Source organism: Vibrio sp. L3-7, from assembly GCF_963898195.1.
In the GTDB taxonomy this organism is placed as follows: Bacteria; Pseudomonadota; Gammaproteobacteria; order Enterobacterales; family Vibrionaceae; genus Vibrio; species Vibrio echinoideorum.
This window is the reverse complement of the sequence record NZ_CAWQUW010000074.1, coordinates 1-111,704: the sequence shown is the minus strand read 5'-3', so window position 1 is coordinate 111,704 and position 111,704 is coordinate 1. Positions and strand designations below refer to the sequence as shown.

Here is a 111,704-nt window from a genome sequence, read left to right as displayed (position 1 = left end):
GATTGATGGTGGCGTGAAAGTGGATAACATCCGTGAAATTGCAGAAGCGGGCGCTGATATGTTCGTTGCTGGTTCAGCTATCTTCAATCAACCAGATTACAAAGAAGTGATTGATGAGATGCGTGCAGAGCTTGCAAAAGTTAACGCATAAAAGTAGAACTAGGGTCTGTTGACCTAAAATCAAAAATTCAGATTAAGGGGCTAATTAGCCCCTTTTTTACGTCTTGTTACTCGACTGGTAAGACGAACATAATAAATAGGAAAGTAAGATGTCATTAAGCTCAATAAAACTGATTGCCTTTGATTTGGATGGAACCTTGTTAGATAGCGTACCTGATTTGGCTGTCGCTGCTGACCAAGCATGTCAGGAGCTGGGTTTCGCTTCAGTTAGCGAAGAACAAGTTCGCGACTATGTTGGTAATGGTGCTGATGTTCTTATCGGACGTTCATTGAGCCGTAATCTTACGGTTGATCCAAGCCTTGAGCCTGAATTGCTAAAGAAAGCGCGCACCCTGTTTGATGATTTCTACGAACAGGGTGGCCATAAGCTGAGTCACCTTTATCCATCGGTTAAAGAGACGTTAGCTGAGTTAGATAAAGCGGGCTTCACCATGGCGCTTGTCACTAACAAGCCATCGAAGTTTGTGCCAGATGTTCTCGCGCAACACGGTATCGATAAGTATTTTGTTGATGTGTTGGGCGGTGACTCTTTCCCAGAGAAAAAACCGAACCCAGTGGCACTGAATTGGTTGCTGGAAAAGCACAATGTGAAGGCTGAAGAGATGCTGATGGTTGGCGATTCAAGCAACGACATCAAAGCCGCTAAAAATGCAGGTTGTCACTCGTTTGGTTTGACTTACGGTTACAACCACGGCGAGCCAATTTCAGTATCAAACCCTGACTATGTCGCAGACAACATTGCGCAATTACTAGATGTCGTTTTAGTTTCAGCATAAAGCGGACAAAAGTTAGTTAACCTACTAGCAAAATACTTATCAATGAGTACACTGGATGAGCCGTACAGAAAGAGCTGTGCGGCTTTTCTATATTTAAGTTAAGAAGCTAGGCTAAGACGCGAAGTTAAGAAACTAAGTTAAAAAGCTAAGCAACAAGCAAAGGAATTAAAACCATGAGCAAGCCCATCGTATTGAGTGGTGTTCAACCATCTGGTGAACTAAGTATCGGTAACTACTTGGGTGCTCTACGTCAATGGCAACAGATGCAAGATGACTACGATTGCCAATACTGTGTTGTAGACCTTCACGCAATTACGGTTCGTCAAGACCCGAAAGCACTGCATGAAGCGACTCTAGACGCATTAGCAATCTGTCTTGCTGTCGGTGTTGACCCAAAGAAGAGCACGCTATTTGTTCAGTCACACGTACCAGAGCATGCTCAACTTGGTTGGCTTCTTAACTGTTACACACAAATGGGTGAACTGAGCCGTATGACTCAGTTTAAAGATAAGTCTGCACGTCACTCAAATGACGTAAACGTAGGCCTATACGACTACCCAGTGTTGATGGCCGCAGACATCCTGCTTTACGGTGCTCACCAAGTGCCAGTAGGTAGCGACCAGAAACAACACCTCGAACTAGCGCGTGATATCGCAAATCGCTTTAACAACATCTACGGCCCTGAAACGCCAATCTTCCAAGTGCCAGAACCTTACATTCCAACAGTGAATGCACGTGTAATGAGCCTGCAAGATGCGACTAAGAAGATGTCTAAGTCGGATGACAACCGTAAGAACGTAATTACTCTGCTAGAAGAGCCTAAGTCGATCATCAAGAAGATCAACAAAGCTCAGACAGATGCAGAAACGCCACCACGTATTGCTCACGATTGGGAAAACAAAGCGGGTATCTCTAACCTAATGGGTCTGTACTCTGCGGCGACGGGTAAAACGTTTGAAGAGATTGAAGCGCAATACCAAGGCGTTGAAATGTACGGTCCGTTTAAGAAAGATGTAGGCGCAGCATTGGTTGAGATGCTTGAACCAATTCAAGCTGAATATCACCGTATCCGTGCTGACCGTGCTTACATGGATGCAGTAATGAAAGCGGGTGCTGAAAAAGCCTCTGAGCGCGCTGCCGTAACGCTGAAAAAAGCATACGAAGCGGTAGGTTTTGTTACTCGCCCGTAGCCCCTACTTCGACGATAGTTAGATTTTAGAGCTCCACTATTGGTGGGGCTTTTTTTATGTCTATTGTTGAGGAGATATCAATAGATGAGTGCCTACGTAAGATTCACGTGTTCTTTCAAGGTGAAGAGTAGAGTTTGACTTCAACTACGGTAATTGATTGTATCGCTTATTCTATAGCTCAATCCACATAACATAATGAGAAACATAAAGCCGAGTAATGACTCTAATTATTGGCTTTGATTTGGTTAATTGACATATTTGTTACAAAAATTGTTTAAATGAGCAGCTCTGGCATAATTTCTAACATTCACATGTGATTGATTTCACGGCTTTTGTTGTTCTTTCTTATTTGTTTCATAAATAAACCTGATAGTAAGCACAAATGGTGGGCTCCTGCTTAGGGCTTAGTTTGTATTCAAATAAATATCAGGTACGACAATGGACACGTTAATCAAACCCTCTTTACTTGCACTGACAATTGCTAGCGCGCTCAGTGCCAATGCTAGTGCTGAAATTATTCTTTCCCAGTATGTTGAAGGTAGCTCATATAATAAAGCGGTAGAAATCGCGAATACTGGTGATGCAGCAGTAACCTTGACAGGTTATGAATTGGCTAAATCTTCCAATGGCGATGGTAGTTGGGGCAGTAAAACAGACCTAAGCCAAGTGACTTTGCAAGCGAACCAAGTATATGTTGTTGCCCATGGTGACTCGAATGATGCGATTACAGCTATTGCTAATTTTACAGACAAGAGCGTTGCTAATTTCAATGGCGATGACCCATTAGCATTGCTTAAAGATGGCGAAGTACACGACATTCTCGGTGTTATGGGGGGTGTTGATTTTGGTAAAGATACCACTTTAGTTCGCAATAGTGATGCCTTAACGCCTTCTGCGACTTACCAAGCTGCACAATGGACAGCATTCGCGAAAGATAATATTGATGGTCTTGGAGATTTAAACACCGTTGAACCACCAGTTCCGTTTGTTTGTGAAGTCGATGGACAACAACCCACCTTCACAACCATTCAAGATATTCAGGGTGAAGAAGGCTCCTCTCCACTCATTGATGGTTACCCGTACATTACAGAAGAAGATCACTTTGTGACTGGTGTTGTCAGTGCCGTAACCACTGGTTTAACAAAAGGTTTCTATCTGCAGGCTATTGAGAACGATAATAATGATAAGACTTCCGAAGGCTTATTTATTCATACCGATGCCGCAGATACAGACTTGAGGCCGGGCGATGTTGTGTGTGTGAAAGGTAAAGTCCAAGAATATTATAGTAGTACTCAGCTTTCCTCTGATGCAAATAGCTACACCAAGACGGGATCATCTGAAATTCCTCTTGTTACAAAACTTAATATTGAGGAAGGGGAAACACTACGTGATGCTCTGGAGCGCCACGAAGGAATGCAAGTTGAATTGAGTTCAACAAGTGATTTGTTTGTTACACGTAACTTTTCTTACGATTATGATTCAAAGCGCAATAATATGATGCTGTCATATCAAGCGCCTTTACTTAAACCAACTCAACTGCATGCGGCGGAAAGTGAAGGTGCGACTGAGCGAGCAAAAGAGAATGCTAGCAATCGTGTGTTCTTAGAATCCGATGGCAAAGCGGCTAACGGTCAAATCCCTTATTACCCAGAATTTGGCCAAGATGCTGATCAAGATGGTTCTTCTGAGCAACATATTCGCCTTGGTTCTCGTGTTGAGGGTCTACATGGTGTGGTCAGTTACAGTTACAACGAATATCGTTTGATCGCCACAAATGAGGTAAATAACACAAACTTTGTGACATCCGGTGATAATTTCGACGTAGCTCGAAAAGCTGCTCCCTCGATTGCTGAGTCTGATCTACGTGTAGCAAGTTTTAATGTTCTGAACTATTTTACGTCTATTGCTGACAGTGGTCATGACAATCCAACTGGGCAGAATAGAGGAGCTACAAACCTTGATGAATTCTTAATTCAGCAAGCAAAAATCGTTGCAGCGATGAGCAAAATGGATGCAGATATCATTGGTTTGATGGAAATAGAGAACAACGGTTTTGGTGACGATAGTGCATTGAATAACCTAGTTAATGCATTGAATGCTGAGATTGATGACGTCGATGAGCATTACACTTATGTTGAGATTTCTGATCAAGATAGATATCAAGATGAGTACTTTGGTAGCGATGCCATCATGGTTGCTATCTTGTACCGTGCCAAGAGCGTGACGCCAAAGCAAGCAGCTAAAGTTATTGTGACTCCTGAGCAACACATTGAGGAGAACACAATAACTCGTAATGAAGGTGCTGAAAATAACCCTTCATACGATAAATATCAACGTCATAGTTTGTTGCAAACCTTTACTGTGCAAGAGACGGGTGAAGACCTTTCGATTGTAGTTAACCACTTTAAATCGAAAGGTTCTGAGTGTATTGAAGAGTGGATCGCAGGTGTTGAAGATTCAGAGCCAACTGACCTTCAAGGAAATTGTAATAACTTCCGTGTTTCGGCTGCTCATGTTGTTGGTGAAGCGTTGAAAGATATTCAAGGTGATATGTTGGTAATGGGTGATCTGAATGCTTACGGTATGGAAGATCCTTTATTAACTTTAACTGACTACTCAAAAGAGAAATACGAGCGTGATATATACACTGCGTCTTACACAACATTAAATGGTGGCGAGCTTCAGGTAGAAAAAACGCAAATCCAACAGGGTTACGGTTACCACAATTTGAATACGGTACTGCACGGAGCTGATACTTTTTCATACACTTATTCTGGTGAGTTAGGTAACTTGGATCATGCACTGGCGAGCAGTAGTTTGGCTCAAAAAGTGGTTGCTATTGAAGATTGGCACATTAACTCGCTAGAAAGTAACTTGTTCGAATATAGCAGCAAGTACACTGGTGATATGCCGAAGTACAAAGATGCATTCTCAGCGTCGGACCATGATCCAGTGATCATTGCTATAGACTTCCCTAACACCGATCTTGATTTGCCTAGCTCGGGTGAGAAGTTCGCAGTTGAAGTTCGTCTGCCACCAAATGCAGCCGTGAATGATATTGTGACGGTCAGCTTAACTCTAACTGGGGCAATTCAAGCTGCCTCATCCAACTCTGAAGCTCAAGGTTACTCTGCTAGTGTGACTTTGGACCAGGCTGATATTGATGCTCGAAGTGTTAATGTTGAATTTAACGAAGAATTAGAGCAAGGGCAGTACCTACTGCAAGAAAAATTGACTGACTCTACTGGTGAAACGGTTAAGTTCAGCTCTGAGCGCGAAGTTACTGTTGAGAAGTCAGACACTACTCCCACCATTCCTACCGAACCAGAGGTTAATGTTGGCGGTTCATTTGGCTTTGGTGCACTGATGTCATTGTTTGGTTTAGCAATGTGGCGTCGTCGCAAGTAGGTTCGTTATAAGCTTTATAAGCGAGCCAATTCAGATAACTTCATACTATCTGTAAACAATTAAGGTCAACTTAGGTTGGCCTTAATTGTTGGCGAAATGCAGTTTCCACTTGCCTTTCGTCATGGGTATTGCACAATACCGCCCCTATATCTCCCAATCACTTAGTATTTAGCAAACGATTTCGACCCATGTTACTTATCATCGATAACTACGACTCTTTTACTTATAACTTGTATCAGTACTTCTGTGAGTTAGGGGTGACTGTGAAAGTTGTACGCAACGATGAGATTGATATCGAAGGTATTGAATCACTAAATCCTAGCCATCTTGTTATCTCGCCGGGCCCTTGCACGCCTGATGATGCGGGAATCTCTCTACAGGTGATTGAACACTTCGTTGGTAAACTGCCTATTTTGGGGGTGTGTCTGGGTCATCAAGCCATTGCCCAAGTTTTTGGTGGTGAAGTGGTAAGGGCTAGACAAGTGATGCATGGTAAAACTTCGCCTATACGTCACAACGGCAAAAGCGTTTTTCAAGGGCTTAATAATCCTCTGACCGTAACGCGTTACCACTCTTTAGTCGTGAAAAATGGCACGCTACCGGATTGCTTTGAATTGACGTCTTGGACGGAATTTGAAGATGGCAGCATGGATGAAATCATGGGTTATCAACACAAAACCTTGCCGATTGATGCGGTGCAGTTTCACCCGGAATCGATTAAAACAGAGCAAGGACATCAGCTTCTCGCTAACTTCTTGGCACGTTGAGTGTTTTAATTCGACTCTTTATCCGTGTTAGTAAGCCAGTTAAACGTATCAACTTACTTGTTAAGCGTTTAAATTCGGGGCACTACGCGTCTCTATCCCTCTGACGCTGATCACCTTTTATAACATTTCTCCCTCTTCAGGCTAAGTTTTTAGTCTATGCAATATTATTCGCCTTATTTCCTCTCGAACCCAATATACCGCAGTGCCAGTAAGGCTTTGCTGTTGCCTGTCATGCGTTTAGGTAAAAAAAGCTTCATAAAACAGATCAATTGATGCATAAATAGTCATAGGTAGTGATGTTTAGCTGGTAGTGAGTGATGGTTAAAGAATAATCTACTATTGAAAAGGTTAATTAAATGTAAATATAATGCTGCAGCGGGATTATGGCGGGACAAAATATCTTTGTCTCACTTATGAACCATTACGCTTATTTGCGAAGCTTGCGGTATCGAGAAGGAATGTACGATGACAGTGGAAAATAATGTAGAACGTAGTCTTTTTAATGAGGTGATGGTGCCTTGTTATAACCCAATGGAAATGATCCCGGTAAAAGGGGAGGGCGCACGCGTTTGGGACCAACAAGGCCGAGAATATATCGACTTTGCTGGTGGTATCGCTGTGAGCTGTTTGGGTCACTGTCACCCAGCAATGGTGAATGCCGTTACTGAGCAAGCAAATAAGCTTTGGCACTTAAGTAACGTAATGACCAATGAACCTGCATTACGCTTAGCTAAAAAGCTAACAGACGTATGTTTTGCAGAAAAAGTATTCTTCGCTAACTCTGGCGCTGAAGCGAATGAAGCTGCGTTGAAGTTAGCTCGTCGTTGGGCTGCTGACGTTCACGGTCCTGAGAAATCTGAAATCATTGCATTCAAACAAGGTTTCCACGGTCGTACTTTCTTTACAGTAACCGTTGGTGGTCAAGAAGCTTACTCTGATGGTTTCGGTCCTAAACCAGGCGATGTTACGCACCTGCCTTACAATGATATTGCAGCGCTAGAAGCGCACATCTCTGATCGCACTTGTGCAATCATGATGGAACCTCTGCAAGGCGAGGGCGGTATCATCTCTCCAACATCTGAGTTCGTGAACACAGTTCGTGAGCTGTGTGACAAACACAATGCGCTGCTTATCTTTGATGAAGTGCAAACAGGTAATGGCCGTACTGGTAACTTTTACGCATACCAAGGCTTAGGTGTTACACCAGACATCCTAAGCACTGCGAAATCACTAGGTGGTGGTTTCCCTATCGGCGCAATGTTAACGACTACAGAACTCGCTACGCACCTTAAAGTCGGTACGCACGGCTCTACTTACGGTGGTAACCCACTGGCGTGTGCTGTTGCTGAAGCGGTTGTTGATGTCGTTAGCCAACCTGAAACTTTGGCAGGCGTGAAAGCGCGTGAAGCAATGTTCCGTGAAGGGCTAGCTAAGATTAACGACAAATACCAAATATTCAGTGAAGTTCGCGGTAAAGGCCTATTGTTAGGCGCTGCGCTGAATGATGAGTGGCAAGGACGTGCACGTGACGTATTAGTAGCAGCAGGCGAACAAGGCCTGATGATATTGGTTGCGGGTGCAAACGTGGTTCGCTTTACGCCATCACTGGTTATCACCACACAAGAAATTGAAGAAGGCTTATCAAAACTAGACAAAGCAATCGCTACGCTAGTTTAGCCTGAGCGGCGTTATAGGAATGTTCGCCATTAGAGCGACTCCTATGACGTTCTGCTAAAGGCCCAAGCTTCTGGTTTTGGGCCTATTTTGCATCTGGAGGGAATATTGATGCTAGTTGTTCGCCCAATTAAACTATCTGATTACGATGCGCTGCATACCTGCGCCGTTGAGTCAGGACACGGATTTACATCTCTTCCGGTTAACGAAGAACTGTTAACCAACCGAATTACTCACTCTGAATATAGCTTCGCTAAACAAGACGTGACCGAACCTGGTGACGAAGGTTACTTGATGGTTGGCTGCGATAGCGAAACTGGAGATGTGGCAGGTACGACCGGCATCGAAGCTTCGATTGGCTGGGATGTACCGTTTTATTCTTATCACATCAGCAAAGTTGTCCATTCATCACAAAAGCTAGGCGTGAATAACGTTGTTAAGCTACTAACTTTCGGCAATAACTACACAGGTTGCAGTGAGATCTGCACGCTATTCTTGCGCCCTGATTTCCGTGGTGGTTTGAATGGTCGTTTGATGTCGAAGTGCCGATTTTTGATCATGGCAGAGCACCCAGAGCGTTTCTCAAAAACCATTTTTGCTGAGATGCGTGGCGTATCAGATGCAGAAGGTAACTCTCCTTTCTGGCAATGGTTGCAAGAGCACTTTTTCTCGATTGATTTCACGCTCGCCGATTACCTAACCGGTATTGGTAAGAAAGGCTTCATTGCTGATCTGATGCCGAAGTTACCTATCTACGTGAACCTACTAAGCAAAGAAGCTCAGGCGGTGATTGGAGAGGTACATGACAATACGCGCCCTGCACTCAAGCTGCTTGAACGTGAGGGTTTCACTAACCGCGGTTATGTCGACATCTTTGATGCAGGCCCAACGGTTGAGTGTGATTTAAGAAATATCGAATCGGTGCGTAATGCGATTCGTGCTCAAGTGAAAATTGCAGAGCACTCTAGCTCTAAAGACTTCCTAATTGGTAATACCTCGTTTGAGAACTTCCGCGCAGTAGCTGCGAAAGGTGCGTATGACCAAGCAAGCGACACAGTGATTTTATCATCTGAAGTAGCAAGCGCTCTTGAAGTAAAAGAAGGCGAATTTGTTCGCATGTTGGCTCAATAAGAGCGGCGATTATCTGTCGAAGATTTTAAGGATAGAAGTATGACTCAGTGGATAGCAGGACAGTGGGTGGCAGGTCAAGGTGACGCCATGACATCGGTAAGCCCATACAATAATGAAGTAGTGTGGCAAGGTGATAGTGCAACTCCAGCACAGGTTGAATCTGCAGTATCAGCGGCACGTGAAGCTTTTCTAGTTTGGAAAAAGATGAGCTTTGCAGAGCGTGAAGCGATCGTGTTGAATTTTGCTGAGAAAGTAAAAGAAAACAGCGAAGAAATCGCACAAATCATCGCGAAAGAGACGGGTAAGCCGATTTGGGAAACTCGTACTGAAGCGGGTGCGATGGCAGGTAAAATCGCTATCTCTATTCGTGCTTATCATGAGCGTACTGGTGAGGCTTCACGTGAAGCGGCAGGCAACCAAATCGTACTGCGTCATCGTCCATTAGGCGTAATGGCGGTATTTGGTCCTTACAACTTCCCAGGTCACCTACCTAACGGTCATATTGTTCCAGCATTGCTATCGGGTAATACCGTGGTATTTAAGCCGTCAGAGCAAACACCTTGGACAGGTGAATTTGCGATGAAACTATGGCAAGAAGCTGGCCTTCCTGCTGGCGTGATTAACCTAGTGCAAGGCGCTAAAGAGACCGGCATCGCATTGGCTGATGCTAAAGGTCTTGATGGTGTGCTATTTACAGGCAGTGCTAATACTGGTCATATTCTTCACCGTCAATTCGCGGGTCAACCGGGGAAAATGCTGGCGCTAGAGATGGGCGGTAACAATCCAATGGTGATCAGTGACCAATTTGGTGATGCTGACGCAACGGTTTATACCATTATTCAATCGGCTTTCATTAGTGCGGGTCAACGTTGCACGTGTGCACGTCGCTTGTATGTGCCTGTTGGAGAGAAGGGCGATCAACTGCTGGATAAGCTCGTTGCTGCGACCTTGAAGATTCGTGTCGATCAGCCATTCGCTGAGCCAGCACCCTTCATGGGGCCACAAATTTCTGAAGCTGCAGCTAAGTTCATTCTGGACGCGCAAGCTAATCTGCAATCGTTAGGCGGTGTAAGCCTAGTAGAAGCTAAGGCGGGTGAAGCGGCGTTTGTTTCTCCGGGTATTATTGATGCAACCAACATTGCTGAATTACCAGATGAAGAGTACTTCGGTCCATTGCTACAAGTAGTTCGTTACCAATCGCTAGAGCAAGCGGTTGAATTGGCTAATGACACGCGCTTTGGTTTGTCTGCAGGCCTAGTTTCAACAGACGATTCTGAATGGGAATACTTCGTTGACCATATCCGTGCGGGTATTGTTAACCGTAACCGCCAGCTAACAGGCGCAAGTGGTGATGCACCATTTGGTGGTCCGGGTGCTTCAGGCAACCTGCGCCCAAGTGCGTACTATGCAGCCGACTACTGTGCTTATCCTATGGCATCAATGGAAGGTGGTGAAACTCAACTACCAGCGACATTTAGCCCGGGTATTGAGCTTTAGTTTAAGCGCTTAAGCTATAAGTTCATGAATCATAAGCTTATGAATTCTAGGTTCATGAATAACAGATTCATTCGTTAATTGTGTAATGAGGAAGCGGTGTTATCGCTTCCTTTTTCCATCACGTCCGACACCTAGATTGGGCGGTAGATAATAATAGAACAAGTATGTCACAGGCTGATGGCTGCTGACTCTGTGTCCAGCCTCTCCCTCTCTAATCCAAATTACTAGCTTGCTAGAACCTCTGACAAGGAGTCACCATGACGCCCGATCTACTCTTTAAATCACTATGGGATGATTACATTCACAGGCTTTGCCCATCGGCTGAGAAAGTTCATCATCTGCTGAAAGAAGACGAAGCCCTGATTAATGATCATATTGCACTGCGTACTTTCAATGTTGCACCGCTGGGCATTGAAACACTGGCCAAGCCTTTTCTTGAGCTAGGTTATAAAGCGTGTGGCGATTACTTGTTTGAAAGCAAGAAACTAGTGGCTAAGCACTATGAGCACCCAGACCTAAACCAACCTAAAGTGTTCATTAGTGAGTTGAAGGTCGAAGAATGTTCAAGTGACTTACAACAGATCGTGGCTAAATTGGTTGAGCAAGTCGACGCAAGCAAGCTTCAAAGTCATGAATTCTTGTTTGGTGGTCGCCTTTGGGACTTGAGCTTCGCAGATTTCCAAGTGCTTGCAAAAGAGAGCGAATACGCTTCTTGGTTAGCGGCTCATGGATACGGTGCTAACCACTTTACAGTGAGCGTTAATCAACTCGATGCTTTTGATGAAGTTCAGGCTGTAAATGATTACCTGAGCGGATCAGGTTTCATTATCAATGCATCTGGTGGCCAGGTTAAGGGCTCTCCAGAGGTCTTATTAGAGCAATCATCAACAATGGCAGACAAAGTCCCAGTTTCATTTGTTGAAGGCAATGAGGTGATTCCTGGTGGCTTCTACGAGTTTGCTAAGCGTTATGTGATGGCGAATGGTGAGCTTTATACAGGATTTGTTGCGGCATCGGCTGACAAAATTTTTGAAAGTACCAACGGTTAAAGAAAGATACGAGCACGGGCTTTGCCCTAGAGATGCGGGTACGCTTCGCTTCGAGAGTGTTTAGAAGAGCGAACTCCTATCTCTAATATCGATTCCCGAATCTGATCTTTAGAAAACAAAAAAGCCACCAAATTTGCATTTGGTGGCTTTCTAATTTTTGGCTCAGTTAATCGAGATTAACGAGTGCCGTATACCACGATAGTTTTACCGTGTGCAGAAATTAAGTTCTGCTCTTCAAGCATCTTCAAGATACGACCTACTGTTTCACGAGAACAACCAACAATTTGGCCAATCTCTTGACGAGTGATCTTGATTTGCATGCCGTCAGGGTGAGTCATTGCATCTGGCTGTTTCGCTAGGTTTAGTAGCGTTTGAGCGATACGACCTGTTACGTCAAGGAACGCTAAGTCACCAACCTTTTGGCTAGTCACTTGTAGACGGTTTGCCATTTGCGCTGAAAGACGCATAAGGATATCTGGGTTCACCTGGATAAGTTGACGGAATTTCTTGAAAGAAATTTCAGCTACTTCACAAGGAGATTTTGCACGAACCCATGCAGTACGCTCTTGGTCTTCTTCGAAGAGGCCAAGTTCACCAATGAAGTCACCTTGGTTTAGGTAAGAAAGAATCATTTCCTTACCTTCTTCGTCTTTGATAAGAACTGCCACAGAACCTTTAACGATGTAGTACAAGGTTTCTGCCTTTTCACCAGCATGAATCAAAGTACTTTTTGATGGGTACTTATGAATATGACAGTGTGAAAGGAACCACTCTAATGTTGGATCGGTTTGGGGTTTACCTAGAACCATAATATCTTACTTCCTCTGCAGGGTATGCTTGCCGCTTTCCGTATTGTAGCTAAGCCTGAATTGACTTGTAGGGTAAGTGCACTTGTTGAGTGCTGCAAGCTATCTTGTGTTTCGTTTAAGAATAGTATCCTTTTTCAGGTACTATTTCTTGATTTTAATCGTGACCAAGCTACGATTTTTTACGCAAAATTGTGCACATGATCACGGTATGAAAAGTAATCAACCAGAATGGCGGTCTGTTAACCTATTTTTCCGGTTTCGATGAGTTGTTGTAGGATTGGCCTTACAATGAGCTCCATAGCAAAACTCATCTTGCCACCTGGCACCACAAGCGTGTTATGGCGAGACATAAATGAGCCATCAATCATAGCCAAAAGATAAGGGAAGTCGACGTTTTTGATGCCGCGCAAACGTATAACTACGAAGCTTTCATCTAAACTTGGTATCCCTTTGGCGTTGAGCGGGTTTGATGTATCTACGGTTGGAACTCGCTGAAAGTTGATATGAGTGCGCGAAAATTGTGGGGTAATGTAGTTCAGATAATCATCCATTGAGCGAACAATTGAGTCCATTACCGCTTCGCGTGAGTGTCCACGATCGCGTGTGTCACGAACGAATTTTTGGATCCACTCAAGGTTTACGATTGGCACCATGCCGATCAGCAAATCGACGTGTTGGGACACATTGATGTCCCCATCAACTACACCGCCGTGAAGGCCTTCGTAAAACATCACATCTGAATTTTCAGGGATTTCTTGCCATGGCGTAAAGGTGCCCGGCATTTGGTTGTAAGGAACGGCTTCATCGAAGGTATGTAGGTAGCTACGGACTTTTCCCGTGCCTTCGTTTCCGTATTGACGGAAGAACTCTTCTAATGCGCCAAAATCGTTAGCTTGTGGGCCAAAGTAGCTGATGTGCTTACCTTGCTCGCGCGCCTTACGGATCTCGACATCCATCTCTGGTCGAGTGAAGCGATGGAAACTATCCCCTTCAACCCAAGCAGCCTTCACGTCCATCATATTGAACATTTTGCGGAAGGCTTCTGAGGTAGTGGTGGTGCCGGCTCCAGATGAACCCGTCACCGCAATAATTGGATGTTTAGCGGACATGACAACCCTTGTCTTTTGAGTAACTTACTTGTTAGCAATCGTTTACCACTATAACACGGCTCCTTTATGAGCGCAGCTTAGAAGCGTTTTGTGACTTGGATATCAACGGTTTCATGCAACTCAGAAAACACGATGCTGACTTCCTTTGAGGCTAATTGATGTTTCACTTGGTCAATCTTGTTTTGCAGTGAAACCTCTACGTCACCGTAGTCTGTGCCTTCACGGAGCACGAATTCTTTAATGAGGTTTTCCAGCGTTTCTGGTGCGATGTCTTGCCATGGGATGATCATAAATACTTCTCTCTTTTATGTTCATGGATAGGTTCATTGATGTATTAATGAGTGTGCCTAGTGACGTTGACACTCAGTTTTTGAGCAAAGCTAAGTTATTTACCAAGGCTCGCTATTATGCCGAATCGTGGATACTTTCATAGTAGGCAGGTAAAGCTTCTTCCAACCAAAATCTCGGTTTGAATGTGCTACCCGTAATGAACCCCACATGGCCACCTTTCTGAAACAGACGATAATCAATATTGTCTGGTAGTACGAACTTTGGAATCACGTCGTCCGTCATGAACGGATCATCTTTGGCATGGATGATCTGAGTCGGTAGTTTAATCTTATTAAGTTTAGGAAGTGCTGAGCACTGAGCATAGTAGTCCTGAGCATTCTTGAACCCGTGCAGAGGCGCAGTAATCCGTTCATCAAACTCATACAGCTTGTCTATCTTCTTAATGGTTTCGGCGGTGATACCGAGCTTTTCTTGCAACAGCTTAATCTTTTTCAAGGCATTCGATTTGAGAGAGTTGAGCAGGTACTTTTTATAGAGTTTAGAGAAACCTCGCTCAATACGACTAGAGCAACAAGCCAGATCAAAAGGTGCAGAGACAATCGTCGCCGCCGACAGCAATGGGTCGTCCGCGTACTCAGCCAAATAGTTCGCCAGCATGTTACCGCCCAAAGAGATACCAACCGCTACCTTAGGGTTATTGGGAAACTGGGCGTGTAGATGTCTTAGGAAAAAGCGCGCATCTTCGACTTCACCAGAATGATAAGCGCGAGCCAAGCGATTTGGTTTTCCGCTGCAACCTCTAAAGTGCATCATCACTGATAGCCAGCCATCTTTAGCAAAGGCATTCATCAGTCCGTTGGCATAAGGGCTTTCAAAGCTTCCCTCTAAGCCATGGAATAGAACGAATATCGGCTTGTTACTTCGAGCCTCATTACTTGGGGTGTCACCCTCTGGCGATTCGCTCCAAGCAAGATCGAGAAAGTCACCGTCGGGTGTTTCTAAGGTTTGCCATTGAGGGTCAAACAACGCCTGCTTTCTAATAAATCGTGGCACTAAGGTTTGTAAGTGCGGATTAGATAAACCAGCGGCTGCGGTAAATATTGTCATAAAAACAGTCCATGCTTCTTTTATGGGCTTTGATAAAGTGTTGAGCTTTTAGCGAAACGCCCACGTTTTTATTTGAGCTTGGTTGATTCTCGGTATAAGCGCAAGGGTTTCACTGATACGGGCTACAAAAACAAGGTGTAGGTAACTAGTTGAATATTGTCGAGATTGAGCTTCAAACATATTGCCAGTCATGCGCGCCAGTCCCGTGTGAAAACGAAGGGCGATACTACCAAGGTAAGCTTGGGTCTTGATTGAAGATAAGAGAAAGGAAATGCGTTAGGGTTGAGGTGCTGGTTCAGAAAAAGCGTCGTAGAGGTTTTCAGCCCCTAATAAGCGACAGTATTGAAAAGCGAGTGGTGATTGCTGGTTAGCCGTAAGCTGAAGAGAATTAATGCAGTCGACGAGATCAGATTGCTGTTGCTTCTCTAACTGCAGTTCAAATTGGAGCGCTTCACGGTAGAGGGAATCGACGACTTGAGGTTTGAGATGCTTACGCAGCTCTCGATAGCTATGAAGCAGGGTTTCAGAGCGGCTTAAGCACTGTTGTACCTTGTGCCACTCTTCTTCGGCAAAAGACAATTGCTGCTCATCAAGCCATTTGAGAAGCAGCAGTAGATTGACGTTGCCGTGGAACTGGTTTTGCAAAGCTAGGCACGCATCCTTTACACCGCGCACACTGTAATACTGAAGGCTAAATTGCCATAGTCGTTCCAGTGTTAGTGATATTGGGGCGTGCTCTGGGCTCATAAGCTATCCATATCCTGTTCCATCTGCTCAAGCTCTTCTTGAGTGGACATCCAATCCATTTCAACTTCTTCTAGCTGTGACTTACTGCTCGCTTGGAGAGCGAGTACTTTATTCAGTTTAGCCTTATTTTCAGCTTCATAAAGTGAAGTGTCGGATAATTCTTGCTCGGCCTCTTCAAGATCCAGTGTTAACTTATCCATCAGCTTTTCGAATTGAGTCAGCTTTTTACGGATTGGAGCTGTTAGCTTACGAAACTCTGCTTCTTTTCGTTTTTGCTCTTTCTTCGAAGCTGCACTGTTAGCGCCGTCTTTTGCTGGTGCCAACGCTTGTGCTTCTTTACGCTCAACTTTTTGTTGTTCGGTTAGCCATTTGTAATAATCGCTAAGATCGCCATCAAACGGTGCGACTTGGCGGTCGTGTACAAGGTATAACTCATCGGTGGTTGCACGCAGTAAGTAACGGTCGTGCGATACGATGACCATCGCACCTTCAAACGTCTGCAACGCAAAAGTCAGCGCCTGACGCATGTCGAGATCCAAGTGGTTGGTCGGTTCATCGAGCAGTAATAGGTTCGGTTTTTGCCATACTAGTAGAGCTAATACTAAACGTGCTTTTTCACCACCCGAAAACGGAGCCACTTTATCGAGTGCTTTTTCACCTTGGAAGCCGAAACTGCCTAGGTAATCACGCAGTTGTTGCTCGGTATGCTTAGGAGCAATCTGCATCATGTGTTGCAGTGGCGTTTCCTCTGGATGCAGCGTCTCTAATTGATGCTGAGCAAAGTAGCCCATCTTAACGCCCTGCGAATAGCTCAGCTCCCCGCCTTGTTGCTTTAGCTCACCAGAAAGCAGTTTAATCAGTGTCGACTTACCCGCACCATTTCGACCAAGAAGACCAATACGGCTGCCGGGAACTAGGTTGAGGCGAATCTTTTCTAGAATCAAGTTGTCATCGTAACCCGCTGATACCTCATCCATCATCATGATTGGGTTTGGTAGCGCGTCTGGCTCTCTAAACTCAAAGCTGAATGGGTTATCAAACTGAGCTGGCAACACTTGTTCCATTTTCTCTAGCGCTTTAATACGGCTTTGCGCTTGGCGAGCCTTTGAGGCCTTGTAGCGGAAACGGTCAATGTAGCTCTGCATGTGAGACATTTGCTTTTGCTGCTTTTGGAACATTGCTTGTTGCAGGATCAGCTTTTGAGCGCGTTGAGTTTCAAACGATGAGTAGTTACCGGTGTATTCATTGAGCTGTTGGTTTTCAACATGCACGATACGGTTGACGATAGGATCTAAGAAGTCTCTATCGTGGGAGATAAGAACCAGTGTGCCTGGGTAATTTTGTAACCAACGCTCCAACCACATTACGGCGTCTAAATCCAAGTGGTTGGTTGGCTCATCGAGTAGCAGTAAATCACTACGACACAGCAGGGCTTGTGCTAGGTTCAAACGCATACGCCAACCACCCGAGAATTGGGTGAGGTTCCATGTCATCTGTTCTTGGCGAAAACCAAGGCCATCGAGTAATTCAGCGGCTCGTGAATTAATGGTGTAACCACCAATGGTTTCAATTTGACCGTGGATCTCTGCTACCAGAGTCCCGTTGTCAGCGTGTTCCGCTTTCTTTAATTGATCTTCAAGGCCACGGTATTCTCTATCGCCATCAATTACGTATTCAATGGCTGTTCTTTCTAATGCCGGTGTTTCTTGAGCAACCCAAGCCATTTCCCAATGGGCGGGTTTACTGAATGAGCCCGCATCAATAGACAGTTCGTCTTTGATTAAGGCAAACAGCGTAGATTTACCACAGCCGTTTTTTCCAACCAAACCGATCTTGTCGCCAGGGTGAAGAGTTGCAGATGCTTGGTCGAGGAGTGGTTTACCACCACGTAACAATTGAATATCAGAGAAAGTAATCATAGAAGCAGCATAGAAATTAGAGGTGGACAGACGCCTGCATAGTAGGCTGAATCCAGATAAAAGTCGATCACAATGCAATTTGCGTTATGATGCCAATAACATATTAATAACTTTTATTTAAATTCTAGTGGCCTTGCCACCGTTTAGCCCTCAAAGGAATGTTTCAAAGGAATGAGTATTACTCCCTCGACAGACAAACCCGTGCCAAAGGTGTTAGTGATCTATGCGCACCCAGAACCACAAACCTCTATCGCTAACCAAATTATGGTTAAAAAGATAGAGTCGCTTGGGAATGTCAAAATCCACGATCTCTATGCTCTCTATCCTGACTTCTTTATCGATGTGCCTTATGAGCATGAATTGCTCCTTCAGTACGATGTAATTGTGTTCCAACACCCTCTATTTATGTATTCATGCCCTTCGTTATTGAAGGAATGGTTTGATCGTGTGTTAGGGAAGGGTTTTGCGTTTGGTGAACAAAGCGCGCTTAAGGGCAAGTATTGGCGCAGTGTTATCACTACGGGTGGTAAAGAAGAGGCGTTTGGTGCTGCAGGCTATAATAAATATCCATTACAAGAGATCTTGCAACCGTTTGAGCTAACCGCCGCTTTGTGTCAAATGAACTGGATGTCACCTTTGGTTTTACACTGGGCGCGGAATATCTCGGATATGACGCGTTACCAACACGCTGAAGAATATCGAAATTGGTTACGAGATCCGCTACAAGATATAGGAGCGAATGATGGCTCTGACTAATGATTTTTTGCAAAGTAGCGTTATATTTCTAGCGGCTGCTGTTATTGCGGTTCCTATCGCACAGCGAGCGGGCTTGGGCTCAGTATTAGGCTATTTATTGGCGGGTGTCGCGATTGGCCCATGGGGGCTTGGCTTAATCAGTGATGTAGAAGCGATTCTGCACTTCTCCGAGTTCGGGGTGGTGCTGCTGCTTTTCTTGATTGGCTTAGAGCTTAACCCTAAAAAACTGTGGCAGATGAGGGCGCCTATTCTCGGACTCGGTGGCGCGCAAGTGCTGATCACCACCTTGATTATTACCGCCATCGCCTGTCTGTTCGGATTAACCTGGCAAACCAGCCTCGTAATAGGTATGGGTTTAGCGCTGTCTTCGACCGCTATCGCGTTGCGTGTTATTGAAGAGCGGGAGCTCGGTGGTAAAGAAGCCGGGCAGTCAGGTTTTGCAGTACTACTTTTCCAAGATATTGCGGTTATACCAATGCTCGCGATGTTGCCTTTGCTTGCTGGTAACACTGGCGGCAGTTGGGCAGATATGTTGTGGATGTTGGGTGGTGTGATTGGCTTGCTTGTCGGTGGGCACTTCTTATTGAGACCACTTTTCCGATACGTAGTAATGAGTGGCGTGCGTGAGTTGTTCACAGTCGCAGCCTTATTATTGGTGATTGGTATTGCGGTACTCATGCAACAGATTGGTTTGTCGATGGCATTAGGTACTTTCCTTGCGGGCGTCCTTCTAGCGGAAAGTGAATATCGACATGAGCTCGAAATTGCCATTGATCCATTCAAAGGCTTATTACTAGGTCTGTTCTTCATCTCTGTTGGTATGGCGGTGAACTTAGGTTTACTAGCCGAAAGTCCGTTTGCGATACTGATTGCGGTTTGTTCATTGGTCGTCTTAAAAGGGCTAGTTCTGTATATGCTTGCTCGTATCTTTGGTACTCAAGCTAAAGCTCGTAGCCGCATGGCGATGATTCTCAGCCAAGGTGGTGAGTTTGCGTTTGTCATTTTTACTGCGGCAAGTGCACAAGGTATTTTAAGTGGCGACCAAGTCTCGTTCTTGTTGGTTGTTGTGAGCCTTTCTATGGTGACCACGCCATTGATGCTCAAGATCCAAGACCGATTCTTTGCTCGTCAACTCAATCAAATCAGCGAAAGTGCGATGTCTTCTGATGTTGTCGATCGCAGCCCGAGAGTGATCATTGCTGGCTTTGGTCGTTTCGGTCAGATTATTGGTCGCCTGATGTACGCAAATAAGATTCGTATTACCGTTCTTGAAAGTGATGCTAGCCAAATACACATCCTTAGAAAATTTGGCTACAAAGTATTTTACGGTGACTCTACTCACCTTGAATTGTTAAGAGCTGCGGGGGCGGATAAAGCAGAAGCCATTGTGTTGTGTACCGATTCTCCCGATGAAATCATGAAGACCGTCGATTTGTGTAAGCAGCATTTCCCAAAGTTAAAGATTTTAGCACGTGCTCGAAGCCGTGTTGAAGCGTATCAATTACTTAACCATGGTGTGAGCAACTATTCGCGTGAAACCTTCCTTGGGGCATTAGATTTAGGTCGTCAAACATTGACTGAACTTGGCATGCATCCATACAAAGCGAAGCGAGCAGAAGCACACTTTAGGAAATTGGATAATGGTATGCTGAAAGAGTTGCTTCCTCAGCATAACGAAGATGCCGAGTTAGCCCAAAGAGCGAAAGAGGCTCGCAAAGAGCTTGAAGAGATTTTTGGACACGAGATGGAAAACGATCACCAATCTCGAAACTATTGGCAGTAGCCTGAGTCAAGAGTTAGTCACCTGAGCTTAGACATATAGCCTGAACTTAGAAATAACAGTTTGTGAATAGCCAATCTAATAATAAACGCGGTCTCTGCTTAACCTGTATATAGAGCGAGCAGGATGAACTGCGAATCCAGAGTAGTAAAGGATATGAACGTGAAACATAAAAAACGCTTTATCGCTGGGGCAAGCTGCCCAAGCTGCAACACTCAAGACACACTTCGCTGGTGGGTCGAGAACAATATCGAACTGGTGGAATGTGTCGATTGTGATTTCACCGAGCAGCGTAAACCTAAAACTGTAGAGAAATCTGAACACGCGAATCAAGAAATGATCGGTATTTTTAAACCAGAATGATTGAGTTTCACTAATTCATCCCCATAATACCGGGTGTAGAAAATTTATTCCTAGGTTCAACTGTTCGAACCTAGTCCAAACCTCCTTGGAGCTCTCATGAAAATTGAAAAGAACGTAGTAGTTAGTGTTGCATATCAAGTGAAACTTGAAGATGGCGTAGTAGTTGACCAATCAACTGCAGAAGCTCCACTAGATTACCTTCACGGTCACAACAATCTAATTACAGGTCTTGAAAAAGAGCTTGAAGGCAAAGTAGCTGGCGACAAGTTCTCAGCAACTGTTACTCCAGAAGACGCTTACGGTGAGCACAACGACGACCTAGTTCAACGTGTTCCTGCTGACGTATTCCAAGGTGTTGAGCAAATCGAAGTTGGCATGCGTTTCCTAGCGGATACAGACCAAGGCCCAATCCCAGTTGAAGTGACTGAAGTAGATGGCGACGAAGTTGTTGTTGACGGTAACCACATGCTAGCTGGCCAAACTCTAACGTTTGACGTTGAAGTTGTAGCTGTTCGTGAAGCGACTGAAGAAGAAGTTCAACACGGTCACGTACATCAAGAAGGTGGCTGTGGTGGTCACGATCACGACCATGATCACGAAGGTGGTTGTTGTGGTGGCGAAGAGCACGACCACGGTGAAGAGAAAAAAGAAGGCTGCTGCGGCGGCGGTAGCTGTGGTTCTCACTAATACCGAATTAACGGTTTAGATTAAGAACACTAAAAAAGCCTCCCTTGCGGAGGTTTTTTCGTATTAGGCTAGAGTTTTTTGAACTGACAGTTTCTTTAACGGGCCAGCTATTCGAAAAAGTTTGTTTTCCGTTATCAGACATCGAACCTCGGATGTGGTATTGATAAAGCAACATTATAAGAATACGTCAGTGGAGAATTCACATGTCACAGCCTTTTTCAATCGCCATTCATGGTGGTGCGGGTACCATTTTGCGAGAGCAAATGAGCGATGAATTAAAAACAGGCATTACTGAAGCTTTGGAGAAGTCGGTTTTGGCTGGCTATCAAGTTTTGCAATCGGGTGGCGATGCGCTGGATGCCGTGGTTGCATCGGTGAAAGTGATGGAAGACAGCCCACACTTTAATGCAGGCAAAGGCTCGGTGTTGACTCACGATGAGTTTGTTGAGATGGATGCTTCTGTGATGCATGGCCGTGAAATGGATGCGGGTGCGATTGCGGGTGTTCGTCATATCAAAAACCCTATTGAACTTGCGCGTGATGTGATGCTGAAAAGCGATCATGTGTTGCTGATTGGCGAAGGCGCCGAGAAGTTTGCATTCGAACACGAATACACGTTTACCGAACAAGACTACTTCTTTACTGAACGGCGCTATGATCAGCTTCAGTCGATGAAAGAGAAAGGCATCTTTGCTCTGTCGGAAGCTAAATACGATGAACAACAAGCTCAGAAATACCCTGATGATAAGAAATACGGCACGGTGGGCGCGGTGGCGTTAGACCAAGCCGGTAACTTGGCAGCAGCCACAAGTACTGGTGGTGTAACCAATAAAAAATACGGCCGTGTAGGAGACTCTCCAATCATCGGTGCAGGCACTGTTGCCGAAAATGGCAACGTGGCTGTTTCAACAACAGGTATGGGTGAGTTCTTTCTTAGAAAGATGGTTGCGAGCGATGTGGCTGCGCGAATGCGCTATCTTAAAGAAGATGTACATACGGCTTGTGAACACATCATCCAAGGTGAACTAAAAAACATGGGCGGAGAAGGTGGCTTGATCGCTATTGATGGCCAAGGTGATATTCACTTCGGTATGAACAGTTCAGGGATGTATCGAGCTAGCGTTGATATAGAAGGTCGTGTCGACGTTAAAATTTATGCCGATGAGTAAGTCCATCGTGGCTTGATTCTGGTTATCAAATACATAAACGAAGGGCGTCAGATAGTATCTGTCGCCCTTCGTTGTTATCCGTAGTCAACGAGTGTATCGCTGACGAGCTTTTGCTCATTTGAAACGCGCTTAATAGTGCGGAGGTGGCGTCTCTTCTGATGCGTCAGCTAAATTTGAGCCATCCATATTTTTCACTTTACCCACTACAAACTTCATTTGATCTTGCATTCGCGTGATCAACATCTGTTGTTGGCTAAGCGCTTCATTGAGTTCCTCAATGGTCTGTTCTTGGAAAGCCACCTGACATTCTAAGTCATTCACGCGGCTTTCTAGTTGTTCAACTCGCTTTTCTGTCATCGTTCTTAATCCACATTCCAAGCTTGGGCGATGCCCGCTGAGGTGCCCGATATCACACGGTTCTTATCATCAAAGGCTGCATCATACACTACCGCTCGAGGAGGGCGAGCATCTTTTAGTGGCTCAGCGTCGTGACGAGAAATTCGTTTTCCGTCTTGAGTGTTCCACACGCTGACTTGACTTGATGGGGTACCCGTAACGAGCATCGTTCCATCATCAGAGAAGCGCGCGCTTGAGAATATCAACTGTCTTGACCAACTCTGAAGTTGGGCTTGAGATTCGCCCGTTTTAAGGTCCCAGATCATCGCTTGGTTGCCGCCATCGGAAGTAAAAGCCAATTCTCCATCCCGTTGTAGTGCAACTCGTACTACTCTTTGTTCATGCTCGAAGGTACGTAGCACCAAGCCTGATTCGGTATCCCAAAGGTAAGCTTTGTAGTCGTTGCCGCCCGATAATGCGTAGCGCCCATTAGAAGAGAGGGAGACGGAATTAACTTTTTCTCGGTGAGCGAGGAACTCCAGACGGCGTCCGGTGACTAAGTCCACATAGATAGATTTGCCGTTAGATAGGCCAAGCAACACTTTTTCACCATTGCTCGATATATCAACATCGCGAATCAAGCCATCGGAAATAGACCAAAGCCCTTCAGCTTGAGTCCAAGATAAATCCCAAACGGCGAAATTCATTTGGCTGGCGGTAATGGCAAATCGACCGTTATCTGAGATACGGATTCGTGATACCTGGTTTTCGGATGGGTCTTGTGGGCCGAGTTGAGCTAACTCTTTGTTCTGGTTTAAATCCCAAAGGATAAGTTGTTTTTTCTGAGAGTAGAGTAAGGCAAAGCGTCCATCTCTACTTAATGCAAAGCTGGTGGCGCCATTGGGTTCAATTTCCCAACGTTGCTCATCATCTTGGAAGAAAAAACAACCATTTAACAAGGTGATGACAACTGTACATAGCAATGAGTGGAAAAATATTCGCATCACATCTAATAATCCGGTTTGTGTCGAAAGACATATAACTAGTATATTGTTATAACTAACGTATTCACACCAATCTAATCATTAGATTTGTGCACAATAACCAATGGCTTGGCCATTAATTGGAGAATTCAATGAAATCAGTTTTAAAAGTATCACTGCTTGCCGCAACGGTTATGCTGGCAGTTGGTTGTCAGAAAGAAGAACCAAAGGCAGAAGCTCCACAGGTAGAAGAAGTTCAAGTAGAAGCAGTAAACTTTAAAACAGAAGATGACAAAGCGGCTTACGCAATCGGTGTATCTTTCGCAAATTACCTAAGCACAAGCATTGATAAGCCAAGCGAGCTAGGTATTAACCTAGACAAAGACATGGTTCTTCAAGGTATCGAAGATGTATTCGCAGAGAAAACGGCGCTTAACGAAGAAGAGACTCGTGCTGCACTTGAAGCTTTAGACAAGCGTGTTGCTGAAACAATGCAAGCACAAGCGGCAGAGAAATCAGCAGAAGTGAAGAAAGCAGGTGATGACTTCCGCGCTGAGTTCGCTAAAACTGAAGGCGTAAAGCAAACTGAATCTGGCCTACTTTACCAAGTAATGACTGCGGGTGAAGGTGCTTCTCCAAAAGACACTGATACCGTTCAAGTACACTACAAAGGTACGCTAACAGACGGCACTCAGTTTGATAGCTCTTACGACCGTGGCGAACCTGCAACATTCCCACTAAACCGCGTAATCCCAGGCTGGACTGAAGGCGTACAACTTATGCAAGTTGGTTCTAAGTACAAATTCGTTATCCCGCCAGAGCTAGCGTACGGTGAGCAAGATACACCGACTATCCCTGCTAACTCAACGCTAGTATTCGAAGTTGAACTACTAAAAGTTGATAACGCTGAAGCGGCTCCTGCTCAGTAATGTTAGTTAGAAACTTCGTTTAAACATACGTTGATTGAATAAAAAGCCTAACTTTAAGTTAGGCTTTTTTTATGCTTTAAAGATGAGTATTTGATTTTTAAACTTGTTCTAAATCACTAGTTGCAATGTTAGCTAGGTGTGCAATTAAAATTTTCTGATAAACTTACATAAATTTGTTGATTTTTCACACGAAGGTAAGGAATAAGTGACTACTACAGAAACAGTCAATGCGGACATGTTACTCGAAATGGAATCAGTCCATGTCATGCCATTCAGTGAACACGATAAAATTATCTTAAGATCTTATGAGGCCGTAGTGGATGGTATTGCGAGTCTGATCGGTCCGTTTTGTGAAATCGTTTTACACTCTTTAGAAGACCTCAATACTTCTGCGATTAAAATTGCCAACGGCGAAAATACAGGTCGTCAGGTTGGCTCGCCCATCACCGATCTTGCTTTGAAGATGCTGAAAGATATTGAAGGTTCTAAGCGTAACTTCTCACGTTCATATTTTACTCGCGCTAAAGGCGGAGTATTAATGAAGTCGATCACAGTTGCTATCCGCAATGGTGAAGACCGAGTGATTGGCTTACTGTGTATTAATGTGAACTTAGATGCGCCTTTCTCACAAGTGCTGCAATCTTTCATGCCAACACAAGACGCAGATGAAGCGGCGTCATCCGTTAACTTCGCTAGTGACGTTGAAGAACTTGTCGACCAAACGGTTGAGCGCACGATTGAAGAAATCAATGCAGACAAATCAGTATCAAACAACACCAAAAACCGTCAAATCGTGATGGAGCTATACGACAAAGGTATTTTCGACATCAAAGATGCGATTAACCGTGTCGCTGAGCGACTTAATATTTCTAAGCACACTGTGTACTTGTACATCCGTCAACGCAAAACAGAGGATGAAGAGGGTTGTTAAGCTATACGCTCTTAGTCAATGGGCCAGTTTACGGTTCACAATCTGCAAGAAGTGCTTATCAGTTTGCGGTGGCTCTATTAATACAGGGACACAAGCTTAAAAGTGTATTTTTCTATCAAGATGGCGTTAGCAATGGCTCAGCTCTTACTGTCCCTGCTAATGATGAATTTGATTTGGCTTCAGCGTGGCAAGCACTTGCAATTGAACATGGTATTAGCCTCGAAACCTGCGTTGCAGCAGCGCTAAGACGAGGTGTGATTAGCTCAGAAGAAGCCGAGCAACATCAGTTGAGTGGTTCCAATTTAGCTCCAAGTTTTACGCAAGCTGGGTTAGGGAGCTTATCTGAAGCTCTATTAACGCAAGACAGGGTTGTACAGTTTTGAGAAAGTTAGCCTTCATATTTAATAGTTTTCCTCACACTACCGTTGCGGGTAGAGAAGGGCTAGATGCATTGCTAGCGGCTTCAGCTTATAGTGAGGATATTACCGTATTCTTTGTCGGTAATGGCGTCACACAGCTCCTCAAAGCTCAGCAGCCGAACGAAACACTATCACGTGACTACATCTCCGCGTTTAAGCTAATGGACCTTTACGACATCGAACAGGTGTACGTGTGTCAACGTAGCCTGAATCAATTTGGTCTTTCAACAGACAATTTATTAATCGATGTAACCGCGTTAGAAACTGATGAGTTAACGCAGAAGCTAGCTCTGTGCCAACAAGTACTGACTTTCTAGGGTTCATTATGCTTCATATTGTAAGATCAGTAGACAAACTCAAGCTCGCTTTGACGTACTCACAGCTGCAAGATCACTTCCTTTTAACCGAAGATGCTGTGTATGTTTGCCTACCTAATCATGAGTTATTCAATCAAATCTCGATGATCGAACGAGTGTCAGTATTAAAACCAGATCTAAACAGTCGAGGCTTACAACAATTAGTCTCAGGTTCGTTTATTCAAGTCGACTTCGATGGATTCGTTGAACTGACGGTTTTAAACGATAAATCAGTGACTTGGTAGCCGCGCTTTATCAATATGGTTAAAATTAAACCATCTTGAGCTCTGGATGGCTAAAAAAGATCTGTATATTTCTTGACACACATCCCACTGCTGAATAGAATTTTGCGTCCCTATTTACACTATGTGTATAGGGCTAGATTTTTCATCAAGCTTACTTTCAAGTAAATCAGGAGCTAGTTAATGGCAACTATTAACCAGTTGGTACGTACTCCTCGTGTAAAGCAGGTTGTTAAAAGCAACGTGCCTGCACTAGAAGCGTGCCCACAAAAACGTGGTGTATGTACTCGCGTATATACTACTACTCCAAAAAAACCGAACTCAGCACTACGTAAAGTATGTCGTGTTCGTCTAACTAACGGCTTTGAAGTTACTTCATACATCGGCGGCGAAGGTCATAACCTTCAAGAACACAGTGTTGTTCTTATCCGTGGTGGTCGTGTTAAAGATTTACCAGGTGTGCGTTACCACACTGTTCGCGGTGCACTTGACTGTGCAGGCGTTAACGACCGTAAGAAAGGTCGTTCTAAGTATGGTGTGAAACGTCCTAAGTCTTAATGCGTCTTTTTTAAAAAGAAAGCGTTAAGTAAGGCCAAACACTATTTATTTATTATTCTGAAAAGTTTTGGAAAAAACCTGAAGAAGACAACGGAGAAATTCCATGCCACGTCGTCGCGTAATAGGCCAGCGTAAGATCCTTCCAGATCCTAAGTTCAAATCTGAACTGCTGGCAAAATTCGTTAACATCCTTATGGTTGACGGAAAAAAATCTACTGCAGAGAAGATTGTCTACACTGCATTAGAAACTATGGCTGAGAAATCTGGTAAAGATCACTTAGCTGTATTTGAAGAAGCTCTTGAAAATGTTCGTCCAGCGGTAGAAGTTAAATCTCGCCGTGTGGGTGGTTCAACTTACCAAGTACCTGTAGAAGTTCGTCCGGTTCGCCGTAACGCTCTTGCTATGCGTTGGGTAGTTGAAGCTGCGCGTAAGCGTGGTGAAAAATCTATGGCTCAACGCCTAGCTGCTGAAATGCTAGACGCGTCTGAGAACAAAGGTACTGCGGTTAAGAAACGTGAAGACATTCACCGCATGGCTGACGCAAACAAAGCGTTCGCACATTACCGCTGGTAATACCTTTTTAGTGCTGCAAGATTCCTTGTGGCACTTCTTTAGTTCCTATGCTTATGCTAGGAACTATTGCTATTTCTAGGGCAAGCACTTTTTAGCGAAGCATCGCTTTTAACGCATAATCTAGACATAGCAATAGTCCCTAAGTCTCTAATAAGAGGATTCAACCGTGGCTCGTAAAACTCCTATAGAGCAATACCGTAATATCGGTATCGTTGCTCACGTAGATGCAGGTAAAACAACCACAAGTGAACGTATTCTGTTCTATACCGGTCTTTCTCACAAAATCGGCGAAGTTCACGATGGTGCAGCAACCATGGATTGGATGGAGCAAGAGCAAGAGCGCGGTATTACGATCACTTCAGCAGCAACGACTACGTTTTGGCGTGGTATGGAAGCTCAGTACTCAGACCACCGTATCAACATCATTGATACCCCTGGACACGTAGACTTCACTATCGAAGTTGAACGTTCTTTGCGTGTACTTGATGGTGCAGTAGTTGTTTTCTGTGGCTCATCTGGTGTTGAACCTCAGTCAGAGACAGTATGGCGTCAAGCTGATAAGTACCAAGTTCCACGTATGGTTTTCGTTAACAAAATGGACCGTACAGGCGCAGATTTCTTGCGTGTAGTTGAACAGATCAAGGATCGCCTAGGCGCGACTCCTATCCCAATTCAACTTAACATTGGTGCTGAAGAAAATTTCCAGGGTGTTGTCGATCTTATTAAGATGAAGGCAATTAACTGGAACGAAGCTGACCAAGGCATGACTTTTACGTACGAAGATATTCCAGCTGACATGCAAGAGATGGCTGAAGAATATCGTACAGAACTTGTTGAAGCTGCTGCAGAAGCAAATGAAGAGCTGATGGATAAGTACCTTGAAGAAGGTGAATTGACAGAAGCTGAAATCAAACAAGGTCTTCGTACTCGTACCCTTAACAATGAAATCGTACTCGCAACTTGCGGTAGTGCTTTCAAAAATAAAGGTGTACAGGCTGTTCTAGATGCAGTGGTTGACTTCCTTCCTTCTCCAGTCGATGTACCTGCAATTAAAGGTACCGATGAAGACGAGAACGAAGTAGAGCGTCATGCAGACGATAAAGAACCGTTCTCAGCGCTAGCATTTAAAATAGCAACAGACCCATTTGTTGGTACTTTAACTTTCATTCGTGTTTACTCTGGTGTGGTTGAAAGCGGTAAAACAGCTTACAACTCAGTGAAGAAACAACGTGAACGTTTAGGGCGCATTGTTCAAATGCACTCAAACAAGCGTGAAGAAGTAAAAGAAGTACGAGCAGGTGACATCGCAGCCATTATTGGCCTTAAAGATGTTACCACTGGTGAGACGCTTTGTGACCAGAACCATAAAATCGTTCTTGAGCGCATGGAATTCCCAGACCCAGTAATTCAGATCGTTGTAGAGCCTCGCTCTCAAGCTGATCAAGATAAAATGACCATCGCGTTAGGTAAACTAGCTGCAGAAGATCCATCGTTCCGTGTTGAAACGGATGACGAAACAGGCCAGACACTAATCTCTGGCATGGGTGAACTGCACTTAGATATCATCGTTGACCGCATGAAACGTGAATTTAACGTTAACTGCAACGTTGGTAATCCTCAAGTTGCTTACCGTGAGACCATTCGTGGTACCGCGAAAGCGGAAGGTAAATTCATCCGCGAACATGGTGGTAAAGGTCAATACGGTCACGTATGGCTTAAATTAGAACCATCAGAAGTTGGCGAAGGTTTTGTCTTCGTAAACGAAATTGCCAACGGTATTGTACCAAAAGAGTTTATCGCTTCAGTTGCTAAAGGCGTTGAAGAGCAGATGAACAATGGTGTACTTGCCGGCTATCCAGTTTTGGATATCAAAGCTACACTATATGATGGTTCTTACCATGAAGTAGATTCAAGTGAGATGGCGTTTACAATCGCTGCCTCTATGGCTTTCAGATCGGGTGCACTTGAAGCGCAACCGGTTCTGCTTGAGCCTATGATGAAAGTTGAAGTAACTACTCCAGAAGACTGGATGGGTGATGTTGTTGGTGATATTAATCGTCGCCGTGGCCTCATCGAAGGTATGGACGAGGGGACAGCTGGCCTGAAGATAATTCGTGCACAAGTTCCGTTGTCTGTCATGTTCGGTTACGCAACTGATTTACGTTCTGCGACACAAGGTCGTGCTTCTTACTCTATGGAGTTTAGTGAGTACGCTGAAGTGCCAAAAAATGTTGCAAATGCAATCATTGCAGAGCGTGGTTAAACAAGAGGGAGGCATTTTTTTTCATTTTTTGAAAGAACAATGCGTCCAAATATTGCGCTAACGAGAGTTGGCGCATAAAATAGCAATTTCTGGCGCGTCTCGCTCAATAATGAACGTGGCGAATCATAACTAGGAAGGAACACGATTGTGTCTAAAGAAAAATTTGAACGTACGAAACCGCACGTAAACGTTGGTACTATCGGCCACGTTGACCACGGTAAAACAACTCTAACTGCTGCTATCTGTACTACACTTGCAAAAGTGTACGGCGGTGTTGCTAAAGATTTCGCATCTATCGATAACGCTCCAGAAGAGCGCGAGCGCGGTATCACAATCGCAACTTCTCACGTTGAGTACGATACTCCTGCACGTCACTACGCACACGTAGACTGTCCTGGACACGCCGATTATGTTAAAAACATGATCACTGGTGCTGCTCAAATGGACGGCGGTATCCTAGTTGTTGCTGCTACAGATGGCCCTATGCCACAAACTCGTGAGCACATCCTACTTGGTCGTCAAGTTGGTATCCCTTACATCATCGTATTCATGAACAAATGTGACATGGTTGATGACGAAGAGCTACTTGAGCTAGTAGAAATGGAAGTTCGTGAGCTTCTTTCTGAGTACGAATACCCAGGAGACGACCTTCCAGTAATTCAAGGTTCTGCACTTGGCGCTCTAAACGGCGAAAAGCAGTGGGAAGACAAGATCGTTGAGCTTGCAGAAGCACTAGATTCTTACATTCCACTTCCAGAGCGTGCTGTTGATCTACCGTTCCTACTTCCTATTGAAGATGTATTCTCAATCCAAGGTCGTGGTACAGTAGTTACTGGTCGTATCGAACGCGGTATCCTACGTGTAGGTGACGAAGTAGAAATCGTTGGTATCAAAGAAACTACTCTTACTACTTGTACTGGTGTTGAAATGTTCCGTAAACTGCTTGACGAAGGTCGTGCAGGTGAGAACGTTGGTGCACTTCTACGTGGTACTAAGCGTGATGACGTTGAACGTGGCCAAGTACTTTCTGCTAAAGGTTCAATCAACCCACATACTAAGTTCGAGTCTGAAGTATACGTACTTTCTAAAGACGAAGGCGGCCGTCACACTCCTTTCTTCAAGGGTTACCGTCCACAGTTCTACTTCCGTACAACTGACGTAACAGGCGATATCACTCTACCTGAAGGCGTAGAAATGGTAATGCCAGGTGACAACGTTCAAATGACTGTTGAGCTAATCGCTCCAATCGCAATGGACGAAGGTCTACGTTTCGCAATCCGCGAAGGTGGCCGTACAGTTGGTGCTGGTGTTGTAGCTAAAATCTTCGCTTAATAGCATTTAGATTTTTGCACACTCTTCATTAGAAGAGCACGCATCTGAAAAGGGAAGCTTCGGCTTCCCTTTTGTTATTTATAAAGAAATACCTCTTTACTACACGCGACCCCAAGACAAAAAACGCCTTCCTTCAATATATTTCGATTATTTCCCCAACGCTACTTGCATCCTAAAACGTGATCTGTATAATGCATCGCACTGGCTAACGCCGGTTTGTGAACCAATGAGCACTGAGGAGTAGGTCTTACCTAGTAATGTATACTCAGCTTATGTTCGCGGTTAATAAAAATAGTAAACTTCGTGTTTGCTTCAAAAGTTAACTGACAATGCGTCCTGATTTTGGATGCTACGGTTTCACATAAATCAATCGGCATTCTCTCGTTCTTTCGAGCTTGAGTGGCGATATTGTTTGTGTAATTTTTAATAATTGGAGCTCTGTCTCATGCAGAACCAACGTATTCGTATCCGCCTTAAAGCTTTTGATTACAAGTTAATCGATGCTTCAACTGCGGAAATCGTTGAAACAGCAAAACGTACTGGCGCACAGGTTCGTGGTCCTATTCCACTTCCTACTCGTAAAGAGCGTTTCACTGTTCTTACCTCTCCACACGTCAACAAAGATGCACGTGACCAGTACGAAATTCGTACTCACAAGCGTTTGATCGACATCGTTGAGCCAACAGATAAAACTGTTGATGCTCTAATGCGTCTTGATCTTGCAGCTGGCGTTGATGTTCAAATCAGCCTAGGTTAAGGGAGATAAGAATAATGATTGGTCTAGTCGGACGTAAAGTGGGTATGACCCGCGTATTTACTGAAGAAGGCGTTTCTATCCCAGTAACTGTTGTTGAGGTTGAAGCGAACCGTATTTCTCAAGTTAAAACTCTTGAGACAGACGGCTACGCAGCAATCCAAGTAACTACTGGTGCTAAGAAAGCTAACCGTGTAACTAAACCTGAAGCTGGTCACTTCGCGAAAGCGGGTGTAGAAGCAGGTCGCGGTCTTTGGGAATTCCGTTTAGAAAACGGCGAAGAGTTTGAAGTTGGCGCTGAGCTAAACGTAGAACTTTTCAACGAAATTAAAAAAGTAGACGTTACTGGTACATCTAAAGGTAAAGGCTTCCAAGGCGCTATCAAGCGTTGGAATTTCTCTACTCAAGATATGACTCACGGTAACTCTTTGTCTCACCGCGCACCGGGTTCAATTGGCCAATGTCAAACTCCAGGCCGCGTGTTTAAAGGCAAGAAAATGGCAGGTCACATGGGAGCTGAGCGTGTAACGACTCAAAACCTAGAGATCGTACGTGTTGACGCTGAGCGCAATCTACTCCTTATTAAAGGTGCAGTACCAGGCTCAACAGGCGGTAACGTGATCGTAAAACCTGCTGTTAAAGCATAACGTCTAGGAGTAAGTAATGGAATTGATGGTTAAAGGTGCTGATGCACTAACTGTTTCCGAGACTACTTTCGGACGTGACTTTAACGAAGCTCTAGTACACCAAGTAGTTGTTGCATATGCAGCAGGTGCTCGTCAAGGTACTCGTGCTCAAAAGACTCGTTCTGAAGTATCAGGCGGCGGTGCTAAGCCATGGCGCCAAAAAGGTACTGGCCGTGCACGTGCTGGTACAATTCGTAGCCCAATCTGGCGTACAGGTGGTGTTACTTTTGCTGCGAAACCACAAGATCACAGCCAAAAAGTAAACAAAAAAATGTATCGCGGTGCTATGAAAAGCATTCTTTCTGAGCTAGTTCGTCAAGAGCGTTTAATCGTTGTTGATAACTTCTCTGTAGAAGCACCAAAAACAAAAGAACTTGCAGCTAAGCTTAAAGAGCTTGAGCTAAGCGACGTTCTGATTGTGACTGGCGAAGTAGATGAAAATCTATTCTTAGCTGCTCGTAACCTTTACAAAGTAGATGCACGTGATGTTGCTGGTGTTGATCCAGTATCACTAATCGCTTTCGACAAGGTTCTGATGACTGCTGATGCAGTTAAGCAAGTTGAGGAGATGCTAGCATGATCACTGAAGAGCGTATCTTAAAAGTTCTACGTGCTCCGCACATCTCTGAAAAAGCAACTATGGCAGCTGAGAAAGCGAACACTATCGTTTTCAAAGTAGCTAAAGATGCAACTAAGAAAGAGATCAAAGCAGCTGTAGAAAAGCTATTTGAAGTTGAAGTTAAGTCTGTAAATACTCTTGTATTAAAGGGTAAGACCAAACGTCAAGGTATGCGTGAAGGCCGTCGTTCAGACATTAAGAAAGCCTACGTTACTTTGAAAGAAGGTCAAGATCTTGACTTCGTTGGCGGCGCGGAATAACAGGAGTAGTAAAAATGGCTATTGTTAAATGTAAGCCGACTTCCCCTGGTCGTCGTCACGTCGTTAAAGTTGTTAACGCTGACCTGCACAAGGGTAAGCCATACGCACCACTTTTAGAGAAAAACTCTAAGAACGGTGGTCGTAACAACAACGGTCGTATTACAGTACGTCACATCGGTGGTGGTCATAAGCACCATTACCGTCTGATTGACTTCAAACGTACTAAAGATGGCATCCCAGCGAAAGTTGAGCGTCTAGAATACGATCCAAACCGTAGTGCTAACATCGCTCTAGTTCTGTACGCAGACGGTGAGCGTCGTTACATCATTGCACCTAAAGGTGTTAACGCAGGCGATCAGATTCAATCTGGCGTAGATGCTGCAATCAAAGCAGGTAACACTCTGCCGATGCGCAACATCCCAGTAGGTTCTACTGTACACTGTGTTGAACTTAAGCCTGGTAAAGGTGCACAACTAGCTCGTTCGGCTGGTGCTTATGCTCAAATCATCGCTCGCGATGGTGCATACGTAACTATTCGTCTACGTTCTGGTGAAATGCGCAAAGTACTTTCTGAAGGTCGTGCAACGATCGGTGAAGTTGGTAACTCTGAGCATATGCTACGTGAACTTGGTAAAGCTGGTGCTTCACGCTGGCGCGGCGTACGTCCAACCGTACGTGGTGTAGTAATGAACCCGGTGGATCACCCACATGGTGGTGGTGAAGGCCGCACATCTGGTGGTCGTCACCCAGTATCTCCTTGGGGCGTTCCTACTAAGGGCTTCAAGACTCGTAAGAATAAGCGCACTGACAAGTACATCGTACGTCGTCGCACTAAATAATTTATAAAGAGGAATCGCCATGCCACGTTCTCTCAAGAAAGGTCCTTTTATTGACCTACACTTGCTGAAGAAGGTAGAGAAAGCGGTGGAAAGCGGAGACAAAAAGCCTATTAAGACTTGGTCCCGTCGCTCAATGATCATCCCAACAATGATTGGTTTGACCATCGCTGTCCATAATGGTCGTCAGCACGTCCCTGTTTTCGTTACCGAAGAAATGATCGGTCACAAACTAGGCGAATTTGCACCAACTCGTACTTATCGCGGTCATGCTGCAGATAAGAAAGCTAAGAAGAAATAAGGAGTAGATGATGGAAGCTTTAGCTAAACATAACTTTGCTCGTATTTCTCCACAGAAAGCTCGCTTAGTTGCAGACCAAATTCGCGGTAAGTCGGTAGACCAGGCTCTAGAAATTCTAACTTTCAGCAACAAAAAAGCTGCTGTTTTAGTTAAGAAAGTTCTTGAGTCAGCTATCGCTAACGCGGAACATAACGAAGGTGCAGATATCGACGATCTAAATGTCGCTAAAATCTTCGTAGATGAGGGCCCTATCATGAAGCGTATTATGCCTCGTGCTAAAGGCCGTGCGGATCGTATCTTGAAGCGTTCAAGCCACATCACTATTGTTGTAGCAGATCGCTAAAGACTAGGAGAGTAAGCAATGGGTCAGAAAGTACATCCTAATGGTATTCGTCTTGGCATCGTCAAGCCTTGGAATGCTACATGGTTTGCTAATACCAACGAATTCGCTGACAACCTAGACGGCGACTTCAAGGTACGTCAGTTCCTTACCAAGGAACTACAAAAAGCATCATTATCTCGTATCGTTATCGAGCGTCCAGCTAAGAGCATCCGTGTGACTATTCACACTGCTCGCCCTGGCGTTGTTATCGGTAAGAAAGGTGAAGACGTAGAGAAGCTACGCGCAGCTGTAGCTAAAATCGCAGGTGTACCAGCGCAAATTAACATCGCTGAAGTACGTAAACCTGAGCTAGATGGTCAGCTTGTAGCTGATAGCATCGCGTCTCAACTAGAGCGTCGTGTTATGTTCCGTCGTGCAATGAAGCGTGCGGTACAAAATGCTATGCGTCTAGGCGCTAAAGGCATCAAAGTACAAGTAGGCGGCCGTCTTGGCGGTGCTGAAATCGCACGTTCAGAGTGGTACCGTGAAGGCCGTGTGCCTCTACACACTCTACGTGCAGACATTGATTACGCAACTTCTTCGGCTCACACTCAATACGGTGTGATCGGCATTAAAGTTTGGATCTTCAAAGGTGAGATTCTAGGCGGAATGCCAGCTGCTAACGCAGTAGAGCCAAAAGGCGATAAGCCTAAGAAGCAGCGTAAAGGCCGTAAGTAAGGAGTCGAACGATGCTACAACCAAAACGTACTAAGTTCCGCAAGGTTATGACTGGTCGTAACCGTGGTCTAGCTAAAGGTACTGAAGTAAGCTTCGGCGAATTCGGTCTTAAAGCTGTTGGCCGTGGTCGTCTGACTGCACGTCAAATCGAAGCGGCACGTCGTGCTATGACACGTCACATTAAGCGTCAAGGTCAAATCTGGATCCGTGTTTTCCCAGACAAACCTATTACTGAAAAGCCTCTTGAAGTTCGTCAAGGTAAAGGTAAAGGTTCAGTTGCGTATTGGGTTGCTCAAATCCAACCAGGCAAAGTTATGTACGAGATGAATGGCGTACCTGAAGAGTTGGCACGTGAAGCGTTCCGCCTAGCGGCGCGCAAACTGCCTGTTAAAACTACTTTTGTAACTAAGCAGGTGATGTGATGAAAGCACAAGATCTACGCGAAAAGAACGTTGAAGAGCTTAACGCTGAGCTATTGAATTTGCTACGTGAACAGTTTAACTTGCGCATGCAAGCTGCAACTGGTCAACTTCAGCAAACTCATACTCTAAAAGCTGTACGCCGTGACATCGCACGTGTGAAAACTGTTTTGACTGAAAAGGCAGACGCATAATGAGCGAAACTAACCGCATCCAGCAAGGCCGTGTAGTAAGTGACAAGATGGACAAGTCTATCGTTGTTGCTATTGAGCGTACTGTAAAACACCCGATTTACGGTAAGTTCATCAAACGCACGACTAAAGTACACGCACACGACGAAGACAACACTTGTGGCCTAGGCGACAAAGTTGAAATCGCTGAGTGTCGTCCTCTGTCTAAGACTAAGTCTTGGACATTGGTTAAAGTTCTAGAAAAAGCGAAGATTTAATCTTTGTAATTCTATAACTTATAAGCGGCTCCAAATAATTTTTTGGAGCCGCTTGTTTTTTGTCTACCCAATTTAAAAAAAGGGTGGTACAATTCGCGTCCCTTTTAAAGAGGCAGCCCGACCCGAGAGGGTCTAGTTTTAATATTTAGCGGAGCACTAACAATGATCCAGATGCAAAGTACACTTGACGCAGCAGATAACTCTGGCGCGCGCAAGGTAATGTGTATTAAGGTTCTGGGTGGCTCTCACCGCCGTTATGCACATATCGGTGACGTCATCAAGGTTACAGTGAAGGAAGCGATTCCTCGCGGTAAAGTAAAGAAAGGTGATGTTCTGAAGGCGGTAGTAGTTCGCACCCGTAAAGGCGTTCGTCGCCCAGACGGTTCTGTCATTCGCTTCGACAGTAATGCTTGTGTATTGTTAAATGACACTACTGAGCAACCAGTCGGCACACGTATCTTTGGTCCTGTGACTCGTGAACTTCGTAACGCGAAATTCATGAAGATTGTATCACTTGCACCTGAAGTTCTGTAAGGAGCGGCAACATGGCAGCTAAAATCCGTCGTAATGACGAAGTAATCATTCTTGCTGGTAAAGATAAAGGCAAGAAAGGTAAAGTAACTAAGGTTCTGACAACTGGTAAAGTTGTTGTTGAAGGCATCAATCTTGTTAAAAAGCACCAAAAGCCGGTTCCGGCTCTAGGTCAACAAGGTGGCATCGTTGAACAAGAAGCAGCTATTGATGCTTCTAACGTTGCAGTCTTTAACGCGGCTACTGGTAAAGCAGACCGTATCGGTTTCCGTATCGAAGATGGCAAGAAAGTTCGTTTCTTCAAATCTAACGGCGAAACTGTTTCTAACTAATTAGAAGTAATTTGGAGTTCTACTATGGCGAAACTGCATGATTACTACAAGTCGTCTGTAGTCGCTGAGCTTACCAAAGAGTTCAGCTACACAAGCGTCATGCAAGTCCCTAGGATTGAGAAAATCACCCTAAATATGGGCGTTGGTGAAGCAATCAACGATAAGAAACTGCTAGAAAACGCAGCAGCTGATATGGCAACGATCTCTGGTCAAAAGCCACTTATCACTAAAGCGCGTAAATCTGTAGCTGGTTTCAAAATTCGTGAAGGCTACCCAATCGGTTGTAAAGTAACCTTGCGTGGTGAGCGCATGTGGGAATTTTTAGAGCGTTTAATCTCTATCGCACTTCCACGTGTACGTGATTTCCGTGGTGTTAGCGCTAAGTCTTTTGACGGACGCGGTAACTACAGCATGGGCGTTCGCGAGCAAATCATCTTTCCGGAAATCGACTACGATAAAGTCGATCGTGTCCGCGGTCTTGATATTACTATCACGACTTCTGCGGGATCCGATGAGGAAGGCCGAGCTCTGCTGGCTGCCTTTAACTTCCCATTCCGTAAGTAAGGGTAGGGTTACTGTTATGGCTAAACAATCAATGAAAGCACGTGAAGCTAAACGTGCAAAACTAGTAGTTAAGTTCGCTGAAAAGCGTTCTGCGCTAAAAGTTATCATTAGCGATGTAAACGCATCTGAAGAAGATCGTTGGAATGCGGTTCTTAAACTGCAATCTCTTCCACGTGATTCAAGTGCATCACGTCAGCGCAACCGTTGCAACCAAACTGGTCGTCCACACGGTTTCCTACGTAAATTCGGTCTAAGCCGTATTAAGGTTCGTGAGGCTTGCATGAAAGGCGAGATTCCGGGTCTTCGTAAGGCTAGCTGGTAATTGCCACTTAATCATTTGGAGTAAATCTTATGAGCATGCAAGATCCGATTTCGGATATGCTGACCCGCGTTCGCAACGGTCAGGCAGCAAATAAAGTTGCTGTAAAAATGCCTTCTTCAAAGCTTAAAGTTGCAATTGCTGCATTACTTAAAGCTGAAGGTTACATCGTTGACTTCGCTGTTGACAGCGAAGCAAAACCTGAGCTAGAAGTTACACTTAAGTACTTCCAAGCTAAACCTGTAATCGAGCAAATCAAGCGCGTATCACGTCCTGGTCTAAGAGTTTATAAAAATAAAGACTCTTTACCTACAGTGATGGGTGGTCTTGGTATTGCAGTTGTTTCTACTTCCAAGGGTCTGATGTCTGACCGTGCTGCTCGCAAAGCAGGTCTTGGCGGTGAAATCATCTGTTACGTAGCTTAAGGAGTAGATTATGTCTCGTGTTGCTAAAGCACCTGTCGCTATTCCAGCTGGCGTAGAGGTGAAACTAAACGGCCAAGAAGTTACTGTAAAAGGTAGCAAAGGTGAGCTTACTCGCGTTCTTAACAGCGCCGTAGTTATTGCACAGGAAGAAAACAACCTAACTTTCGGTCCGAAAGAAGGTGTTACTAACGCATGGGCACAGGCTGGTACAGCTCGCGCTCTAGTTAATAACATGGTTGTGGGTGTTACTCAGGGCTTCGTTAAGAAGTTAACTCTTAAAGGTGTTGGTTACCGTGCTGCTATCAAAGGCAACTCTGTAGGTCTAACACTAGGCTTTTCTCACCCAGTAGAGCACGCTCTACCTGAAGGTATTAAAGCTGAGTGCCCTAGCCAAACTGAGATCATTATTACTGGTTGCGATAAGCAAGTAGTAGGTCAAGTTGCGGCTGACATTCGTTCTTACCGTGCTCCTGAACCTTATAAAGGTAAAGGTGTTCGTTACGCAGATGAAAATGTGCGTACTAAAGAAGCTAAGAAGAAGTAAGGTATCACTATGGATAAGAAAGCATCTCGCATCCGTCGTGCTACACGTGCACGTCGTAAGATTGCAGAACTTGGCGTAACTCGCTTGGTAGTACACCGTACTCCTCGCCACGTTTACGCTCAAGTTATCTCGGCAAACGGCTCTGAGGTTATCGCAGCTGCTTCTACTGTAGAAAAAGCGATCCGTGAGCAAGTTAAGAACACTAGTAACGTTGATGCAGCTAAAGCAGTTGGTAAAGCTGTTGCTGAGCGCGCTCTTGAAAAAGGCGTAGCTTCAGTTGCATTTGATCGTTCTGGTTTCCAATACCACGGTCGAGTAGCGGCGCTAGCAGATTCTGCTCGCGAAGCTGGTCTGAAATTCTAAGGTAGGGTTGGAAGATGGCTAAAGAACAACAACAAGCTAATGATTTGCAAGAAAAGCTGATCGCTGTTAACCGTGTATCTAAGACGGTTAAAGGTGGTCGAATCATGAGCTTCACTGCACTAACAGTAGTTGGTGACGGTAATGGTCGCGTAGGTTTCGGTTACGGCAAAGCTCGTGAAGTACCTGCAGCGATTCAAAAAGCAATGGAAAAAGCGCGTCGTAACATGGTTACTGTTGCGCTTAACGAAGGCACTCTTCACCACCCGGTGAAAGGTCGTCATTCGGGCTCTAAAGTTTACATGCAGCCAGCTGCTGAAGGTACAGGTGTTATTGCCGGTGGTGCAATGCGTGCCGTACTTGAAGTTGCAGGCGTACATAACGTTCTTTCTAAAGCATACGGTTCTACGAACCCTATCAACGTTGTTCGCGCAACGATTGGTGCTCTAGTGGACGTTAAGTCACCAGAAATGGTTGCTGCTAAACGTGGTCTAACTGTTGAATCTATTTCGGAGTAAGAACACGATGGCAACTATTAAAGTAACTCAAACTAAAAGCTCAATTGGTCGCCTACCTAAGCACAAAGCGTGCCTTAAAGGTCTAGGTCTTCGTCGCATCAACCATACAGTAGAACTTGAAGATACACCGTGTATACGCGGTATGATCAACAAGGTTTACTACATGGTTAAGATTGAGGAGTAATCAGAATGCGTTTGAATACTCTATCACCGGCTGCTGGCTCTAAACCTTCTAAGAAGCGTGTAGGTCGTGGTATCGGTTCTGGCCTTGGTAAAACAGGTGGCCGCGGTCACAAAGGTCAAAAGTCACGTTCTGGCGGCTCTGTTCGTCCAGGTTTTGAAGGCGGTCAAATGCCTCTAAAACAACGTCTACCTAAATTCGGTTTCACTTCTCGTAAGAGCCTAGTGTCTGCTGAAGTTCGTCTAGCTGAGCTAGCGAAAGTAACAGGTGACGTAGTTGATCTTAACAGCCTTAAAGCTGCTAACGTTATCACTAAGAACATCGAGTTTGTTAAGATCGTTCTTTCTGGTGACCTAAGCAAAGCTGTGACTGTTAAAGGTCTACGCGTGACTAAAGGCGCTAAAGCTGCAATCGAAGCTGCAGGCGGTAAAATCGAGGAATAATCTCGAGGAACGAGGTACAGATGGCTAAGAAACCAGGACAAGATTTTCGTAGTGCTCAGAGCGGCTTAAGTGAACTAAAGTCGCGCTTATTATTCGTAATTGGTGCACTTTTAGTATTCCGAGCCGGCTCTTTTGTGCCGATCCCTGGTATTGACGCAGCTGTACTTGCCGATTTGTTCGATCAGCAAAAAGGTACCATCGTAGAAATGTTTAACATGTTCTCCGGTGGTGCTCTTGAGCGTGCATCTATATTAGCATTGGGTATCATGCCGTACATTTCGGCATCGATCGTAGTCCAATTGTTAACTGTAGTTCATCCAGCGTTAGCAGAACTCAAGAAAGAGGGTGAAGCAGGCCGTCGTAAGATAAGCCAATATACACGCTACGGCACGCTTGTACTTGCAACATTCCAAGCTATTGGTATCGCAACAGGCTTACCAAACATGGTCGACAATCTGGTTGTTATCAACCAAACCATGTTTACGCTTATTGCTACCGTGAGTTTAGTAACTGGTACCATGTTTTTGATGTGGTTAGGTGAACAGATCACTGAGCGAGGAATCGGTAATGGTATTTCCATTCTGATATTTGCAGGTATTGTTGCTGGATTGCCTTCTGCAATCGGTCAAACAATCGAGCAAGCGCGTCAAGGTGAATTGCATGTGCTTCTTCTGTTGTTTATCGCGGTATTGTCTTTTGCTGTAATTTACTTCGTAGTTTTCATGGAGCGTGGTCAACGTCGTATCGTCGTTAACTATGCGAAGCGTCAACAAGGTCGTAAAGTTTTTGCAGCACAAAGCTCTCATTTGCCACTTAAGATTAATATGGCAGGTGTTATTCCAGCGATTTTTGCATCAAGTATTATTTTGTTCCCAGGAACATTAGCGCAGTGGTTTGGTCAAAATGGTGAAAGCAGCGCGTTCGGTTGGTTAACTGACGTGTCATTAGCTCTTAGCCCAGGTCAGCCTCTGTATGTAATGCTTTATGCAGCAGCTATAATCTTCTTCTGTTTCTTCTATACAGCGTTGGTGTTTAACCCACGTGAAACAGCTGATAACTTGAAGAAGTCTGGTGCATTCGTACCCGGTATCCGCCCAGGTGAGCAGACAGCGAAATATATCGATAAAGTGATGACTAGACTAACCCTTGCGGGCGCTCTATACATTACTTTTATATGTCTGATTCCTGAATTCATGATGGTCGCGTGGAACGTTCGTTTCTACTTTGGCGGCACATCACTACTAATCGTAGTGGTTGTTATCATGGATTTTATGGCACAGGTACAGACTCATCTGATGTCACAACAGTATGATTCTGTGTTAAAGAAAGCGAATCTGAAAGGTTACGGCCGTTAATTCGGTTGTGATTATTTCGATTCCATTTACGGAGTTTAGCAATGAAAGTTCGTGCTTCCGTTAAAAAAATCTGCCGTAACTGTAAAGTTATCAAGCGTAACGGTGTCGTTCGCGTGATTTGCAGTGAGCCAAAGCATAAGCAACGCCAAGGCTAATCAGCAGAAATTTTTACTTGAAATACTAGGTAGAGTCGAGTATATTCCTCGGCCTACCTTTTGCGTGCAAAAGAAGTAGTATGCCGCAGCGTATCCATCACGGGCTTTGCTGCGGATAATTCTTTTATGAACCCCTTAGGAGTGAATAATGGCCCGTATAGCCGGCATTAACATTCCTGATCATAAGCATTCTGTAATTGCACTTACTGCAATCTACGGTATTGGTAAAACTCGCTCTCAAGCTATTCTAGCTGAAGTGGGTATTGCTGAAGATGCTAAGATCAGTGAACTAACTGAAGAGCAGATCGATCAACTGCGTGATGGTGTAGCTAAATACACTGTAGAAGGTGATCTACGTCGTGAAGTATCGATGAACATCAAGCGTCTTATGGACCTTGGCTGTTACCGCGGTCTTCGTCATCGTCGCAGTCTACCACTACGTGGACAGCGTACTAAAACCAACGCTCGCACCCGTAAGGGTCCGCGCAAGCCGATCAAGAAATAGTCGGATAAGGTAGAGTACAATGGCAAAACAACCAACTCGCGCGCGTAAGCGCGTACGCAAGCAAGTAGCTGATGGCGTAGCGCACATTCATGCTTCTTTCAACAACACAATCGTAACTATCACTGACCGTCAAGGCAACGCTCTTGCATGGGCTACAGCAGGTGGTTCAGGTTTCCGTGGTTCTCGTAAATCTACTCCGTTCGCAGCACAAGTTGCAGCTGAGCGTTGTGGTGAAATGGCTAAAGAATATGGCCTAAAGAACTTGGAAGTTATGGTTAAGGGTCCAGGTCCAGGTCGCGAATCTACAGTTCGTGCACTGAACGCTGCTGGTTTCCGTATCACTAACATTGTTGATGCGACACCAATCCCTCATAACGGTTGTCGTCCACCTAAGAAACGTCGCGTTTAAGTTTCGTTTCTAGGAATATTGGAGAAAGATCATGGCAAGATATTTGGGTCCTAAGCTGAAGCTTAGCCGTCGCGAAGGTACTGACTTATTTCTTAAGTCTGGTGTCCGTGCGATCGATACCAAGTGTAAAATTGATAACGCACCAGGTGTACACGGCGCTCGTCGCGGTCGTCTATCTGAGTATGGCGTTCAGCTTCGTGAGAAGCAAAAAGTTCGTCGTATCTACGGCGTTCTAGAAAAACAATTCCGCAACTACTACAAAGAAGCTGCACGTCTTAAAGGCAACACAGGTGCAAACCTGCTTCAGCTTCTTGAAGGTCGTCTTGATAACGTAGTTTACCGTATGGGCTTTGGCGCTACTCGTGCTGAATCTCGTCAACTAGTTAGCCACAAGTCTATTCTAGTTAACGGTAAAGTTGTAAACGTTCCTTCTTTCAAAGTAGCGGCAAACGACGTTGTTTCTATCCGCGAGAAAGCTAAACAGCAATCTCGTATTAAAGCGGCTCTAGAAGTTGCTGAACAACGTGAAAAGCCAACTTGGATTGAAGTAGATGCTAGCAAGATGGAAGGTACATTCAAGCGTATGCCTGAGCGTTCTGACCTATCAGCTGACATCAATGAACACTTGATCGTCGAACTTTACTCTAAGTAAGGTTAAAAAAAGAGAGGACACAATGCAGGGTTCTGTAACAGAATTTCTTAAGCCGCGTCTTGTTGACATTGAACAGATCAATACGACACACGCGAAAGTAACTCTTGAGCCATTAGAGCGCGGTTTCGGCCACACTCTAGGTAATGCTCTTCGCCGCATTCTTCTATCTTCTATGCCGGGTTGTGCCGTAACAGAAGTTGAAATCGAAGGTGTGCTACACGAATACAGTACTAAAGAAGGCGTTCAGGAAGATATCCTAGAAATCCTTCTAAACCTTAAAGGTTTGGCTGTACGCGTTGCTGAAGGCAAAGATGAAGTGTTTATAACACTGAACAAATCAGGCTCAGGCCCTGTTGTTGCAGGTGACATCACCCACGATGGTGATGTAGAGATCGCTAACCCTGAGCACGTTATTTGTCACCTAACGGATGACAACGCTGAGATCGCTATGCGTATCAAAGTTGAACGTGGTCGTGGTTACGTTCCAGCTTCAGCTCGTATCCATACTGAAGAAGATGAGCGTCCAATCGGTCGTCTACTTGTTGACGCTACTTACAGCCCGGTCGATAAAATCGCCTACGCTGTAGAAGCGGCACGTGTAGAACAACGTACTGACTTAGACAAGCTTGTTATCGATATGGAAACGAACGGTACTCTTGAACCTGAGGAAGCAATCCGTCGTGCAGCTACTATTTTAGCTGAACAACTGGATGCGTTCGTAGATCTTCGTGATGTACGTGTACCTGAGGAGAAGGAAGAGAAGCCAGAATTCGATCCTATCCTACTGCGTCCTGTAGACGATCTTGAACTAACAGTTCGCTCTGCTAACTGTTTGAAAGCAGAAGCGATTCACTACATCGGTGATCTTGTACAGCGCACTGAGGTTGAGCTACTTAAAACGCCAAACCTTGGTAAGAAATCTCTTACAGAGATTAAAGATGTGCTTGCTTCACGTGGTCTTTCTCTAGGCATGCGCCTAGAAAACTGGCCACCAGCGTCAATCGCTGAAGATTAATCGAAAAGTTAGAAGGATTAGGTCATGCGCCATCGTAAAAGTGGTCGTCAACTCAACCGCAACAGCAGTCATCGCAAAGCGATGTTCAGCAACATGGCTAGCTCTCTTGTTCGTCACGAAGTTATTAAAACTACCGTGCCTAAAGCAAAAGAACTACGTCGCGTAATTGAGCCGTTGATTACCCTAGCTAAGACAGACAGTGTTGCTAACCGTCGTCTTGCTTTTGCTCGCACTCGTGATAACGAAGTGGTAGCAAAACTATTTAATGAACTAGGCCCGCGTTTCGCGGCTCGCCAAGGTGGTTACACTCGCATTCTTAAATGTGGTTTCCGTACTGGTGATAAAGCTCCAATGGCTTACATTGAGCTTGTAGACCGCCCAGCTGCTGAAGAAGCTGCTGAGTAATCTATACTAGATTCTTAATACAAAAGCCGAGCATTAGCTCGGCTTTTTTGTATCTGTAGAAAATCAAAAATTGCACCACGATGTTTGGCATTTTACTTGCCTGATCTGCTCCATTTTTTGAAAATATCTCATATCTCATATCTCATATCTCATATCTCATATCTCATATCTCATATCTCATATCTCAAATATTTTTCTTCCACGCACAAAAAAGAGCACCGAAGTGCCCTTATCTATATTTTTAGCGAACAGCTAACTCGTTTATTGCCAAACAGCTGCAAGTGAATCCATCAGGCCGCTAGTCGCACCTTGTGATTGGAGCGCTTGAAGAATGATTGGTGCAAACGTAGTAATCATTGATGAGTCCATACCTAAACCTGAGAAAGCACTTTCAACAGCGCCTTGTGAGTTTAGTACTGACGTTAAGCCAGTAGATTCAAGCGTCGACATTCCTGGAATGAGTGACGAAAGTTCTTTGTTATCTGCAGTGCCAAGTGAATTTTGTGCAAGAGCCAACATGGAACCAATTCCTCCAATAGCTTGGTCACTCGTTACAGATGCTTGATCTGCAACGGTATCTGCTAGAGGTGTCGTCTCATTTTGTTGAGACCACATATTCACAGCTGCCATAAGCGCAGTTTGAGTTAACTGGGAATAGTTTGTATCAGAAGTAGAACTGGTTGGTTCTGAATCGCTAGTATTAGCGCAAGAGACAACAGCAAGGCTGCTTAAAACGGTGATGAGTACTTTCTTCATTATTTGTCCTTAAGTAATAAAGTAATTTACTCTTTCACTATAAACGAAAAACGGCGATGTAGTCACATCGCCGTTACATTATTTTAATTTTATTTGCCTATAGTATTTTGTTTTACTGAGGCTTTTTAAAAATTAAAGAATAGCTAGAAGTTCTACTTCAAATACTAGAGCAGCAAATGGTGGGATTGCAGCACCTGCGCTGCGCTCACCGTATGCTAGATCTTGTGGGATGTATAGCTTCCATTTAGAACCAACAGGCATCATTTGTAGAGCTTGAACCCAACCTTGAATTACGCCAGTTACTGGGAATTCAGCAGGTTGACCGCGAGATACAGAGCTGTCGAAAACAGTACCGTCAGTTAGTTCACCGTGGTAGTGAACACGTACTTGCTTGTCTGCAGTAGGGATTTCGCCAGTACCTTCAGTTAGTACTTCGTACTGAAGACCAGACTCAAGAACTGTTACTTCTGAACGAAGAGCGTTGTCAGTTAGGAAAGCTTCGCCGTCAGCAGCAGCTACTTTAGCTAGTTCTTGACGTGCAGCTTCACCACGAGTGTGTAGCTCTTGCAGTGCGTTGTTGATTTCGTCAACTTCGATAGCTGGCATGTCACCAACTAGAGCTGTTGCGATACCAGCAGCGATTGCGTCAACGTTTAGGCCTTCAAGACCAGAACCAGCAAGTTGTTGGCCCATTTGTAGACCGATACCGTAGCTAGCTTTTTGCTCTACAGTTTCAAATTTTACTTCAGACATGAAAAGTCACTCTTTTTGTCAGTACGAAAAGGGTAAGAATACCAGTATTAGCAGCCTGAATAAACGGCTAGCCCCTGATCACTTACGCTTTACCGTGCTGATATCACAGGGATGTCAATTTTCTCGCTTTGGTCTCCGTTGTGACGGAAAGATCTATACTGTTGGTACTTTGGTTTTTATACTGTAGTTATTCAATGTATAGGACGCAGTGGCATGAATCGTCGTCAAAAGAAAAAGCAAAAAGTTGACCACTTAGCAGAGCTCAAGGTTAGACTGGAACAGATTAAAGCGAAATTGAGCTCTATCGACATAAAGAAAATGAAGACCTCGGTAACGCAAAGTTGGGGTTCATTACCGAAACTACATCAGAGACTGTTGATGGTGATTTCGCCGATCGTATTAATCTTACTTTTTGTGCCGCTACCAGAACCTAAAGTAGACGCAGCTCCAACAACATCGCGCGTCGAGCTTGAGATAAACACCGTTGGCTTAAGCGAACAGCAAAATGCCAAGAGCAGTTCATCAGAACCGAGCAAAAACAATTGGCAGGAGTACCTGGTTAAACAGGGTGATACGTTGGCGCAGGTTTTTCGAAACAACGATTTACCGTTGTCTGACTTGAATGCCTTAGTGCGTATTGAAGGTTCTGATAAGCCGTTAAGTCAGATCCGAAAAGGTCAGCTAGTTCGCTTTAAACTTGCCGAAACCGGTCAATTAGATATTCTTCAGCTAGAGAAAGGCGATACTTCGGTGATGTTTTTCCGTTTATCTGATGGTGGCTTTGGTCGCAGTAAATAAAATCGAACTACTCGTTATAAGGGTGTAGTTAGAATAAATATCAGACAGAAAAGAGCTAATAATTAGCTCTTTTTTTTGATCGCTTGAAAGGGGCGAGCGGCAAAATAATCAACATAATTCCGATAAAGGTTAACGTATCTGGAATCTCATCGAACCATAGCGCACCAATAATCGCGACAAAAACTAGCCCCGAATATTCTGCCAATGCTATTTGGCTTGAGTGTGCTTTCTGATAGGCCGCAACCGCAAGGCCGTTATAGCTCAATATGAGTGTTGCACTAAGTGCTATATATCCCAAGTGCTCTATAGACACGGGTTGCCAGTATACTAGGCAAAGTACCAATGAAGCAGGTATTGAGCAAAACGTTGTCCACCACAGCGTAGTGACGACAGTTTGTTCACTGGGAAGCTTTCTTACTAAGACATTAAATAGCGCTAGGGTAAGTGCTGTGCCTAATGCAAACAATGCTGCCCAGTGAAATTGCGAAGGCCTTAATACAATCAGCGCACCAATGAAGCCTATGGTTGTCGCGACAACCTTACCGAGTGCCGGTTGCTCCTTCAGTAGAAACATTGAGAGCGGTAGCATCAGTAGAGGGGCGATATAAAACACCGCATTGGCGGTCGCCAAAGACAAGTGAGTGATCGCAACGACCATACAACCACTGCCAATTAAGATCAGTTGCCCTCGTATGAAAGTTACTTTGGCTTGTTGCAATTGCCGTTTCTCTTTTTTCTGCTGTAGCCAAAAAGGTGTGATGATGATCAGCGATATCAACTGTCGGAAAAAAATATATTGAAGCGGTGGAACTTCACCGTTTAATAGTTTGACTGCTACGTCTGAAAAAGAGGCAAACAGATTCCCCACGATCAGCAATAAAATACCGACAGTGATGTTTGACATTACTTTTCTAATCTCATATCTACATGGGGAATATCATCTTCCAGATACATCTCTGAGATAGTTTTGAACCCGTGGTTCGCATAGAAGTGTTCAAGATGCTGTTGTGCTCCTATATCGATGGTCGTCTTAGGCCAAAGAGTCTCACAGCGCATCAATGCTTCTGTTATTAGCTGATGCCCTAAACCATTACCTCTTGCAGATTGTTTAGTCGCAACTCGGCCAATGCTTGTGTTGTCGTAACTGGTGCCTGGTGGTAATAAACGTGCACATGCCACTAACTCTTCATTGGCGTAGCCAAGTAAGTGATGGACACCTGCGAGTGTATCTTTACCGTCGAGCTCTGGATAGGGGCAAGTTTGCTCAACCACAAATACATCAACTCGTAATCTAAGTAGTTGATAAAGCTGTTGTGTTGAAAGTTGAGAGAAAGGAATTGAGTGCCAAGTGATCATGTTTACATCCAGAGATTATCGATGCTCTGAATGTACTATGTGCGATGATTATTGGCATTAACTATTGTTAATTCGACCTTTAATTCTGCTCAGACTGATCGCGGTTATACCTAGGTAAGCCGCAATTTGGTTGTCGTTCAAGCGCTGCTCAAGATCGGGGTAGTGTTCACAGAACAGTTGGTAACGTTGCTCTGGGGTATAGAGCAGCATAAAGCGTTCTTTGTTTTCTTTATGCATTAGCTGAGTTTCTAACAACTTTAAATACAAAAGGTTGTTTGATGCGCGCCATTCGATAACGGCGTTCATTGGTAGCTCTAACAGTGTTATTGGTGTGAGTGTTTCTAGTAGGTAAGGGGACGCTTGGTTCTTTATCAAACTCTCAAAGCCGATGATCCAGTCTTGCTCCCAATAGAACTCTTTGCTGTATTGCTTACCGTCGTCTGTGAGGTAGCAAGCATGGCACAAGCCTTCAAGTACAAAGTAGATTGAGCTCGCCATTTCTCCTTGATTGATGAGGATATGTCTTGTTGGCAGTTCAAGCGGTTTCGCGACGGCTAATAGAGATTCAATCTGACTTTGAGAGAAGTCGAAGCTTTGTAGTTGTTCGATAAAAGAGGTGTGCATGAAAATAACCTAACCCAAATAAGTGCCGAAATCATCGCACTTATTTGAGTGTAGGTACAGAGCAGGCGAAATCAACGTCGAGCGTGCTGTTCTAGATAATCTTGAGCGAGTTCTCTTCCCATGTATTTACCTAGGGTTTTCAATGGTACTTTCTTGAGATTAACCACAATCAAGCCATCCAGAGCATCATTAAATGAAGGGTCGACGTTAAAACACACCAGCTTACCGTTCATTCCAAGGTATTGGCGCAATAAGACAGGTAGGCCTTTTCCTTGCTCCATACGGGCCAATACTTTTGACAGCAGAGGGACGCTTGCTAGTGAAGAGAGCAGGTGGTTTTGCCAGAACACATTACTACTGGTATTGAGTGGTGATGAAGGAGATACCAGATTCGCTTTTTGTTCATCGTAATGGTGTATGGATAAGGTGGTCGCTATTAATAAACGAGCATTGTGGCTGTAATCATTACTGATACTGACCGGACCAAACAAATGGGTATATTGAGGGTGGCGATATACAAAGGCCGCGATACCTTTCCATAAGAGCAACAGTGAATTAAGACTCTTCTGATAAGGCTTACTCACTACTGAGCGTCCAAGTTCAATACTGTTATCTAAGGTGTCAATGAACTCTTGATTGTAGTTAAACAGGCTACGAGAGTAGAGCTTATCAAGCCCGTGTTCTGCGATTAACTTGTCGACCATACCAAGTCGGTAAGCGCCCACTAACTCAGCCTTGGTTTTGTTCCACACAAACAGTTGATGGTAGTAAAGGTCATACTCATCTAAGTCACAGGCAAGTCCGCTGCCTTCTCCGACTTCTCGGAAACTCTCTTCTCTCACTCGACCAATTTCTCGCATCAAGTTGGGGATTGATTGGCTTGGTGTGCAGTAGACTTCGAAGTCACCTTGCTCGAGCAGTTTCATCTCTTCAGGGAGCGAATTAATCTCGATTGACAATACTTCTGGTGAGATTGGCGTTATCACTTGAGTGTCAAAAGATGGGGCATGGACTGCTGTGCTAGGGCTATCTTGTTGACTCATCAAATAGGTATTGAGTCGCAGATAGTTGACGATATCCATCTCTTGTTCGAACGATTTTATCTCTGAATACGGAATCGACGAGCCAATAGAGATAGAGATAGTAGTCGCTTGCTTATTAAGAAGTTCGCGCCCGAGTAGAGCCGTTCTTAATAGCGGATGGACACGGCCAGCTTGATAGAAAAGCTCACTGTTTTTACCATTGATGAAGATAGGAACCGTAGTGGCTTGATGACGTTTGACGAACTTGGCAACCGATTTGCTCCATTCGATGTCTGTCAGTGTTTTTGCCCCTTTACGGTAACTCGATACTTCGCCCGCAGGGAACACAATCAAAAGTCCGCCATCGGACAAATGACGATTGGCATCTCGAATGGCTTTGGCATTGGTGCGTTTCGATTCTTTACTGTTAAATACATCGACGCCGATGAAAAGATCATCCAGTTCAGGCAATCGCTTGAGCAACTCATTCGCCAACACCTTCACATCCTTCCTTACCGATCCTACGAGATCAGCAAGGATCACACCTTCAATCGCGCCAAGCGGGTGGTTAGCCACAATGACTACAGGTCCTTCTTCAGGGATATTATCAGTGGAGCCTGCTGAAACAGAATAGTCGATGTTCAATGCCGACAGGGTGTGATGCATGAATTCAAAGCTAGATAACTCATTCGGTCTATCTTGATAGAGTTTGTCTAGCTTAGATAGCCCAGTTGCCCACTCGACAACAGACTCACCTAAGCCAAAAGGTGTGTAACGTGGTAAACGAAAAGGACTATCAATCATAATATAGCTGCCTTATTGACTAAAGTTGTGTAGGAAACCGTCTTGATTCTTGAAATCTTTAACACTTAAAAATGCACCACATAGCCAGACTAGACATGCCATACCAAACAATAATCCGCCGTCATAACCGACAATTTCACCTGCCGCATTAAACTCAGGCATTTGGATACCTAATGGCGTAAACAAGTGGAAGAAAATCGCGCCACTCATAATCCCCACACTCATGATGGCACCAAGGCCATGCCACCGTGTGAACAACAGGATGGCTGCAATCAGCTCTGCGCCACCAATTAAGTAGCCGCCAAATGAGCCAAACCAGCTTAGGCCTGACCATGTAGCTAGGGCGCCAAAGATATGTTCTGTCTCATATGAGCCAGTGAACTTGAAAAACAACGACTGAATAAATACAAAAGCGATGAATGCTGCAGGGATATGCTTAGCTGGAGTCAATGTCATGATTATTCCCTTACTTGATCAGTTGCGGCCAAACCGTGTCGGCTTTTTGAATATGCTGTGCTCTGTCTTGTTCCCAACGTTGCTTAATCTCTTGGTCATAGTTGAGGTACAGCTTGTTATCAACAATTGTCCATTGATTAGGGTCACCGGGTGCAAAGTCACTTTTTGCTGAAACAGCCCAAGCGCAATAGCCACCATATTGAGGTGCATATTTTTCAGGATTATTAACAAATAAAGTCAGATTCTTTTCAGAAGAGAAATACCAGTCTGCACCTTTGTACTCTGTGCTGAAGTCTTTACTGCCTTCAATAGGCTTACCTGAAGTGAAATAAGCGACGGTATCGTAGCCATCGAGCGCCTTGCTGCTAAAGAACCCGGTGTAGATTTCGTCTGCAGCAAATACGTAAGGGCTAACAAGTAGCATGACCATGGTTAATAGTTTTCTCATGATGGACTCCATCTATAGATTGATTGCTGGTGATAAATCGAAGGTAAAACGCTGTTGATTTATCTGGCATGGTTTAATGGGTTCACAAGGCGAGCCGGGTGCGTAAAACATAGAGGCTTGGCCGTGTAGATTGCGTAAGTGTGTAAAGCTCACGGTGCGCGCGTCTTCACGATGCATACAGGTCGCTAAATGAGGCTGTTCGCTGTGATGGTGAGAGTGAAACCTAAGCAAGTTCTGCTGATTCTTACCAGTCTCCATAAGCTGGTTGTACTTAGCTTGTCGGTAGGTTTGTACTCGCTCTAAATCAACACCGGATGAGAACAGCGGAGAATCGGTGTCGACGATGTGCTGTTGAATACCATCCCACATGTAGGCGATAACCAAACCATTGTTCTGAGTTAAATTCGGCGCGAAAGCCAACAAGGTAAATGGAGCAAAAGAGTGCAGGTCGAGCTTATGAAACGCCTCAGAAATCTGAGTAATGCTGTGACTCGATGATAAGTTCTTGAGCAACAAGCCGCGGCTGATCAAAGGGCCAGCAGGAACGGTGCCTTGATAGTTGTTGAGCAGACATAGCGAAAGTCCGAACTCATTAATACTGATCCAGCTACCACCACCGGTTGGGTCGAGTGGCATGATGATATCGACGCCGTTGACTCGATATTGTTTAGGTGGCATCGCCAATGCTCGCGTCTTTTGCTCATCACGATTGAAAAAGACCTGATAACCATTTTCTTCAAGCAGCCAAGATACTGAACACATTTTATTGCTCCCTCAGGTAGCTGCTAGTGGTAGGGGCATAACCAAAGGTGTTGCAGGTTTCGATATCTAAAAAGGTGGTGATCACCTTGATCATCGCATAGTGATGATTGGCATGCAGGGCTGCAAAGGTGACCTCTCTTTCTAACGTTGAAGGCAGGCTGGCGAATACCTGGGTATCCATTGAAACTTCGGTTTGGATCATGATAGGCGTTTCGAGATCTCTGCGGTCTAATCGTTCAAGCCAGTTGATCACATAGTGGATCTCTTTTACTGCGATTGAGCGGTCGTATTCGACGGGATGACCACGACGACGAGTGTTGTAATCAACGGTCGCATTCTCTTTTAAAATTAAAGCGTGAAAAAGATCGAGCGTATGACGAGTATGCTCACCAATAGAGCTTGTGACGTGCGGCTTTGCTCGTGTCAGATAGTCGCTGTCAGATATCGCTAACAAAAATTCTAGACCCTGATTTAATATTTCTACCGCTCCTGTGATACTAGGAGAGAAAGAAGTGAGGGCGCTCGGTTGGGCTATGGGGTTCATTCATGGTCCTCGTACAAAGTTAGTCAGTGGTCGGATATTGTTGAACAAGACGTCGCTCTTCTTGCCACGCAGCGAATAAGCTCTTGAAAGAAGGAGTCTTATGGCCTCGTTGTTTTTGCTGAGCGCCAATATCAAAAAGAATGCGGTATTGCAGAAGTAGCGTAGAAAATATCTCTCGCAGTGGTGTGTTGCGATCCCAGATATGCCCAGCCTCACTGCTTGCGCCATTGACCTCAAGGATCGTGAAATCCTCGCCGTTCATTAGGCTGTGCATGTCCTTAAACTTGACGTCGAGTCGGCCAAAGTGGAAGCCATCGAAGTCGTCGAATATCTCATCTAAGCGTTCGGTCAAAGCTTGGGTTATGTATTGATTGCCGTCTCGGAAGATACAGCCACGGCTATGACTACCTGCAAACGCGAGTTGGAATTCTTCACCCTCTGCGAGCACTTGATCTAATTTATCTTCATGCCTTGGCAGATATAGGTGACTAAGTTGTCCAGCACGCGGGCTATTTTCAATTAACTGTTTGAGTGTCGAGGAACCATCACCCGTTACCATTGGCGAGTATTTGAGTGTGATCGAGATGATCTCGCCTTGCTTTTTATTTGGGTAGCGCACATAGAAAACGCCAGCTTCGGCTTGATAAGGCGCCTTTTCTTGCAGTAGAAAGCGAGCATTATTTGGAAAAGATTCAACATATTGCTCAAGTTGCTCTTGTGTGTTGATCAGCTTAACGCCAACGCCTCGACAGCCAAGATCCGGTTTCGCCACTATGGGGAAGTCAAGATCCGATTGTGTTAGCGCACTGAGTGCATCTTCGGTTTGTTTTTTACTATTAAGATCCGTTTTGGTTAGGGTAATAAACGGAGAGATCCAACGCTGACTTGATGAGCCGGCAAGGCTTAATATTTCGTGTTTTGATTCACCTACCATGCCACTTAACTTAATGCTTGGGTTGGCGATGAGCGGCAGTGCCCAGTCAAAGTGCCGTAACCCTTGCATCAAGCTTTGAACCACTACTGGGGTATAAAAAAACCAAGTCGGAAGGAATTCATAAGGAGAGACACTACGCACGGTATCTTTTTCAAGCAGAGGCATACCTGCATTGATTTGATGTGCAGGGATGATGCGAATATCTTTCGGTGAACTCATGATAATCCTCTAGAGTAGGTTTTATTCATTAATCGATTACCGATAAACAGTAAAGCGATGGCACACGGGATGACGATCCATTGATATTCAGAGGCTTGCAGCCACGCTGATGTCCCTAAATAGTAGATGGTAGAGAAGACAATGCCAGTCCAGATCGCAGTAGCACTAATGACAGCAAACAAAAAAGTAGGAAGTGGAATTGCGAAAAAGCCACTTAAGGTAAAACCAACAGTGCGAAGCCCCGGGATAAAGCGGATGACAAAAAGGCTGCTGAACGCGTTCTGACGTAATTTAGTACGAAGCGAACGAAAGTACTTATTAGTGAGGGCTTTGTAACGAACGCCTCTGAAGTAACATCCTGATTTTCCTAGGTAATAGAGTCCCAAGTCACCAGTGGCAATGCCGATGAAAATGGCAAGCAACGCATATTGAGGAAGAATGAGCCCTTGAGTTGCTAAACCAGCTGCCGTAACAATCGCCAGATCTTCAAGTAGGTAAGAAAGCGCGATGATGCCAAGCATCAGCCATAGCAACGACTCCTCCCCTGAATGTAACCATGCTTGAATGCTCTCGACGCTGCTCATTAAATATCCTTATCTATCCTATAAATGAATGGCTTAATGATCATTCATTGAGTGTAGTAAATTAAATAGACAGGAGGAGCGGGGAAAAACTTACAGGTGATGGAGGATTTTTTGTACTTACTTTGTTCGACCAGTACTGTGGAATGCGTTGTTTAAGTCAGGATTGAAGCGAAAGGTTTGATATTTTAAAAGTGGATTTAACGAGAGTTTGTAGTTAAAAAAACCGGGCTTTGGGTGGGGGATCTTACATAAGAAAAGAAAAAGGCTGAGTCGTTAAACTCAGCCTTTAATAACATTAACTATTGATTAATAAAGCTATCTATTTAGTTAAGTCAATTTGGTAAACAGCAAAACCAACATCGTCAGTCGCAACACGTTTCATCGGGTATTGACCTTTTTCTTTGATGAATTCAGCCGCTTTGTCACTTGGAGATGTTTCAAAGCGAATATCTAGCTTGTTATCCGTTTTGATTGGCGCAAATGACCAGTTGTTATCAGCCGTTGGGCTAACTTGACCTTGCTCTTTGCTTACGCGAGAGATGTAGTTCGCAAGAACAGTACGGTTTTCATCTGGTGCATCAAATGCGATGAAGTCTTCACCCGTACCTGGGAACTTAGCACTGTATGCACGGTAGTTGTTGGTTGCGATCAAGAAGTCTTGCTTCATGTCGATTGGCTTACCTTGGTAAGTTAGGCCAACAATACGTTGAGACTCAGGGTTAACCACTTTACAGTTTGCATCGTATTTCGCAGGTTGTGTTACGTCGATTTGGTAATCAACACCGTCGATAACATCAAAGTTGTAAGTACGGAAGTTATCCCACTCGATCAACTGTTGTGGTGCTGTCGAGTTAACATCAACTTGGTTGAACTGACCAGCTGAACACTCAAGCCACTCTTGTACTTCGTGACCCGTTACCTTCATCGCGACTAACGTGTTCGGGTAAAGGTATAAATCGGCTGCGTTACGGAACGTTAGTTGACCTGATTCCACTTCAGTGAAGTTAGCTGGGTCATTTTTACGGCCGCCGGCTTTAAAAGGCGCTGCCGCTGACAATACTGGAATACCGTCTAGGTCTGGGTCACCTTGGATGAACTGTTCTACGTAATCTTTTTGTGCAAGGTTAACAATTTGTACTGTTGGATCGTCTTGTACTAGAGATAGGAAGCTGTACATCACGTCGTCTGCTTTACCAATAGGTTGGTTAACAAACTCACGAGTACCTGCATGGTCTTTTTCTAGTGCCGTTACGATACCTTCATCTGCAGCAGCAAGCGATTTCTTCTCGATCTTGTCGTAGATAGGGCGTGCTTCTGATTGGCCTTTAACGACTTCCCACTTACCGTCTTTTTGTGCAAGTGTTAGGTCCATAACACCAACGTGGCTACCCCAACGACCAGGCATTACTGCCGCAACGCCATTCATTGTGCCCGTTTCGTTGTCGATGCCTTGAATGTCATCAAAACCTTTACCTGGGAATACTGCATGAGAGTGGCCGAATGCGATTGCATCGATACCATCTACTTCAGAGAGGTAGAACGTTGAGTTCTCTTCACCATTTTTGTAAGGGTCAGTTGATACGCCTGAGTGAGGGATAGCAACGATAACTTCAGCGCCTTCTGCTTTCATTTGAGGCACTAGCTCGTTAGCTGTCTCAATGATGTCACGAGCGATCACTTTGCCTTCAAGGTTCTTCTTATCCCACGTCATGATTTGTGGTGGAACGAAACCGATGTAGCCTACTTTTACTTCATGCTCTACGCCAGCAGTATCTTCGAACGTGTGCGTCTTGATGATGTAAGGCGTGAAGTAGTGCTCTTTGGTTTCTGCGTCGTAAACGTTGGCACTGATGTATGGGAAATCAGCATCGTTGATAGACTCTTCTAGGAACTCAAGACCGTAGTTGAATTCGTGGTTACCTAGGTTTGCAGCGTCGTAGCTTAGTTGATTCATTGCTTTGTACGCAGGGTGAACTTCACCAGCTTCGATGCCTTTGTCTGCCATGTAGTCACCCATTGGGCTACCTTGCAGCAAATCACCGTTATCAACTAATACGCTATTGGTTACTTCGTTTTGAGCTTCTTTTACTAGAGTTGCAGTACGTGCTAAGCCGATTTTTTTCGATGGCTTGTCTTTGTAGTAGTCGTAATCCATTAGGTTGGTATGGATGTCCGTCGTTTCTACGACACGTAGTTTAATCACTTCATCGGTATCTGGTGTTGTTGTGCAGCCTGCTAAAGTCAAACCAAGACCTGCAAGTACAGCCAATGATAAAGGTTTCATTGCAACTTTCATTTTGGAGCTCCAAAGTGGATTAGTAGAAAATTCGTTGCGTAATGTAACAAAACCGAATGAAACAATGATTACAACGAATGTTAATTCGTGACTTAGATCGATTACTTTATGGTGTTCTGCAAGACGCCTCCCAAAGCTGCTCAATCAATGTACAAATGACATCGATAATAATAGTCCATTCATTTCACCTGTTTATCGATAAATCCCATCCCTTATCAGCTTTTCGAATAAAAAATGAAATTTTAGAATTTCCAGTAATATGAGAGGCTCGTCATAATGTCTATATCAAGGACGTATCAGGCAGATGAATAGCAAGGATAGCTCAAACGTAGCTTCTGTTTTCTTCTAGTGCCAATACTCCCATTCACCCAAGTGAATGAGTTAAATCCCATGCTTGGCAAGACCAAGTAATGAATTGCTCGTAACGCGAGCCTTAAAGGAAGCACTGAAATGGACCAAGAACGTTTAACCCACCTAAAACAGCTCGAAGCGGAAAGTATCCATATTATTCGCGAAGTGGCGGCTGAGTTTGATAACCCAGTGATGATGTACTCAATCGGTAAAGATTCTTCTGTGATGCTTCATTTAGCTCGCAAAGCGTTTTACCCAGGCAAGATTCCATTCCCACTATTGCACGTTGATACGGATTGGAAATTTCGCGAAATGATTGAGTTTCGTGACCGCACAGCAAAAAAGTATGGTTTTGAGTTATTGGTGCACAAGAACCCTGAAGGTATCGAAATGGGGTGTAGCCCATTTGTGCATGGATCTTCTAAGCACACCGACATCATGAAAACTCAAGGCCTAAAGCAGGCGTTAAACAAGTACGGGTTCGATGCCGCTTTTGGTGGCGCACGTCGTGATGAAGAAAAGTCTCGAGCCAAAGAACGTGTTTACTCTTTCCGAGATAAGAACCACACGTGGGATCCAAAAAACCAGCGTCCAGAGCTTTGGCATACCTACAACGGTCAGGTTAATAAGGGTGAAAGCATTCGTGTATTCCCGTTATCTAACTGGACTGAGCTTGATATCTGGCAATACATCTACCTAGAGAGCATCGATATTGTTCCACTTTACCTTTCAGACAAACGCCCTGTGGTTGAGCGTGATGGCATGCTGATCATGGTTGATGATGACCGTATGGAGCTGCAAGAAGGTGAAGTGATTGAAGAGAAAAGCGTTCGTTTTCGTACTTTAGGCTGTTACCCATTAACCGGTGCCGTTGAATCTGAAGCAAACACGTTAACAGGCATTATTGAAGAGATGCTGGTAGCCACTTCTAGTGAGCGTCAAGGTCGAGCGATTGACCATGATCAGTCCGGCTCAATGGAGCTGAAAAAGCGCCAAGGTTATTTCTAAGAATCTAAGGAAAGAAAAATGAATAGTGCAGTAGAAGCCGAATTGGCTGAACTAGGGATTGAAGGTTATCTAAGTCAGCATCAGCATAAATCTATGCTTAGATTTTTAACTTGTGGCTCAGTCGATGATGGAAAAAGTACGTTAATCGGTCGTTTACTCCATGATACAAAACAGATTTATGAAGATCAGCTAGCGGCGGTTCACTCTGATAGCCAACGAGTGGGTACTACAGGTGAGAAGCCTGATTTGGCATTGCTTGTTGATGGTTTGCAGGCTGAGCGTGAGCAAGGTATTACGATTGATGTGGCTTATCGCTACTTCTCGACTCAAAAACGTAAGTTCATTATTGCTGATACCCCAGGACATGAGCAGTACACGCGCAACATGGCAACAGGCGCTTCAACGTGTGATCTTGCTGTGATCTTGATTGATGCTCGTAAGGGCGTTCTGGATCAAACTCGTCGTCACTCGTTTATTTCGAACCTGCTTGGTTTGAAGCATTTTATTGTGGCAGTAAACAAGATGGATCTGGTGGAATACTCACAAGATCGTTTTGAAGAGATTCGTGATCAGTATTTAGAATTTGCTGAAAACCTCGAGGGTGAAACTAATATTCAGATCTTACCGGTTTCGGCGCTTGAGGGCATCAACGTTGCAGCGCCAAGCAAAGAGTTAGCATGGTTTGAAGGTCCATCTCTACTAGAAGTTCTAGAAAACGTAGATATTGATCAAAAGCGCTCTGCGGGTGAATTCCGTTTCCCGGTTCAATATGTGAATCGTCCTAATTTAGACTTCCGTGGTTTTGCAGGCACCGTTGCCTCTGGTCGCGTTAGCGTAGGTGATGAAATCAAGGCGTTGCCATCAGGCAAAACCTCTAAGGTGGCAAGCATTGTGACCTTTGATGGCGAACTTGAATCGGCGCAAGCGGGTTTGGCGGTAACGCTGACTCTTGAAGATGAGATCGACATCAGCCGTGGTGATTTGATTGTGTTGGAAAACGCTCAGATTGAATCAACTAACCATGTATTGGCAGATATCGTGTGGATGACTGAGCAACCACTGCAACCGGGTAAAGCTTACGATATCAAAATCGCAGGCAAGAAAACCGTCGGCCAGGTTGAAACGGTTCGTCACCAGTATGACATCAATAACTTGTCGACTTACGACGTGGATGAATTACCACTCAATGGTATTGGTTTGTGTGAATGGTCATTGAACGAGACTGTCGCGCTGGATAAATATCGTGAAAGCGCCGATACCGGTGGCTTTATCGTTATTGATCGTCTTACCAATGTAACGGTTGGCGCTGGCTTGATTCGAGACCGTTTGGACTCTGTTGAACAGCAAGTCGGTAACTTCTCTGCATTTGAACTTGAGTTCAACGCATTGGTACGCAAGCACTTCCCACATTGGGATGCCAAAGATCTAAGCCAATTACTGAAGTCATAAACGACTAAGTAACAGCTTATTGAATCAGGCGGAAACCCATCGTTTCCGCCATAAAGGACGGGTATATGTGGCAACAAGGATTTGTATTAGCGATTTTGCTCGGCATCATTACTTGCCTGCTCGTTACCCGTATTAAGCCAAGCTTTATCTTTGCTGGCGCGGCGTTTATTGCTTTTATGGCTGGCATGATCGATTTATCGAGCTTAGCCAATAACTTCACTAACTCCTCGTTACTGACTTTAATTCTTCTTATCCTCGCATCAAGTGCGTTGGAGAAAACTCGCTTAATCAGTTGGGTTAGCCGTAATATCTCTGAAGGTAGGCTAGGTACCGTGGTTGCGAAGTTGGGTATTTCCACAGCGTTACTTTCATCTTTTACTAATAATACCGCAGTGGTTGTTTCTTTGATCGGGGCGATCAAACGCAACCAACAACATGCACCTTCTAAACTGTTAATTCCTTTGTCATACGCCGCCATTCTAGGTGGAACTCTGACATTGATCGGCACCTCAACCAATTTGATCATCAATAGCTTTGTTGAGGATGCTGGGCTGCCGAGCCTAAGCTTCTTTGCGCCAACCTTGATCGGCTTGGCTGTGCTGGTTGGTGGTGTGTTGATCCTTATTCCCTTGAGTTATTTCTTACCAAGCTACGATGATGGATCACAGGACGATCTGCCTTACTTTTTAGAAGCAAGAGTTGAACCAGGCTCGCCTTTAGTGGGCCGAAGCGTAAGCGAAAATAACCTCCGAGCGCTGAGAAAACTGTTTTTAGCTGAAGTGATTCGAGACGGTAAAACAACGGCGTCTATTGATCCTGATTTCATTCTTCAAGCTCGTGACCGACTGTTGTTTTGTGGTGACGTTGAGAGTGTTGCGACACTGCAGGAAATCCAAGGGTTAACCCTGTTTGGTCAACATCACCTAAACGGACAAAGTTTTGTTGAGGTAGTGGTGAGCTCATCGGCAAGCTTCTGTAATAAGACCTTAAAAACTAGCCAATTTAGAGATCGCTTTGATGCGGTTGTCGTTGCTATCCGCCGTGGCCACGAACGCCTTGAAGGTGGGCTAGGGAATATCACATTGACCGCTGGTGATACTCTAATTTTGGTTCCTGGTAAACGCTTTGAAGAGCAACGTCAGCAACACAATAAAGAGTTTGTGTTGATGAATGACCTAGACTCAAGTGCCAAGCTTGATGCTGATAAATCGACGTTTGTTTTGCTTGGCTTCGCTAGTGTCATTGGCTTATCGCTTGTCGATGCAGTACCTATCATTAAAGGGTTAGCGGGTTTTTTATTACTGCTGGTGGCATTTGGTGTGGTACAACTCGGTGAGCTTCGTCGCCGTTTTCCGGTTGATATTGTGGTGATCGTTGGCTCAGCACTTTCTATTGCTCAACTGATGATTTCATCTGGATTGTCTGAACGTATGGGGTTGATGTTCATAGAGGCCTTCAATGGCTGGGGCGTGTTTGGTGCCTTAGTAGCGACCTACTTCATGACTCTGGTTCTTACTGAACTTGTGACCAATAATGCGGCTGCAGCACTCTCGTTCCCGATTGGTTATAGCATGGCAGTAGGCTATGGCGTTGACCCAATGCCATTTATCATGGCGGTGTTGTTTGGCGCCAGTGCTAGCTTTATCTCTCCTTATGGTTACCAAACCAATTTACTCGTATATAGCGTAGGTAATTATCATATTACGGATTATTTGCGCATTGGTATTCCAATCTCGATTGTCTATTCGGGCTTGGTATTGACCCTAATTCCTTATTTTTTTCCATTTTAATGCTGTTTATTTAAAGGACTAATTATGACCGCAGTACTCAAACCAAAAGATGAGAATGTTGTGTGGCATCAGCACTCGATTGATAAAACATTCCGCTCTGATCTGAAATCACAAAAGCCAGCCGTGCTCTGGTTCACGGGATTATCTGGTTCTGGTAAGTCGACAGTCGCTGGAGCATTAGAAAATCGCTTAGCACAGCTTGGTTACCATACTTACTTGTTGGATGGTGATAATGTTCGTCACGGATTGTGTAGCGATCTTGGCTTCTCAGAGCAGGATCGTCGTGAGAATATTCGTCGCATAGGCGAGTTGGCAAAGTTGATGGCGGACGCAGGATTAATCGTACTGTCGGCTTTTATTTCTCCGCATCAAGCTGAAAGACAGCTAGTGCGAGACTTACTGCCGGAAGGCGAATTTCTTGAAGTGTTTGTCAACACGCCGCTAGAGGTGTGCGAGCAGCGTGACCCTAAAGGTCTGTATAAGAAAGCTCGTGCTGGAGAAATTCCAAACTTCACGGGTATTAGCTCTGTTTATGAGGCGCCTGAGAATCCTGAGATTAATCTACCGGCAGGTGAGAAGACACTCGATGAACTGGTAGAGTTATGTATTGATGCATTAGAGAAGCGTAATATTTTAGCCAATTGAGATCGTTGGTATGACTAAAGCTGCTCACTTACTTACTGCTTATTCACGACTTATAAGTAGTGCAGCTTTGGTTTACCGAGACAAGAAACCTATCTTCTAATTTCTCTTTATTCTTCTAAATATACTTCATTACCTACACCGTTTATTACCTAGACGGTGTAGTTAACACTGCTTTTGACTTCTGTCTGTACTGTGAATTTGTGGTTCAATAATGCAATCAGTTGGTCGTAGTACTGCATGTTAGGTTTATTCCCAAGCAAGGTACAAAGTTCATTGCCTGTTGGGCTGAATCGGTAGTAAACCAGCTTAACCCCTTTTGATATAGGCGCCAGGGACATACTCTTACCTTGGTAAGTCAAGTGTAACGCTGGATCGAAATCAATCTCACCAGACTCTAACTCAGTCCCCAAAATAATACCCAGTTCAATCAGGTGTAATAGGCTTGAGTAGGGCAGGTTGTGTCCACCAAGGTTGATGGTGTTGGTAGTATCTCTTTTGCCAAAGTTAAATATCCCAGCATGGGTTTTAAAACCGAGTAATAGCTTTCTGCTGTTATCACTACCAAAGCTACAACCCAGTGACGCGGCTCTTTGTAGGGTGAGCGCTTCTTTTGGTGTCATGTCTTTTAAGATCTGAAGCGCCTTCATCGACGTCGAGCCTGGGTTGGTGACTTCTCGTTTCAGTACTTGAGCCCATAGCCTCTGCATCGATGTATTGTGGATCTCTTGCGCCATATCGAAAAAACGGTATAGCCAGTCCTGATCAGGATCTCCTGCTGCTTCATCCTTACATGAAGAGTGTGCCAGTTTAAGAATCTGCTCTAGGTTCTTTTGACGCAACTCTTTACGTTTCTTCTCACGTAATAGTGCCCGTTCGATTAGTGTACTTTCACTTTTATCGATTGGTTTTGCACCATGACTGATTAAGGAATCTAAGCCGAAGCTTTGTGCTATGTGTAACATTCTGCTGGCACTGTCGGCGATATGAGGCTTTTTCTCATGCTTATGTTGTGTATCGCTAGCATGATCAATGATTACTGGCTGTTTGATTTCTGACATAAGAGTACCGTTACGAGACGACTTAACTGTCTAAAATGTAACTCTTTATCTTAATGGTGGCTAGATTTTACGTGCAGAGTTGAAGGTTTAAACAAAATTTTACTTTTGCTAATGATAATAAAATGTTAAATTTGTTGTAATTCTCAAGGGGGAGTTATGAATCAAGTCAATGATAACAAGCTGAAGAAACAGCTTGGCATAGGGTTATTACTCGCTACATATGTGGCTGTGCTAGCTTATCTGTCTAATTACATCGCGTAAATTAGATAAACAACATCGTTATGAAACTGTTATTGAATAAGATCATTTGTTCAGTGACGGCAGCTCATCCTTGAGCCACCCTTCTAATGACTACATGTCGTCATATTCTTCAATCGCAGTGCCTTCAATAAGATAACCTGTTTGTGCTAAGTCGTGGCTTATTGACTCAGTTTTCAGCGTACCTACTAAATAAACCACATCCCATAATTGCTGGATTGGTGCACCTTTTGGGAACTTCACGTAGATGATTTGGTTCGGTGGTGGTGGTGGCACGTGAATACATGCGCCAAAATACGGCACTAGCAGAAACTCAGTGATCATATTCTCATCACCTTCCAGTGGAATCACAAAACCAGGAATCTTTACTGTGCTGCCATTTAACTCTGGGCGAACAGCGCCAATTGTCGATTGTTGAGGTTTGTCCATACTGTCGTGGTTAACCATCGGCATGCCAAATGAGTCTAGTTGAGCTCGTTCCGATTCTGGAATTAAGTCAATCCACTCAAGTGTTAATACCGATTCGTCATTCTGAGTTGTTTCAGCGTGAGCTGTGCTGATAAATGGGAATAAAAGTAGTCCAAGTATCAGCAGGAATTTGCGTTGCATCGTAGGTTCCTAATTTAGATTCGAATAGTCATGCCATCAGACAATGACTGACGGTAAGCCCGGAAAGCGGGAATAAAGCCGATAATGATCCCTGCAATTTGTACCAGCATAAGCAGTTTCCACTCATGAGGCGTGATTGCAGATATCGATATATTGATACCATAACTTTGTTGCACAATTGGAGCAACTACTGCGATCAGGGCAAACAAGAGTGCGACACCCAAGGTTATGCCAAGGAAGGTGAGGGCACTGGCTTCACTAATCAGCAAGCCAAAGACATGACGAGGTCTTGCTCCCATCGCTCGGAGAATCGCCATTTCTCTACGTCGTTCTTGTAAGCTAGTGAGCAGACTACTGAGCATTCCCAATAATCCAGCAACGACAACAAACCCCGACACAATTAATAGTGCTTGTTCGGCAACGGCCATCATGCCCCACAATTCATGTAGAGCAATGCCCGGCATAATGGCGCTTAAAGGTTCTTGGCGGTAGTTATTGATTTCTCGTTGCAGTGCAAAGGTTTGGATCTTCGAGTTGAGCCCAAGCATCATTGCGGTAATTTGTTTAGGTTGGAAGTCACGTTGCTTTAGTACTTCAGCATCCGGCGTATGTCCTAGGTTTGCTCCTGATTCCCATCCGACATGGATTGCTTCAATAGCTTCTAATGAAACATGAACCGTTTTGTCTACTGGTGTTCCTGTTGGGGAAAGGATACCTACGATAGTGAAGGGGAGGTTATCGTGTCGGCTGAAGGCAACGTCACTGATGCCGTGAGCAAGAATGATATTATCACCGATCTTGTAATCTAGTTTGTTGGCGACATCGGCACCGACTACTACATCAAATAACCCTTTAAATTCTTTACCTTTCTGAAAAGTAAGTGGCTGCTTACTTCCGTAACGATAGTTTTCAAAGTAGCTATGATTGGTGCCCATCACTCGGAACCCTTTGTGAGAATCACCTAACGAGATTGGAACAGCCCATTTTACAGCTTTGTGGTGGCTAAATTCTTCATAGCTTTTCCAGTCGATATTGTTGGTGGCATTACCGATTCTGAATACAGAATAAAGCAGTAGATTGACCTGACCAGAGCGGCCACCGACGATAAGGTCAGTACCTGAAATCGTATTGGCAAAGCTGCTTTTGGCTTCGGTTCTCACACGTTCAACACCGAGTAATAGAATGACAGAAACCGCCACGGTGAGAATCGTCAGGATGGCCGTTGCTTTACGGTTGAGTACGCTTTTTAGGGCTAAGTGAGTAATTACTTTCATACGATAACCTTAGCTTGGTTAACAGTTTTTAAATCTATGGTTCGAGAGAACAATTTTTCTAGCGTTGGATCGTGACTAACAAATATGAGCGTGGAACCCGCTTGATTAGCTTGTTCTAGTAACAGCTCAATAAAGGCTTCTCGGTTGTCATGATCTAAAGCAGATGTCGGTTCATCGGCAATGATGATTTTAGGTTGTCCGATTAAGGCGCGGGCTGCAGCGACACGTTGCTGTTGACCAATACTCAATTCAGTAACGGGTTTGTCCATTAAGGATTGAGGCAGTTTTAGTCTAAGTAATAAATCTTGAGCAATGGCTTGCTGGCTGTTCTGACTTTCTGCAACTTGTTGTTTGCGAATCTTTGAAAACTGACAAGGGAGTGTCACGTTATCGATGACTGACAAGTAAGGCAGTAGATTGAACTGTTGGAATATATAGCCAATATGATCGGCTCTGAACTTATCCCTCTGACGCGGTGTTAGCTGGGTAAGGTCTTGGCCTAAGATAGATACTTCGCCTTGTTGCGCCTGATTTATTCCTGTGAGTAAGCCCAATAGTGTTGATTTACCACAACCACTTGGTCCCTTGATAAAAAGGTGCTCTTTAGGTTGGATATGTAATGAAGGGATTTCTAACGTTGGGGGTAACTCGGGCTTCCAACGAAAACTGATATTTTCTAGTTTGACCACAAGCGATGAACTGTCAAAAGACATACTAGCTCCAATATTTAAAGCGGTGTCTCTTCTGGACAGTCTAAATGACAATTAATTCCCGAGTACACCGGTTTTAAAAGCCAAGTAAGTGAATGCTTACTTGGCTGTTTATCTACGCAAAATCTATCTAATGATTGTTAGAATCGGAAGCTAACACGTTCTGCATTAAGAACTTCTTGCGTTTGAACACTGTCTGTTAGCAAGTTCACTGTCATTGACTTTGTATTACTGAACTTTGAGAACCACTTAGTATTAACATTATTCAGATTAGCAATATCTGAACATTGGTAGTGGTACTCGGCAGTGAATTCACCGTGGCCACCTTCTGAGTGGTCATGGCCTTCGTGGTCGTCATGATCGTGTTCTGCATGGTCATGGCCTTCGTGGTCGTCATGATCATGTTCTGCATGGTCATGGCCTTCGTGGTCATCATGATCATGTTCTGCATGGTCATGGCCTTCGTGGTCGTCATGATCATGTTCTGCATGGTCATGGCCTTCGTGGTCGTCGTGATCATGTTCTGCATGGTCATGGCCTTTGTGGTCATCATGATCATGTTCCGCGTGGTTATGGCCTTCATGGTCATCATGGTCGTCTTCCAAGGTGTTAGTCACTGACTTGAATTTCAACGTACAGCTTACATTGTTGAAATCAAATAGTTCTTCTGGCTTGTTTAATTGTGCGATAGCTTGCTCAAACATTTTCTTCTGCTCAGCAGTTTTGGGAGCATGTTCAAAGCCAACCACATCGGCACCTGGAGCTGTCACTTCAACAAGCAGTTCTTGTCCGTCTTGAGCGATGTTTACTTCAACTTTACCGTGCACGTGTGCTTCATGAGAGCGGAATTCTTCGTTAGCAAGAACATTAGTAGAGAGAGTCATGCCGATAACAACGGCTAAAATAGAAGGTTTCATGTTTTTTTCCTGAATAAAGATTAATTAAAAAATAGTGGTATTTAAGCGATCTTTACAGGAGGGGAACGAGCTAAATAAGCGAAATACAAACGCTGCAACGAACTTACTGGTTCTGTTATGGCGACAGTAAACTCTGAATGAAACTCTGGAATCTGTGGGAGTGAGTGTGCCGTGATGAATTGGTTTATCGAAAACAGCTCACAATGATGTGAAGTATGATGTTCTGGGTCGATGTCCACCATGTGGGTGGCTGCTAGCACGCTTAGCAAGAGCATGAGCCCTAGCAAGAAGCCTGTTTTGCGTTTCACATTGTTAGGTGTGTTTTGCCACATGAGGATAATTAACCACAGAATTAAAAAAGGATACTGTTATAATATAACAATATCCTTTGGTCAGGTCTCGAAAAAGACGCGAATATCTAATTAAAGACTCGCTTTAATCAGCTCAACGACTTGAACGACTTCTGATTCATTGAGTGCGCCTTCTTTAACAAACAAAATTTCACCTTGTTTGTCCTGAACGATGATCGCTGAGCTTTCTTCTTTTAAAGCCCATGCTGAAGCTACCGTTCCGTCTTCATCTAGCACCATAGAAGACCATGGAAATTCTTCTTTGCTGCTTTCGGCTGATGATTTAACAAAAGACCCAGTCCCCCAAATAGCATCATCTTGGTTGATGATGGTGGTGGTTTGGTAGCTGTCTTCTGAGAATTTCGATGCTGTAATTGCAGCCATCAGTGGTGCGTTGAGCTCTTTAGAGCTGCTGCGGCCAGCGATAGCTTGAACGACGCGAACTTTTCCTAGGAGATCATTGGTTGCCCAAGCTTGATATCCTGTTTTACCGTCGTTTAGGACAATTTCACCATAATTGCTAACATCGACAGCAGGCAAAGAAGTGCCTACGGATAGATTATGAGCATTGGCGAAGAGTGGAGAGGCTGCGGCTAAAAAAGCCAGTAGAGTTTTGTTTTTCATTATATTTTTGTTCCGCTTATTGGTTTGCATTGGAAGTATAATATGAAATCTGAAAAATGCCTCTTTAACTTTTTTATCGTACGGTGTAGAAATAAGTTGCGAGCTTGTTACTAAAAGGTATAATGCGACAGTATCAGGGTAAACAATAGATTATCTTGCTATTAGCTAACGGATTTAGCTATAAAATGTGCTTTGAACAAAGCTTTGTTCAGGGGAACCGCTGTTGTACTCAAATGGAATTGAGGTTGTATTATGTTAAGAGAATTTTCTACTTACCGTCCACGTCAGGTGGCGCGTTTCGTTAAAGTCCTATTCAAAGGCCAGTTTGCTATTGAAGGTGTCGGAGAGTTTCGCTTCGACCAAGGCAAGGTGCTTCTTCCTGAAGTTTCAGACAAACAAAAGCTCACTATTTTTAAAGAAGTTAACGGCACGATTGCTGCGTTGCCGGTGTAACTGACACTTATCGATTTGTCTCATACAAAATAAACTACAACGAAAAAGGGCTTCTTAATGGAAGCCCTTTTTTAATGGGTGTCGTTTTAGTTTGCGGCCTAGCACTATTTATTGTGGAGGGAAACACACACCCGTTCCACCCAAACCACAGTAACCGTTAGGATTTTTTGCTAGATACTGCTGGTGGTACGTTTCTGCAAAAAAATATTTTCCAGCAGGGAGAACTTCCGTTGTGATCTCGTTGCCTAAAGACTCAGTCATTGCTCTTTGATATTCATGTCGAGATTGCTCAGCGATAGCTTGTTGTTCTTCACTAAAGGTGTAGATAGCGGAGCGATATTGAGTGCCTAAATCATTGCCTTGACGCATACCTTGAGTCGGGTCGTGACGTTCCCAGAAGGTCTCAAGTATTCGCGCTAAAGACGTTTGCTCACTATCAAAAATGACACGAACAACTTCGGTATGGCCTGTTTGCCCACTACATACTTGCTCATAGGTTGGATTGACTGTGTATCCACCTGCGTAGCCTACGGATGTAGAAATTACGCCATCTAATTGCCACAACAGTCGCTCTGCTCCCCAGAAGCATCCCATACCAAGTAGGACTTCTTGTTGGGAACCCGTTGGAGTATCGAGTAAGTCGGTTTGATTGAGAAAATGGCGCTCAGTAATTCGAATTGGGTCAGCATTGCCCGGTAACGCGGTTGTTGCGGAAACCAGTAGTTGTTTATTTAGCATGTTGTATTCCTTTTTGCATACGTTTACCGCGTTAGTTAACATTAGCTCTAGGTTTATATTAACTGTAGGCTCATATTTACTGCGAGTTCATATTGAATAAGTATTTAAATTAGACCGTGTTATTGCAGTATTTATTACAGACTCAATGTCTTTTTAGCGGTACTATTTCTTTTCACTTCTTAACGTATTGATAACTTCTTCACCAATTAAACATGATGAGAAAAACTTTACCAGTTCTGATTGGCACTCTACTGTCATCAACGCTCGCTTTCGCTGACGTTTCCCTTGAGATTAAGGGGCTTGATGGAGCGCTTGAGGATAATGTTGATGCTTATTTGAGTGCTGTTCCTGAAGAAGAGTATTCAGTTTCGCTTAGGTTTCAATCTCGCTTGGAATCTATGATCAAAGAAGCGCTGAATGCGTTAGGTTACTACCAACCTCTAATCACATTTTCTCACTCCGAAGACGACTCTGAATTGACCGTAATGGTTGAGCAAGGGGAACCCGTTGTTATTTATACCTCAGATATTGTATTGAGCGGTGAAGCCGAAGATGATCCTGATTTTTTAGCGTTGATCGCTAAGAGTCAGCTGTCTAAAGGTTCAATCCTTAATCATGGTAATTATGATTCTCTGAAATCGTCGATACGTAACCTTGGATTAGCGAAAGGCTATTTCGATGGTGCGTATGAGGTAAGCAAGCTAGAGGTTGCTCCTGAATTAAACCGTGCTTATGTTCGTCTTCATTATAACAGTGGAATTCGATATCACTTTGGCACCACTCAGGTTACTGGCAGTCAGATTAAAGAAGATAAGGTGCAATCGCTTAAACCATTTGAAGACGGTGAACCATACTCGATTACCAAAGTAGGCCAGTACAACCAGAATCTTTCCAATACTGATTGGTTCTCTTCTGTCTTTGTTGAGCCTGATTTAAGCCAACTAGGCGAGGGCCGAGAAATTCCGATGAAGGTTAGCCTTGCACCGCAAGCGCGTAATCAAATCGAAACCGGTATCGGTGTCTCAACTGACCTTGGTGTAAAAGGTACTCTCAAATGGAAGAAGCCTTGGGTTAACGACCGAGGTCATAGCTTCAATAGTAGCTTGTCGATCTCCAAGCCTGAGCAGACGATTACGGCGACTTATAAAATCCCGCTGGATGATGTGCTTAATGACTACTATCAAGTTAAGTACGGTATGAAGAACTTGGATAACCGTGATACCAAAAGTTTGGAGTCAAACCTAGCCTTGGAAAGATATTGGCGACTGGATAATGGCTGGCAACGTACGGTGTTCATTCGGTACTTAATCGAAAACTATGAACAAGGTCTACAAGATGACTTAGCGCAATTTGTGTTGCCTGGTGTGTCGTTTTCTCGAACTCGAACTCGAGGTGGTTCGATGCCGATGTGGGGTGATAAACAGAGCATCATGTTTGAGGCAGCTGATGACACCTTGTTGTCTGAAACCAAGGTGGTACGTTTCCAAGGCCAAACTGCGTGGATTAGGAGTATTGGCAATAATCACCGAGGTTTAGCTCGCCTTCAATTCGGTGGTAACTTTGCCGACGAGTTTGAGAAGCTGTCTCCCTCGCTCAGGTTCTTTGCTGGTGGTGATAACAGTATCCGTGGTTATGGTTATGAATCAATCTCTCCTAAAGATGAAAGTGGCGCACTAACGGGTGCCAAATTTATCGCAACCAGTTCACTTGAATACCAATACCGCTTAGTTGGAAATTGGTGGGGCGCGGCTTTCTACGATATTGGTGATGCCTTCAATGACACTCCAGAATGGAAACACGGTACCGGTGTCGGGGTTCGTTGGGGATCGCCCGTTGGACCTGTTAGTTTAGATTTTGCTTGGGGTCTAGATGCGAAGAAAGGCGATGAGTTCCAACTGCACTTTAGTTTAGGGCCAGAATTATGATCAAAGTGATGGGCAAATGCATTAAATGGACGTCGATTTCGTTGACGTCTATTTTGTTGTTGTTGATAGCCCTGCTCGGTTTTGTTTTGTTCACCAATCCAGGGTTGAACACAGTGCTATGGGGCGCTGAAAAAGCATTGCCACAACTTAAAGTGGAAAGTACCAAAGGGGCTTTGTTCCCAAGCTTTACGCTTAATAATGTTCAGTTTAAAGATGCCAGCTTGCATATCGACACCAAGGTTAAAAAGCTGAACTTGGCTATTAATCCTCGTTGTTTACTCGACCCTAAATTGTGTGTCGACCGCTTAGCGATTCAAGGTTTGGACTTCGCATTCACGGAATTGCCTCCAGCCTCTGCAGAAGAAACAGAACCGACTCCGCCAGTGACATCGGTGAAAACACCGCTGCCTATAGTTATTAACCGTATCTCTTTGTCTGATATTAAGTTGAATATCTTAGGTCATCAAATTGAGTGGAGCCTGTTCTCAACAGCTTTGAGCATGCAAGGTGAAAAGCTGACAGTATCGCCGACTTTGTTGAATGATCTCAGAGTTAAGCTCGCTGAGTCGACAGAAAAGACACAAGCTGAAATTGTGGAACCAGAAGAGACGGTTAAAACAGCGATTGAGTTACCTGAAGTCTGGATTCCTTTGCAGATCGTGCTCGAACGTTTTGACCTTAACCGTTTCACCTTAGATCAAGAAACCCCAATTGTAGTGAACCACCTTGGGCTAGAAGCTCGAGCAGGTAAACATACGGTCGATGTTTCTACTCTAGAGCTTGATATGCCACAAGCAAGCGCTAACCTTGCGGCTAAGGTTGAGCTTAAAGGTGGCTACCCGTTAGATCTTTCTTTAGATGCTTTAGTGAAAGAAACCGACCTCGCTGGTCAGAAGTTATCGCTGAAAGCACAAGGTAGCGTGGCCAAGCTAAGCCTAGATTCTCAGTTTTCTGAATTGATTGAGGCAAAGCTGTCTGGGGATATTCAACCTTTAGAGCCAACTCTGCCATTTGACCTTCTTTTAGAAGATGGTCAAGCGCAATGGCCTCTGGCAGGTAAAAGTGACTACCAAACTGCAATTGAGCGGTTTAAGGCTGATGGTTCATTAGATGGTTTCCATGTACAGCTTAAGGGAGACGCTGATGGTAAGGATATTCCTGCATTAGCTATTGACCTAAAGGGCAAAGGCACGACGGAACAGATTGAGCTTGAACGACTCAAATTAAACACTCTGGGAGGGGAGCTTAATGGTGTGGTTAAAGCGAATTGGAAAGAGCTCGTTAACTGGCAGGCTGAGATTACGTTACAAGATATTCAGCCAGGATTACAGTGGCCGGAAGCAGAAGGCAAGATTAGCGGAAGCCTAGTCACTTCTGGTGAACTAACAGAAGTAGGTGGTTGGGCGATTGAACTGCCTAAGCTGGATATTGAAGGAATCTTGCGAGAATACCCTCTGGATATCGAGGGGCAGTTATCTGCGTCTGACCGCAGTGCAAGCGGCGAACCTAAGCTGAAAACCAGTGGCTTGAGTTTAGCTCACGGTGACAACTCGATAAAGGCACAGGGGCAGCTTGATAAACAATGGGATATGAGCGTTGCAATTAACCTTCCTCAATTAGCGAAAAGCGTTCCTGAACTGAAAGGTACAGTGATTGGCGATATTAATTTAAGCGGACCTTTCAAAGAGCCGGATATCGACCTTTCTCTTAACGTCGATCGTGTAGATTGGAACAATGAAGCCACATTAGAATCATTGTCTCTTCGTGGTTCTGTTACTCCATTACCAGCGCCTCAGGCCGATCTGGTATTGAAAGCGAATAACCTAACCTATCAAGATCAAAAGGTTGAAAGTATTGGGTTAACGGTGAACGGTGGTGAGAAGAAGCATACAGTGACACTTGATGTGATATCCGACATCGTGTCTACAAGCTTAGCTATTTCCGGTGAATTGATTCAAAAACCTTCTCTTATTTGGGATGGGTCGTTAGACAGAGTCAAAATTACCACTCAGCAAGGACCTTGGGTGTTAGAACAACCTGTCTCGATTAAGGCGGATGTTGACAAGCAGTTTGCTGATGTACAAGCACATTGTTGGAAGCAATCTGGTTCGAGTGTGTGTCTGGATGAAGATGTTCGTGTTGGAAAGTCGGGTGAGGTGAGATTGGCGATCAACCAATTCGACTTCGAACAGATTAAAGCTTTTGTCCCTAAAGAGACACAACTACAGGGCTTAGTGAATGCCGCGGTTCATGCTAAGTGGTCAGAACAAGGTGAGCCAGAAGTTACGGTTAGCGTCGATATGCCGAAAGGTCAGGTTGTTCAGCAAGTCGGAGAGCCAATCACGCTGGGTTGGGAAAGTATTACATTGAATGCTCAGTTGAAAGACAACCAACTGAACGCCGACTTTAAACTGGATGTATCTGATAATGGCGACCTGTCTGGCACGGTGTCGTTACCGGATATTCTCGCTGAAGATAAAATGGTCGATGCGGCAATTAATCTGACAACGTTCCATCTAGATTTCTTACAACCGATTCTTGGCGAATACAGCTTATTGAAGGCCGATCTTGAGAGTGATTTAAAAGTAAAAGGCTCTTTGATGCATCCTCAGGTCTTCGGTCAATTCTCTGTGGCTGGGATTCAAGTCAAGGGTGATGTAACGCCTGTTGATGTGAAAGATGGTCGTATTGATCTCGACTTTGATGGTTACAGCGCGAAGCTTGATGCGAATGTCGAAACTCCGGATGGTCATCTTGATATCGAGGGTTCTGGGGATTGGCAGGATCTTCAAGCGTGGCGATCAAAAGTCCGAATCTTTGCAGACGAATTGATGGTCGATGTTCCACCGATGGTTAAGGTTAAAGTTGTTCCTGACATGACCATTGATGTCACTCCAAAGTTGGCCAAAATAACGGGCGACATTAAATTGCCTTGGGGACGAATTTTGGTTGAAGATTTACCGCCTTCGGCTATCGGCGTTTCTTCTGATCAGATCATTTTAAATAAAGACCTCAAACCTGAGACTGAATCGACGATCCCATTTGATGTTGTAACCAATATTAATATCTCGATAGGGGATGACTTTAAACTTTCTGCTTTTGGCTTAGAAGGTGATTTAGTCGGTAAGTTGAATGTAGCTCAAAAAGATCAAGGCCCATTTATCACAGGTGAAGTGAATATCGTGGATGGTACTTATCAATCATTCGGGCAAGATCTCTTGATCGAAGAGGGTAAAATCCTGATGAATGGACCTCCAGATCAGCCATACGTGGCAATAAATGCGATTCGTAACCCGGATAATACTCAAGATGATGTGACTGCAGGGATTCGAGTTACAGGCCCAGCGACAGAGCCAACAATCGAGATTTATTCTGATCCTGCCATGCCACAAGCCAACGCGCTGTCTTATATTTTACGTGGTCAAGATATCGATGGAGAGTCGAGTGGTTCTATGACGACTACGTTAATTGGTTTGAGCTTAGCGAAGAGCGGTAAGGTCGTTGGTGAAATCGGCGAAGCCTTTGGTGTACAGGATTTACAACTGGACACCGCAGGCTCTGGGGATGACTCTCAGGTTACGGTAAGTGGCTATATTCTCCCAGGTTTACAGGTGAAATATGGTGTGGGTATCTTTAACTCGTTAGGCGAGTTTACCGTTCGTTATCGATTGATGCAGGATCTCTACGTGGAAGCCGTATCTGGTCTCGATAGTGCCGTGGATCTTCTTTATCAATTTGAATTTGAGTAAATCAATTTGAATTCGAGTTGCTGAGGTTTCATCCATTGGTCGGCATGCAAATCGAAAGGATTATGGGGTATTTATGCAGCATCTTGTTTTTGTATATGGAACGTTGAGACAAGGTCAATCGAACCACCACTATTTGCAGCAATGCGAGTACTTAGGCAGGTTTGATACACCACAAAGTTATGCTCTTTTTGACTTAGTTGCTTATCCAGCGATGATTCTTGGAAAGAAAAGTGTCGTTGGTGAGGTCTATATCATTAACGACGAAGTTTTGGCGTCGCTCGATCGGCTAGAAGATGTTCCTGTTGAGTATCGTCGCGAGCAAATAGAGACTATATTTGGATTAGCATGGGTATATTTGTATCAGCTTGATCTAACAGCTAATAAAGAAATACTTTCGGGTGACTGGTGTAAGCGGGACAACCCGCTATAGTGAATGAACTACTGGAAGCATTCTGACGTAATAGCTAACAGTCTCAATGTATGAGCTAGTCTTTTCCATCAGGAGGAAATTATGAAATATATATTATTGGTGTTATCAGTAATGCTATTTGGTTGTGCGCAAACCCCGCCACCCACATCAATGAACACGACCGATTGGCAGAGCTTTGGTGAAGAAATGGCACTCAAAGGAAAAACAAAGCAGAGTGAAATGAGCTTGGCTGAAGCAGCCTCATCACCATCGATTGATGCAAATTTATATGCAGCATACGGGCAAGGTTATGAAGTCGGTAAAACTCAGTATTGCTCTCAAAACCCAAGAGCTTTAGGGCGCCGTGGTGAGACTTACCTTGGGATTTGCGATGATGTCGATAAATGGTTCCGTTTCAACTTTGAACGGGGCGCAGAATCGAAGTTTGAAATTCGATAATACTGTCTCGCGCTTAAATAGATACAACAAACAACAAAAAGCCAGCATCTATGATGCTGGCTTTTTTAGTGACTCTATTTCGAGAAATAAGCGTGAGAATTAGTCTCGGTTAAGCTCAAGAAACTCTTCTACTTTGCGAACCATATCTGTCGTTCCAACAAAGAAAGGTACACGTTGATGCAACTCAGTTGGCTTGATATCCATGATACGTTGAACACCGTCTGATGCGATACCACCAGCCTGTTCCATAAGGAAAGCTATTGGGTTGCACTCGTACAACAGACGCAGTTTTCCTTGAGGGTGACTTTGTGTGCTTGGGTATAAGTAGATACCGCCTTTCAGCAGGTTACGGTGGAAGTCTGATACTAGAGAACCAATGTAACGAGAGGTGTAAGGACGGTTATCACTCGGCTCATCTTCTTGGCAGTACTTGATGTACTTTTTAACACCCGTTGGGAAACGGAAGTAGTTACCTTCGTTGATCGAGTAAATCTTGCCTTCATCAGGGATCATCATGTTTTCATGAGATAGACAGAAGGTACCCAGCGATGGGTCGTAGGTGAAGCCATTTACGCCAGCACCTGTTGTGTAAACAAGCATGGTTGAAGAACCGTAAATTACGTAACCCGCAGCGACTTGCTTGTGTCCAGGTTGTAGGAAATCTTCTTGTGTTGGCGGAGTGCCAATCGGTGATACTCGACGGTAGATAGAGAAAATTGTACCAACCGATACATTCACATCGATGTTTGAAGAACCATCTAATGGATCCATCAGAACAACGTATTTTGCGTTTTTGTTGAGCTCTTTATTGAAGGCAACCGCTTCGTCTTCTTCTTCACTTGCAACGCCACAAACTTGGTCACGAGCTTCTAGAGCCGCTTTAAATTTGTCGTTTGCGTAAAGGTCTAGCTTTTGTTGCTCTTCACCTTGAACGTTGTCTGTACCAACAGCGCCAGTAATGTCGACAAGACCTGCTTTGTTGATTTCACGGTTAACAATTTTCGCAGCAAGACGAATTGATGACAAAAGGGATGATAGATCACCACTTGCATGGGGAAAGTCATTTTGTTTTGCAACAATGAACTCACCAAGGGTGCGCATCTCAGACATGTTATTTCCTTAAACTTCTCTGAATATTAGGGGGGGATTTGAGCACCGTAGAATTTGCCTCTTGTGTGGGCTTTATTCATCTAGACGCTTACCTAAATTCTACGGCTTAGATCTTTTTAATGGTAATGAACTAAGCGACACAGATCTCACTTACTATGTCGACTAAATTTGTTTTGCATTGTGACTCGCTTTTAATCGCCATTTAATGATAATGAGTGCAAGTAATTTGATTTAGACATGGCTCATTTAGCCAAGCGTTTGGAAGCAATATATGCATATTCATATCTTAGGGATTTGTGGCACCTTCATGGGTGGTGCTGCGGTATTGGCTCGTCAATTAGGCCACAAGGTTACGGGTAGTGACGCGAATGTTTATCCTCCAATGAGCACTTTGTTGGAGTCTCAGGGGATTGAGATTATTGAAGGGTTCGACCCTAGCCAATTAGAACCAAGACCTGACTTAGTGGTCATTGGCAATGCGATGAGCCGTGGTAACCCATGTGTTGAGTATGTATTGGATAACAATCTTAGATACACATCAGGGCCGCAGTGGTTACAAGAGTTCTTACTGCATGACCGTTGGGTTCTGGCGGTATCGGGAACGCATGGCAAGACAACAACATCGAGCATGCTGGCTTGGATCCTTGAAGACTGCGGTTACGCTCCGGGCTTCCTTGTCGGTGGTGTGCTTGGTAACTTTGGTATCTCTGCTCGCCTTGGTGAAAGCATGTTCTTCGTGGTTGAAGCCGACGAATACGACAGTGCATTCTTTGATAAGCGCTCTAAGTTTGTTCACTACCACCCAAGAACGTTAGTGATGAACAATCTCGAATTCGATCATGCAGATATCTTTGATGATCTTGAAGCAATCAAGCGACAGTTTCATCATTTGGTTCGCACTGTGCCAAGTAATGGTCGTATTTTCTCACCGAAGCAAGATAGGGCGATTGAAGATGTTCTAACTCGTGGATGTTGGAGTGAGACTGAATCGAGCGGCGAACTTGGCGATTGGGATGCTAAGAAACTGGTTAAAGATGGCTCCAAATTTGAGGTCTATTTCCAAGACGAATGTGTTGGAACCGTAGACTGGGATTTGGTTGGCGATCATAACGTAAGTAATGCCTTGATGGCGATTGCGGCGGCAAGACATGTTGGTGTGACACCCGACTTAGGATGTGAATCACTGGCAACTTTCATTAATACCAAGCGTCGCTTAGAGTTTAAAGGTGAGGTGGGCGGTGTTTCTGTCTATGACGATTTTGCACATCACCCAACGGCGATTGAACTTACGCTGGGCGGCCTACGTAATAAGGTCGATACGAACAAAATCATTGCCGTTTTAGAGCCTCGTTCTGCCACCATGAAGCGCGGTGTGCACAAAGAAACCTTGGCTGATTCGCTCAAGCAGGCGGATTCTACCTACTTATTCCAACCGGATAACATTGATTGGTCTGTACAAGATGTTGCCGATGCGTGCCATCAACCCGCGCACTTAAGTGATGACATGGATGCATTCGTTGCTAAAATTGTCTCAGAGGCACAAGCGGGCGACCAAATCTTAGTAATGAGTAATGGTGGCTTTGGTGGTATTCACCAGAAATTGTTGGATGCGTTGGCACTCAAGGGCTAACTGATCCACGACCTTATATTTTGAAGTAAATGAGAACATGACAAAACACGATAAAGCTATAACCCTCGCTTTCACTGGCGCATCAGGTGCACCTTATGGCCTGCGTTTACTTGAATGCCTTTTGGCGGCGGATTATCAGGTCTATTTACTGATATCGTCGGCAGCGAGAGTGGTGTTGGCGACCGAGCATGAACTCAAGTTACCTGCTGGACCAGATGCAGCGAAACAAGCTTTGGTTAAACACCTTGGGTGTGACCCCGAAAAGCTGGTTGTGTGTGGCAAAGATGATTGGTTCTCGCCGGTTGCCTCTGGTTCTGCAGCGCCGAAGCAGATGGTAGTCTGCCCATGTTCCGCAGGAAGCTTGGCTTCAATTGCTCATGGCTTATCGGATAATCTGATTGAACGAGCTGCAGATGTGGTCATGAAAGAACGAGGCCAACTATTGTTGGTGGTTCGTGAGACGCCATTTTCGACGCTGCACTTAGAGAACATGCATAAGCTATCGACCATGGGTGTGACGATTATGCCTGCTGCCCCGGGTTTTTATCATCAACCTAAATCGATTGAAGATCTGGTCGATTTTATGGTGGCGCGCATTCTGGATCATCTTGGCATCGAGCAAGGTTTAGTGCCACGTTGGGGTTACGATCAACGTAATTGATCCAAACTTGATAGCTTATTGTTAAAATTCGAATTACAATTCTGAACACTCATCGGGGAGCGAACCATTCAAATAATGAATGCGAGCTGAGATCAAGCAAGTGCTTGGGACCCGTAAACCTGAACCAGATAATGCTGGCGTAGGAATTGAGTTAGGAACAACTTCTACCGTTCTCCTCCCTCAAACCTGTGCCGCTCAGACCATGGAGAGCGTCCAGTGAAATTCACATTAACAACTCTTGCTGTTACTACAGCCATCTCTTTTTCTGCCTTTGCTGCAGACAATACCCTAACGGTTTATACCTATGACTCTTTTGCAGCGGATTGGGGCCCTCGTCCTGCCGTTGAAAAAGCATTTGAAGAAAAGTGTGGCTGCGATGTGAACTTTGTCGCGCTAGAAGATGGCGTGTCGATTCTGAACCGCTTGCGCCTTGAAGGCGGTAATAGCAAAGCAGATATCGTGTTAGGCCTAGATAACAATCTAATGGCTGAAGCAAAAGCGACGGGTTTATTGACTGAGCACAGTGTTGATACGTCATCAGTGACACTTCCTAACGGCTGGAACGACAGCACCTTTGTCCCTTATGACTTTGGCTATTTTGCGTTTATCTATAACAAAGAGAAACTAGCAAACCCACCTAAGAGCTTGAAAGAACTGGTTGAGCAGCGTGACGACCTCAAGGTTATTTACCAAGACCCACGTACATCAACGCCGGGTCAAGGCATGATGCTATGGATGAAGTCAGTATACGGTGATGAAGCGACAGCAGCTTGGAAGAAGCTTGCTCAGAAGACGGTTACGGTTACTAAAGGCTGGTCTGAGGCTTACTCTATGTTCTTAGAAGGCGAGTCGGACTTAGTCTTGTCTTACACAACATCTCCTGCTTACCACATCATTGCAGAAAGTGACTCTAAGTACGTAGCAGCAAGCTTCGAAGAAGGCCATTACACTCAAGTCGAAGTGGCAGCTAAGGTTAAAGGCAGTAAGAACGAAAAACTGGCTGATGAGTTTATGGCGTTTATCCTAAGTGACGAGTTCCAATCGGCGATGCCAACGGGCAACTGGATGTACCCAGTGACTGACATCGAACTACCAAAAGGGTTCGAGCAGTTAACGGTACCGCAGAAAGCTCTGAGCTTTACGCCTGAAGAAATCGCCTCTAAGCGTAAGGCTTGGATTCGCGAATGGCAGAGTGCACTTACTTTCTAACTTAGCTTTCTAGCTTAATTGTCTAACGATTAGCTTTCTAAAAACTAGCTTTTAACTTTCTGTATTTAAAGGTTCGTTCGATATACTTTGAGCGAACTATTTACGGTAAAAAATCAATTTATGATAAAGAAAACACCTAAGGTCGGGATCTGGGTTGCGATACTCATTACCGCCTTCGTGGTTTCAGCAGTTGGGGCATTGCTTAGCAATGCCCCTTCTCTTGATATCAGCCAAGTATGGTCCGATCCTTACTATTGGCATGTGACGAAATTCAGTTTTTATCAAGCAACACTCTCAACTTTACTGAGTGTTGGCTTTGCTATACCTATTGCGCACGCTCTGTGTCGCAGGCAATTTTTTGGACGGGCTCTATTGCTAAGGCTGTTCGCGTCGACTTTGGTTCTGCCAGTGCTGGTCGGTGTATTTGGCTTGCTTGCAATTTATGGCAACAGTGGTTGGCTAGCTAAATTTTTGGCGAACTTCGACATTGAATTGCCATTCTCGATTTATGGTTTGAATGGCATTTTGCTCGCACATATCTTCTTTAACCTGCCTTATGCTAGCCGTTTACTTTTACAAGCTTTGGATACCGTGCCTGCCGAGCAACATAAGCTGTGTGCTCATTTGGGTATGAGTCACTGGAATAAATTTAAATGGGTTGAATGGCCGCGTTTAAGGCAGCAACTGCCACATGTTTGTGGCTTAGTCTTCATGTTGTGTTTTACCAGCTTTGCTACTGTAATGGCTTTAGGTGGAGGCCCAAAGTCGACCACTATCGAGTTGGCCATCTATCAAGCAATTAAATTCGACTTTGACCTGCAGGCCGGTGCGTTACTCGCAATATGGCAAATGCTATTGTGTGGTGTGCTAGCGGTGAGTATTCAGCGTTTGTCTAAGCCTATTTCCGTGACAGCCAGTCAGCTGTCGGAAGAGAAATATTTGGTTAAGGATAGCTGGTGGTCAAAAGCTTGGGATAGCTTTTGGATCATCGTAGTCTCAATGCTGGTATTGCCGCCATTAGCCATGGTTATCTTCAGTGGCATTAACTCACAAGCGTTGACGGTACTCAGCAGTGAACCGTTTTGGGCGGCGTTAATGACTTCGGTTCGGGTGGCTTCTTTGGCCAGTGTTATCGCTGTCTTTATCGGTATTGCGATACTGCTGACCAGTCGTGCATGGCGCTTACAGAACAAGAATTTTCGAGCTGATAAAATCGAGTTGATTGGTACGATTATTTTAGTGACGCCGGGGTTAGTGATCAGTACTGGTCTTTTTTTATTGCTGCGTTCATTTACCGATGTGTTCAGCTTGGCTTTCTTTATTGTGATTGCCGTGAACAGCTTGATGGCGCTGCCTTACGTAATTAAAACCTTGGCTCAACCTATGTTGCACCTGTCTCAGCAGTATCAGTATGTTTGTGCGAGTCTAGGGATGACTGGCTTTACGCGATTCAGGCTGGTGGAGTGGCGTGCATTACGCAAACCTATGGCACATGCATTCTCAATCAGCTTCATGCTTGCGATGGGAGATTTAAGTGCGATTGCCTTATTTGGTAGCCAAGACTTTAGAACATTACCTTTGTATCTATTCCAGTTGCTAGGCAGCTATCAGATGGAAGCAGCAGCCGTTGTTTCGGTCAGTCTGCTGTTGTTGAGTGTCGGTAGTTTTAGTCTGATTGAATTTTTATTTACTCGAAACTCAAAGCTAGATGCTAAAGGGTTAAGGAACCGATGATGTTAGTGATGAAAGATGTGGACTACCACTATCACCGAGAGTTGTTTAGTTTTGATTTTCAAGCAGAGCAGGGCGACATTGTTGCGTTGATGGGAGCAAGCGGTGCAGGTAAATCAACATTGCTGGCATTGGTAGCTGGATTTATTGAACCTACCTCGGGTGAGATTTCAGTGGCAGGTCAATCTCTGATTGGTAAAGAGGCATACCAACGTCCATTGGCAATGTTGTTCCAAGAACATAACCTGTTTGCTCACCTTACTGTGCGTGAGAATATTGGTTTGGGGTTGCATCCAGGGTTAAAGCTTACAGCAGCCCAAAAGCTCGAAGTGGAACAAGCTGCAACACAAGTTGGGGTTGCTGAGTATTTAGATAGGTTGCCTGAGCAATTATCTGGTGGCCAACGTCAACGTGTAGCGTTAGCCCGCTGTTTTGTTCAGCCACATGATATTTGGCTTCTTGATGAGCCTTTTTCTGCGCTTGATCCCTTGCTTCGCGAAGAGATGCTTAACCTAGTGAGGCGATTAGCGGCAGAGCGAAATATTACTGTTTTGATGGTGACCCACCATTTAGGTGATGCTAGAAGTATCGCGAATAAATTTGTTTTTGTCGCGTTAGGTAAAGTGTTGGTTGAAGATTCAATAGAAGTGTTGACGGCCGAACACCCTCAATCAGAGTTAAGCGCGTTTGTTAAGGCGGGTGAGTGACGACTGAGTATTGGTCTTGAGGACTTTTTATATTGAGTAAGTCGAAAAAAAAGACCTAGCATGTGCTAGGTCTTTTATTCAATATTGAGTAAAGCGAAGTACCGATTACTGGTCTTGCTTCAGCTCTTTTAAGATTTGAAAAATTTCGCGAGAAGCCTTCGCTGGCTTATTCGCTGATTTTTCTTTGTTAGCTTGGCGAGCTAATTGACGAAGACGCTGACGGTCTGCTTCAGGGTATGTTTCCATAACGTCTGAAATTGCAGCATCACCTTTTTCAACAATACGGTCACGCAGTAGCTCAAGCTTATGAAGCTCAACAGTTGCTTGTGAGTGCTTGTTACGTATTTTATCTAAAGCAGCTTGAATCGGCTCAGGATCTACATTACGCATTACTTTGCCAATGTATTGAAGTTGACGACGCTTCGCTTCATTTTTAAAGCGTTGTGCATCTTTAATCGCTTGTGCCAGGTCTTCAGACAAAGGGAACTTATCAAGAATAGAAGGCTTTAGTTCAACAAGCTCTTCTCCCAGCTTTTGCAGGGCATCCATGTCCGTTTTCATTTCTGTCTTACTTACCCAGATGATTTCTTCTTCTGGTTCCCATGGGGCTTTTTGGTTTTTGCGAGCCATCTTTTCTGCCTATGTCACTATCTCAAACGAATATATTGCCTATTTTAGCAAGAATCTTGGGGAGAAAGCGAAATTCTTGTTATCCTACGTAATATTGACCTAAAAAATTAGAATAGATATGGATGTAAAACAGCAAGTCGCCCAGCAAAGAGTTGAGCTAGAAGCCGCAGTAGCTAAAGCGTTGGATATGGCGTCAGTGAGTGCAGACGCAGCTGAGGTCGCTATTACTAAGTCAACGGGTTTAAGTGTTTCAACACGTATGTGTGAAGTGGAAAACGTTGAATTCAATAGTGATGGTGCACTAGGTATTACTGTTTATCGCGGCCAGAAGAAAGGCAGTGCATCCACATCTGATCTAAGTGAAAAGGCGATTGCTCAAACTGTCGCTGCTGCATTGGATATTGCTCAATATACCTCTGAAGATCCGTTTGCAGGTCCAGCCGCAAAAGAATACATGGTGAAAGAAATTCCAGATTTGGATCTTTTTCATCCTGATGAACCAAATCCTGACTATGCCGCTGAGATTGCGATTGCTGCTGAGAGACAAGCGTTAGCTTATAGCGACAAGATCAAACAAAGTGATGGCGCAAGCTATGACAGCCATTATGGCGTTAAGGTTTATGGTAATAGTCACGGTTTACTCGCGAGCTACGCCTCAAGTCGCCATAGCACGAGCTGTTGTGTGATTGGTCAAGGCGCTAACGGTGAAATGGAACGAGACTACAGCTACACAGTTGCACGTCACCGTGATGAGCTATGGACACCTGAACGTGTCGGTCAAGAAGCTGCAGAAAAGACTGTCAGCCGCTTGGATGCTAGAAAGCTACCAACAGGCCAATACCCAATTATGTTCGCTAACGATGTCGCGACAGGCCTCATTGGTCACCTTGTGATGGCGATTAGTGGCGGTAACCTTTACCGTAAATCATCTTTCTTGTTAGATCACTTAGGTCAGAAAATTCTACCTGATTGGTTCAATATCTCAGAGCGTCCACACCTCTTACGTGGTCTGGCTTCGAGCCCATTTGATAGTGAAGGTGTTTACACTCAAGACTGTGAAATCATCACCGATGGTGTGTTAGCAACTTACCTACTAACCAGCTACGCTGCACGTAAAATGGATATGACACCAACAGGCCATGCTGGTGGTATTCATAACTGGTTCGTTAACTCGACCGGACAAAACTTTGAGCAGATGCTAAAAGAGCTCGGCACTGGTTTCCTTGTTACTGAAGTCATGGGGCAAGGCGTGAATACCGTTACTGGCGATTACTCTCGTGGCGCTGCGGGTTTCTGGGTTGAAAACGGAGAGATCCAATACCCAGTATCGGAAGTGACTATTGCAGGTAATCTAAAAGACATGTTTACTCAGATTGTTGCGGTCGGTAACGATGTTGAAACGCGTTCACAAATTCAAACAGGCTCTATCTTGCTTGAATCGATGAAAGTCGCGGGTGAGTAATTTACTTAATTGGCTTTAGTTTAAACATGAGACTTAAATCTGAAATTTAAATCTGACGCATTAAAAAAGGGAGCCATTGGCTCCCTTTTTGTATTCGGCGTCCTATCTTAAAATCGGCCATCTGTTTATTCACACTAGATAAGTATGGTTTAGATAAGAATGGTTGCTAAGCCTAAGAATACCGATAGGCCAATAACATCGGTTACTGTGGTCAGAGCCATACCACCAGCGAGGGCAGGGTCGATATTCATCTTCTTCAGCATCACAGGAATAGTAACACCAGCAATACCGGCGACGAGCAAGTTGGTCATCATCGCCGCTGAGATGATTCCTCCCAGTATCCAATTGCCTTTCCAAGCTACAACGATACCACCAATGATAACAGCCCATAGGATGCCGTTAAGGAAGCCGATAGAGGCTTCTTTGAGCAGTAATTCACGTTTGTTACTGTCACCGATGTGACCAAGTGCTAAACCTCGAATTACCAAGGCGACGGTTTGGTTACCAGCAACACCACCCATGGACGGTACTATGGTCATCAAAACAGCGATGGCTGCCATCTCATTCAGTGTCGCCTCAAACATGTTAGACACAGACGCTGCTGCGAGTGCTGCCAAAACATTTGCGCCTAACCACACACTACGACGACGAGCGGATTTTACGACCGGAGCGAAGGTATCTTCGTCATCGTCCATACCCGCCATACTCATCATTGAGTGCTCGGCATCTTCACGAATGACATCAACCACATCATCGATCGTGATACGACCCACAAGGTGTTGGTTCCTATCAACGACTGGTGCAGAAACCCAATTACGACGTTCAAATAGACTGGCAATATCAGAGGCACTGGTTTCAACTGCGATCGCTTCGTCTGCATCTTCCATTACTTCTGAAACCGCCACATCGGGTTGCGTCGTAATCAGTGTGCTGAGCGATAGGTTACCAATGAGGCGTTCATCGTCGTCGATAACATACAGAGCATCGGTTGCGTCCGGAAGTTCGCCGCGCATGCGCAGATAACGCAACACAACATCGACATCGACATCACCACGAATCGTGATTACGTCGGTGTTCATAATCGCACCGGCTGAATCTTCAGGGTACGACAGTGCGGTTTCAACTAGTGCACGATCGACGGAGTCCATTTGAGAAAGGACTTCGCGAGAGACATCGTCGGGCAGACTTCGAAGTACGTACGCGACGTCATCGGTTTCCATGCCTTCGGTTGCTTCTGCTAATGTCTCAGGCGCCATTTTCGACACAAGAGCATCTTTGACGTCTTCGTTTAGCTCATCAAGAATTTCACCGTAGTCTTCGGGATCGGTAAGTTGCCAGAGTACATCACGACTTTTGCGAGGGGAGGCTTCTAAAAGGTGTGCAATATCTTCAGGTTCCATGTCCTGAAGTTGTCGGCGTACGTGAACAAATCGGCCGTTTTCTAGGGCTTCGCTGACTTCTTGGAGGGTTTGGTGAGCTTGGTCGAATTCTAATTGCTCTGCCATATTTTCCTCCTATCTCATTATTCTAACAATGCTTGGAATAGTAACTTAATTCTGGGGCTTATTTAAATCATTAACTTAGGTAGAACTAAGATTTAATATTGATTGGTTCGTTGTTTGAGTCTTAGGTGTGGTCAGTGAAGCGTTTTCGCTACTCACCCTCATCAAACTTGGCTTCAATTAGTTGGCAGACGGCATCAAGAGCCTGCTGTGAATCGGTGCCTGCTGTTTGAATCTTGATATGTTGCCCTTGTGCTGACTCCAGCATAAGTAGCCCCATAACGCTGTCTGCAGTTGCGATTTTATCTTCTTCACTATGGATAGTGATTGTGGCATCAAAGCTTTGTGCAAGCTCAACCAGCTTTACAGCTGCTCTAGCGTGAAGACCCAAACGATTTTGGATCAGTACAGTTCGAGTTAATTCCATGGTTAGCCCTGTTGGTGCTTCTCTAGGGAGGCGTGTCTAATTTGAACTTGATGTCCAAGTTGTTCGAAATACTCGCCAATTTTCTGAGTCAGATAAACCGATCTATGCTTGCCGCCAGTACAGCCAATCGCGACAGTCAGGTAACTGCGATTGTTCTTCTCTAACATTGGCAACCATTGTTCAACAAAGCCTTGGATCTGTTGCTTGAGTTCAAGAACTTCTGGGTGTTTTTCTAAAAAAGAGTGGATTGGTGCATCGAGACCGGTTAATGGTCTCAGAGCGGGTTCCCAGTGAGGATTTGGCAAAAATCGAACATCAAACACATAGTCGGCATCGCTTGGTAGACCAAACTTAAAACCGAAAGATTGAAAAACAATAATCAACTCTTGCTTCTCTTTACCCTCGACTTTAAAGCGAACTTTCTCACTCAACTCGTAAAGATTGCAGTCACTGCTATCAATCACGATACAAGCTTGCTCAGCGAGAGGCGTCAGGAGGTTTTTCTCTAAATCGATAGCCTGTTCAAGGGATAGCTTTTCTTGGCCAATTGATAAGGGGTGGATTCGGCGAGTTTCGCTATAGCGTTTAAGTAGCGTCTGCTTGCTTGCATCTAGGAACAACACGTTCACATCTATATCAGTGGCAGACTCAAGCTGTTCTAGCGTATCTGTTACTAGTTGAGGCTCTTTCGGTAGGTTGCGAATATCAATGCTAACAGCAACGTTTTGATTGATTTCGCGTACTGATTCGACGAAGTCGTTGAGCAGATTTACTGGTAGATTATCGACACAGTAATATCCCAAGTCTTCTAGGACCCGTAGCGCAACACTTTTACCGGCTCCTGATTGGCCACTAACAACGATTAATCGCATGTTATTGCTCGCAAGTTGGTACTTGAACCATGATGTCGTAAAGCTCTTGATCACTCTGAGCGTTACGCAACTGTTTAAGAGTCTGTTTGTCGTTAAGTCGTTCTGCCATACAAGAAAGGGTTTTTAGATGCTCCTTGCATTGTTCACTTGGAACAAGCAGAGCAAATAGTAGGTCGACAGGACGGTTATCAATCGCATCAAATTCGATTGGATCTTGGCATTGAAGTAACACAGCAATTGCTTTGTCACTGACATTCATACGAGCATGGGGAATAGCTATGCCATTACCAATACCTGTACTGCCCATTTTTTCGCGGCTCAACATGCACTCAAACAGTTCTGTTGAATCTTGACCACAGCTTTCAGCTGCGATCTGACTGATGAGCTCAAGGGCTCTTTTTTTGCTTGTGCATTGGACTGCACTTTTGGTGCAGTCCAATGAAAGTACTTCGCTTAATTGCATGTTAGTGACTACTTAGCTTTTCTTTGTGTTTGTTGAGTTGACGGACGAGTTTATCAACTAATGAATCAATCGCAGCATACATACTTTCATCTGTTGCTGTTGCATGAATTTCGCCTTGATTTATATGAAGGGTCGCTTCTGCAATCTGATTAATTTTCTCAACTTTTAAAACAACTTGAATACTATTGATATGGTCAAAAAAGCGTTCAAGTTTGTCGAATTTAGTGTGAACATAGTCTTGCATTGAATCGGTAAGATCAACGTGATGGCCTTGAATATTGATTTGCATAGACTTTCCTTTTCAGTTGGTTGCCTGATTATAACTACTAAGTAAATAGTGACTAAATTAGCTTATAGCAGGCGTTTACGCTGACTCGATGGGGCAATGCCCAGAGACTCACGGTATTTCGCTATGGTACGTCTAGCTACCTGAATTCCTTGGTCAGCCAGTAAAGCAGCAATCTTACTATCACTTAGAGGTTTCGCGGTATTTTCCGCCGCGACAAGCTTCTTAATGAGCGCGCGAATTGCTGTAGATGAACACTCACCGCCATTGTCGGTACTGACATGACTTGAGAAAAAATATTTGAGTTCGAAGATGCCACGTGGTGTATGCATGAATTTTTGAGTCGTCACACGAGATATTGTGGATTCATGCATATCAACGGCTAATGCAACATCGTTGAGAACCATTGGTTTCATCGCTTCTTCGCCATGTTCGAAGAAATCACGCTGATGTTCAACAATGCATCGCGCAACTTTGAGTAGCGTCTCATTTCGGCTTTCTAGGCTCTTAATTAGCCATTTTGCTTCTTGCAAATTTGAGCGAATGAACTGGTTATCTACGCTGCTACCTTTATTACTAAGGTCTGCGTATTGTTGATTTACCTTTAGCTTAGGCACGCTGTCAGGGTTTATGGTGACTAACCATTTGCCAAGATCTTTGAAGACCGATACATCAGGAACAACATATTCAGTTTCATCCGGTGTAATTTTGCTGCCCGGGCGAGGATCCAGTTGTTGAATAAGCTGCAAAACTTCACGCAGTTCTGCTTCTTTCAATTTGGTTTCTTTGATTACGAGTTTGTAATCACGATTGCCTAGTTGGTTGATATGGCTAGTGAGTACTAACTTAGCTTCATTGAGCCAAGGGGTATCTTTGGGGAAGGTTGCCAGTTGTAATAACAAGCAATCTTGTAAATTCACTGAGCCGACACCTAAAGGGTCAAACTGCTGAATGCGTTTGCGAACCGCTTCGATTTCATCAAGCTCGATCTCTTCGTTATCGAAGTTTTCCAAGATGTCTTCACAAGATACGGTGAGATACCCATAGTCATCAATGGCATCGATCAGCGCAAAAGCTATGCTTCTATCCGTTTCAGTGAATGGTGTTAGGTCGAGTTGCCAAAGTAGGTAATCGTGCAGGCTTTCAGTTGTTTCACCCTGATAAACGGGCATGTCATCATCAATTGCAATGCCGGTATTTCCGGTGTTTGCACTGTAGACATCTTCCCAAGTTGTGTCGATTTCTAGTTCGTTGCCAATCTCTGATTTTTCGATTAATTCGGAGCTATCAGGTAAGTCCGCTTCTGCGGTTTCAACTGTTTCTTTCTCTTCACTGCTAGGTTTCTCTTCTGATGTAGGCGTTTCTTCATTGCCTTCTTCGACATCGAGTAGTGGGTTGGATTCTAGTGCTTCTTGAATCTCTTGCTGCAAATCTAATGTAGACAATTGCAACAAACGTATCGCTTGCTGCAATTGAGGAGTCATTGCTAACTGTTGGCCTAGCTTAAGTTGTAATGAGGGTTTCATTCAGTGGTACTTACCTAGTTATTATTCTAAGAACTCTCGATACTCTATATAATCATAGACGGAATTGTTCGCCTAGATAAACTTGTTTAACTTGTTCGTTATTGAGAACATCTTCAGGAGTACCTTCTGCAATCAGGTGTCCTTGGCTTACGATGTAAGCTTTTTCACACACGTCTAATGTTTCACGAACGTTGTGGTCGGTAATCAAAACGCCCAAGCCGCGATCACGCAGGTGAACAATGATTTTTTTGATATCAATAACCGAGATAGGGTCAACACCAGCAAAGGGTTCATCCAGTAGAATGAACTGAGGGTTTGCTGCCAGTGCACGAGCAATCTCAACACGACGACGTTCACCGCCCGACAGCGCCATACCATTACTGGTACGGATATGTTGAATGTGGAATTCTTCTAGAAGGTCTTCTAGCTTATCTTGGCGTTGCTCGTTAGTCATCTCATCACGGGTTTGTAAAACGGCCATGATGTTGTTCTCTACTGACAACTTCCGGAAAATCGAAGCTTCCTGAGGGAGGTAACCGATACCAAGGCGTGAGCGACTGTGCATTGGCAAAATACTGATGTCTCGATCGTCAATACTGATAGTACCTTCGTCACGCGCAACCAGACCTACAATCATGTAAAAAGAGGTGGTTTTACCCGCACCGTTAGGTCCAAGTAGCCCAACGATTTGACCAGACTCTACCTGCAAGCTTACATCGGTAACCACTTTGCGCTTACTGTACGTTTTTGCTAGATTTTTTGCTTTAAGTACGGCCATGGTTACTTATTCACTTCCGCTGGTTGTAAAACCGTTGATACACGCTCACTGCTATCACTATCGGCAACCAGTTTCTGAGAAGCTATTTGGTAAGTGATTTTAGAGCCACGGATGATGCTGCCATCTTGAGAGAGCATTGCATTTTTGGTCATGATCAATTTGTCAGCAATAAGCTGATAATGTAAATCGTCAGCTTCGCCATAAAGTGTTTTCCCATCATCAGTTAGTTGAGAGAAGGTTGCAGGCTTACCGTAGCCTTGAATTTCTTCAATCTCACCGTTGACGGCATTTCGGGTAACAATGACCTTATCGGCATTGATATTGATGCTACCTTGCTTAAGGTTTACATCACCAAGGAAAGTCACTTGGTTACTTTTCATATCCAATTGCTGGCTGTCTGAGTCGATGTAGACAGGCTGCTCGCTGTCCGAAGACAGGGCATAGACACTAGGTGCCGCAAGAGTCAAAGCGAATAAACTAAGGTGTAAGAGTTTCATATCTACCTTGAACAGAATTAAAGAGAGTTGCATTGTTGGTACCGAAGTTACCTTTCATTGCTTGCCCCTCAGTTTCAAAAAATGTACCGATCATATGGACCGGAGTCTCTGAATAAAAATCTCGGCTAGTCAGCTCAACAACCATTTTATCTGTGGTCATGGTATCGAAACTGGCTTCTGGCAACAGATTCTTTGCCACAACGTTGTCATAAAAAGTGACAACTTGATCCTCATCCATAATCGCGCGATCAGCGGTGACTTGCCATTCAATCGTGTGTCCTTCACGGAATACCGAAAGAACCGGGTTTTGAAAGTGCGTATCGCCAACCACTGAGTAGTGTTCTAAATAAGTCGATTCAACTTGATAGCTACGAATACCAGTTTGGTCATAACTAATGTTGTTCAAACTCTTGCCGCTAAAAGCGGGTAGCTCCAAATTTGGAGCCACTTGTATCATTGATGTTTGCTCTTTGTCGAACAAGTAATAAGTTGACCAAGAAGCAATAAATATGAGTATTAAATAGATAATACGAGTAAAACTCATATGCTTAAACCTTTATGCACGTCGAGTTCATTTCTTGCTTGCAGAATAAGGTCACAGACTTCACGTACAGCACCATAGCCACCGTTAATGGTTGTCACGTAATTCGCTCGCTGAGCTAGCAATGGGTGTCCATCTGCGACACATACTTTTAAGCCCACTTTTTCCATCACCGGCCAGTCAATCAGATCGTCGCCGATGTAACCCGTATTTTCAGGATCAACAGAAAGCTTATCGCAAATATCATAATATGCTTTTACTTTATCATCTTGGCCTTGGTAAATAAGTTTAATACCAAGGGCGGTCATTCGGTTTTCAACAATTTGAGATTTACGACCAGTGATGATTGCGATTTCAATACCGGCATTCATCAATGATTTGATGCCGTAACCATCACGTGTATGAAAGGTTTTTAACTCTTCACCGTTGTTGCCCATGTAGATGCGACCATCTGAGAATACGCCATCGACATCGCAAATTAGCAGTTTGATCTCTTTTGCTATTGCAAATACGTCCGAATCTACAGTGCCGTATAACGTTTCAACTGTCTGCGTCATTACATTACTCCTGCTTTCAGTAAGTCATGCATGTTTAAAGCTCCGACTAATTTACCTTCATGGCACAACATCAGACCATTAATGCTTTTCGCTTGCATCAAATTAAGACCTTCAACCGCAAGCATGTTTGGCTCTGCTACCGTAGGATTAAGCGTCATCACGTCGCCGATCTGAGTGCTATGGATATCGACGCGTTTGTCTAAGATGCGGCGTAAATCACCATCGGTAAAAATACCAGCCATTTGACCATCGTTATTCACGATCGCTGTCATTCCCAAGCCTTTCTGAGATATCTCGAGTAGAGCATCTCTTACTAGCGCGTCCGGTGCTACGACAGGAAGAGCTTCTCCTGTGTGCATGATGTCGTCAAGTTTCAGCAACAGTTGACGACCTAAAGCGCCACCTGGGTGTGACAGTGCGAAGTCTTGAGCCGTAAAGCCTCTCGCCTGTAACAGTGCAACAGCTAATGCATCGCCCATGACTAAGGTCGCTGTAGTACTCGTTGTTGGAGCTAAGCCTAATGGGCAAGCTTCCTCTGGTACTGAAATTTGTAAATGGATATCAGACAAGGTTGCCATGTTCGATGCTGGTTTGCCTGTCATGCTGATAATCTTGATGCTTAAACGCTTTAACACAGGGAATAGGCTGAGGATTTCTCCTGACTCGCCAGAGTTAGATATTGCAATAACAATATCGCCAGGCTCGATCATACCTAAATCGCCATGTGCCGCTTCACCCGGGTGCACAAAGAAAGCGGATGTACCTGTACTTGCCAGCGTGGCCGCTATTTTGTTGCCAATATGACCAGATTTACCCATGCCCATCACAACCACTTTTCCTTTGTTGTTCAGGATAAGGTCGCAAGCTTTGCAAAAGTCATCATTAAAATATTGGTCTAATTGGGTGAGACCTGCAACTTCGGTTTCCAAAACTTGTTTTGCAACACTGCGATAATCAAATGGCTGAGACATCAAATACTCCAAGTACGAGAAGTTAAATCAAAAAATTAAGCCGACATGTTCATTAGTAAATAACTTTGGTAGGCCACGAACGTCACAATTAAGACGCTGCCTTCAATTCGATTGACACTACGAGATTTTCCTAACGCCATTACCACAAGTAAAAGTGACACACCGAGCATTACCCAGAAGTCTCGCCCCATAGCAAACTCACTTAAGATTGAAGGGTTTAAGATGCCCGGAATACCCATAACAGCAAGAATGTTGAATACGTTTGAACCGATGATATTACCCACGGCCATGTCGTCTTCGCCCTTCATTACGCCTGCAAGTGATGCTGCAAGTTCAGGTAGGCTGGTGCCAACGGCAATGATAGTTAAACCAATTACAAGGTCGCTCATGCCAAAGAACTTCGCGATAACAACCGCGTTATCAACCAACACATTGGCAGCTATGGGCAAGATAATTAGACCAACCACCACCCACATTGCTGCTTTAGGGTTGCTTACGCCCTCTGGAACTTCAGATTCTTGGTCCTCAAGGAAGGCGTCACCGTTCTTTTTCTCACTGCGGCTGATTTGCAGCATGGCAAACAAGAAAGCGGCAAAAAGAACAAATAACAACACGCCTTCATAAAAGCCTAAGTGGTTATCCCATAACAGTGCGCCTGCTAATAGAGTGACACCTATCATTAATGGTAGTTCACGGCGAATCACGCCAGAGCTAATTGATAGCGGTTTGATAAGCGCTGTAATACCTAAGATCAGTGCGATGTTGGCGATGTTTGAACCGAGAACGTTACCTACAGCTGTATCTGTTTTTCCGTCAAGCGCGGCTGTTGCTGAAACCATCATTTCTGGGGCCGAAGAGCCCATTGCTAGAATCGTCATACCGATAACTAGTGGTGAGATACCGAAGTTGCGAGCAAGAGCAGCGGCACCATAGACCAGTTTATCTGCACTCCACACCAAAAAACCTAGACCGATAATGAGAAACGCAATCGCTTCAAGCATGATGATTCCTAAAAATTAATAAAAAACGGAGAATTAACCGCTAATTTTGACTTGTTGCTAGATAAAAGGGAAGTCACTCGACAAATTAATTCCCAGTTAGTAGTAAAGAAATGTAGCTAAATGAGGAATTTCTTAATGCTTTCAAATCCCTGCCATTGTTTTCTGTTTTTTATAATTAATTGAACAGTGCTTTTAATTCTAAAGTAGACTCATTATTATTGCAGCCATAATTGGCGTTTTTTAGAGCAAGGAAACAACAAGATCATGTTGAATACTGAGCTTGTAAAAGTTAAGAACCTAAGTTTCTCTCGAGGTGAACGAGTTATCTTTGATGACATCAGTTTAGAAGTACCTCAAGGAAAAATAACCGCAATCATGGGGCCATCAGGGATCGGTAAAACGACGTTGCTGCGCCTGATTGGCGGGCAATTACCGCCAGATAGCGGTGAAGTTTGGTTTGATGGGGACAATATCCCCGCATTATCACGTCGAAAGCTCTATCAAGCACGTAAAAAAATGAGCATGCTTTTCCAATCGGGTGCACTTTTTACGGATCTCAATGTGTTTGATAATGTGGCATTTCCGTTGCGAGAACACACCGAACTGAATGAAAAATTCATCCGTACTATCGTATTACTCAAGCTTGAAGCGGTCGGTTTACGAGGGGCAGCAGAATTAATGCCAAGCGAACTGTCTGGTGGTATGGCGAGACGAGCTGCGTTGGCTCGTGCGATAGCGTTAGACCCGGAACTGATAATGTACGACGAACCTTTTGTTGGCCAAGATCCAATTACCATGGGCGTCTTGGTTGAACTCATCCGAAACCTCAGTCAAGCTTTGGGCTTAACCTCGATTGTCGTATCGCATGATGTCCCTGAAGTGATGAGCATTGCTGATTGGGTTTACTTACTTGCAGATGGGAAGATCATTGCATCAGGTTCGCCTGATGAGTTGTACAACAATAGTGATCCGCGAGTACAACAATTTTTACAAGGCGACGCGGATGGCCCTGTACCATTTAGGTTTCCTGCGAAAAGTTTAGAAGAGGATTTGTTCTAATATGATAGCCAAAACTATTGCGGGTGTCGGTAAACGTACACTTGCGATCTGCGAGTCAGTTGGTCGAGCAAGCCTGATGTTGTTTGGGGCTCTGTTTGGTATTCCGAAACTAAAAAACTTCCCCTTATTAGTAAAACAACTCTATAGCGTTGGCGTTCAGTCATTGGCTATTATTTTGGTTTCGGGTCTATTTATTGGCATGGTGCTTAGCTTGCAGGGTTATGTCGTATTAATCGACTACGGAGCTGAAGGCAACCTTGGTCAAATGGTCGCACTTTCATTGTTACGTGAGTTGGGCCCTGTGGTCACTGCACTGTTATTTGCCGGACGGGCTGGTTCAGCTTTGACTGCTGAGATCGGCTTAATGAAAGCAACCGAACAGATTTCTAGTCTGGAGATGATGGCGGTAGACCCTCTTAAACGCATTATTGCGCCACGTCTTTGGGCGGGGCTTATCTCAATGCCTCTACTTGCTATGATCTTTATGGCGGTAGGGATTTGGGGTGGTCAGTTAGTTGGTGTTGATTGGAAGGGCATTGACCACGGTAGCTTTTGGTCTGCAATGCAGTCTTCAGTTGAGCTTGGTCGAGACATTGGTAACAGCATGATCAAATGCATGGTTTTCGCTATCACCGTAACTTGGATCGCACTTTTTAATGGCTATGATGCAGTACCGACCTCTGAAGGTATTAGTCAGGCAACCACACGCACAGTTGTGCACTCTTCTCTAGCGGTACTAGGGCTAGATTTTGTTCTTACCGCATTGATGTTTGGGAATTAATCATGCAACAAACTCGAAAATTAGAATTATGGGTCGGCACCTTTGTTATTGCCGGAATTTGCGCAATCTTAATCATGATCTTTCAAGTCGCTGACGTAAAAGGCTTAGGTTCAAACCATACTTACAACTTAAAAGCGACGTTCGACAACATTGGTAGCTTGAAAGTTCGCTCACCGGTGAAGGTTGGTGGCGTGGTTGTTGGCCGAGTTCAGAGCATTCAGCTTGATACGGAAAGTTACTTACCTGTTGTTAAACTGTCTATTGATGCGAAGTACTCACAATTTCCTGATACCTCTAGTGCTCAAATCTTAACGTCAGGCTTAATCGGTGAGCAGTACATCAGTTTGGTTCCAGGGTTCATTTTTGACGATGAAGAGATGTTGGTTGATGGTGACTCGATTGAAGACACCAAATCAGCACTAGTGCTAGAAGATTTGATCGGCCAAGTATTGTATAGCGTTGGCGGCTCTGATGATAAAGAAGCTAAGGAGTAGTCTCATGTTAAAGATTAATCTCATGTTAAAGGCCAAGAGCATGTTGGAGACTAGTCTGATATTGAAACGATGGTTCATGACAGCGGTTGTTTTACTGATGTCGACTCAAGCTTTTTCAGCAGAAACTATCGATCGTACTCAGCCTTATCAGATGATGACTCAGGTTGCTGAAGTTGCCTTTGACCGTTTAAAGAGTGAACAAAACAATATCCAAGAAGATCCGGAGTTGTTGAAGGTCATCGTGGAAGAAGAGTTGATGCCTTATGTAAATGCTCAATATGCGGCACTTAAGCTTCTAGGGCCAAACTTAAAGGGCGCGGACAGAAAAGACGTGCGTGTATTTATCGATGCATTCCGTAAATATCTCGTTTCTTCTTACGCTCAAGTGTTGACTCAATATACTGATCAGACTATTCAATTTGGCCCTGAGCAAAAGGTCAAACCGGATAGCCGTATCACCAGTATCAAAGTTGATATTATTGATACACCAAGACCAAATATTAAACTTGAGTTTAAGCTGCGCAAAGATAAGAAATCTGGCGAATGGAAGGCCTTTGATATGGTTGCTGAAGGTATTAGTCTACTATCAAGCAAGCAATCAGAGTGGAATACTAAGATTCGTCAAGAAGGTATCTTGACTGTTGCTGATGAACTAGAGAGACTCGCTACACAACCTATTCGTTTTGAGAGTAGTAAATAATGAGCCACTCTCAATGGCAAGAACTAAGCTCTAAAGAGTATCAACTTCTCGGGGATATAGACCGAGATAGCGTCCCTGCAATCTGGCGTATATTAGAAAAGTGGCAAACGACGGAATCGAGCGCTGAAATTGACCTTAGCCATATAAATAGAGTCGATTCAGCAGGAATGGTGATGCTAATTCACTTATTAGAGCATGCAAAAAATCAAAACTGTCATATAATGCTCAGTTTCGTGCCAGAACAATTACGAACGTTGTTCCAATTGAGCAATATCCAGCCAATGATGGCAGAACACATAAAAAATTAGGCAGGAGCTATTTGTGGACAGCACAAAAGTACAAGAATTATTAGCAGAGGCACTGAACCTTCAGGAAATTATCGTGAAGGGTGAAGGCAGTCATTACGAAGTTGTTGCGGTTGATGAATGCTTTGACGGCATGAGTCGAGTTAAGAAGCAGCAACTAATCTACGGCCCACTAGTGGAATACATTCAACGCAATGATATCCATGCTCTTTCTATTAAGGCTTTCACGCCGGAAGAGTGGGAACGTGATAAGAAACTGATGTCACTTTAAGGTTTATGATGGAAAAGTTTCGAGTTATTGGATCGGACAAACCGCTAAGCGGTGAAGTGACGATCTCAGGCGCAAAAAATGCAGCGCTACCTATCTTATTTGCTTCAATTCTTGCTGAAGAGCCAGTTGAAGTAAGTAATGTTCCTCACCTACGTGACATCGATACTACGATGGAACTGCTTAAGCGTTTAGGCGCAAAAGTATCGCGTAATGGTAGTGTTCACGTTGATGGCCGCGAAATCAACGAGTTCTGCGCACCGTATGATTTAGTGAAAACAATGCGTGCTTCTATCTGGGCTTTAGGTCCTCTAGTTGCTCGTTTTGGTGAAGGCCAAGTGTCACTTCCTGGTGGTTGTGCAATTGGTGCTCGACCTGTCGATTTACATATCCATGGCCTAGAACAGCTAGGTGCAACCATTGTATTGGAAGATGGTTATGTGAAGGCAAGTGTTGATGGTCGTCTGAAAGGCGCGCACATCGTGATGGATAAAGTAAGTGTGGGTGCCACCATTACTATCATGTGTGCAGCAACGCTAGCAGAAGGCACAACAGTATTAGACAACTCAGCGCGCGAGCCTGAAATTGTTGATACGGCTGAATTCTTAAACAAGCTAGGTGCTAAAATTTCTGGCGCAGGTACAGACACGATTACTATCGAAGGCGTCGAACGTCTTGGTGGTGGTCAACACTCTGTGGTTGCTGACCGCATTGAAACCGGTACTTTCCTTGTTGCTGCTGCTGTTTCTGGCGGTAAGGTAACTTGTCGTAATACTAACGCTCATCTTCTTGAAGCTGCTTTAGCGAAGCTTGAAGAAGCGGGTGCGAAAGTTGAAACTGGCGAAGACTGGATCAGTCTTGATATGACAGATCGTGAGTTGAAAGCGGTGAAAATCGTAACTGCACCTCACCCGGGTTTCCCAACGGACATGCAAGCGCAGTTTACCTTGCTTAATATGATGGCGAAGGGCAGTGGTGTTATCACTGAGACTATCTTTGAAAACCGCTTTATGCACATTCCTGAATTACAGCGAATGGGTGCAAAAGCAGAAATCGAAGGTAACACGGCTATCTGTGGTGAAACGGAAAAACTGAGTGGCGCTCAAGTAATGGCAACGGACCTTCGTGCATCTGCGAGTCTTGTTATTGCAGGCTGTATCGCTCAAGGCGAAACCATCGTTGACCGTATTTACCACATCGATCGTGGTTACGATAAGATTGAAGATAAGCTTTCAGCTTTAGGCGCAAACATTACACGATTTAGTGAGTCGAGCTAACTTAGGTTAGTGAGTTCATGAATCAGTAAGATGAAAACATAAAAGTCGGAACCTTGGTTTCGGCTTTTTTATAGTTGTATTTACCGCAAGTGAATCTATCGCCTATTTTAATGGGAATAGATGAATGAGCTTTGTGGTTGGTGAGGAACAAAATGATAGCAGTATTACGTATTTTCGCATTGGCGATATTTGCGATTCTTATGTTTGTATTTGGGTGTGGTTACTGTCTACTTAGTCCACGTAACCCGAAACACGTATTTACCTTTGGCCGCTATTTCGGTCGCATGTCGAAAATATTCGGAATGAAGTTAGAGCTTCGTATCCCGGAAGATGCCTACTCTCGTGGTCAACATGTTTATGTTGCGAACCATCAAAATAGCTGGGATCTATTCACGATTTCATCAGCGGTGACACCTAAGGTAGTGACTGTTGGTAAGAAAAGCCTAGTGTGGATGCCTCTTTTTGGTCAGCTTTACTGGTTGACAGGTAACATCCTCATTGATCGTGCTAACCGCAGTAAAGCAGTAGGTACGATTGATCAGGTAGTGACTAGCTTAAAAGAGAGCGATGTCTCAGTATGGATGTTCCCTGAGGGGACTCGTTCTCGTGGCCGTGGTCTGTTGCCATTTAAAACGGGTGCTTTCCATGCGGCAATTGGTGCTGGTTTACCGGTTATCCCAATCGTATGCAGCTCTACGGGTGGCGTGAAGCTGAACCGTTGGAACAATGGTCATGTGATTGTTGAAATGTTGCCACCAATTAGCACTGAAGGTTACGACAAGTCTAATGTTCGTCAACTCGCTAACCAAGCCCGTGAGCAAATGGCCGCTAAGCTTGAAGAATTAGACAAAGAAGTGGTTGAGCTTAATAAGAAATAATTTAAGCAAAACAACGAACAATAAAAAAGGTTGCCAAATGGGCAACCTTTTTTATATCTGATAAACGTTCAGCACTCCGCCATTTACTCGAAGCCGTTTGTTTATTCTAGAGCCTAAAACCTATTTGCGAACCGCAATAGCTTCGATCTCGATACCAACATCTTTTGGTAGACGAGCTACTTCAACACATGAACGTGCAGGGTAGTTTGCAACGCCGTGCTCATCAAAGAACTTACCGTAAACTTCGTTTACTGTGCCGAAGTCGTTTAGATCTTTAACGAATACCGTTAGTTTCACGATGTCTTTTACAGTCAGGCCAGAAGCTTCAACAACTGCTTGAACGTTGTCTAGAGATTGGCGAGCTTGCTCTGCGATATCAGCAGATACTTCACCAGTTGCTGGATTTACTGGGATTTGACCAGAAGTCAGTACCATATTGCCAAGGTCAACACCTTGTACGTATGGGCCGATTGCAGCTGGAGCAGATTCTGTGTGAAGTACTTTAGTCATTGGTTTATTCCATCAGTTATTAGATAAAAAGCAATTTTCAGTGTGCCTACAAACTTTGGATAGGTAAAGAGCAAAATACCCCGCACAAGCGAGGTATTTGATAGTTTTTTCATTCAAATGGTGTTGCCGTATGGCGTTATCTTTCAGTCACAATTTCGCGAGAGAATACTTTTTCGCAATACTTACACTTCAGTCGAATACTTTCTTTCTTTTCAAAAATTTTAAAGCTGCTTTCAACGGGCTCGTTGTGAGTAATGCAGTTGGTGTTTGGACATTCAAACACATCGTTGATTTGCTCTGGAAGTTCCAACGCCAACTTCTTAACCACTTCGTAATCTTCGATTTGATTAACGGTCGCGTGAGGCGCATACAGTGCCAGCTTGTTCGCTTGTTCTTCTGTGATAAACACATTCTCAATCTTAAGTAGATCTTTACCACCTAAAGCTGAGGACGGCAGGTTTAGGCCAATCGTAACTCGTTGATTAGAGTTATGCATGTCGAACAGTTTTAATACCTTAATCCCAATGTTTGCTGGGATATGGTCGATAACCGTTCCGTTTTTGATTGCTTCAACTTTTAATTGAGTCTCTTTAGACATGATATCTCTCCTCTACAGCGTTTCGTTAAGAACAAGGGCTAGCAATGCTTCACGCGCGTAAACACCGTTCTCTGCTTGCTGGAAGTAGTAAGCGTAAGGCGTTTTATCGACATCAATTGTAATTTCGTCAACGCGAGGCAGAGGATGTAGAACCTTTAGGTTATCACGTGCATTCTCCAGCATCGGAGCCGTCAAGATGTACGCTGATTTGATGTGCGCGTATTCCGATTCATCAAAACGTTCTTTCTGAACTCGAGTCATGTACAAAACATCCAGCTCAGGAATCACATCTTCCATGTCAGTGAACAGTTGATATTTGATGCCTGCTTCATCAAGCTCTTCACAAATGTAGTCAGGCATCGCCAGTGCTTCTGGAGCAACGAAGTAGAAACAGATGTTGTCGAATTTAGCTAGTGCTTGAGTTAGAGAGTGAACCGTTCGGCCATACTTAAGGTCGCCAACGAATGCAACATTGAGATTGTCTAAGCGGCCTTGTGTTTCAGCGATAGAGAATAGGTCTAACAGTGTTTGAGTTGGGTGTTGGTTTGCGCCGTCGCCCGCGTTAATAACAGGTACACCGTTAGAGAACTCAGAAGCCAGACGCGCTGCACCTTCTTGAGGGTGACGCATTACGTAAGCATCAACGTATGAAGAGATAACCTGTACTGAATCTGCCAACGTTTCGCCTTTCTTTGCCAGTGAAGTGTTACCACCGCTGTCGAAACCAATCACATCACCACCGATGCGCTGAATAGCAGTTTCAAAAGAGAGACGAGTTCGCGTTGAAGGTTCGAAGAAGCAGCTTGCAACAACTTTATTCTTGATGAGCTCTGGGTTTGGCTCAGCTTTTAGTTGACCTGCCGTTTGAACAATCAATTCTAGCTCTTCACGAGAAAGCTCTGGAATTGAGATGATGTGCTTTTGATAGAGCGAATTCGCCATGATCTTCTTCCCCACAATAATGTATTGGCCATAAAAAAGCCCCCCATAATGGGAGGCTTTAAAAAAGTGCTGAAAAGCAGAATAGACGACCTGGTAAGCATCTTAGCTTACGAGCAATATTAGGTGTTTTCACAATTTTATTATGTTTTATCACAACATTGCTTGGCGTCATTTTCACTACTCTCAGACAAATTGCCGAGAATTATACGCTTTCAATTTGTGAGCGCAAGCGATTACATCAAGCTTTTGTTTATGTTTGATTCTTCGTTATTGACCTAAGGTCGCAACCATTACCGCTTTGATGGTGTGCATGCGATTCTCAGCTTCATCAAACACAATTGAGTAGTCCGACTCAAACACTTCATCAGACACTTCCAAACCGTTCATGCCATATTTGTCTGCGACTTGTTGGCCGATCACGGTTTCATTGTTGTGGAAAGCGGGTAGGCAATGCATGAACTTCACTTGAGGGTTACCTGTGAGTTTAATGACATCCATATTCACTTGGTAAGGTGTCATGACTGCAACACGTTCGTCCCAAGCTTCCGGTGCTTCGCCCATAGAAACCCAAACGTCGGTATAAAGGAAATCACAATCTTTAACACCTTCGGCAACGTTTTCAGTCAGCGTGATTTTTGCTCCTGTGCTGTGCGCGATAGCTTGGCACTCTTCGACAAGCTGCTCTTTTGGCCAAAATGCTTTTGGCGCGACAAGGCGAATATCCATGCCCATTTTCGCCGCACCCACTAACAGAGAATTACCCATGTTGTTACGTGCATCTCCTAGATAAGCAAAACTGATTTGATGCAGATGTTTACCGCGACCATGTTCGATCATAGTAAGGAAGTCAGCCAAGATCTGGGTTGGATGGAACTCATCGGTTAGGCCATTCCAAACCGGTACACCGGCATAAGCGCCTAGGTCTTCGACAATGCGTTGGCCAAACCCTCGGTATTCAATGCCATCGTACATACGACCTAATACACGCGCCGTATCTTTCATTGATTCTTTCTGACCAATCTGAGAACCAGAAGGGCCTAAATAAGAGACTTGAGCGCCTTGATCAAAAGCAGCTACCTCAAAGGCACATCGAGTTCGAGTTGATGCTTTTTCAAAGATCAAAGCGATGTTTTTACCGCTAAGCTTTTTCTGCTCTGTACCTGCATACTTAGCTTTTTTAAGGTCGGCAGACAGGTCGAGTAAAAACTGAATCTCTTTAGGAGTAAAGTCGAGAAGTTTTAGAAAGTTACGATTGCGAAGATTAAAGGCCATCTCTCGCTCCTTGCGTATATAGAATCAATGAAGAACTCAGTTAAACATAAAGATGCTGTATTTGTGAATATTTATTTTATTAATTTAATAAAAAAAGCCAGTACAATGGTACTGGCCTAGATAAGTTAGTGTGTTCGGCTTTATTGAGTTTTGTAGCTTAGATACCGTCTCTTTCGATAGGGCAGCTCATACAGCGAGCACCACCGCGACCACGACCTAGTTCGTTGCCTGGAATCGTCAGCACTTCGATACCGGCTTTGTCGTATTTTTCGTTGGTGTAAACATTACGCTCATAACCGATAACCGTTCCCGGCTTCACCGTCAGTACGTTGTTAGCGTCATTCCACTGTTCACGTTCTGCTTCGTAATTGTCACCACCAGTGGTTATGATCTTCAGTTGATCTAGCCCTAGTGCGCCTTCAATCGCTGAAAGGTAGTTGTCCGCTTTCTCTACTCGCATTTCGCCATTTTCTTTCGGCGTTAAGCGCCAGGTGTCTAAGTCCTTACGAACGATTTCTGGATAGACAGAGAAGGTATCAATATCCATATGTGTCATTACTGTATCTAGGTGCATACAAGAGCGGTGCTTTGGTAAATCAATAGCAATCACTTCTGTAGCTTGACCTGACTTAAATAAACTCGCCGCTAGGTTTTCTACACCTTGCGGTTTAGTGCGCTCTGAAATACCGATAAGAACAGCGCCTTTACCGATAACCAGTACATCGCCACCTTCAATATTCGCATTGTCATAGTGAAGATCTTCATCACCGAAATATTTGATGAAATCTTGGCCTGCGAATACAGGGTGCCAGCGGTATATTGCACGCAAGTGATTCGTTTCTCGTTGACGTGCAGGCATCATCATAGGGTTAAGAGAGACGCCGCCATAAACCCAGCACGAGGTGTCGCGAGTAAATAGGTGGTTGGGCAGTGGCTCGATAACGAAATCGAGCGGGCGATGCATCTTCGGTAACATTGAGGAAGATTGAATAGGAAGTTCAGAGTAGGCTAAACCACCAAGTAGGATGCTTGCTAAATGCTCATTATCCATTTGAGCAAGGTATTCTCTCAAGTCACGAGCAAACGTTGGGCCATAACGGAAATCAGAGATTTGAGTATTGAGTAACCACTCACGAGCTTGAGTAACCGTTAATGTCTCAACCAGTAGGTCATGCAGTAATAACACTTCAACGTCTTGGTTACGAAGTGTCGTCGCAAAGGCATCGTGTTCTTCACCTGCGGCTTCTACTGCAAGTACATCATCAAAGAGTAACTCATGACAGTTAGAAGGGGTGAGGTGGGTGAGTGCCCTTTCAGGTCGATTTAGGAGAACTCGTCTTAATTGACCGACTTCGGAGCCAACGTACAGCTTACTCATTTTGCATCCTTACTATTAATCCAGCGTCTATTTATGACAAGCTTGTTCGTAATATGCAAGTTTTGAAAATTGTGTAAAGGTTGTGTTATTTCTCAATTATTGGTTTTTAATGCTAATTAATTAAAAATTAGTGATATTAAAATCCAATTGAAAGACTCAATGCTAGAACAAACTTTTTGCGGTTCTATGCTCAAATTTCAGTAACTCGATAATCCATTTTGCTTGGTGAACATGATTTTTCATTCAAAATTTATGCAATTATCCATTCTAAAATGAGATCTTATGCACCAATGAAGTGATCGTCAGTATGCATTTGATATGACTAACCACTCAGTTTTAGAGAAGTAAGGCGAAAAGTAACAATAAAAATGAAATGCTAAAACACACGTTAGTTAATAATATGTTGAAAATTTGTTTCTGTGATTTTGATTTCACTTTTTAATTGATATCCCCTCTGTTATCTAGCGATAAACTTACTCTTCTATACCTGATCTAGGTGGCTTTTCTAGGCGATCCATGCCATATTTCGTGGCAATCAAATTTGATCTTTTCATAGTCAACACTCTGGAGCAGACACATGTCTCACGAAGATGAATATCTATCAGTAGCGGAATTAATTGAATTTCAAAAAGGAGAGACTCGCGACATCATTGAAGCACTAATCGAAGATGGTAGCGATCCTGAAGCTCTATACGATATCGAGCATCACCTTTTTGCTGAAGATTTCGCAGTACTTGAGAAAGCCGTTGTTGAAGCATTCAAAATGGGCTTTGAAGTGCTTGAAGCTGAAGAGACAGAAGACGAAGATGGCAACAAGCTACTTTGTTGTGATGCAACGATGCAGTGTACTCTGAATGCAGAAGCTATTGATGAGCAAGTTGAGAAGCTTGTAAATCTTGCAGAGAAGTTTGACATTATCTACGACGGTTGGGGCACTTACTACGAAGGTGAAGATGCTATCTACCCAGACGAAGATGATGAAGACGAAGAGTAATTTCTTCCCAGTTTTAAAGAATGCCAGCCTTGAGCTGGCATTTTTTTATCCTCAGAAAAATAAATGTCTTTATATGCATTCATTCATTATAATGCGGTCAAAATTGATCTAGCTCAAGGAATGCTATGCGATTACCTCTCGATGGTCTTTGGCAAATATCGCCATTAACGGATCTCTCTATTCCACAAGATGACATTACCTTTCCGGCTCCGTTAAGTTCAAAGCTTCCTGATAGCTTGAGTGAAAGTGAAATCGCAGAGCAAGAGTGGCACCTGATGCATGACATCGAAGTGGATGATGCGATGTTGGCGTGCCCGTTTGTTGAGTTAGTAATGGCAGGTGTTGATTACTTTGCGGAAGTGCGACTCAATGGTGTGGCTGTGTTTGATTGTGATGGTAGCCAAGTCGAATACCGTAAAGATATTCGACCTTACATGCAGTCTGGTCGCAACCGTTTTGAGATCCTTTTCCTTGAAGAAGAGGAGAGCCTGTTGCTTGAAGAGGATATGGATGAGTCAGCCTCTTCACCGACTGTCGCTAAATCGGATTCTCGTATCGGAATCTGGCAAGCGCCATATCTGCAGTTCGTTCGTCACGTCAAGCTTGAGCAAGTTGTGACAGAGCAGATCTGGCATTACGGTGGTGGTTGTGAGTTCAAAGTGGATGTTATCTATCAAACGCTAAAGCCGGGGCTAATATCGGCATCAATCAAGTTTAATGGTATGACATTGGTGATGCCGATAGATGTGCGAGCAGAACATACGGGTGTTGTTTTCCAGGTTGAGGCACCGATCATTTTTGATATTGAGAATCCTAACCCTAAACATTTATACTCGTTAGAAGTGGTACTTGATGGGCAGGAAGAGAGCTCTTTTGTCGCCTTGAATCCAGCTTCTTGCGTCAGTAATTTTTTGCGTAGTTAGCGGTTATGTAATTAGCCCGTTACGTAAGGAATCAATTCGCTCACTTGCTTGTCATCTGATGAACTGCCGACGCTAACCCTATTTCAAAAAAACATTATAGCGTTTTGGCCATGACAACCTCACAAGCGTCATGGCCTGTTTCTCCCCAAGCTGAATCAAGGTGTTTAAAGCCCAATTTTTCGTAAAGTTTAACTGCGGCATTAAGGCATTCGGTCGTTTCTAGATACATATGTTGATAACCCAGTTCCTTAGCTTTCTCCATCGACATATTAACCAACCTCTTCGCTAAGCCTTTGCCTCTGGTTTCTGGCAAGAAGTACATCTTTTGCAGTTCACAGACCTCTGGCATACCTGCTAATGGTGCGAATCCACCACCACCGACAACCTTTCCATCAAGTTCAATTACCCAATACTGAGATCTTTCATTGTTATAAACGCTGAACATGTCTTCTAAGGTGGGATCTGCTACACCATAACCTTTATCTTCAGTTAACCCATTCTCATAAGAGACTTGGCGAATTACATTGGCCACTACGGTGTTGTCTTGCTGTTGCAGGGGGCGAACCACCACACCGCTTGAAGCGTGGCTTTGTTGCAGTGCTTTAAGGTAGTGCTTAATTCCCCCCGAAACTTGTTGAGTTTCCGCTTCCGTTAAACGCTCAAGTACCGAGTCATAAAACTGATTCTGTTGACTGTGAAGTTGGGTAAGAGTGTTTATCCCTTGTTCTGTAACTGAAGCAACAACACTGCGCTTATCGTTGGGGTGTGGCGAGGTTTGAATTAACGAGTTCTTCGCTAGATTGTTGACTGCTCTACTGGCGTTGGACTTATCAATATTGAGCTTATCCGCTAATTGATTCACGGTTAATGGCTGCTGCTCTAGTTCGATAAGCGTATGCGCTTGAATCGGAGGTAGGGCAATATCACCACAATCTTTGTCGAGCATTCCAAGCTGTCGAACGAGCTGACGTGATAATTCTCTAAGTTGTGCTGAAGTCATGTTGCCTCTCAATATGGTTGCGATATACAACTATAATTTAATTGCGCGCCGCAACTATGTCAACAATAAACTCTCTAGGTTAAGCGTGTTGGTGCAAACAAAACTGTGGCTGTGTTGTTTGGCTTTCTGCTTTTCGTAGCCAAACTTTCTCATGGAAGTAGTAAGCCACGGTATTCAAAGCGGGTTCTAACGTTGCCATCACACCACCAACAAAGGCATCGTCAGTCAATAAGTAGACAACGGTAAAGGCAACACTAAAGTGGATAGTAGCGAAGCTTGCTGTTTTTAATTTAGTCATCCACTGACGAGCTTTAAGCGCTGGAACTTGAGCCCAAGCCTTTTCATGAAAATAGAAGGCCACAGTATTCACAGAGGGCTCAATCATGGCAATTAAGCTGCCAATTAAGATGTTGCCTGTTAGTACGTAAGCGACACTAAATGCGATAGTAAAATGTAATGCGGCAAAGGTTAGTGTCTTTTTCATGATAATTACTCAATCGTTGTGTTGTTTCGATAGGTCTATTATTGAGAATTATTATCATTAGTTAAAATGGGTTGTAGAAATTAATTCGATAGATGAAACCTATCAAAGGATTCTAGGGGTAAAATAATCTCTGGTTGAATGTAACTGTATAGTGATAAATATCTTAGTAAGGCTTATTCAACTCCTTGTTATCATTTGCAAAAACTATGATAACTCCCTTTGATTTATCCATTCAGGTTATTGATTAGCACGGCGTGTTTCTATAGCGTGCAACCTCTCAATGCGCACCAAGATGCGCATGGTTTAATGATAAACGTCAGATGGAGTTAAAATGGAAAACAAAGCGTTGGAAACTAAGGTTCTCTTTAGTGGAAAAGGGAAAGAGTATTTTGGAATATGGATTGTTAACATTCTACTATCCGTGATCACGCTCGGTATTTATTCGGCTTGGGCGAAAGTTCGAAATAAACGTTACTTTTATGGGAATACATTTATTGGTAGTGATAGCTTTGAATATCATGGTAAGCCCATGCAAATATTGAAAGGGCGAATCATTGCGTTGATTTGTGTAGTCGCTTGGGGAATCAGTAATCAATTTGCTCCTCAGGTTGCATTGGTTTTATTACTGGTATTTTTTGCATTGTTACCATTGTTATCTCGCAGTAATGCTCGTTTTGATTCTGCAATGACAAGCTTTCGAAATGTTCACTTCTCTTTCCATGGTACTGTTTCCGGAGCCTACTGGGCAATTCTTGGGCGTGGTCTTGTTGTGGGTGTCGGCGTATTTACGGCAATCATGGCAATAATATTTACGATGCAAATGAACATGATTGCTGGTGGCATCGCCATTTTAATATCCATACCTTCTTATGTTTATTTACAATCCTGGCTACTTGCCGGTATCGCCAATTATTTTTCTAATGGCTATCGCTATGGCGATCGTCAGTTTAAAGCTGATTACCAAGATGGCTTTTATTTCAAAGTATACTTAACCAGTATGATTGCATGGCTGGTTGTCTCTATTGTTGCCGTCTTGGCTCTCTTCAGTGCCGTTGGCTTCAACATGATCAGCAACCCTGAGTCGTTATCCGAAATCGCTAACAACGGAAGTTTGACTTCAATGATGGTTGCTTATTACTTTGCTTTCATTGTTATGAGTATTGCGATTGCTGCTTACATTCAAGTAAAAATTAGAAATTACACCTTTTCTGAATTAGTGCTTGAAGGAAAAGAAAATGAGGCCGATTCAACGTTAAGTTTCGCTTCGACATTAACGATAAAAAGCTACATGTTTTTAGTATTAACTAACTTCTTACTTCAAGTGATTACCCTCGGGTTAGCTAGACCATGGGTGATGGTAAGAACGATGAACTACTTGTCGGAGAATACGTATGTTCAAGGTAACTTAGATTTACTAGTAGCAAACGACCAACCGTCTGATGTGGAATCGGCTATTTCTGATGAAATAGCTCAAGCGTTTAATGTTGATCTTGGTATTGGCTAAATGATCTCTGGTGTTGCACACCCGCCTCGTAGTTCTGAACGCTGCGAGGCCATTTTAGATATCTCTAACCCTGATAAACTACTCCTGAGTGTGGATGGCTCTATTGTTTCTGCATATTTTGAACGTGTTGAAATTATGCGAGGCGTTGGATCCGCTCCAACAAAGCTCAAATTCCCAGATGGATGGCAATTTATCTCGGAGGAAAGTGATGAGCTGGACGCCTATTTGAGAGACAGAGGTAAACATAATTTCTTAGGTAAATTAGAGAAGAACATCACGGCTATCTTAGTTAGTAGTGTTGTTCTCGTGTTACTTACTATTTCTATGTTCACTCATGGGATCCCGTGGTTAACTCATCAAATAGTCACTTATCTACCTGATTCGGTGCCTAGGCTGGTTGAAAATCAGGTTTTAGAGTCTTTAGATGAACAGTTCTTTGAGAGCTCCACTCTGTCGGAAGAACGACAGCGCCACATTCGACAGCGCTTTGAAAGGCAGTTGCAAAAAATGAGTATTGAAGGCGATGTACAGTTGGTTTTTCGTTCTTCAGAGCTTGGCGCCAATGCTTTTGCGCTGAGTGCTGGGACAATCATCGTATTAGATGATCTCGTTAGATTGACTACAACGGAAGAGCAATTAGACAGTATCTTGTTACATGAATTAGGACATGTTCAGCACCAGCATGTAATGAAGGTATTGGTTCGATCAAGTTTGTTGTCAGTAACTGTAGCGGCTTTGACAGGTGAAAGCTCTGGGATCATTGATAACCTTACTGGTCTTGGTGTGTTTGTTGCAAATAATGGTCAATCACAAGATGCAGAGCGAGAAGCGGATTCATTTGCTTCCTATTTGATGATCGAGCTGCATGGTTCTAATCAAGCTATGATTGAGATGTTTGAATTGTTAGGAAAAGGTTCTGATGGACATGCTGAACTACCCACATGGCTCAGTTCTCATCCTGAATTGGGTGAACGGATTGAATCATTGAGGGACGTACATTAGTTGTTTGCTGGTGAAGGCTAGTGTTAATGTGTAAGTCATTGTTATCTAATGTGAATGTATTAATCAAACAATTGAAGCCGAATTTTAATGTCTCGTCCTAAAATACGTTGACAGTATTTCTAATAAGTCAACAGCGTCAGCTGTTGGCTTTTTTCATGCACCTCATTTGGAGTTTTCATTCTGAGACTAAGGTGCGGCCTCATGTTGTTATAGG

Annotated in this window: 129 protein-coding genes and 1 riboswitch (1 of these 130 running past the window's edge); of the genes, 79 read left to right on the top strand and 50 right to left on the bottom strand. The window is 44.1% G+C overall.

Annotated features, from left to right (window positions below; genetic code table 11):
* From rpe to AACW75_RS25960, 9 genes are all read left to right on the top strand, one after another.
* Positions 1–151, top strand: partial view of a ribulose-phosphate 3-epimerase gene (rpe, locus tag AACW75_RS26000; RefSeq protein WP_237297585.1) — the 3' portion only. It extends 524 nt beyond the left edge of the window; the window shows 151 of its 675 coding nt (coding positions 525–675); the start codon falls outside the window, past its left edge; it ends in the stop codon at positions 149–151.
* 118 nt (positions 152–269) lie between these two features.
* Entirely contained in the window at positions 270–956 is a 687-nt protein-coding gene (locus AACW75_RS25995) for a phosphoglycolate phosphatase (protein WP_145569999.1), read from the top strand.
* 173 nt (positions 957–1,129) lie between these two features.
* Positions 1,130–2,146: a tryptophan--tRNA ligase gene (gene trpS, locus AACW75_RS25990; RefSeq protein WP_004729658.1), complete on the top strand. Its 1,017-nt coding sequence runs from the start codon at positions 1,130–1,132 to the stop codon at positions 2,144–2,146.
* A gap of 438 nt (positions 2,147–2,584) precedes the next feature.
* Positions 2,585–5,554: an ExeM/NucH family extracellular endonuclease gene (locus AACW75_RS25985; RefSeq protein WP_145569997.1), complete on the top strand. Its 2,970-nt coding sequence runs from the start codon at positions 2,585–2,587 to the stop codon at positions 5,552–5,554.
* A 188-nt stretch (positions 5,555–5,742) separates the two neighbouring features.
* Complete coding sequence (locus AACW75_RS25980) at positions 5,743–6,321, top strand: aminodeoxychorismate/anthranilate synthase component II (protein WP_029224873.1); 579 nt, start codon at positions 5,743–5,745, stop codon at positions 6,319–6,321.
* A gap of 465 nt (positions 6,322–6,786) precedes the next feature.
* Positions 6,787–7,998 (top strand): aspartate aminotransferase family protein, encoded by a 1,212-nt coding sequence (locus tag AACW75_RS25975; protein ID WP_017073695.1) that lies wholly within the window; start codon positions 6,787–6,789, stop codon positions 7,996–7,998.
* A gap of 108 nt (positions 7,999–8,106) precedes the next feature.
* Positions 8,107–9,126: an arginine N-succinyltransferase gene (gene astA, locus AACW75_RS25970; protein WP_029224872.1), complete on the top strand. Its 1,020-nt coding sequence runs from the start codon at positions 8,107–8,109 to the stop codon at positions 9,124–9,126.
* 39 nt (positions 9,127–9,165) lie between these two features.
* On the top strand, positions 9,166–10,623 hold the full coding sequence (gene astD / locus AACW75_RS25965) for a succinylglutamate-semialdehyde dehydrogenase (RefSeq protein WP_017073693.1): 1,458 nt from the start codon (positions 9,166–9,168) through the stop codon (positions 10,621–10,623).
* Positions 10,624–10,880: 257 nt separating this feature from the next.
* Positions 10,881–11,672: a DUF1338 domain-containing protein gene (locus AACW75_RS25960; RefSeq protein ID WP_145569995.1), complete on the top strand. Its 792-nt coding sequence runs from the start codon at positions 10,881–10,883 to the stop codon at positions 11,670–11,672.
* Positions 11,673–11,848: 176 nt separating this feature from the next.
* On the opposite strand, the gene crp is transcribed toward AACW75_RS25960, so the two are convergent.
* The 6 genes from crp to AACW75_RS25930 form a co-directional block, all read right to left on the bottom strand.
* Entirely contained in the window at positions 11,849–12,481 is a 633-nt protein-coding gene (gene crp / locus AACW75_RS25955; RefSeq protein WP_004729651.1) for a cAMP-activated global transcriptional regulator CRP, read from the bottom strand.
* A gap of 239 nt (positions 12,482–12,720) precedes the next feature.
* Complete coding sequence (locus tag AACW75_RS25950; RefSeq protein ID WP_004729650.1) at positions 12,721–13,590, bottom strand: phosphoribulokinase; 870 nt, start codon at positions 13,588–13,590, stop codon at positions 12,721–12,723.
* 77 nt (positions 13,591–13,667) lie between these two features.
* Complete coding sequence (locus AACW75_RS25945; RefSeq protein ID WP_004729649.1) at positions 13,668–13,880, bottom strand: YheU family protein; 213 nt, start codon at positions 13,878–13,880, stop codon at positions 13,668–13,670.
* Between the two features lie 115 nt (positions 13,881–13,995).
* Entirely contained in the window at positions 13,996–14,988 is a 993-nt protein-coding gene (locus tag AACW75_RS25940; RefSeq protein ID WP_145569993.1) for a hydrolase, read from the bottom strand.
* A gap of 276 nt (positions 14,989–15,264) precedes the next feature.
* The gene (locus tag AACW75_RS25935; RefSeq protein WP_004729647.1) at positions 15,265–15,735 is read right to left on the bottom strand and encodes a TIGR02444 family protein; all 471 of its coding nucleotides are present in this window, start codon (positions 15,733–15,735) and stop codon (positions 15,265–15,267) included.
* Positions 15,732–17,654, bottom strand: a complete 1,923-nt coding sequence (locus AACW75_RS25930) for an ABC transporter ATP-binding protein (RefSeq protein WP_135457739.1) — start codon at positions 17,652–17,654, stop codon at positions 15,732–15,734. Before AACW75_RS25930 ends, AACW75_RS25935 begins: the two co-directional genes overlap by 4 nt.
* Positions 17,655–17,825: 171 nt before the next feature.
* Here AACW75_RS25930 and kefG point away from each other — a divergent pair, with 171 nt between their 5' ends.
* The 5 genes from kefG to AACW75_RS25905 all read left to right on the top strand — a co-directional run bounded on the left by kefG (position 17,826) and on the right by AACW75_RS25905 (position 22,409).
* Positions 17,826–18,410: a glutathione-regulated potassium-efflux system ancillary protein KefG gene (kefG, locus tag AACW75_RS25925; protein ID WP_145569991.1), complete on the top strand. Its 585-nt coding sequence runs from the start codon at positions 17,826–17,828 to the stop codon at positions 18,408–18,410.
* The gene (kefB, locus tag AACW75_RS25920) at positions 18,397–20,193 is read left to right on the top strand and encodes a glutathione-regulated potassium-efflux system protein KefB (RefSeq protein WP_145570055.1); all 1,797 of its coding nucleotides are present in this window, start codon (positions 18,397–18,399) and stop codon (positions 20,191–20,193) included. Before kefG ends, kefB begins: the two co-directional genes overlap by 14 nt.
* A 159-nt stretch (positions 20,194–20,352) precedes the next feature.
* The gene (locus AACW75_RS25915; protein WP_102553509.1) at positions 20,353–20,553 is read left to right on the top strand and encodes a YheV family putative zinc ribbon protein; all 201 of its coding nucleotides are present in this window, start codon (positions 20,353–20,355) and stop codon (positions 20,551–20,553) included.
* A gap of 96 nt (positions 20,554–20,649) precedes the next feature.
* Positions 20,650–21,240, top strand: coding sequence for a peptidylprolyl isomerase (slyD, locus tag AACW75_RS25910; RefSeq protein ID WP_145569989.1), 591 nt, complete (start codon positions 20,650–20,652; stop codon positions 21,238–21,240).
* A gap of 203 nt (positions 21,241–21,443) precedes the next feature.
* Positions 21,444–22,409: an isoaspartyl peptidase/L-asparaginase family protein gene (locus tag AACW75_RS25905; RefSeq protein ID WP_145569988.1), complete on the top strand. Its 966-nt coding sequence runs from the start codon at positions 21,444–21,446 to the stop codon at positions 22,407–22,409.
* Positions 22,410–22,538: 129 nt separating this feature from the next.
* Here the strand turns inward: AACW75_RS25905 and AACW75_RS25900 are convergent, their stop codons facing one another.
* Positions 22,539–22,766: a SlyX family protein gene (locus AACW75_RS25900; protein ID WP_017073684.1), complete on the bottom strand. Its 228-nt coding sequence runs from the start codon at positions 22,764–22,766 to the stop codon at positions 22,539–22,541.
* 5 nt (positions 22,767–22,771) lie between these two features.
* The gene (locus tag AACW75_RS25895; RefSeq protein ID WP_145570054.1) at positions 22,772–23,749 is read right to left on the bottom strand and encodes a WD40 repeat domain-containing protein; all 978 of its coding nucleotides are present in this window, start codon (positions 23,747–23,749) and stop codon (positions 22,772–22,774) included.
* A 131-nt stretch (positions 23,750–23,880) separates the two neighbouring features.
* On the opposite strand from AACW75_RS25895, the gene fkpA reads away from it, so the two are divergent.
* The 37 genes from fkpA (at position 23,881) to rplQ (ending at position 45,428) form a co-directional block, all read left to right on the top strand.
* On the top strand, positions 23,881–24,657 hold the full coding sequence (gene fkpA, locus AACW75_RS25890) for an FKBP-type peptidyl-prolyl cis-trans isomerase (protein ID WP_029224868.1): 777 nt from the start codon (positions 23,881–23,883) through the stop codon (positions 24,655–24,657).
* A 205-nt stretch (positions 24,658–24,862) separates the two neighbouring features.
* Entirely contained in the window at positions 24,863–25,588 is a 726-nt protein-coding gene (locus AACW75_RS25885) for a helix-turn-helix transcriptional regulator (RefSeq protein ID WP_012604921.1), read from the top strand.
* Positions 25,582–25,971, top strand: coding sequence for a sulfurtransferase complex subunit TusD (gene tusD / locus AACW75_RS25880; protein ID WP_102553476.1), 390 nt, complete (start codon positions 25,582–25,584; stop codon positions 25,969–25,971). Before AACW75_RS25885 ends, tusD begins: the two co-directional genes overlap by 7 nt.
* Positions 25,968–26,324 carry a sulfurtransferase complex subunit TusC gene (gene tusC / locus AACW75_RS25875; protein ID WP_145569986.1) on the top strand — a complete coding sequence of 119 codons (357 nt, stop codon included), beginning with the start codon at positions 25,968–25,970 and terminating at the stop codon, positions 26,322–26,324. The genes tusD and tusC overlap by 4 nt, the downstream gene beginning before the upstream one ends.
* A gap of 8 nt (positions 26,325–26,332) precedes the next feature.
* On the top strand, positions 26,333–26,608 hold the full coding sequence (gene tusB, locus AACW75_RS25870) for a sulfurtransferase complex subunit TusB (RefSeq protein ID WP_145569984.1): 276 nt from the start codon (positions 26,333–26,335) through the stop codon (positions 26,606–26,608).
* Positions 26,609–26,788: 180 nt separating this feature from the next.
* Positions 26,789–27,163: a 30S ribosomal protein S12 gene (rpsL, locus tag AACW75_RS25865; protein ID WP_012604917.1), complete on the top strand. Its 375-nt coding sequence runs from the start codon at positions 26,789–26,791 to the stop codon at positions 27,161–27,163.
* 103 nt (positions 27,164–27,266) lie between these two features.
* Positions 27,267–27,737, top strand: coding sequence for a 30S ribosomal protein S7 (rpsG, locus tag AACW75_RS25860; protein WP_145569982.1), 471 nt, complete (start codon positions 27,267–27,269; stop codon positions 27,735–27,737).
* Between the two features lie 166 nt (positions 27,738–27,903).
* Positions 27,904–30,000 (top strand): elongation factor G, encoded by a 2,097-nt coding sequence (fusA, locus tag AACW75_RS25855; RefSeq protein ID WP_017073677.1) that lies wholly within the window; start codon positions 27,904–27,906, stop codon positions 29,998–30,000.
* A gap of 147 nt (positions 30,001–30,147) precedes the next feature.
* Positions 30,148–31,332 (top strand): elongation factor Tu, encoded by a 1,185-nt coding sequence (gene tuf, locus AACW75_RS25850; RefSeq protein ID WP_135457668.1) that lies wholly within the window; start codon positions 30,148–30,150, stop codon positions 31,330–31,332.
* A gap of 445 nt (positions 31,333–31,777) precedes the next feature.
* Positions 31,778–32,089 (top strand): 30S ribosomal protein S10, encoded by a 312-nt coding sequence (gene rpsJ / locus AACW75_RS25845; RefSeq protein ID WP_004736761.1) that lies wholly within the window; start codon positions 31,778–31,780, stop codon positions 32,087–32,089.
* 14 nt (positions 32,090–32,103) lie between these two features.
* The gene (gene rplC / locus AACW75_RS25840; RefSeq protein ID WP_004736763.1) at positions 32,104–32,733 is read left to right on the top strand and encodes a 50S ribosomal protein L3; all 630 of its coding nucleotides are present in this window, start codon (positions 32,104–32,106) and stop codon (positions 32,731–32,733) included.
* 16 nt (positions 32,734–32,749) lie between these two features.
* Positions 32,750–33,352, top strand: coding sequence for a 50S ribosomal protein L4 (gene rplD / locus AACW75_RS25835; protein WP_017076295.1), 603 nt, complete (start codon positions 32,750–32,752; stop codon positions 33,350–33,352).
* Positions 33,349–33,651, top strand: a complete 303-nt coding sequence (gene rplW / locus AACW75_RS25830; RefSeq protein WP_017076296.1) for a 50S ribosomal protein L23 — start codon at positions 33,349–33,351, stop codon at positions 33,649–33,651. Before rplD ends, rplW begins: the two co-directional genes overlap by 4 nt.
* 14 nt (positions 33,652–33,665) lie before the next feature.
* Positions 33,666–34,490 (top strand): 50S ribosomal protein L2, encoded by an 825-nt coding sequence (gene rplB, locus AACW75_RS25825; protein WP_017076297.1) that lies wholly within the window; start codon positions 33,666–33,668, stop codon positions 34,488–34,490.
* Positions 34,491–34,509: 19 nt separating this feature from the next.
* Positions 34,510–34,788, top strand: coding sequence for a 30S ribosomal protein S19 (rpsS, locus tag AACW75_RS25820; protein WP_004736729.1), 279 nt, complete (start codon positions 34,510–34,512; stop codon positions 34,786–34,788).
* Between the two features lie 10 nt (positions 34,789–34,798).
* On the top strand, positions 34,799–35,131 hold the full coding sequence (rplV, locus tag AACW75_RS25815; RefSeq protein WP_004736732.1) for a 50S ribosomal protein L22: 333 nt from the start codon (positions 34,799–34,801) through the stop codon (positions 35,129–35,131).
* Between the two features lie 18 nt (positions 35,132–35,149).
* Positions 35,150–35,848 carry a 30S ribosomal protein S3 gene (gene rpsC, locus AACW75_RS25810; RefSeq protein WP_004736734.1) on the top strand — a complete coding sequence of 233 codons (699 nt, stop codon included), beginning with the start codon at positions 35,150–35,152 and terminating at the stop codon, positions 35,846–35,848.
* 11 nt (positions 35,849–35,859) lie between these two features.
* Positions 35,860–36,270, top strand: a complete 411-nt coding sequence (rplP, locus tag AACW75_RS25805) for a 50S ribosomal protein L16 (protein WP_004736736.1) — start codon at positions 35,860–35,862, stop codon at positions 36,268–36,270.
* Positions 36,270–36,461 carry a 50S ribosomal protein L29 gene (rpmC, locus tag AACW75_RS25800; RefSeq protein WP_237297584.1) on the top strand — a complete coding sequence of 64 codons (192 nt, stop codon included), beginning with the start codon at positions 36,270–36,272 and terminating at the stop codon, positions 36,459–36,461. The genes rplP and rpmC overlap by 1 nt, the downstream gene beginning before the upstream one ends.
* Positions 36,461–36,715 (top strand): 30S ribosomal protein S17, encoded by a 255-nt coding sequence (gene rpsQ / locus AACW75_RS25795; RefSeq protein WP_004736739.1) that lies wholly within the window; start codon positions 36,461–36,463, stop codon positions 36,713–36,715. The genes rpmC and rpsQ overlap by 1 nt, the downstream gene beginning before the upstream one ends.
* Positions 36,716–36,877: 162 nt before the next feature.
* Entirely contained in the window at positions 36,878–37,249 is a 372-nt protein-coding gene (gene rplN, locus AACW75_RS25790; RefSeq protein ID WP_004736740.1) for a 50S ribosomal protein L14, read from the top strand.
* Between the two features lie 11 nt (positions 37,250–37,260).
* Positions 37,261–37,578, top strand: a complete 318-nt coding sequence (gene rplX / locus AACW75_RS25785; RefSeq protein WP_004736742.1) for a 50S ribosomal protein L24 — start codon at positions 37,261–37,263, stop codon at positions 37,576–37,578.
* A gap of 24 nt (positions 37,579–37,602) precedes the next feature.
* Entirely contained in the window at positions 37,603–38,142 is a 540-nt protein-coding gene (gene rplE, locus AACW75_RS25780) for a 50S ribosomal protein L5 (RefSeq protein ID WP_004738790.1), read from the top strand.
* A gap of 16 nt (positions 38,143–38,158) precedes the next feature.
* The gene (gene rpsN / locus AACW75_RS25775; RefSeq protein ID WP_017076298.1) at positions 38,159–38,464 is read left to right on the top strand and encodes a 30S ribosomal protein S14; all 306 of its coding nucleotides are present in this window, start codon (positions 38,159–38,161) and stop codon (positions 38,462–38,464) included.
* A 29-nt stretch (positions 38,465–38,493) separates the two neighbouring features.
* Complete coding sequence (gene rpsH, locus AACW75_RS25770) at positions 38,494–38,886, top strand: 30S ribosomal protein S8 (RefSeq protein WP_009847785.1); 393 nt, start codon at positions 38,494–38,496, stop codon at positions 38,884–38,886.
* A 10-nt stretch (positions 38,887–38,896) separates the two neighbouring features.
* Positions 38,897–39,430 carry a 50S ribosomal protein L6 gene (rplF, locus tag AACW75_RS25765; protein ID WP_004736750.1) on the top strand — a complete coding sequence of 178 codons (534 nt, stop codon included), beginning with the start codon at positions 38,897–38,899 and terminating at the stop codon, positions 39,428–39,430.
* A 9-nt stretch (positions 39,431–39,439) separates the two neighbouring features.
* Positions 39,440–39,793, top strand: a complete 354-nt coding sequence (gene rplR, locus AACW75_RS25760) for a 50S ribosomal protein L18 (protein WP_017076300.1) — start codon at positions 39,440–39,442, stop codon at positions 39,791–39,793.
* Between the two features lie 14 nt (positions 39,794–39,807).
* Complete coding sequence (gene rpsE, locus AACW75_RS25755; protein WP_004736754.1) at positions 39,808–40,308, top strand: 30S ribosomal protein S5; 501 nt, start codon at positions 39,808–39,810, stop codon at positions 40,306–40,308.
* Positions 40,309–40,315: 7 nt separating this feature from the next.
* Complete coding sequence (gene rpmD / locus AACW75_RS25750; protein WP_017076301.1) at positions 40,316–40,492, top strand: 50S ribosomal protein L30; 177 nt, start codon at positions 40,316–40,318, stop codon at positions 40,490–40,492.
* Positions 40,493–40,497: 5 nt separating this feature from the next.
* Complete coding sequence (gene rplO, locus AACW75_RS25745) at positions 40,498–40,932, top strand: 50S ribosomal protein L15 (protein WP_004736758.1); 435 nt, start codon at positions 40,498–40,500, stop codon at positions 40,930–40,932.
* 20 nt (positions 40,933–40,952) lie between these two features.
* The gene (secY, locus tag AACW75_RS25740) at positions 40,953–42,287 is read left to right on the top strand and encodes a preprotein translocase subunit SecY (protein ID WP_017076302.1); all 1,335 of its coding nucleotides are present in this window, start codon (positions 40,953–40,955) and stop codon (positions 42,285–42,287) included.
* Positions 42,288–42,328: 41 nt separating this feature from the next.
* On the top strand, positions 42,329–42,442 hold the full coding sequence (rpmJ, locus tag AACW75_RS25735; protein WP_000868186.1) for a 50S ribosomal protein L36: 114 nt from the start codon (positions 42,329–42,331) through the stop codon (positions 42,440–42,442).
* A 148-nt stretch (positions 42,443–42,590) separates the two neighbouring features.
* Complete coding sequence (gene rpsM, locus AACW75_RS25730; protein ID WP_004738779.1) at positions 42,591–42,947, top strand: 30S ribosomal protein S13; 357 nt, start codon at positions 42,591–42,593, stop codon at positions 42,945–42,947.
* 19 nt (positions 42,948–42,966) lie between these two features.
* Positions 42,967–43,356, top strand: a complete 390-nt coding sequence (gene rpsK, locus AACW75_RS25725; protein WP_004738778.1) for a 30S ribosomal protein S11 — start codon at positions 42,967–42,969, stop codon at positions 43,354–43,356.
* A gap of 31 nt (positions 43,357–43,387) precedes the next feature.
* Positions 43,388–44,008, top strand: coding sequence for a 30S ribosomal protein S4 (rpsD, locus tag AACW75_RS25720; protein WP_017076303.1), 621 nt, complete (start codon positions 43,388–43,390; stop codon positions 44,006–44,008).
* 22 nt (positions 44,009–44,030) lie between these two features.
* Positions 44,031–45,023 carry a DNA-directed RNA polymerase subunit alpha gene (locus AACW75_RS25715; RefSeq protein ID WP_004729813.1) on the top strand — a complete coding sequence of 331 codons (993 nt, stop codon included), beginning with the start codon at positions 44,031–44,033 and terminating at the stop codon, positions 45,021–45,023.
* Positions 45,024–45,047: 24 nt separating this feature from the next.
* Positions 45,048–45,428 (top strand): 50S ribosomal protein L17, encoded by a 381-nt coding sequence (rplQ, locus tag AACW75_RS25710; protein WP_004729812.1) that lies wholly within the window; start codon positions 45,048–45,050, stop codon positions 45,426–45,428.
* A 261-nt stretch (positions 45,429–45,689) separates the two neighbouring features.
* Here the strand turns inward: rplQ and AACW75_RS25705 are convergent, their stop codons facing one another.
* Together AACW75_RS25705 and AACW75_RS25700 are read right to left on the bottom strand one after the other, a co-directional pair.
* Complete coding sequence (locus AACW75_RS25705) at positions 45,690–46,184, bottom strand: DUF2780 domain-containing protein (RefSeq protein ID WP_145565855.1); 495 nt, start codon at positions 46,182–46,184, stop codon at positions 45,690–45,692.
* Between the two features lie 132 nt (positions 46,185–46,316).
* Positions 46,317–46,937: an FKBP-type peptidyl-prolyl cis-trans isomerase gene (locus AACW75_RS25700; protein WP_237297583.1), complete on the bottom strand. Its 621-nt coding sequence runs from the start codon at positions 46,935–46,937 to the stop codon at positions 46,317–46,319.
* A gap of 213 nt (positions 46,938–47,150) precedes the next feature.
* Here AACW75_RS25700 and AACW75_RS25695 point away from each other — a divergent pair, with 213 nt between their 5' ends.
* The gene (locus tag AACW75_RS25695; protein WP_145565856.1) at positions 47,151–47,735 is read left to right on the top strand and encodes a LysM-like peptidoglycan-binding domain-containing protein; all 585 of its coding nucleotides are present in this window, start codon (positions 47,151–47,153) and stop codon (positions 47,733–47,735) included.
* A 55-nt stretch (positions 47,736–47,790) separates the two neighbouring features.
* On the opposite strand, the gene AACW75_RS25690 is transcribed toward AACW75_RS25695, so the two are convergent.
* The 11 genes from AACW75_RS25690 to AACW75_RS25640 form a co-directional block, all read right to left on the bottom strand.
* The gene (locus AACW75_RS25690; RefSeq protein ID WP_145569978.1) at positions 47,791–48,639 is read right to left on the bottom strand and encodes a DMT family transporter; all 849 of its coding nucleotides are present in this window, start codon (positions 48,637–48,639) and stop codon (positions 47,791–47,793) included.
* Entirely contained in the window at positions 48,639–49,091 is a 453-nt protein-coding gene (locus AACW75_RS25685; RefSeq protein WP_145569976.1) for a GNAT family N-acetyltransferase, read from the bottom strand. The genes AACW75_RS25690 and AACW75_RS25685 overlap by 1 nt, the downstream gene beginning before the upstream one ends.
* Positions 49,092–49,148: 57 nt before the next feature.
* Positions 49,149–49,715: a Crp/Fnr family transcriptional regulator gene (locus tag AACW75_RS25680; RefSeq protein ID WP_135458551.1), complete on the bottom strand. Its 567-nt coding sequence runs from the start codon at positions 49,713–49,715 to the stop codon at positions 49,149–49,151.
* A 71-nt stretch (positions 49,716–49,786) separates the two neighbouring features.
* On the bottom strand, positions 49,787–51,541 hold the full coding sequence (locus AACW75_RS25675) for a lysophospholipid acyltransferase family protein (RefSeq protein ID WP_145569975.1): 1,755 nt from the start codon (positions 51,539–51,541) through the stop codon (positions 49,787–49,789).
* Positions 51,542–51,553: 12 nt separating this feature from the next.
* Entirely contained in the window at positions 51,554–51,997 is a 444-nt protein-coding gene (locus tag AACW75_RS25670) for a hypothetical protein (protein WP_145569973.1), read from the bottom strand.
* A gap of 10 nt (positions 51,998–52,007) precedes the next feature.
* Entirely contained in the window at positions 52,008–52,445 is a 438-nt protein-coding gene (locus tag AACW75_RS25665) for a YHS domain-containing (seleno)protein (protein ID WP_145569971.1), read from the bottom strand.
* Between the two features lie 12 nt (positions 52,446–52,457).
* Positions 52,458–53,207, bottom strand: coding sequence for an NRDE family protein (locus tag AACW75_RS25660; protein WP_145569969.1), 750 nt, complete (start codon positions 53,205–53,207; stop codon positions 52,458–52,460).
* 1 nt (position 53,208) lies between these two features.
* Positions 53,209–53,751, bottom strand: coding sequence for a DinB family protein (locus AACW75_RS25655; protein ID WP_145565862.1), 543 nt, complete (start codon positions 53,749–53,751; stop codon positions 53,209–53,211).
* A 19-nt stretch (positions 53,752–53,770) separates the two neighbouring features.
* The gene (locus tag AACW75_RS25650) at positions 53,771–54,904 is read right to left on the bottom strand and encodes an ATP-grasp domain-containing protein (RefSeq protein ID WP_145569967.1); all 1,134 of its coding nucleotides are present in this window, start codon (positions 54,902–54,904) and stop codon (positions 53,771–53,773) included.
* Entirely contained in the window at positions 54,901–55,488 is a 588-nt protein-coding gene (locus tag AACW75_RS25645; RefSeq protein WP_145569965.1) for a DedA family protein, read from the bottom strand. Before AACW75_RS25645 ends, AACW75_RS25650 begins: the two co-directional genes overlap by 4 nt.
* A 319-nt stretch (positions 55,489–55,807) precedes the next feature.
* Complete coding sequence (locus tag AACW75_RS25640) at positions 55,808–57,784, bottom strand: bifunctional 2',3'-cyclic-nucleotide 2'-phosphodiesterase/3'-nucleotidase (RefSeq protein ID WP_145569963.1); 1,977 nt, start codon at positions 57,782–57,784, stop codon at positions 55,808–55,810.
* A 414-nt stretch (positions 57,785–58,198) separates the two neighbouring features.
* On the opposite strand from AACW75_RS25640, the gene cysD reads away from it, so the two are divergent.
* The 4 genes from cysD to cysC all read left to right on the top strand — a co-directional run bounded on the left by cysD (position 58,199) and on the right by cysC (position 63,027).
* Positions 58,199–59,143, top strand: coding sequence for a sulfate adenylyltransferase subunit CysD (cysD, locus tag AACW75_RS25635; protein ID WP_261377638.1), 945 nt, complete (start codon positions 58,199–58,201; stop codon positions 59,141–59,143).
* Positions 59,144–59,161: 18 nt separating this feature from the next.
* On the top strand, positions 59,162–60,592 hold the full coding sequence (gene cysN, locus AACW75_RS25630) for a sulfate adenylyltransferase subunit CysN (RefSeq protein ID WP_054548268.1): 1,431 nt from the start codon (positions 59,162–59,164) through the stop codon (positions 60,590–60,592).
* A gap of 65 nt (positions 60,593–60,657) precedes the next feature.
* Positions 60,658–62,382 carry an SLC13 family permease gene (locus tag AACW75_RS25625; RefSeq protein WP_017076320.1) on the top strand — a complete coding sequence of 575 codons (1,725 nt, stop codon included), beginning with the start codon at positions 60,658–60,660 and terminating at the stop codon, positions 62,380–62,382.
* A 24-nt stretch (positions 62,383–62,406) separates the two neighbouring features.
* Complete coding sequence (gene cysC, locus AACW75_RS25620) at positions 62,407–63,027, top strand: adenylyl-sulfate kinase (protein WP_017076321.1); 621 nt, start codon at positions 62,407–62,409, stop codon at positions 63,025–63,027.
* A 149-nt stretch (positions 63,028–63,176) separates the two neighbouring features.
* Here cysC and AACW75_RS25615 read toward each other — a convergent pair whose 3' ends face one another.
* The 7 genes from AACW75_RS25615 to AACW75_RS25585 all read right to left on the bottom strand — a co-directional run bounded on the left by AACW75_RS25615 (position 63,177) and on the right by AACW75_RS25585 (position 68,827).
* Entirely contained in the window at positions 63,177–64,085 is a 909-nt protein-coding gene (locus AACW75_RS25615; RefSeq protein WP_145569962.1) for a TIGR03899 family protein, read from the bottom strand.
* Between the two features lie 351 nt (positions 64,086–64,436).
* Positions 64,437–64,952: a DUF3299 domain-containing protein gene (locus AACW75_RS25610; RefSeq protein ID WP_017076324.1), complete on the bottom strand. Its 516-nt coding sequence runs from the start codon at positions 64,950–64,952 to the stop codon at positions 64,437–64,439.
* Between the two features lie 14 nt (positions 64,953–64,966).
* Positions 64,967–66,226, bottom strand: a complete 1,260-nt coding sequence (locus AACW75_RS25605) for an ABC transporter permease (protein WP_017076325.1) — start codon at positions 66,224–66,226, stop codon at positions 64,967–64,969.
* Complete coding sequence (locus tag AACW75_RS25600; protein WP_017076326.1) at positions 66,223–66,939, bottom strand: ABC transporter ATP-binding protein; 717 nt, start codon at positions 66,937–66,939, stop codon at positions 66,223–66,225. The genes AACW75_RS25605 and AACW75_RS25600 overlap by 4 nt, the downstream gene beginning before the upstream one ends.
* A gap of 137 nt (positions 66,940–67,076) precedes the next feature.
* Entirely contained in the window at positions 67,077–67,853 is a 777-nt protein-coding gene (zrgA, locus tag AACW75_RS25595; RefSeq protein ID WP_145569960.1) for a zinc uptake protein ZrgA, read from the bottom strand.
* A gap of 41 nt (positions 67,854–67,894) precedes the next feature.
* Positions 67,895–68,185 (bottom strand): DUF2607 family protein, encoded by a 291-nt coding sequence (locus AACW75_RS25590; RefSeq protein WP_017073461.1) that lies wholly within the window; start codon positions 68,183–68,185, stop codon positions 67,895–67,897.
* Between the two features lie 90 nt (positions 68,186–68,275).
* The gene (locus tag AACW75_RS25585) at positions 68,276–68,827 is read right to left on the bottom strand and encodes a YtfJ family protein (RefSeq protein ID WP_017073460.1); all 552 of its coding nucleotides are present in this window, start codon (positions 68,825–68,827) and stop codon (positions 68,276–68,278) included.
* Positions 68,828–69,079: 252 nt separating this feature from the next.
* Between AACW75_RS25585 and AACW75_RS25580 the strand changes: the two genes are divergently transcribed.
* A complete protein-coding gene (locus tag AACW75_RS25580) occupies positions 69,080–69,280 on the top strand; it encodes a DUF1107 family protein (protein ID WP_017073459.1) in 201 nt (66 codons plus the stop codon).
* A gap of 108 nt (positions 69,281–69,388) precedes the next feature.
* Here AACW75_RS25580 and msrA read toward each other — a convergent pair whose 3' ends face one another.
* Positions 69,389–70,018, bottom strand: coding sequence for a peptide-methionine (S)-S-oxide reductase MsrA (gene msrA, locus AACW75_RS25575; protein ID WP_017073458.1), 630 nt, complete (start codon positions 70,016–70,018; stop codon positions 69,389–69,391).
* A 212-nt stretch (positions 70,019–70,230) separates the two neighbouring features.
* Between msrA and tamA the strand changes: the two genes are divergently transcribed.
* From tamA to AACW75_RS25555, 4 genes are all read left to right on the top strand, one after another.
* A complete protein-coding gene (tamA, locus tag AACW75_RS25570) occupies positions 70,231–71,943 on the top strand; it encodes an autotransporter assembly complex protein TamA (RefSeq protein WP_135458574.1) in 1,713 nt (570 codons plus the stop codon).
* Entirely contained in the window at positions 71,940–75,692 is a 3,753-nt protein-coding gene (tamB, locus tag AACW75_RS25565; RefSeq protein ID WP_145569958.1) for an autotransporter assembly complex protein TamB, read from the top strand. The genes tamA and tamB overlap by 4 nt, the downstream gene beginning before the upstream one ends.
* A gap of 73 nt (positions 75,693–75,765) precedes the next feature.
* The gene (locus AACW75_RS25560) at positions 75,766–76,122 is read left to right on the top strand and encodes a gamma-glutamylcyclotransferase family protein (RefSeq protein ID WP_145569956.1); all 357 of its coding nucleotides are present in this window, start codon (positions 75,766–75,768) and stop codon (positions 76,120–76,122) included.
* 81 nt (positions 76,123–76,203) lie between these two features.
* Complete coding sequence (locus AACW75_RS25555; protein ID WP_145569954.1) at positions 76,204–76,560, top strand: DUF2799 domain-containing protein; 357 nt, start codon at positions 76,204–76,206, stop codon at positions 76,558–76,560.
* Between the two features lie 99 nt (positions 76,561–76,659).
* Here the strand turns inward: AACW75_RS25555 and fbp are convergent, their stop codons facing one another.
* Positions 76,660–77,670, bottom strand: coding sequence for a class 1 fructose-bisphosphatase (gene fbp / locus AACW75_RS25550; RefSeq protein ID WP_017073454.1), 1,011 nt, complete (start codon positions 77,668–77,670; stop codon positions 76,660–76,662).
* 271 nt (positions 77,671–77,941) lie between these two features.
* Here fbp and mpl point away from each other — a divergent pair, with 271 nt between their 5' ends.
* From mpl to thiQ, 5 genes are all read left to right on the top strand, one after another.
* Complete coding sequence (gene mpl / locus AACW75_RS25545; protein WP_145569952.1) at positions 77,942–79,300, top strand: UDP-N-acetylmuramate:L-alanyl-gamma-D-glutamyl-meso-diaminopimelate ligase; 1,359 nt, start codon at positions 77,942–77,944, stop codon at positions 79,298–79,300.
* Positions 79,301–79,337: 37 nt separating this feature from the next.
* Positions 79,338–79,961, top strand: a complete 624-nt coding sequence (locus tag AACW75_RS25540; protein ID WP_016787846.1) for a flavin prenyltransferase UbiX — start codon at positions 79,338–79,340, stop codon at positions 79,959–79,961.
* Positions 79,962–80,004: 43 nt separating this feature from the next.
* Positions 80,005–80,124: riboswitch (TPP riboswitch) on the top strand.
* A gap of 53 nt (positions 80,125–80,177) precedes the next feature.
* Positions 80,178–81,170 carry a thiamine ABC transporter substrate binding subunit gene (gene thiB / locus AACW75_RS25535; RefSeq protein WP_017073451.1) on the top strand — a complete coding sequence of 331 codons (993 nt, stop codon included), beginning with the start codon at positions 80,178–80,180 and terminating at the stop codon, positions 81,168–81,170.
* A 120-nt stretch (positions 81,171–81,290) separates the two neighbouring features.
* Complete coding sequence (gene thiP / locus AACW75_RS25530; RefSeq protein WP_186437179.1) at positions 81,291–82,904, top strand: thiamine/thiamine pyrophosphate ABC transporter permease ThiP; 1,614 nt, start codon at positions 81,291–81,293, stop codon at positions 82,902–82,904.
* Positions 82,904–83,608 (top strand): thiamine ABC transporter ATP-binding protein, encoded by a 705-nt coding sequence (gene thiQ, locus AACW75_RS25525; protein ID WP_145570052.1) that lies wholly within the window; start codon positions 82,904–82,906, stop codon positions 83,606–83,608. Before thiP ends, thiQ begins: the two co-directional genes overlap by 1 nt.
* Before the next feature lie 105 nt (positions 83,609–83,713).
* Here the strand turns inward: thiQ and yjgA are convergent, their stop codons facing one another.
* Positions 83,714–84,238, bottom strand: coding sequence for a ribosome biogenesis factor YjgA (yjgA, locus tag AACW75_RS25520; protein WP_017073448.1), 525 nt, complete (start codon positions 84,236–84,238; stop codon positions 83,714–83,716).
* Between the two features lie 118 nt (positions 84,239–84,356).
* On the opposite strand from yjgA, the gene pmbA reads away from it, so the two are divergent.
* Positions 84,357–85,700 (top strand): metalloprotease PmbA, encoded by a 1,344-nt coding sequence (pmbA, locus tag AACW75_RS25515; RefSeq protein ID WP_145569951.1) that lies wholly within the window; start codon positions 84,357–84,359, stop codon positions 85,698–85,700.
* A gap of 149 nt (positions 85,701–85,849) precedes the next feature.
* Here the strand turns inward: pmbA and mgtE are convergent, their stop codons facing one another.
* The 12 genes from mgtE to AACW75_RS25455 form a co-directional block, all read right to left on the bottom strand.
* Positions 85,850–87,205: a magnesium transporter gene (gene mgtE, locus AACW75_RS25510; protein ID WP_017073446.1), complete on the bottom strand. Its 1,356-nt coding sequence runs from the start codon at positions 87,203–87,205 to the stop codon at positions 85,850–85,852.
* Positions 87,206–87,353: 148 nt separating this feature from the next.
* A complete protein-coding gene (locus AACW75_RS25505) occupies positions 87,354–87,629 on the bottom strand; it encodes an HPr family phosphocarrier protein (RefSeq protein ID WP_017073445.1) in 276 nt (91 codons plus the stop codon).
* A gap of 2 nt (positions 87,630–87,631) precedes the next feature.
* Positions 87,632–88,501, bottom strand: a complete 870-nt coding sequence (rapZ, locus tag AACW75_RS25500) for an RNase adapter RapZ (RefSeq protein WP_102553819.1) — start codon at positions 88,499–88,501, stop codon at positions 87,632–87,634.
* A gap of 1 nt (position 88,502) precedes the next feature.
* A complete protein-coding gene (ptsN, locus tag AACW75_RS25495; RefSeq protein ID WP_145569950.1) occupies positions 88,503–88,964 on the bottom strand; it encodes a PTS IIA-like nitrogen regulatory protein PtsN in 462 nt (153 codons plus the stop codon).
* Between the two features lies 1 nt (position 88,965).
* Positions 88,966–89,253: a ribosome hibernation promoting factor gene (gene hpf, locus AACW75_RS25490; protein ID WP_017073443.1), complete on the bottom strand. Its 288-nt coding sequence runs from the start codon at positions 89,251–89,253 to the stop codon at positions 88,966–88,968.
* 62 nt (positions 89,254–89,315) lie between these two features.
* Entirely contained in the window at positions 89,316–90,776 is a 1,461-nt protein-coding gene (locus tag AACW75_RS25485) for an RNA polymerase factor sigma-54 (RefSeq protein ID WP_017073442.1), read from the bottom strand.
* 52 nt (positions 90,777–90,828) lie between these two features.
* Positions 90,829–91,554, bottom strand: a complete 726-nt coding sequence (gene lptB, locus AACW75_RS25480; protein ID WP_004735304.1) for an LPS export ABC transporter ATP-binding protein — start codon at positions 91,552–91,554, stop codon at positions 90,829–90,831.
* A gap of 2 nt (positions 91,555–91,556) precedes the next feature.
* On the bottom strand, positions 91,557–92,051 hold the full coding sequence (gene lptA / locus AACW75_RS25475) for a lipopolysaccharide transport periplasmic protein LptA (RefSeq protein WP_017073441.1): 495 nt from the start codon (positions 92,049–92,051) through the stop codon (positions 91,557–91,559).
* Entirely contained in the window at positions 92,032–92,595 is a 564-nt protein-coding gene (gene lptC / locus AACW75_RS25470) for an LPS export ABC transporter periplasmic protein LptC (RefSeq protein WP_017073440.1), read from the bottom strand. Before lptC ends, lptA begins: the two co-directional genes overlap by 20 nt.
* Complete coding sequence (kdsC, locus tag AACW75_RS25465; RefSeq protein ID WP_102553816.1) at positions 92,592–93,149, bottom strand: 3-deoxy-manno-octulosonate-8-phosphatase KdsC; 558 nt, start codon at positions 93,147–93,149, stop codon at positions 92,592–92,594. Before kdsC ends, lptC begins: the two co-directional genes overlap by 4 nt.
* Positions 93,149–94,120, bottom strand: coding sequence for an arabinose-5-phosphate isomerase KdsD (gene kdsD, locus AACW75_RS25460; RefSeq protein ID WP_017073438.1), 972 nt, complete (start codon positions 94,118–94,120; stop codon positions 93,149–93,151). The genes kdsC and kdsD overlap by 1 nt, the downstream gene beginning before the upstream one ends.
* A gap of 35 nt (positions 94,121–94,155) precedes the next feature.
* Positions 94,156–95,121, bottom strand: a complete 966-nt coding sequence (locus AACW75_RS25455; protein WP_135458587.1) for a calcium/sodium antiporter — start codon at positions 95,119–95,121, stop codon at positions 94,156–94,158.
* Positions 95,122–95,385: 264 nt separating this feature from the next.
* On the opposite strand from AACW75_RS25455, the gene mlaF reads away from it, so the two are divergent.
* The 8 genes from mlaF (at position 95,386) to AACW75_RS25415 (ending at position 100,883) form a co-directional block, all read left to right on the top strand.
* Positions 95,386–96,180 carry a phospholipid ABC transporter ATP-binding protein MlaF gene (gene mlaF, locus AACW75_RS25450; RefSeq protein ID WP_017073436.1) on the top strand — a complete coding sequence of 265 codons (795 nt, stop codon included), beginning with the start codon at positions 95,386–95,388 and terminating at the stop codon, positions 96,178–96,180.
* Position 96,181: 1 nt separating this feature from the next.
* The gene (mlaE, locus tag AACW75_RS25445) at positions 96,182–96,961 is read left to right on the top strand and encodes a lipid asymmetry maintenance ABC transporter permease subunit MlaE (RefSeq protein ID WP_135458589.1); all 780 of its coding nucleotides are present in this window, start codon (positions 96,182–96,184) and stop codon (positions 96,959–96,961) included.
* Positions 96,962–96,963: 2 nt separating this feature from the next.
* On the top strand, positions 96,964–97,455 hold the full coding sequence (gene mlaD / locus AACW75_RS25440) for an outer membrane lipid asymmetry maintenance protein MlaD (protein WP_017073434.1): 492 nt from the start codon (positions 96,964–96,966) through the stop codon (positions 97,453–97,455).
* Positions 97,456–97,531: 76 nt separating this feature from the next.
* Positions 97,532–98,155 carry an MlaC/ttg2D family ABC transporter substrate-binding protein gene (locus tag AACW75_RS25435; RefSeq protein ID WP_135458608.1) on the top strand — a complete coding sequence of 208 codons (624 nt, stop codon included), beginning with the start codon at positions 97,532–97,534 and terminating at the stop codon, positions 98,153–98,155.
* The gene (locus tag AACW75_RS25430; protein ID WP_017073432.1) at positions 98,155–98,463 is read left to right on the top strand and encodes an STAS domain-containing protein; all 309 of its coding nucleotides are present in this window, start codon (positions 98,155–98,157) and stop codon (positions 98,461–98,463) included. Before AACW75_RS25435 ends, AACW75_RS25430 begins: the two co-directional genes overlap by 1 nt.
* A 13-nt stretch (positions 98,464–98,476) precedes the next feature.
* A complete protein-coding gene (gene ibaG / locus AACW75_RS25425) occupies positions 98,477–98,731 on the top strand; it encodes a BolA family iron metabolism protein IbaG (protein ID WP_017073431.1) in 255 nt (84 codons plus the stop codon).
* Positions 98,732–98,739: 8 nt separating this feature from the next.
* On the top strand, positions 98,740–100,005 hold the full coding sequence (gene murA, locus AACW75_RS25420) for a UDP-N-acetylglucosamine 1-carboxyvinyltransferase (protein WP_135458590.1): 1,266 nt from the start codon (positions 98,740–98,742) through the stop codon (positions 100,003–100,005).
* A gap of 152 nt (positions 100,006–100,157) precedes the next feature.
* Positions 100,158–100,883 (top strand): 1-acylglycerol-3-phosphate O-acyltransferase, encoded by a 726-nt coding sequence (locus tag AACW75_RS25415; protein WP_135458592.1) that lies wholly within the window; start codon positions 100,158–100,160, stop codon positions 100,881–100,883.
* Positions 100,884–101,003: 120 nt separating this feature from the next.
* On the opposite strand, the gene AACW75_RS25410 is transcribed toward AACW75_RS25415, so the two are convergent.
* The 5 genes from AACW75_RS25410 to arcA all read right to left on the bottom strand — a co-directional run bounded on the left by AACW75_RS25410 (position 101,004) and on the right by arcA (position 105,583).
* Positions 101,004–101,393: a RidA family protein gene (locus AACW75_RS25410; RefSeq protein ID WP_004735319.1), complete on the bottom strand. Its 390-nt coding sequence runs from the start codon at positions 101,391–101,393 to the stop codon at positions 101,004–101,006.
* Positions 101,394–101,529: 136 nt separating this feature from the next.
* Positions 101,530–101,991 carry an aspartate carbamoyltransferase regulatory subunit gene (pyrI, locus tag AACW75_RS25405; RefSeq protein ID WP_017073428.1) on the bottom strand — a complete coding sequence of 154 codons (462 nt, stop codon included), beginning with the start codon at positions 101,989–101,991 and terminating at the stop codon, positions 101,530–101,532.
* Positions 101,992–102,003: 12 nt separating this feature from the next.
* Positions 102,004–102,933 (bottom strand): aspartate carbamoyltransferase, encoded by a 930-nt coding sequence (gene pyrB / locus AACW75_RS25400; RefSeq protein ID WP_017073427.1) that lies wholly within the window; start codon positions 102,931–102,933, stop codon positions 102,004–102,006.
* Between the two features lie 267 nt (positions 102,934–103,200).
* A complete protein-coding gene (locus tag AACW75_RS25395) occupies positions 103,201–104,205 on the bottom strand; it encodes an ornithine carbamoyltransferase (RefSeq protein ID WP_145569948.1) in 1,005 nt (334 codons plus the stop codon).
* A gap of 157 nt (positions 104,206–104,362) precedes the next feature.
* Positions 104,363–105,583: an arginine deiminase gene (gene arcA, locus AACW75_RS25390; protein WP_017073425.1), complete on the bottom strand. Its 1,221-nt coding sequence runs from the start codon at positions 105,581–105,583 to the stop codon at positions 104,363–104,365.
* Between the two features lie 577 nt (positions 105,584–106,160).
* Between arcA and rraB the strand changes: the two genes are divergently transcribed.
* Positions 106,161–106,577 carry a ribonuclease E inhibitor RraB gene (gene rraB / locus AACW75_RS25385; RefSeq protein WP_004735324.1) on the top strand — a complete coding sequence of 139 codons (417 nt, stop codon included), beginning with the start codon at positions 106,161–106,163 and terminating at the stop codon, positions 106,575–106,577.
* A gap of 125 nt (positions 106,578–106,702) precedes the next feature.
* A complete protein-coding gene (locus tag AACW75_RS25380) occupies positions 106,703–107,500 on the top strand; it encodes a glycosyl hydrolase 2 galactose-binding domain-containing protein (RefSeq protein WP_017089964.1) in 798 nt (265 codons plus the stop codon).
* A 94-nt stretch (positions 107,501–107,594) separates the two neighbouring features.
* On the opposite strand, the gene AACW75_RS25375 is transcribed toward AACW75_RS25380, so the two are convergent.
* Both AACW75_RS25375 and AACW75_RS25370 read right to left on the bottom strand, forming a co-directional pair.
* Positions 107,595–108,500 (bottom strand): bifunctional helix-turn-helix transcriptional regulator/GNAT family N-acetyltransferase, encoded by a 906-nt coding sequence (locus tag AACW75_RS25375; protein WP_102444457.1) that lies wholly within the window; start codon positions 108,498–108,500, stop codon positions 107,595–107,597.
* Positions 108,501–108,579: 79 nt separating this feature from the next.
* Positions 108,580–108,984: a DUF2061 domain-containing protein gene (locus AACW75_RS25370; RefSeq protein WP_102455813.1), complete on the bottom strand. Its 405-nt coding sequence runs from the start codon at positions 108,982–108,984 to the stop codon at positions 108,580–108,582.
* A 331-nt stretch (positions 108,985–109,315) separates the two neighbouring features.
* On the opposite strand from AACW75_RS25370, the gene AACW75_RS25365 reads away from it, so the two are divergent.
* Both AACW75_RS25365 and AACW75_RS25360 read left to right on the top strand, forming a co-directional pair.
* Positions 109,316–110,488 carry a YjgN family protein gene (locus AACW75_RS25365; protein ID WP_017096066.1) on the top strand — a complete coding sequence of 391 codons (1,173 nt, stop codon included), beginning with the start codon at positions 109,316–109,318 and terminating at the stop codon, positions 110,486–110,488.
* Positions 110,489–111,490 carry a M48 family metallopeptidase gene (locus tag AACW75_RS25360; protein ID WP_237297582.1) on the top strand — a complete coding sequence of 334 codons (1,002 nt, stop codon included), beginning with the start codon at positions 110,489–110,491 and terminating at the stop codon, positions 111,488–111,490.
* Positions 111,491–111,704 lie beyond the last annotated feature (214 nt).

What these genes read in the sequence shown, in the direction of transcription:
- AACW75_RS25995 (WP_145569999.1), top strand. Translation starts at nt 270, where the DNA reads ATGTCATTAAGCTCAATAAAACTGATTGCCTTTGATTTGGATGGAACC.
- trpS (WP_004729658.1), top strand. Translation starts at nt 1,130, where the DNA reads ATGAGCAAGCCCATCGTATTGAGTGGTGTTCAACCATCTGGTGAACTA.
- AACW75_RS25985 (WP_145569997.1), top strand. Translation starts at nt 2,585, where the DNA reads ATGGACACGTTAATCAAACCCTCTTTACTTGCACTGACAATTGCTAGC.
- AACW75_RS25980 (WP_029224873.1), top strand. Translation starts at nt 5,743, where the DNA reads ATGTTACTTATCATCGATAACTACGACTCTTTTACTTATAACTTGTAT.
- AACW75_RS25975 (WP_017073695.1), top strand. Translation starts at nt 6,787, where the DNA reads ATGACAGTGGAAAATAATGTAGAACGTAGTCTTTTTAATGAGGTGATG.
- astA (WP_029224872.1), top strand. Translation starts at nt 8,107, where the DNA reads ATGCTAGTTGTTCGCCCAATTAAACTATCTGATTACGATGCGCTGCAT.
- astD (WP_017073693.1), top strand. Translation starts at nt 9,166, where the DNA reads ATGACTCAGTGGATAGCAGGACAGTGGGTGGCAGGTCAAGGTGACGCC.
- AACW75_RS25960 (WP_145569995.1), top strand. Translation starts at nt 10,881, where the DNA reads ATGACGCCCGATCTACTCTTTAAATCACTATGGGATGATTACATTCAC.
- crp (WP_004729651.1), bottom strand. Translation starts at nt 12,481, where the DNA reads ATGGTTCTAGGTAAACCCCAAACCGATCCAACATTAGAGTGGTTCCTT.
- AACW75_RS25950 (WP_004729650.1), bottom strand. Translation starts at nt 13,590, where the DNA reads ATGTCCGCTAAACATCCAATTATTGCGGTGACGGGTTCATCTGGAGCC.
- AACW75_RS25945 (WP_004729649.1), bottom strand. Translation starts at nt 13,880, where the DNA reads ATGATCATCCCATGGCAAGACATCGCACCAGAAACGCTGGAAAACCTC.
- AACW75_RS25940 (WP_145569993.1), bottom strand. Translation starts at nt 14,988, where the DNA reads ATGACAATATTTACCGCAGCCGCTGGTTTATCTAATCCGCACTTACAA.
- AACW75_RS25935 (WP_004729647.1), bottom strand. Translation starts at nt 15,735, where the DNA reads ATGAGCCCAGAGCACGCCCCAATATCACTAACACTGGAACGACTATGG.
- AACW75_RS25930 (WP_135457739.1), bottom strand. Translation starts at nt 17,654, where the DNA reads ATGATTACTTTCTCTGATATTCAATTGTTACGTGGTGGTAAACCACTC.
- kefG (WP_145569991.1), top strand. Translation starts at nt 17,826, where the DNA reads ATGAGTATTACTCCCTCGACAGACAAACCCGTGCCAAAGGTGTTAGTG.
- kefB (WP_145570055.1), top strand. Translation starts at nt 18,397, where the DNA reads ATGGCTCTGACTAATGATTTTTTGCAAAGTAGCGTTATATTTCTAGCG.
- slyD (WP_145569989.1), top strand. Translation starts at nt 20,650, where the DNA reads ATGAAAATTGAAAAGAACGTAGTAGTTAGTGTTGCATATCAAGTGAAA.
- AACW75_RS25905 (WP_145569988.1), top strand. Translation starts at nt 21,444, where the DNA reads ATGTCACAGCCTTTTTCAATCGCCATTCATGGTGGTGCGGGTACCATT.
- AACW75_RS25900 (WP_017073684.1), bottom strand. Translation starts at nt 22,766, where the DNA reads ATGACAGAAAAGCGAGTTGAACAACTAGAAAGCCGCGTGAATGACTTA.
- AACW75_RS25895 (WP_145570054.1), bottom strand. Translation starts at nt 23,749, where the DNA reads ATGCGAATATTTTTCCACTCATTGCTATGTACAGTTGTCATCACCTTG.
- fkpA (WP_029224868.1), top strand. Translation starts at nt 23,881, where the DNA reads ATGAAATCAGTTTTAAAAGTATCACTGCTTGCCGCAACGGTTATGCTG.
- tusB (WP_145569984.1), top strand. Translation starts at nt 26,333, where the DNA reads ATGCTTCATATTGTAAGATCAGTAGACAAACTCAAGCTCGCTTTGACG.
- rpsL (WP_012604917.1), top strand. Translation starts at nt 26,789, where the DNA reads ATGGCAACTATTAACCAGTTGGTACGTACTCCTCGTGTAAAGCAGGTT.
- rpsG (WP_145569982.1), top strand. Translation starts at nt 27,267, where the DNA reads ATGCCACGTCGTCGCGTAATAGGCCAGCGTAAGATCCTTCCAGATCCT.
- rpsJ (WP_004736761.1), top strand. Translation starts at nt 31,778, where the DNA reads ATGCAGAACCAACGTATTCGTATCCGCCTTAAAGCTTTTGATTACAAG.
- rplC (WP_004736763.1), top strand. Translation starts at nt 32,104, where the DNA reads ATGATTGGTCTAGTCGGACGTAAAGTGGGTATGACCCGCGTATTTACT.
- rplD (WP_017076295.1), top strand. Translation starts at nt 32,750, where the DNA reads ATGGAATTGATGGTTAAAGGTGCTGATGCACTAACTGTTTCCGAGACT.
- rplW (WP_017076296.1), top strand. Translation starts at nt 33,349, where the DNA reads ATGATCACTGAAGAGCGTATCTTAAAAGTTCTACGTGCTCCGCACATC.
- rplB (WP_017076297.1), top strand. Translation starts at nt 33,666, where the DNA reads ATGGCTATTGTTAAATGTAAGCCGACTTCCCCTGGTCGTCGTCACGTC.
- rpsS (WP_004736729.1), top strand. Translation starts at nt 34,510, where the DNA reads ATGCCACGTTCTCTCAAGAAAGGTCCTTTTATTGACCTACACTTGCTG.
- rplV (WP_004736732.1), top strand. Translation starts at nt 34,799, where the DNA reads ATGGAAGCTTTAGCTAAACATAACTTTGCTCGTATTTCTCCACAGAAA.
- rpsC (WP_004736734.1), top strand. Translation starts at nt 35,150, where the DNA reads ATGGGTCAGAAAGTACATCCTAATGGTATTCGTCTTGGCATCGTCAAG.
- rplP (WP_004736736.1), top strand. Translation starts at nt 35,860, where the DNA reads ATGCTACAACCAAAACGTACTAAGTTCCGCAAGGTTATGACTGGTCGT.
- rpmC (WP_237297584.1), top strand. Translation starts at nt 36,270, where the DNA reads ATGAAAGCACAAGATCTACGCGAAAAGAACGTTGAAGAGCTTAACGCT.
- rpsQ (WP_004736739.1), top strand. Translation starts at nt 36,461, where the DNA reads ATGAGCGAAACTAACCGCATCCAGCAAGGCCGTGTAGTAAGTGACAAG.
- rplN (WP_004736740.1), top strand. Translation starts at nt 36,878, where the DNA reads ATGATCCAGATGCAAAGTACACTTGACGCAGCAGATAACTCTGGCGCG.
- rplX (WP_004736742.1), top strand. Translation starts at nt 37,261, where the DNA reads ATGGCAGCTAAAATCCGTCGTAATGACGAAGTAATCATTCTTGCTGGT.
- rplE (WP_004738790.1), top strand. Translation starts at nt 37,603, where the DNA reads ATGGCGAAACTGCATGATTACTACAAGTCGTCTGTAGTCGCTGAGCTT.
- rpsN (WP_017076298.1), top strand. Translation starts at nt 38,159, where the DNA reads ATGGCTAAACAATCAATGAAAGCACGTGAAGCTAAACGTGCAAAACTA.
- rpsH (WP_009847785.1), top strand. Translation starts at nt 38,494, where the DNA reads ATGAGCATGCAAGATCCGATTTCGGATATGCTGACCCGCGTTCGCAAC.
- rplF (WP_004736750.1), top strand. Translation starts at nt 38,897, where the DNA reads ATGTCTCGTGTTGCTAAAGCACCTGTCGCTATTCCAGCTGGCGTAGAG.
- rplR (WP_017076300.1), top strand. Translation starts at nt 39,440, where the DNA reads ATGGATAAGAAAGCATCTCGCATCCGTCGTGCTACACGTGCACGTCGT.
- rpsE (WP_004736754.1), top strand. Translation starts at nt 39,808, where the DNA reads ATGGCTAAAGAACAACAACAAGCTAATGATTTGCAAGAAAAGCTGATC.
- rpmD (WP_017076301.1), top strand. Translation starts at nt 40,316, where the DNA reads ATGGCAACTATTAAAGTAACTCAAACTAAAAGCTCAATTGGTCGCCTA.
- rplO (WP_004736758.1), top strand. Translation starts at nt 40,498, where the DNA reads ATGCGTTTGAATACTCTATCACCGGCTGCTGGCTCTAAACCTTCTAAG.
- secY (WP_017076302.1), top strand. Translation starts at nt 40,953, where the DNA reads ATGGCTAAGAAACCAGGACAAGATTTTCGTAGTGCTCAGAGCGGCTTA.
- rpmJ (WP_000868186.1), top strand. Translation starts at nt 42,329, where the DNA reads ATGAAAGTTCGTGCTTCCGTTAAAAAAATCTGCCGTAACTGTAAAGTT.
- rpsM (WP_004738779.1), top strand. Translation starts at nt 42,591, where the DNA reads ATGGCCCGTATAGCCGGCATTAACATTCCTGATCATAAGCATTCTGTA.
- rpsK (WP_004738778.1), top strand. Translation starts at nt 42,967, where the DNA reads ATGGCAAAACAACCAACTCGCGCGCGTAAGCGCGTACGCAAGCAAGTA.
- rpsD (WP_017076303.1), top strand. Translation starts at nt 43,388, where the DNA reads ATGGCAAGATATTTGGGTCCTAAGCTGAAGCTTAGCCGTCGCGAAGGT.
- AACW75_RS25715 (WP_004729813.1), top strand. Translation starts at nt 44,031, where the DNA reads ATGCAGGGTTCTGTAACAGAATTTCTTAAGCCGCGTCTTGTTGACATT.
- rplQ (WP_004729812.1), top strand. Translation starts at nt 45,048, where the DNA reads ATGCGCCATCGTAAAAGTGGTCGTCAACTCAACCGCAACAGCAGTCAT.
- AACW75_RS25705 (WP_145565855.1), bottom strand. Translation starts at nt 46,184, where the DNA reads ATGAAGAAAGTACTCATCACCGTTTTAAGCAGCCTTGCTGTTGTCTCT.
- AACW75_RS25700 (WP_237297583.1), bottom strand. Translation starts at nt 46,937, where the DNA reads ATGTCTGAAGTAAAATTTGAAACTGTAGAGCAAAAAGCTAGCTACGGT.
- AACW75_RS25695 (WP_145565856.1), top strand. Translation starts at nt 47,151, where the DNA reads ATGAATCGTCGTCAAAAGAAAAAGCAAAAAGTTGACCACTTAGCAGAG.
- AACW75_RS25690 (WP_145569978.1), bottom strand. Translation starts at nt 48,639, where the DNA reads ATGTCAAACATCACTGTCGGTATTTTATTGCTGATCGTGGGGAATCTG.
- AACW75_RS25685 (WP_145569976.1), bottom strand. Translation starts at nt 49,091, where the DNA reads ATGATCACTTGGCACTCAATTCCTTTCTCTCAACTTTCAACACAACAG.
- AACW75_RS25680 (WP_135458551.1), bottom strand. Translation starts at nt 49,715, where the DNA reads ATGCACACCTCTTTTATCGAACAACTACAAAGCTTCGACTTCTCTCAA.
- AACW75_RS25675 (WP_145569975.1), bottom strand. Translation starts at nt 51,541, where the DNA reads ATGATTGATAGTCCTTTTCGTTTACCACGTTACACACCTTTTGGCTTA.
- AACW75_RS25670 (WP_145569973.1), bottom strand. Translation starts at nt 51,997, where the DNA reads ATGACATTGACTCCAGCTAAGCATATCCCTGCAGCATTCATCGCTTTT.
- AACW75_RS25665 (WP_145569971.1), bottom strand. Translation starts at nt 52,445, where the DNA reads ATGAGAAAACTATTAACCATGGTCATGCTACTTGTTAGCCCTTACGTA.
- AACW75_RS25660 (WP_145569969.1), bottom strand. Translation starts at nt 53,207, where the DNA reads ATGTGTTCAGTATCTTGGCTGCTTGAAGAAAATGGTTATCAGGTCTTT.
- AACW75_RS25655 (WP_145565862.1), bottom strand. Translation starts at nt 53,751, where the DNA reads ATGAACCCCATAGCCCAACCGAGCGCCCTCACTTCTTTCTCTCCTAGT.
- AACW75_RS25650 (WP_145569967.1), bottom strand. Translation starts at nt 54,904, where the DNA reads ATGAGTTCACCGAAAGATATTCGCATCATCCCTGCACATCAAATCAAT.
- AACW75_RS25645 (WP_145569965.1), bottom strand. Translation starts at nt 55,488, where the DNA reads ATGAGCAGCGTCGAGAGCATTCAAGCATGGTTACATTCAGGGGAGGAG.
- AACW75_RS25640 (WP_145569963.1), bottom strand. Translation starts at nt 57,784, where the DNA reads ATGAAAGTTGCAATGAAACCTTTATCATTGGCTGTACTTGCAGGTCTT.
- cysN (WP_054548268.1), top strand. Translation starts at nt 59,162, where the DNA reads ATGAATAGTGCAGTAGAAGCCGAATTGGCTGAACTAGGGATTGAAGGT.
- AACW75_RS25625 (WP_017076320.1), top strand. Translation starts at nt 60,658, where the DNA reads ATGTGGCAACAAGGATTTGTATTAGCGATTTTGCTCGGCATCATTACT.
- cysC (WP_017076321.1), top strand. Translation starts at nt 62,407, where the DNA reads ATGACCGCAGTACTCAAACCAAAAGATGAGAATGTTGTGTGGCATCAG.
- AACW75_RS25615 (WP_145569962.1), bottom strand. Translation starts at nt 64,085, where the DNA reads ATGTCAGAAATCAAACAGCCAGTAATCATTGATCATGCTAGCGATACA.
- AACW75_RS25610 (WP_017076324.1), bottom strand. Translation starts at nt 64,952, where the DNA reads ATGCAACGCAAATTCCTGCTGATACTTGGACTACTTTTATTCCCATTT.
- AACW75_RS25605 (WP_017076325.1), bottom strand. Translation starts at nt 66,226, where the DNA reads ATGAAAGTAATTACTCACTTAGCCCTAAAAAGCGTACTCAACCGTAAA.
- AACW75_RS25600 (WP_017076326.1), bottom strand. Translation starts at nt 66,939, where the DNA reads ATGTCTTTTGACAGTTCATCGCTTGTGGTCAAACTAGAAAATATCAGT.
- zrgA (WP_145569960.1), bottom strand. Translation starts at nt 67,853, where the DNA reads ATGAAACCTTCTATTTTAGCCGTTGTTATCGGCATGACTCTCTCTACT.
- AACW75_RS25590 (WP_017073461.1), bottom strand. Translation starts at nt 68,185, where the DNA reads ATGTGGCAAAACACACCTAACAATGTGAAACGCAAAACAGGCTTCTTG.
- AACW75_RS25585 (WP_017073460.1), bottom strand. Translation starts at nt 68,827, where the DNA reads ATGAAAAACAAAACTCTACTGGCTTTTTTAGCCGCAGCCTCTCCACTC.
- AACW75_RS25580 (WP_017073459.1), top strand. Translation starts at nt 69,080, where the DNA reads ATGTTAAGAGAATTTTCTACTTACCGTCCACGTCAGGTGGCGCGTTTC.
- msrA (WP_017073458.1), bottom strand. Translation starts at nt 70,018, where the DNA reads ATGCTAAATAAACAACTACTGGTTTCCGCAACAACCGCGTTACCGGGC.
- tamA (WP_135458574.1), top strand. Translation starts at nt 70,231, where the DNA reads ATGATGAGAAAAACTTTACCAGTTCTGATTGGCACTCTACTGTCATCA.
- tamB (WP_145569958.1), top strand. Translation starts at nt 71,940, where the DNA reads ATGATCAAAGTGATGGGCAAATGCATTAAATGGACGTCGATTTCGTTG.
- AACW75_RS25560 (WP_145569956.1), top strand. Translation starts at nt 75,766, where the DNA reads ATGCAGCATCTTGTTTTTGTATATGGAACGTTGAGACAAGGTCAATCG.
- AACW75_RS25555 (WP_145569954.1), top strand. Translation starts at nt 76,204, where the DNA reads ATGAAATATATATTATTGGTGTTATCAGTAATGCTATTTGGTTGTGCG.
- fbp (WP_017073454.1), bottom strand. Translation starts at nt 77,670, where the DNA reads ATGTCTGAGATGCGCACCCTTGGTGAGTTCATTGTTGCAAAACAAAAT.
- mpl (WP_145569952.1), top strand. Translation starts at nt 77,942, where the DNA reads ATGCATATTCATATCTTAGGGATTTGTGGCACCTTCATGGGTGGTGCT.
- AACW75_RS25540 (WP_016787846.1), top strand. Translation starts at nt 79,338, where the DNA reads ATGACAAAACACGATAAAGCTATAACCCTCGCTTTCACTGGCGCATCA.
- thiP (WP_186437179.1), top strand. Translation starts at nt 81,291, where the DNA reads ATGATAAAGAAAACACCTAAGGTCGGGATCTGGGTTGCGATACTCATT.
- thiQ (WP_145570052.1), top strand. Translation starts at nt 82,904, where the DNA reads ATGTTAGTGATGAAAGATGTGGACTACCACTATCACCGAGAGTTGTTT.
- yjgA (WP_017073448.1), bottom strand. Translation starts at nt 84,238, where the DNA reads ATGGCTCGCAAAAACCAAAAAGCCCCATGGGAACCAGAAGAAGAAATC.
- pmbA (WP_145569951.1), top strand. Translation starts at nt 84,357, where the DNA reads ATGGATGTAAAACAGCAAGTCGCCCAGCAAAGAGTTGAGCTAGAAGCC.
- mgtE (WP_017073446.1), bottom strand. Translation starts at nt 87,205, where the DNA reads ATGGCAGAGCAATTAGAATTCGACCAAGCTCACCAAACCCTCCAAGAA.
- AACW75_RS25505 (WP_017073445.1), bottom strand. Translation starts at nt 87,629, where the DNA reads ATGGAATTAACTCGAACTGTACTGATCCAAAATCGTTTGGGTCTTCAC.
- rapZ (WP_102553819.1), bottom strand. Translation starts at nt 88,501, where the DNA reads ATGCGATTAATCGTTGTTAGTGGCCAATCAGGAGCCGGTAAAAGTGTT.
- ptsN (WP_145569950.1), bottom strand. Translation starts at nt 88,964, where the DNA reads ATGCAATTAAGCGAAGTACTTTCATTGGACTGCACCAAAAGTGCAGTC.
- hpf (WP_017073443.1), bottom strand. Translation starts at nt 89,253, where the DNA reads ATGCAAATCAATATTCAAGGCCATCACGTTGATCTTACCGATTCAATG.
- AACW75_RS25485 (WP_017073442.1), bottom strand. Translation starts at nt 90,776, where the DNA reads ATGAAACCCTCATTACAACTTAAGCTAGGCCAACAGTTAGCAATGACT.
- lptB (WP_004735304.1), bottom strand. Translation starts at nt 91,554, where the DNA reads ATGGCCGTACTTAAAGCAAAAAATCTAGCAAAAACGTACAGTAAGCGC.
- lptA (WP_017073441.1), bottom strand. Translation starts at nt 92,051, where the DNA reads ATGAAACTCTTACACCTTAGTTTATTCGCTTTGACTCTTGCGGCACCT.
- lptC (WP_017073440.1), bottom strand. Translation starts at nt 92,595, where the DNA reads ATGAGTTTTACTCGTATTATCTATTTAATACTCATATTTATTGCTTCT.
- kdsC (WP_102553816.1), bottom strand. Translation starts at nt 93,149, where the DNA reads ATGACGCAGACAGTTGAAACGTTATACGGCACTGTAGATTCGGACGTA.
- kdsD (WP_017073438.1), bottom strand. Translation starts at nt 94,120, where the DNA reads ATGTCTCAGCCATTTGATTATCGCAGTGTTGCAAAACAAGTTTTGGAA.
- AACW75_RS25455 (WP_135458587.1), bottom strand. Translation starts at nt 95,121, where the DNA reads ATGCTTGAAGCGATTGCGTTTCTCATTATCGGTCTAGGTTTTTTGGTG.
- mlaF (WP_017073436.1), top strand. Translation starts at nt 95,386, where the DNA reads ATGTTGAATACTGAGCTTGTAAAAGTTAAGAACCTAAGTTTCTCTCGA.
- mlaE (WP_135458589.1), top strand. Translation starts at nt 96,182, where the DNA reads ATGATAGCCAAAACTATTGCGGGTGTCGGTAAACGTACACTTGCGATC.
- mlaD (WP_017073434.1), top strand. Translation starts at nt 96,964, where the DNA reads ATGCAACAAACTCGAAAATTAGAATTATGGGTCGGCACCTTTGTTATT.
- AACW75_RS25435 (WP_135458608.1), top strand. Translation starts at nt 97,532, where the DNA reads ATGACAGCGGTTGTTTTACTGATGTCGACTCAAGCTTTTTCAGCAGAA.
- AACW75_RS25430 (WP_017073432.1), top strand. Translation starts at nt 98,155, where the DNA reads ATGAGCCACTCTCAATGGCAAGAACTAAGCTCTAAAGAGTATCAACTT.
- murA (WP_135458590.1), top strand. Translation starts at nt 98,740, where the DNA reads ATGGAAAAGTTTCGAGTTATTGGATCGGACAAACCGCTAAGCGGTGAA.
- AACW75_RS25415 (WP_135458592.1), top strand. Translation starts at nt 100,158, where the DNA reads ATGATAGCAGTATTACGTATTTTCGCATTGGCGATATTTGCGATTCTT.
- AACW75_RS25410 (WP_004735319.1), bottom strand. Translation starts at nt 101,393, where the DNA reads ATGACTAAAGTACTTCACACAGAATCTGCTCCAGCTGCAATCGGCCCA.
- pyrI (WP_017073428.1), bottom strand. Translation starts at nt 101,991, where the DNA reads ATGTCTAAAGAGACTCAATTAAAAGTTGAAGCAATCAAAAACGGAACG.
- pyrB (WP_017073427.1), bottom strand. Translation starts at nt 102,933, where the DNA reads ATGGCGAATTCGCTCTATCAAAAGCACATCATCTCAATTCCAGAGCTT.
- AACW75_RS25395 (WP_145569948.1), bottom strand. Translation starts at nt 104,205, where the DNA reads ATGGCCTTTAATCTTCGCAATCGTAACTTTCTAAAACTTCTCGACTTT.
- arcA (WP_017073425.1), bottom strand. Translation starts at nt 105,583, where the DNA reads ATGAGTAAGCTGTACGTTGGCTCCGAAGTCGGTCAATTAAGACGAGTT.
- rraB (WP_004735324.1), top strand. Translation starts at nt 106,161, where the DNA reads ATGTCTCACGAAGATGAATATCTATCAGTAGCGGAATTAATTGAATTT.
- AACW75_RS25380 (WP_017089964.1), top strand. Translation starts at nt 106,703, where the DNA reads ATGCGATTACCTCTCGATGGTCTTTGGCAAATATCGCCATTAACGGAT.
- AACW75_RS25375 (WP_102444457.1), bottom strand. Translation starts at nt 108,500, where the DNA reads ATGACTTCAGCACAACTTAGAGAATTATCACGTCAGCTCGTTCGACAG.
- AACW75_RS25370 (WP_102455813.1), bottom strand. Translation starts at nt 108,984, where the DNA reads ATGAAAAAGACACTAACCTTTGCCGCATTACATTTTACTATCGCATTT.
- AACW75_RS25365 (WP_017096066.1), top strand. Translation starts at nt 109,316, where the DNA reads ATGGAAAACAAAGCGTTGGAAACTAAGGTTCTCTTTAGTGGAAAAGGG.
- AACW75_RS25360 (WP_237297582.1), top strand. Translation starts at nt 110,489, where the DNA reads ATGATCTCTGGTGTTGCACACCCGCCTCGTAGTTCTGAACGCTGCGAG.